Annotated in this window: 104 protein-coding genes, 2 tRNA genes and 2 pseudogenes (1 of these 108 running past the window's edge); 56 read left to right on the top strand and 52 right to left on the bottom strand. The window is 47.8% G+C overall.

The window, feature by feature from the left end; genetic code table 11:
• Positions 1-24 precede the first annotated feature (24 nt).
• On the bottom strand, positions 25-576 hold the full coding sequence (locus ACJ2PR_RS04625; RefSeq protein ID WP_446876116.1) for a DUF6658 family protein: 552 nt from the start codon (positions 574-576) through the stop codon (positions 25-27).
• Positions 577-901: 325 nt separating this feature from the next.
• On the opposite strand from ACJ2PR_RS04625, the gene ACJ2PR_RS04630 reads away from it, so the two are divergent.
• Complete coding sequence (locus tag ACJ2PR_RS04630) at positions 902-1,822, top strand: lysylphosphatidylglycerol synthase domain-containing protein (protein WP_446876117.1); 921 nt, start codon at positions 902-904, stop codon at positions 1,820-1,822.
• A 62-nt stretch (positions 1,823-1,884) separates the two neighbouring features.
• Here ACJ2PR_RS04630 and ACJ2PR_RS04635 read toward each other — a convergent pair whose 3' ends face one another.
• Positions 1,885-3,381 carry a hypothetical protein gene (locus ACJ2PR_RS04635; RefSeq protein WP_446876119.1) on the bottom strand — a complete coding sequence of 499 codons (1,497 nt, stop codon included), beginning with the start codon at positions 3,379-3,381 and terminating at the stop codon, positions 1,885-1,887.
• A 66-nt stretch (positions 3,382-3,447) separates the two neighbouring features.
• Here ACJ2PR_RS04635 and ACJ2PR_RS04640 point away from each other — a divergent pair, with 66 nt between their 5' ends.
• On the top strand, positions 3,448-3,573 hold the full coding sequence (locus ACJ2PR_RS04640) for a hypothetical protein (protein ID WP_446857130.1): 126 nt from the start codon (positions 3,448-3,450) through the stop codon (positions 3,571-3,573).
• Positions 3,574-3,888: 315 nt separating this feature from the next.
• Here ACJ2PR_RS04640 and ACJ2PR_RS04645 read toward each other — a convergent pair.
• A tRNA-Leu gene (locus tag ACJ2PR_RS04645) sits at positions 3,889-3,971 on the bottom strand.
• Between the two features lie 419 nt (positions 3,972-4,390).
• Between ACJ2PR_RS04645 and ndhL the strand changes: the two genes are divergently transcribed.
• The 3 genes from ndhL to trpA all read left to right on the top strand — a co-directional run bounded on the left by ndhL (position 4,391) and on the right by trpA (position 5,892).
• Positions 4,391-4,603, top strand: a complete 213-nt coding sequence (gene ndhL, locus ACJ2PR_RS04650; RefSeq protein ID WP_446857129.1) for an NAD(P)H-quinone oxidoreductase subunit L — start codon at positions 4,391-4,393, stop codon at positions 4,601-4,603.
• A 95-nt stretch (positions 4,604-4,698) separates the two neighbouring features.
• Positions 4,699-5,031 carry a DUF3007 family protein gene (locus tag ACJ2PR_RS04655; RefSeq protein WP_446857128.1) on the top strand — a complete coding sequence of 111 codons (333 nt, stop codon included), beginning with the start codon at positions 4,699-4,701 and terminating at the stop codon, positions 5,029-5,031.
• 60 nt (positions 5,032-5,091) lie between these two features.
• The gene (trpA, locus tag ACJ2PR_RS04660) at positions 5,092-5,892 is read left to right on the top strand and encodes a tryptophan synthase subunit alpha (RefSeq protein ID WP_446876121.1); all 801 of its coding nucleotides are present in this window, start codon (positions 5,092-5,094) and stop codon (positions 5,890-5,892) included.
• Positions 5,893-6,009: 117 nt separating this feature from the next.
• Here the strand turns inward: trpA and psaX are convergent, their stop codons facing one another.
• Positions 6,010-6,144, bottom strand: coding sequence for a photosystem I protein PsaX (gene psaX, locus ACJ2PR_RS04665; protein ID WP_446857126.1), 135 nt, complete (start codon positions 6,142-6,144; stop codon positions 6,010-6,012).
• 161 nt (positions 6,145-6,305) lie between these two features.
• Positions 6,306-7,241: a lipoyl synthase gene (lipA, locus tag ACJ2PR_RS04670; protein ID WP_446876122.1), complete on the bottom strand. Its 936-nt coding sequence runs from the start codon at positions 7,239-7,241 to the stop codon at positions 6,306-6,308.
• 165 nt (positions 7,242-7,406) lie between these two features.
• Between lipA and ACJ2PR_RS04675 the strand changes: the two genes are divergently transcribed.
• Both ACJ2PR_RS04675 and ACJ2PR_RS04680 read left to right on the top strand, forming a co-directional pair.
• Positions 7,407-7,532 (top strand): hypothetical protein, encoded by a 126-nt coding sequence (locus ACJ2PR_RS04675; protein WP_446876123.1) that lies wholly within the window; start codon positions 7,407-7,409, stop codon positions 7,530-7,532.
• Positions 7,533-7,567: 35 nt separating this feature from the next.
• Positions 7,568-8,104 (top strand): response regulator, encoded by a 537-nt coding sequence (locus ACJ2PR_RS04680; RefSeq protein ID WP_446857124.1) that lies wholly within the window; start codon positions 7,568-7,570, stop codon positions 8,102-8,104.
• 228 nt (positions 8,105-8,332) lie between these two features.
• Here ACJ2PR_RS04680 and recR read toward each other — a convergent pair.
• From recR to ACJ2PR_RS04695, 3 genes and pseudogenes are all read right to left on the bottom strand, one after another.
• Positions 8,333-8,914: pseudogene (gene recR / locus ACJ2PR_RS04685) on the bottom strand (recombination mediator RecR); the annotation flags it as partial.
• Between the two features lie 216 nt (positions 8,915-9,130).
• Positions 9,131-9,478 carry a histidine triad nucleotide-binding protein gene (locus tag ACJ2PR_RS04690; protein ID WP_446857123.1) on the bottom strand — a complete coding sequence of 116 codons (348 nt, stop codon included), beginning with the start codon at positions 9,476-9,478 and terminating at the stop codon, positions 9,131-9,133.
• 765 nt (positions 9,479-10,243) lie between these two features.
• The gene (locus ACJ2PR_RS04695) at positions 10,244-10,393 is read right to left on the bottom strand and encodes a hypothetical protein (protein WP_446876125.1); all 150 of its coding nucleotides are present in this window, start codon (positions 10,391-10,393) and stop codon (positions 10,244-10,246) included.
• A 36-nt stretch (positions 10,394-10,429) separates the two neighbouring features.
• Between ACJ2PR_RS04695 and ACJ2PR_RS04700 the strand changes: the two genes are divergently transcribed.
• The 9 genes from ACJ2PR_RS04700 (at position 10,430) to ACJ2PR_RS04740 (ending at position 15,466) form a co-directional block, all read left to right on the top strand.
• Positions 10,430-10,765, top strand: a complete 336-nt coding sequence (locus ACJ2PR_RS04700; protein ID WP_446876127.1) for a cation:proton antiporter subunit C — start codon at positions 10,430-10,432, stop codon at positions 10,763-10,765.
• On the top strand, positions 10,762-12,198 hold the full coding sequence (locus tag ACJ2PR_RS04705; RefSeq protein ID WP_446876128.1) for a cation:proton antiporter: 1,437 nt from the start codon (positions 10,762-10,764) through the stop codon (positions 12,196-12,198). Before ACJ2PR_RS04700 ends, ACJ2PR_RS04705 begins: the two co-directional genes overlap by 4 nt.
• Positions 12,195-12,590, top strand: coding sequence for a Na+/H+ antiporter subunit E (locus ACJ2PR_RS04710; RefSeq protein ID WP_446857120.1), 396 nt, complete (start codon positions 12,195-12,197; stop codon positions 12,588-12,590). The genes ACJ2PR_RS04705 and ACJ2PR_RS04710 overlap by 4 nt, the downstream gene beginning before the upstream one ends.
• 59 nt (positions 12,591-12,649) lie before the next feature.
• Positions 12,650-12,901, top strand: a complete 252-nt coding sequence (locus ACJ2PR_RS04715; protein WP_446857119.1) for a hypothetical protein — start codon at positions 12,650-12,652, stop codon at positions 12,899-12,901.
• The gene (locus ACJ2PR_RS04720; RefSeq protein WP_446857118.1) at positions 12,898-13,194 is read left to right on the top strand and encodes a monovalent cation/H(+) antiporter subunit G; all 297 of its coding nucleotides are present in this window, start codon (positions 12,898-12,900) and stop codon (positions 13,192-13,194) included. Before ACJ2PR_RS04715 ends, ACJ2PR_RS04720 begins: the two co-directional genes overlap by 4 nt.
• Complete coding sequence (locus ACJ2PR_RS04725; RefSeq protein ID WP_446876129.1) at positions 13,181-13,765, top strand: DUF4040 domain-containing protein; 585 nt, start codon at positions 13,181-13,183, stop codon at positions 13,763-13,765. Before ACJ2PR_RS04720 ends, ACJ2PR_RS04725 begins: the two co-directional genes overlap by 14 nt.
• Entirely contained in the window at positions 13,766-14,428 is a 663-nt protein-coding gene (locus tag ACJ2PR_RS04730) for a Na(+)/H(+) antiporter subunit B (protein WP_446857116.1), read from the top strand. It begins immediately after the preceding gene.
• A 297-nt stretch (positions 14,429-14,725) separates the two neighbouring features.
• Positions 14,726-15,139, top strand: a complete 414-nt coding sequence (locus ACJ2PR_RS04735) for a nuclear transport factor 2 family protein (protein WP_446876130.1) — start codon at positions 14,726-14,728, stop codon at positions 15,137-15,139.
• A gap of 253 nt (positions 15,140-15,392) precedes the next feature.
• A tRNA-Pro gene (locus ACJ2PR_RS04740) sits at positions 15,393-15,466 on the top strand.
• A gap of 217 nt (positions 15,467-15,683) precedes the next feature.
• Here ACJ2PR_RS04740 and ACJ2PR_RS04745 read toward each other — a convergent pair.
• The 3 genes from ACJ2PR_RS04745 to ACJ2PR_RS04755 all read right to left on the bottom strand — a co-directional run bounded on the left by ACJ2PR_RS04745 (position 15,684) and on the right by ACJ2PR_RS04755 (position 18,411).
• Complete coding sequence (locus ACJ2PR_RS04745) at positions 15,684-17,231, bottom strand: hypothetical protein (RefSeq protein ID WP_446876132.1); 1,548 nt, start codon at positions 17,229-17,231, stop codon at positions 15,684-15,686.
• Between the two features lie 182 nt (positions 17,232-17,413).
• Positions 17,414-17,974 carry a hypothetical protein gene (locus ACJ2PR_RS04750; RefSeq protein WP_446867853.1) on the bottom strand — a complete coding sequence of 187 codons (561 nt, stop codon included), beginning with the start codon at positions 17,972-17,974 and terminating at the stop codon, positions 17,414-17,416.
• 5 nt (positions 17,975-17,979) lie between these two features.
• Positions 17,980-18,411: a hypothetical protein gene (locus tag ACJ2PR_RS04755; RefSeq protein ID WP_446867854.1), complete on the bottom strand. Its 432-nt coding sequence runs from the start codon at positions 18,409-18,411 to the stop codon at positions 17,980-17,982.
• Between the two features lie 780 nt (positions 18,412-19,191).
• On the opposite strand from ACJ2PR_RS04755, the gene ACJ2PR_RS04760 reads away from it, so the two are divergent.
• The 3 genes from ACJ2PR_RS04760 to ACJ2PR_RS04770 all read left to right on the top strand — a co-directional run bounded on the left by ACJ2PR_RS04760 (position 19,192) and on the right by ACJ2PR_RS04770 (position 21,616).
• Positions 19,192-20,007, top strand: coding sequence for a Tic22 family protein (locus tag ACJ2PR_RS04760; RefSeq protein ID WP_446857111.1), 816 nt, complete (start codon positions 19,192-19,194; stop codon positions 20,005-20,007).
• 207 nt (positions 20,008-20,214) lie between these two features.
• Positions 20,215-21,120, top strand: a complete 906-nt coding sequence (gene prmC, locus ACJ2PR_RS04765; protein ID WP_446876133.1) for a peptide chain release factor N(5)-glutamine methyltransferase — start codon at positions 20,215-20,217, stop codon at positions 21,118-21,120.
• A complete protein-coding gene (locus tag ACJ2PR_RS04770) occupies positions 21,074-21,616 on the top strand; it encodes a DUF427 domain-containing protein (RefSeq protein WP_446876134.1) in 543 nt (180 codons plus the stop codon). The genes prmC and ACJ2PR_RS04770 overlap by 47 nt, the downstream gene beginning before the upstream one ends.
• A 577-nt stretch (positions 21,617-22,193) precedes the next feature.
• Here ACJ2PR_RS04770 and tsaB read toward each other — a convergent pair.
• Together tsaB and ACJ2PR_RS04780 are read right to left on the bottom strand one after the other, a co-directional pair.
• Positions 22,194-22,814, bottom strand: a complete 621-nt coding sequence (gene tsaB / locus ACJ2PR_RS04775) for a tRNA (adenosine(37)-N6)-threonylcarbamoyltransferase complex dimerization subunit type 1 TsaB (protein WP_446876135.1) — start codon at positions 22,812-22,814, stop codon at positions 22,194-22,196.
• 263 nt (positions 22,815-23,077) lie between these two features.
• Positions 23,078-24,601 carry a trehalase family glycosidase gene (locus tag ACJ2PR_RS04780; RefSeq protein WP_446876136.1) on the bottom strand — a complete coding sequence of 508 codons (1,524 nt, stop codon included), beginning with the start codon at positions 24,599-24,601 and terminating at the stop codon, positions 23,078-23,080.
• A 596-nt stretch (positions 24,602-25,197) separates the two neighbouring features.
• On the opposite strand from ACJ2PR_RS04780, the gene ACJ2PR_RS04785 reads away from it, so the two are divergent.
• From ACJ2PR_RS04785 to ACJ2PR_RS04805, 5 genes are all read left to right on the top strand, one after another.
• Positions 25,198-26,466, top strand: a complete 1,269-nt coding sequence (locus ACJ2PR_RS04785) for a hypothetical protein (protein WP_446876137.1) — start codon at positions 25,198-25,200, stop codon at positions 26,464-26,466.
• Positions 26,467-26,795: 329 nt separating this feature from the next.
• Entirely contained in the window at positions 26,796-26,975 is a 180-nt protein-coding gene (rpsU, locus tag ACJ2PR_RS04790; RefSeq protein ID WP_446860454.1) for a 30S ribosomal protein S21, read from the top strand.
• 123 nt (positions 26,976-27,098) lie between these two features.
• Complete coding sequence (locus ACJ2PR_RS04795; protein WP_446876139.1) at positions 27,099-28,595, top strand: GTP-binding protein; 1,497 nt, start codon at positions 27,099-27,101, stop codon at positions 28,593-28,595.
• 36 nt (positions 28,596-28,631) lie between these two features.
• Entirely contained in the window at positions 28,632-29,009 is a 378-nt protein-coding gene (locus ACJ2PR_RS04800) for a hypothetical protein (protein ID WP_446876140.1), read from the top strand.
• A gap of 256 nt (positions 29,010-29,265) precedes the next feature.
• A complete protein-coding gene (locus ACJ2PR_RS04805) occupies positions 29,266-29,541 on the top strand; it encodes an IS607 family transposase (protein WP_446867861.1) in 276 nt (91 codons plus the stop codon).
• A gap of 407 nt (positions 29,542-29,948) precedes the next feature.
• Here the strand turns inward: ACJ2PR_RS04805 and ACJ2PR_RS04810 are convergent, their stop codons facing one another.
• Positions 29,949-32,390 (bottom strand): response regulator, encoded by a 2,442-nt coding sequence (locus ACJ2PR_RS04810; protein WP_446876141.1) that lies wholly within the window; start codon positions 32,388-32,390, stop codon positions 29,949-29,951.
• Between the two features lie 450 nt (positions 32,391-32,840).
• Between ACJ2PR_RS04810 and def the strand changes: the two genes are divergently transcribed.
• The 9 genes from def (at position 32,841) to hflX (ending at position 43,532) form a co-directional block, all read left to right on the top strand.
• Complete coding sequence (gene def / locus ACJ2PR_RS04815) at positions 32,841-33,404, top strand: peptide deformylase (RefSeq protein WP_446860443.1); 564 nt, start codon at positions 32,841-32,843, stop codon at positions 33,402-33,404.
• A gap of 120 nt (positions 33,405-33,524) precedes the next feature.
• The gene (locus ACJ2PR_RS04820; RefSeq protein ID WP_446860442.1) at positions 33,525-33,722 is read left to right on the top strand and encodes a hypothetical protein; all 198 of its coding nucleotides are present in this window, start codon (positions 33,525-33,527) and stop codon (positions 33,720-33,722) included.
• Positions 33,723-33,955: 233 nt separating this feature from the next.
• Complete coding sequence (locus ACJ2PR_RS04825) at positions 33,956-35,302, top strand: PrsW family glutamic-type intramembrane protease (RefSeq protein WP_446860441.1); 1,347 nt, start codon at positions 33,956-33,958, stop codon at positions 35,300-35,302.
• A gap of 1,198 nt (positions 35,303-36,500) precedes the next feature.
• Positions 36,501-37,268 (top strand): hypothetical protein, encoded by a 768-nt coding sequence (locus tag ACJ2PR_RS04830; protein WP_446860440.1) that lies wholly within the window; start codon positions 36,501-36,503, stop codon positions 37,266-37,268.
• A gap of 138 nt (positions 37,269-37,406) precedes the next feature.
• Positions 37,407-37,658 carry a hypothetical protein gene (locus ACJ2PR_RS04835; protein WP_446860439.1) on the top strand — a complete coding sequence of 84 codons (252 nt, stop codon included), beginning with the start codon at positions 37,407-37,409 and terminating at the stop codon, positions 37,656-37,658.
• Positions 37,659-37,743: 85 nt separating this feature from the next.
• Positions 37,744-38,937 (top strand): murein transglycosylase A, encoded by a 1,194-nt coding sequence (gene mltA / locus ACJ2PR_RS04840; RefSeq protein WP_446876142.1) that lies wholly within the window; start codon positions 37,744-37,746, stop codon positions 38,935-38,937.
• Between the two features lie 119 nt (positions 38,938-39,056).
• Positions 39,057-39,782: a Uma2 family endonuclease gene (locus ACJ2PR_RS04845; protein ID WP_446860437.1), complete on the top strand. Its 726-nt coding sequence runs from the start codon at positions 39,057-39,059 to the stop codon at positions 39,780-39,782.
• Positions 39,783-39,794: 12 nt separating this feature from the next.
• The gene (locus ACJ2PR_RS04850) at positions 39,795-41,714 is read left to right on the top strand and encodes a cation:proton antiporter (protein ID WP_446876143.1); all 1,920 of its coding nucleotides are present in this window, start codon (positions 39,795-39,797) and stop codon (positions 41,712-41,714) included.
• A gap of 192 nt (positions 41,715-41,906) precedes the next feature.
• Positions 41,907-43,532, top strand: a complete 1,626-nt coding sequence (hflX, locus tag ACJ2PR_RS04855) for a GTPase HflX (protein ID WP_446876145.1) — start codon at positions 41,907-41,909, stop codon at positions 43,530-43,532.
• 70 nt (positions 43,533-43,602) lie between these two features.
• Here the strand turns inward: hflX and ACJ2PR_RS04860 are convergent, their stop codons facing one another.
• The 10 genes from ACJ2PR_RS04860 to ACJ2PR_RS04905 form a co-directional block, all read right to left on the bottom strand.
• Complete coding sequence (locus ACJ2PR_RS04860; protein WP_446876146.1) at positions 43,603-44,286, bottom strand: cysteine hydrolase family protein; 684 nt, start codon at positions 44,284-44,286, stop codon at positions 43,603-43,605.
• A gap of 85 nt (positions 44,287-44,371) precedes the next feature.
• Positions 44,372-45,919, bottom strand: a complete 1,548-nt coding sequence (locus ACJ2PR_RS04865; protein ID WP_446876147.1) for an ABC transporter ATP-binding protein — start codon at positions 45,917-45,919, stop codon at positions 44,372-44,374.
• 330 nt (positions 45,920-46,249) lie between these two features.
• On the bottom strand, positions 46,250-46,516 hold the full coding sequence (locus ACJ2PR_RS04870; RefSeq protein ID WP_446867870.1) for a type II toxin-antitoxin system RelE family toxin: 267 nt from the start codon (positions 46,514-46,516) through the stop codon (positions 46,250-46,252).
• 2 nt (positions 46,517-46,518) lie between these two features.
• The gene (locus ACJ2PR_RS04875; RefSeq protein ID WP_446867871.1) at positions 46,519-46,722 is read right to left on the bottom strand and encodes a hypothetical protein; all 204 of its coding nucleotides are present in this window, start codon (positions 46,720-46,722) and stop codon (positions 46,519-46,521) included.
• A 16-nt stretch (positions 46,723-46,738) separates the two neighbouring features.
• A complete protein-coding gene (locus tag ACJ2PR_RS04880) occupies positions 46,739-47,923 on the bottom strand; it encodes a hypothetical protein (protein ID WP_446876148.1) in 1,185 nt (394 codons plus the stop codon).
• A 296-nt stretch (positions 47,924-48,219) separates the two neighbouring features.
• The gene (locus tag ACJ2PR_RS04885) at positions 48,220-50,280 is read right to left on the bottom strand and encodes an N-6 DNA methylase (RefSeq protein ID WP_446876149.1); all 2,061 of its coding nucleotides are present in this window, start codon (positions 50,278-50,280) and stop codon (positions 48,220-48,222) included.
• Positions 50,281-50,738: 458 nt separating this feature from the next.
• Complete coding sequence (locus tag ACJ2PR_RS04890; RefSeq protein WP_446876150.1) at positions 50,739-51,230, bottom strand: hypothetical protein; 492 nt, start codon at positions 51,228-51,230, stop codon at positions 50,739-50,741.
• 153 nt (positions 51,231-51,383) lie between these two features.
• The gene (locus tag ACJ2PR_RS04895) at positions 51,384-52,331 is read right to left on the bottom strand and encodes an ABC transporter permease (protein ID WP_446867874.1); all 948 of its coding nucleotides are present in this window, start codon (positions 52,329-52,331) and stop codon (positions 51,384-51,386) included.
• Between the two features lie 18 nt (positions 52,332-52,349).
• Positions 52,350-53,432 carry an ABC transporter permease gene (locus ACJ2PR_RS04900; RefSeq protein ID WP_446876151.1) on the bottom strand — a complete coding sequence of 361 codons (1,083 nt, stop codon included), beginning with the start codon at positions 53,430-53,432 and terminating at the stop codon, positions 52,350-52,352.
• 5 nt (positions 53,433-53,437) lie between these two features.
• A complete protein-coding gene (locus ACJ2PR_RS04905; RefSeq protein WP_446876153.1) occupies positions 53,438-54,628 on the bottom strand; it encodes a BMP family ABC transporter substrate-binding protein in 1,191 nt (396 codons plus the stop codon).
• A gap of 223 nt (positions 54,629-54,851) precedes the next feature.
• Here ACJ2PR_RS04905 and ACJ2PR_RS04910 point away from each other — a divergent pair, with 223 nt between their 5' ends.
• Entirely contained in the window at positions 54,852-56,330 is a 1,479-nt protein-coding gene (locus tag ACJ2PR_RS04910; protein ID WP_446876154.1) for an ArnT family glycosyltransferase, read from the top strand.
• Entirely contained in the window at positions 56,330-56,692 is a 363-nt protein-coding gene (folB, locus tag ACJ2PR_RS04915; RefSeq protein ID WP_446876155.1) for a dihydroneopterin aldolase, read from the top strand. The genes ACJ2PR_RS04910 and folB overlap by 1 nt, the downstream gene beginning before the upstream one ends.
• 167 nt (positions 56,693-56,859) lie before the next feature.
• Here folB and nfi read toward each other — a convergent pair whose 3' ends face one another.
• Entirely contained in the window at positions 56,860-57,519 is a 660-nt protein-coding gene (gene nfi / locus ACJ2PR_RS04920) for a deoxyribonuclease V (protein ID WP_446860427.1), read from the bottom strand.
• 130 nt (positions 57,520-57,649) lie between these two features.
• Here nfi and ACJ2PR_RS04925 point away from each other — a divergent pair, with 130 nt between their 5' ends.
• Positions 57,650-59,953: a protein kinase domain-containing protein gene (locus ACJ2PR_RS04925; RefSeq protein ID WP_446876156.1), complete on the top strand. Its 2,304-nt coding sequence runs from the start codon at positions 57,650-57,652 to the stop codon at positions 59,951-59,953.
• An 80-nt stretch (positions 59,954-60,033) separates the two neighbouring features.
• Here the strand turns inward: ACJ2PR_RS04925 and ACJ2PR_RS04930 are convergent, their stop codons facing one another.
• From ACJ2PR_RS04930 to ACJ2PR_RS04950, 5 genes are all read right to left on the bottom strand, one after another.
• Positions 60,034-60,402: a hypothetical protein gene (locus ACJ2PR_RS04930; RefSeq protein ID WP_446867880.1), complete on the bottom strand. Its 369-nt coding sequence runs from the start codon at positions 60,400-60,402 to the stop codon at positions 60,034-60,036.
• A 141-nt stretch (positions 60,403-60,543) separates the two neighbouring features.
• Positions 60,544-61,428 (bottom strand): ABC transporter permease, encoded by an 885-nt coding sequence (locus tag ACJ2PR_RS04935; RefSeq protein ID WP_446876157.1) that lies wholly within the window; start codon positions 61,426-61,428, stop codon positions 60,544-60,546.
• Positions 61,429-61,503: 75 nt separating this feature from the next.
• A complete protein-coding gene (locus ACJ2PR_RS04940) occupies positions 61,504-62,523 on the bottom strand; it encodes an ATP-binding cassette domain-containing protein (protein ID WP_446876158.1) in 1,020 nt (339 codons plus the stop codon).
• A gap of 174 nt (positions 62,524-62,697) precedes the next feature.
• A complete protein-coding gene (locus ACJ2PR_RS04945) occupies positions 62,698-63,678 on the bottom strand; it encodes a heme o synthase (RefSeq protein WP_446860422.1) in 981 nt (326 codons plus the stop codon).
• Positions 63,679-63,805: 127 nt separating this feature from the next.
• Complete coding sequence (locus tag ACJ2PR_RS04950) at positions 63,806-64,735, bottom strand: COX15/CtaA family protein (RefSeq protein WP_446876160.1); 930 nt, start codon at positions 64,733-64,735, stop codon at positions 63,806-63,808.
• A 425-nt stretch (positions 64,736-65,160) separates the two neighbouring features.
• Here ACJ2PR_RS04950 and ACJ2PR_RS04955 point away from each other — a divergent pair, with 425 nt between their 5' ends.
• The 4 genes from ACJ2PR_RS04955 to ACJ2PR_RS04970 all read left to right on the top strand — a co-directional run bounded on the left by ACJ2PR_RS04955 (position 65,161) and on the right by ACJ2PR_RS04970 (position 70,872).
• Positions 65,161-66,204: a cytochrome c oxidase subunit II gene (locus ACJ2PR_RS04955; protein WP_446876161.1), complete on the top strand. Its 1,044-nt coding sequence runs from the start codon at positions 65,161-65,163 to the stop codon at positions 66,202-66,204.
• Positions 66,205-66,282: 78 nt separating this feature from the next.
• The gene (ctaD, locus tag ACJ2PR_RS04960) at positions 66,283-68,049 is read left to right on the top strand and encodes a cytochrome c oxidase subunit I (protein ID WP_446860419.1); all 1,767 of its coding nucleotides are present in this window, start codon (positions 66,283-66,285) and stop codon (positions 68,047-68,049) included.
• A 147-nt stretch (positions 68,050-68,196) separates the two neighbouring features.
• On the top strand, positions 68,197-68,820 hold the full coding sequence (locus ACJ2PR_RS04965; protein WP_446860418.1) for a cytochrome c oxidase subunit 3: 624 nt from the start codon (positions 68,197-68,199) through the stop codon (positions 68,818-68,820).
• Positions 68,821-68,973: 153 nt separating this feature from the next.
• Positions 68,974-70,872: a hypothetical protein gene (locus ACJ2PR_RS04970; protein WP_446876162.1), complete on the top strand. Its 1,899-nt coding sequence runs from the start codon at positions 68,974-68,976 to the stop codon at positions 70,870-70,872.
• Positions 70,873-71,078: 206 nt separating this feature from the next.
• Here ACJ2PR_RS04970 and ACJ2PR_RS04975 read toward each other — a convergent pair whose 3' ends face one another.
• From ACJ2PR_RS04975 to ACJ2PR_RS04990, 4 genes are all read right to left on the bottom strand, one after another.
• Complete coding sequence (locus ACJ2PR_RS04975; RefSeq protein ID WP_446876164.1) at positions 71,079-71,960, bottom strand: 4a-hydroxytetrahydrobiopterin dehydratase; 882 nt, start codon at positions 71,958-71,960, stop codon at positions 71,079-71,081.
• A gap of 319 nt (positions 71,961-72,279) precedes the next feature.
• Positions 72,280-73,674 (bottom strand): lysophospholipid acyltransferase family protein, encoded by a 1,395-nt coding sequence (locus ACJ2PR_RS04980; RefSeq protein ID WP_446876165.1) that lies wholly within the window; start codon positions 73,672-73,674, stop codon positions 72,280-72,282.
• A gap of 111 nt (positions 73,675-73,785) precedes the next feature.
• Positions 73,786-75,087, bottom strand: a complete 1,302-nt coding sequence (locus tag ACJ2PR_RS04985) for a recombinase family protein (RefSeq protein WP_446876166.1) — start codon at positions 75,085-75,087, stop codon at positions 73,786-73,788.
• A 71-nt stretch (positions 75,088-75,158) separates the two neighbouring features.
• Positions 75,159-75,518, bottom strand: coding sequence for a VOC family protein (locus tag ACJ2PR_RS04990; RefSeq protein ID WP_446876167.1), 360 nt, complete (start codon positions 75,516-75,518; stop codon positions 75,159-75,161).
• A gap of 128 nt (positions 75,519-75,646) precedes the next feature.
• Here ACJ2PR_RS04990 and ACJ2PR_RS04995 point away from each other — a divergent pair, with 128 nt between their 5' ends.
• Positions 75,647-78,403, top strand: coding sequence for an AAA family ATPase (locus ACJ2PR_RS04995; protein WP_446876169.1), 2,757 nt, complete (start codon positions 75,647-75,649; stop codon positions 78,401-78,403).
• Between the two features lie 32 nt (positions 78,404-78,435).
• On the opposite strand, the gene ACJ2PR_RS05000 is transcribed toward ACJ2PR_RS04995, so the two are convergent.
• The 4 genes from ACJ2PR_RS05000 to ACJ2PR_RS05015 form a co-directional block, all read right to left on the bottom strand.
• The gene (locus tag ACJ2PR_RS05000) at positions 78,436-78,879 is read right to left on the bottom strand and encodes an Rrf2 family transcriptional regulator (RefSeq protein ID WP_446860412.1); all 444 of its coding nucleotides are present in this window, start codon (positions 78,877-78,879) and stop codon (positions 78,436-78,438) included.
• A 78-nt stretch (positions 78,880-78,957) separates the two neighbouring features.
• A complete protein-coding gene (locus ACJ2PR_RS05005) occupies positions 78,958-79,503 on the bottom strand; it encodes a hypothetical protein (RefSeq protein ID WP_446876170.1) in 546 nt (181 codons plus the stop codon).
• Positions 79,504-80,155: 652 nt separating this feature from the next.
• Positions 80,156-80,551 carry a DUF2267 domain-containing protein gene (locus ACJ2PR_RS05010; RefSeq protein WP_446860410.1) on the bottom strand — a complete coding sequence of 132 codons (396 nt, stop codon included), beginning with the start codon at positions 80,549-80,551 and terminating at the stop codon, positions 80,156-80,158.
• A gap of 269 nt (positions 80,552-80,820) precedes the next feature.
• Entirely contained in the window at positions 80,821-81,018 is a 198-nt protein-coding gene (locus tag ACJ2PR_RS05015) for a hypothetical protein (RefSeq protein ID WP_446860409.1), read from the bottom strand.
• 382 nt (positions 81,019-81,400) lie between these two features.
• Between ACJ2PR_RS05015 and ACJ2PR_RS05020 the strand changes: the two genes are divergently transcribed.
• The 3 genes from ACJ2PR_RS05020 to ACJ2PR_RS05030 all read left to right on the top strand — a co-directional run bounded on the left by ACJ2PR_RS05020 (position 81,401) and on the right by ACJ2PR_RS05030 (position 84,685).
• Complete coding sequence (locus tag ACJ2PR_RS05020) at positions 81,401-82,600, top strand: alpha/beta fold hydrolase (RefSeq protein WP_446876171.1); 1,200 nt, start codon at positions 81,401-81,403, stop codon at positions 82,598-82,600.
• 422 nt (positions 82,601-83,022) lie between these two features.
• Entirely contained in the window at positions 83,023-84,132 is a 1,110-nt protein-coding gene (locus tag ACJ2PR_RS05025) for an S-(hydroxymethyl)glutathione dehydrogenase/class III alcohol dehydrogenase (protein WP_446860406.1), read from the top strand.
• Positions 84,133-84,238: 106 nt separating this feature from the next.
• Positions 84,239-84,685 carry a hypothetical protein gene (locus ACJ2PR_RS05030; RefSeq protein ID WP_446876172.1) on the top strand — a complete coding sequence of 149 codons (447 nt, stop codon included), beginning with the start codon at positions 84,239-84,241 and terminating at the stop codon, positions 84,683-84,685.
• 76 nt (positions 84,686-84,761) lie between these two features.
• Here ACJ2PR_RS05030 and ACJ2PR_RS05035 read toward each other — a convergent pair whose 3' ends face one another.
• Positions 84,762-85,682: a LysR family transcriptional regulator gene (locus tag ACJ2PR_RS05035; protein ID WP_446876173.1), complete on the bottom strand. Its 921-nt coding sequence runs from the start codon at positions 85,680-85,682 to the stop codon at positions 84,762-84,764.
• A gap of 147 nt (positions 85,683-85,829) precedes the next feature.
• Between ACJ2PR_RS05035 and ACJ2PR_RS05040 the strand changes: the two genes are divergently transcribed.
• The 6 genes from ACJ2PR_RS05040 (at position 85,830) to ACJ2PR_RS05065 (ending at position 92,548) form a co-directional block, all read left to right on the top strand.
• On the top strand, positions 85,830-86,024 hold the full coding sequence (locus ACJ2PR_RS05040) for a hypothetical protein (RefSeq protein WP_446876174.1): 195 nt from the start codon (positions 85,830-85,832) through the stop codon (positions 86,022-86,024).
• 326 nt (positions 86,025-86,350) lie between these two features.
• A complete protein-coding gene (locus tag ACJ2PR_RS05045) occupies positions 86,351-86,740 on the top strand; it encodes an alr0857 family protein (protein WP_446876175.1) in 390 nt (129 codons plus the stop codon).
• 204 nt (positions 86,741-86,944) lie between these two features.
• The gene (locus ACJ2PR_RS05050; RefSeq protein ID WP_446867898.1) at positions 86,945-87,133 is read left to right on the top strand and encodes a hypothetical protein; all 189 of its coding nucleotides are present in this window, start codon (positions 86,945-86,947) and stop codon (positions 87,131-87,133) included.
• 150 nt (positions 87,134-87,283) lie between these two features.
• Positions 87,284-89,350 carry a PAS domain-containing sensor histidine kinase gene (locus ACJ2PR_RS05055; RefSeq protein WP_446876176.1) on the top strand — a complete coding sequence of 689 codons (2,067 nt, stop codon included), beginning with the start codon at positions 87,284-87,286 and terminating at the stop codon, positions 89,348-89,350.
• A gap of 384 nt (positions 89,351-89,734) precedes the next feature.
• Entirely contained in the window at positions 89,735-91,666 is a 1,932-nt protein-coding gene (locus ACJ2PR_RS05060; RefSeq protein WP_446876177.1) for a primary-amine oxidase, read from the top strand.
• A gap of 564 nt (positions 91,667-92,230) precedes the next feature.
• Complete coding sequence (locus tag ACJ2PR_RS05065) at positions 92,231-92,548, top strand: hypothetical protein (protein ID WP_446867901.1); 318 nt, start codon at positions 92,231-92,233, stop codon at positions 92,546-92,548.
• A gap of 2 nt (positions 92,549-92,550) precedes the next feature.
• On the opposite strand, the gene ACJ2PR_RS05070 is transcribed toward ACJ2PR_RS05065, so the two are convergent.
• The 3 genes from ACJ2PR_RS05070 to ACJ2PR_RS05080 all read right to left on the bottom strand — a co-directional run bounded on the left by ACJ2PR_RS05070 (position 92,551) and on the right by ACJ2PR_RS05080 (position 93,723).
• A complete protein-coding gene (locus ACJ2PR_RS05070) occupies positions 92,551-92,706 on the bottom strand; it encodes a hypothetical protein (protein ID WP_446867902.1) in 156 nt (51 codons plus the stop codon).
• Positions 92,707-92,812: 106 nt separating this feature from the next.
• Complete coding sequence (locus ACJ2PR_RS05075) at positions 92,813-93,316, bottom strand: hypothetical protein (protein ID WP_446876178.1); 504 nt, start codon at positions 93,314-93,316, stop codon at positions 92,813-92,815.
• A 149-nt stretch (positions 93,317-93,465) separates the two neighbouring features.
• Entirely contained in the window at positions 93,466-93,723 is a 258-nt protein-coding gene (locus ACJ2PR_RS05080; protein ID WP_446861856.1) for a hypothetical protein, read from the bottom strand.
• A gap of 612 nt (positions 93,724-94,335) precedes the next feature.
• Here ACJ2PR_RS05080 and trhO point away from each other — a divergent pair.
• Positions 94,336-95,175 carry an oxygen-dependent tRNA uridine(34) hydroxylase TrhO gene (trhO, locus tag ACJ2PR_RS05085; protein WP_446876179.1) on the top strand — a complete coding sequence of 280 codons (840 nt, stop codon included), beginning with the start codon at positions 94,336-94,338 and terminating at the stop codon, positions 95,173-95,175.
• 339 nt (positions 95,176-95,514) lie between these two features.
• Here the strand turns inward: trhO and ACJ2PR_RS05090 are convergent, their stop codons facing one another.
• The gene (locus ACJ2PR_RS05090; RefSeq protein WP_446876180.1) at positions 95,515-96,993 is read right to left on the bottom strand and encodes an APC family permease; all 1,479 of its coding nucleotides are present in this window, start codon (positions 96,991-96,993) and stop codon (positions 95,515-95,517) included.
• A 239-nt stretch (positions 96,994-97,232) separates the two neighbouring features.
• Here ACJ2PR_RS05090 and ACJ2PR_RS05095 point away from each other — a divergent pair, with 239 nt between their 5' ends.
• On the top strand, positions 97,233-99,245 hold the full coding sequence (locus tag ACJ2PR_RS05095; protein WP_446876181.1) for a potassium channel family protein: 2,013 nt from the start codon (positions 97,233-97,235) through the stop codon (positions 99,243-99,245).
• A 443-nt stretch (positions 99,246-99,688) separates the two neighbouring features.
• On the opposite strand, the gene ACJ2PR_RS05100 is transcribed toward ACJ2PR_RS05095, so the two are convergent.
• From ACJ2PR_RS05100 to ACJ2PR_RS05125, 6 genes are all read right to left on the bottom strand, one after another.
• A complete protein-coding gene (locus ACJ2PR_RS05100) occupies positions 99,689-100,471 on the bottom strand; it encodes an SDR family NAD(P)-dependent oxidoreductase (protein WP_446876182.1) in 783 nt (260 codons plus the stop codon).
• Positions 100,472-100,747: 276 nt separating this feature from the next.
• Positions 100,748-101,902 carry an HAD family hydrolase gene (locus tag ACJ2PR_RS05105; RefSeq protein ID WP_446876184.1) on the bottom strand — a complete coding sequence of 385 codons (1,155 nt, stop codon included), beginning with the start codon at positions 101,900-101,902 and terminating at the stop codon, positions 100,748-100,750.
• A gap of 126 nt (positions 101,903-102,028) precedes the next feature.
• Positions 102,029-103,159 (bottom strand): YcjF family protein, encoded by a 1,131-nt coding sequence (locus ACJ2PR_RS05110; protein WP_446876185.1) that lies wholly within the window; start codon positions 103,157-103,159, stop codon positions 102,029-102,031.
• A gap of 317 nt (positions 103,160-103,476) precedes the next feature.
• Entirely contained in the window at positions 103,477-103,959 is a 483-nt protein-coding gene (locus ACJ2PR_RS05115) for a CAAD domain-containing protein (RefSeq protein ID WP_446876186.1), read from the bottom strand.
• A 338-nt stretch (positions 103,960-104,297) separates the two neighbouring features.
• Positions 104,298-105,014: a transposase family protein gene (locus ACJ2PR_RS05120; protein WP_446876188.1), complete on the bottom strand. Its 717-nt coding sequence runs from the start codon at positions 105,012-105,014 to the stop codon at positions 104,298-104,300.
• A gap of 399 nt (positions 105,015-105,413) precedes the next feature.
• Entirely contained in the window at positions 105,414-105,671 is a 258-nt protein-coding gene (locus ACJ2PR_RS05125) for a hypothetical protein (RefSeq protein WP_446876189.1), read from the bottom strand.
• Between the two features lie 127 nt (positions 105,672-105,798).
• Here ACJ2PR_RS05125 and ACJ2PR_RS05130 point away from each other — a divergent pair, with 127 nt between their 5' ends.
• The 4 genes and pseudogenes from ACJ2PR_RS05130 (at position 105,799) to ACJ2PR_RS05145 (ending at position 111,988) form a co-directional block, all read left to right on the top strand.
• Positions 105,799-107,589, top strand: coding sequence for an ABC transporter ATP-binding protein (locus tag ACJ2PR_RS05130; protein ID WP_446876191.1), 1,791 nt, complete (start codon positions 105,799-105,801; stop codon positions 107,587-107,589).
• 63 nt (positions 107,590-107,652) lie between these two features.
• The gene (locus ACJ2PR_RS05135; RefSeq protein WP_446876193.1) at positions 107,653-108,645 is read left to right on the top strand and encodes a helix-turn-helix domain-containing protein; all 993 of its coding nucleotides are present in this window, start codon (positions 107,653-107,655) and stop codon (positions 108,643-108,645) included.
• A 139-nt stretch (positions 108,646-108,784) separates the two neighbouring features.
• Positions 108,785-111,019, top strand: a pseudogene (locus ACJ2PR_RS05140) (TonB-dependent siderophore receptor).
• 12 nt (positions 111,020-111,031) lie between these two features.
• On the top strand, positions 111,032-111,988 hold the full coding sequence (locus ACJ2PR_RS05145) for an iron-siderophore ABC transporter substrate-binding protein (RefSeq protein ID WP_446876194.1): 957 nt from the start codon (positions 111,032-111,034) through the stop codon (positions 111,986-111,988).
• Here ACJ2PR_RS05145 and ACJ2PR_RS05150 read toward each other — a convergent pair.
• From ACJ2PR_RS05150 to ACJ2PR_RS05160, 3 genes are all read right to left on the bottom strand, one after another.
• Positions 111,972-113,249 (bottom strand): MFS transporter, encoded by a 1,278-nt coding sequence (locus ACJ2PR_RS05150; RefSeq protein ID WP_446876196.1) that lies wholly within the window; start codon positions 113,247-113,249, stop codon positions 111,972-111,974. The genes ACJ2PR_RS05145 and ACJ2PR_RS05150 overlap by 17 nt on opposite strands.
• 87 nt (positions 113,250-113,336) lie before the next feature.
• Complete coding sequence (locus tag ACJ2PR_RS05155) at positions 113,337-114,317, bottom strand: iron-siderophore ABC transporter substrate-binding protein (RefSeq protein ID WP_446876198.1); 981 nt, start codon at positions 114,315-114,317, stop codon at positions 113,337-113,339.
• A protein-coding gene (locus tag ACJ2PR_RS05160; protein WP_446876199.1) for a TonB-dependent siderophore receptor crosses the window boundary here: on the bottom strand, positions 114,305-115,343 show its 3' portion. The gene runs 1,508 nt beyond the window's last position; the window shows 1,039 of its 2,547 coding nt (coding positions 1,509-2,547); its start codon lies off the right edge, out of view; it ends in the stop codon at positions 114,305-114,307. Before ACJ2PR_RS05160 ends, ACJ2PR_RS05155 begins: the two co-directional genes overlap by 13 nt.

Here is a 115,343-nt window from a genome sequence, read left to right on the forward strand (position 1 = left end):
TCGCAATTTTTGACTAAATCTTGACTACTGCCCGATCGCGGGATTTGCCTTTGCTTCTGGACGGGCCGATGCAGAGTCAGCCGTATCTTTGACAAAAGAACTTGCATCTTTGAACGCTTCACCCACACGCTCTAAAATCTTGGCATCGGGGTCACTGCGATCGATAACAGGCTGCTTTTGTAGGGGCAAGCTTGGCAAGGACTTCTGTTGCTTTGCGCCAATATCGGGACGGTCAGTTTCAGTGTTGTTAGACCCTCGATAATTGAGATCAGAGGCGTTGCTTTTGATTGAATTGTCAGCAACCTGCTTCAGAGCAAGCGAGGACTGAGCCTGTCTTTTGACATTTGACCGACCTGTGATTTTGGGGTCAGCCGTCATTTCTGACTCGGAGCCTTCGCCACCCATTTTGTGAGGGTTATTGTTGCCACCAATCTGGACAGGCGTATTGTCAGGACGAGAGCCTTGCAAATTTGCATCGCTACAGGCAGTCGTTAGTAAAAGAACAAATCCTGCTAAAAAAACCATCAGGATCTGCTTGATTCGTACCTCTTTAAAAGAGAAAGTTGGTCGCTTCATTCCGTGCTCCTTCTTGTGTCAAATCTTACAGGAGAATCCAATCAGTTTCTATACGATTCTTATAGGTTTAAAGCCTCAAATTCACCAAATTTAGCCTTGCTTATAGAAGCCTTAAACCCAACTTAAACTTTTAATTCTCCTGTTACCCGAATCCGCCTATCAACACTACAGAACTCAAGTGAACAACAACCTCTAACGCAAGTCACATTTTCGGCAAATTGGCGCTAATTCTTCTCTTACCGTAGAGAGATTGCAGCCGCTCCCCAATTCTCCATTGAGCGATAGAAGACGTACATTAAACTGAGTCAGCCCATTGCACTTGTTTATGAAAATCTTCTGGACACGCTCTAAACCCTTCCTACGTTGGCTGATTTTGGGAGCCGTCCTGTTTTTCTTAGCCAAAACACTCACCACTCATTGGCAAGAAGTGGCGAACTTGCGAATTGATTCAGTAGGGTTTGCCTGTCTGACGATCGCCCTGGGAATTACGCTCTTAGCTCACATTTGGGCGGGTTGGGTCTGGAGTTGGATTCTACAGTCCCTAGATCAGAAGGTGACCGGAGTTTGGGGGGTTCAGGTTTACCTTAAAACCAACATTGCTAAATACTTGCCCGGAAATCTGTGGCACTTTTATGGGCGCATCTCGGCTGCTACCAAAGCTAACATTCCGCTCAAAGCCGCAACGCTAAGCATTCTATTAGAACCCTTGCTCATGGTGGCAGCGGCTCTATTAATTGCTTTGTTTAGTCTTCAGCAGATCGAGCAGGATTGGCTACGTCAGGGGTCGATCGTCGGTCTAATTCTCGTATTAGTTAGCCTTCATCCGCGCTGTCTAAACCCGGCGATCGCTCACCTGACTCGACTCAAACAAAAAGCTACCCACTCTCCTGCCACGTCTGCCCTCAAACTGAAACGCTATCCCTGGCGATCGCTGCTTGGAGAACTGGGCTTTTTGGGACTGCGGGGCATCGGATTTGTGTTTGTGTTCCTGGCGATTCAAGTCATCTCTCTCAATCAGGTTCCCACGCTTTTAGGCGCATTCTCGATCGCGTGGCTGTTGGGATTTATTACACCAGGATTGCCGGGAGGAATTGGCGTATTTGAAGCGGTGGCGATTGCTCTTTTGCAAAAGTCGTTTTCTCCGGGTGATTTGATTAGCGTTGTGGCGCTTTATCGGTTGGTCAACACGTTAGCCGAAGCGGCAGGAGCCGGATTGATCAGCCTGGACGATCGGCGCGAAAGGTAGGAGCAAAAACGATTGTAAAATTTCCAAAGCTGGCTCAAACCGACCTTCAACTTCGTCAACCTTCACTCAATATCTTCTTCGATCTCAAACGATTGATCTATTTCCAAAATCTCCGCAGGCTCCAGTCTGTAGTCATATTTAAGCTGAGAGAAAATGCGATATTCATCGAGATCAATCTGTTGTGGAGTCAAGTCCGGAGGAGGTAGATTCTCATCCATTTTGATCAGGTTATACTGCACGTTTTCGGCATAGATTGCAAACGTAACATTGAAGATTTCTAGAAAGTTGACAACCCACCAGCAGTCTTCTTCGGGACACTTTTCGTAGTAGCGAATTAGTTCAGCAATTTGTGCTTCTAGATGAGTACGAGCATTTTTGCAAATCAAAATTAGCTTGAGCAACACAATAACCAGCGTCATCGGATTGCCCTGTGACAGTAGGAGGACAAACAGCGCAGACGGATCGTTACGATTTTCGGTAGTCAGATATTCAATCACTCGATTACAAGTTCGCAAAATTAGTGCATCATTCACTAAATCGTCGTCGTAATCTCCATAAAGAAGCGCCATCTTGTCCGACAGTTTTGCCTGCAACGTTTCTGAGAATTTGTTGTTATCAACCGAAAAGATCAGATACTTTTTCAAGCTTTGCTTAAAGTCTCTGTAGCTGAGTTGCTGAACTTGATTTAGGTAAATATTTGCGAGATTAGCATAACTAAAAGGGCCGCGTTTGGCGACGATCGTTTTGATCAACCGCAGCACATTGTCGCCCAAAGCCGTCGGGTTTTTGGGTAATCGCTCAGGTGAAGAAATAATCTGTGATTTGGCGATATACATTGCAAGGTCAAACTTAAATCGATCTTTAAGCTGTTTTGATAAGGCTCTAGCGGCTTCTCGCTGCTCGATCGGATTTCCTAAATCTACATATTGTGGCACCAACAAATAAGACGTATATCGACTACTCCAGGGGCCGATTTGCTGCTCTTCATAGCGGGACGCAAAAAGTTTTAGATCTTCGTAATCTTTACTGTTTCTAAAGTTCTCAATCCACTGCCTTAGACGCTTTAAAGTCGGAGAAATCGTGTGTAGATCAAGCGCATTATCTTGAAAAACATAAACCAGATCTTGAATGGGTTTAAAGTTTCTGCTGGCATCCCAGTTGTTAACCAGAATATAACAAGACCGTTTTAGAGTATTTCTAAACTCTTCTTCATCGTTGTTAAAAACAATCTCATAAACCGCATGAACCGCCCCCGAACTGACTGAATCGACGTGATAGAGAAATAATCGTTTGAACTCCAGCAACACTTCTTCGGGCGGCCATTTTCTGACGACATCCAAAAGAAAGCGATAAATGGTTTCTTGTGCCAGTTGAATATTTCGTCCCGAACGGGAAACTCTGTCTGGTTGCTCATTCTGATGTCCATCCATCAGTATTTCTCCGATCGCTCCATGACTCAGGGTTCCCAAAGATGAGTGGATCAGATGATCGGGTGACGATTGCACATTGTGCAGTTTTGATCTAAGGTATCTGCGACCCGTACCCGGAACTCCATTCATATAAACCAACACCAGATAGATGAGGCGTTCTTGCTCTTGATGAGAGAGTATCGCTCAAGTGATGGTATGGATGCAATCACTAATTTTGGCGAAATTCACAATGCTTACTTTTGGAGTCAATTAATCCACATTGTGACCGCCCAATTAGAGAAACATCGACCGTCAATCGGCGATCGGCTGACTCAATACTGAGCAGTATGCGCTGTTCACATATTTCCCTAGCTGGCAAAAAAGCTTGCAGAAATGTGATCACGCCAGTTAATTTTGGTGATCTCTATCACCAGCTAGTAATATCCGGAGATCTACAGAGCTTTTTAAGTTATAGCTCAAAGAATATCTAGTTCCTAATGATTGCCAAAGTTTTGCAGCACACACTGAGTCAAATCCTACAATTTGAGTTCAAGTGTACCAATGAATGAACGCAAAATGGAGGTTAGCGGCCAAAAATTCTATAAATAACTGATAGAGGACTGAGCTAACAGATAACCGACAGCATCAAGTTGAAGATGGGGGCAGAGGGACTTGAACCCTCACGACTTTTCAGTCAACGGATTTTAAGTCCGTAGCGTCTACCATTCCGCCATGCCCCCAGAGAATTAACTGCGGCCACACAACTCGAAACCGCACCTCTGCCAATCTACCTTGTTTATTGCATCATTAAATGGGTCACTTATCAACGTTGTTTTGAGATTTCTCAAGGTTTAGGAAAAGCTTAGAGAACTCGATCGCCGAGTTAACCCACAAAACTTTTTGCCTGAGAGTTAAAATCGCAGCAACGAGAGCAAAATCAACCGTCGCGAACTACAAAGCCCTGAATTGGTCTATGCGGCAGACTTCATTCTTTGAGTCGCGTTACCGATCGCACTTGCGAAGCGAACACCATTTGTCAGCCTCAACTCGCTCCCTTACTCAATCGTTCACCTTAGAAAACGCGATTGCAGAAAAGCTTTCCTCTGGTTGAAAAACGGTAGTATAGGTGGGTTATACCCCTTCTTACCGTCGTAAAAGCATGGAAGTTGCACTTTTATACTTGGCTCTAGGTGGAGCTTATCTAGTCGCCGTCCCCCTTGCTATTTTCTTTTACCTTCAGGCTCGTTGGTACGTCGCACCCTCCTTTGAGCGCGGCTTTATGTACTTTCTGGTCTTCTTTTTCTTTCCGGGCTTGTTGGTGCTGAGTCCATTTTTGAACTTTAGACCCAAGCGGAGAACGATTTCGGCCTAGATGTAGGGATGAAGGATGAGGGATGAGGGATAAACTTGTTGAAACGCTTTGAGCGATCCTTCATCCGAATCGAGTAGCTATTATTTGGGTTGACAATGCGACGAATTGATGTAGTCGGGATCACGTTAGGCGTGTTTTTGGTAGGAGGACTGGCCTATCTGCTGCTAGAAACGATCGGACTCGACAGCATGAGCGCCGGAATTTGGAGCCAGGTGCTGTTGGTCGGGGCAATTATCGTTTGGGTTGTGACTTACCTGACGCGGGTTTTGTCACAAAATATGACCTACAATCAGCAGCTACAGGACTACAAAGAAGCCGTCTTGCAAAAGCGTCTCGAAGAACTCACCCCCGAAGAGTTAGAAAAACTTCAGGCAGAAATTGAGCAAGAAAACCAGGCAGGCAAAGGGCAGAAAAAAGCAAAGCACTAATTGAGAGCCTTCCCTATTCGTCCTAAACTAGTCCTAAACAAATTGGGTTTAAGGACAGCAATGACTTCAGTTTCTCAATGCTTCGATCGTCTGCGAGATCGGGCCCAGTGTGCGCTTATTCCCTTTATTACGGCGGGTGATCCCGATTTAGAAACGACGGCCAAAGCATTAAGGATTCTCGATCGGTGTGGGGCTGATTTGATTGAGTTGGGCGTTCCTTACTCTGATCCCTTGGCGGATGGGCCCGTCATTCAGGCTGCCGCTACTAGAGCATTAGAGCGAGGCACCCGACTGGATGACGTGTTGGCCATGGTCAAAAACGTTGCGCCAACGATTCGTGCGCCCCTGATCCTCTTCACCTACTACAACCCAATTTTGAATCGAGGCATCGATCGCTTTCTTCAGGATTTATCCGCAGTGGGAGTCAAAGGGCTGGTTGTGCCAGATTTACCCCTGGAGGAAGCAGACAGCCTGCTAAAACCTGCAATCGCTCACGGGATTGAAGTCATTCTTTTGGTCGCCCCCACCAGCCCTCAAGAACGGATTGCGGCGATCGCCCAACAGTCTCAAGGTTTTGTCTATCTGGTCAGCACGACGGGCGTAACGGGAATGCGAAGTCAGATGCAAACGCGAGTCAAAGATTTATTGCTAGAACTGCGTCAGGTGACCGACAAGCCGATCGGGGTTGGATTTGGCATTTCTCAGCCCGACCAGGCACACCAGGTTATGGAATGGGGATCTGATGCAGTCATTGTCGGCAGTGCCTTTGTAAAGCGATTATCAGAGGGGACTCCAGCCGAGGGACTGAGGGCGATCGAAGAATTTTGCCAAAGCTTGAGGGCGGCGATCATCTCAGAGTGATTCTCAAAACAATTTCCCCCCGATTTCGTCTCGCCATTTGAGAAAAAACCAGGGGGAAGATGAGCGATCGGATTCGATCGAATTAGAACAGTGTGGGGATCGCTCCCCGCCTAGTGCCTACTTGAGAATCCCAAAGTAGTAAGCTGCAACCACAAAGTTGCCCACTAAAAGCACCAGGGCCCAAAACGTGCGAAACGGATAGGGAGGTTTGCTCGTCTTAATCGTTGCACCAGAAGCGCTCTTTGCTGTCATAAAGGGTTCTCCATATTTAGTGACCATCTCTAGGGATACCAAAACAAGGGCATTTTTGAGGTAAATTTCGGTTAAGCAGGGAGCGTAAAGAGTACAGAGCCAAGTGTGAGATGTGGGACAAAGGAGTTTAGCTTAATCAAAACTTAAATTCCTCGGATCTCTCATCCCTCTTCGCCTGCATGATAAGAACTCCGAACCAGGGGAGCCGATCGCACATGAGAAAATCCTAGATCACGGGCGATCGCACCTAGACGCTCAAATTCATCAGGATGCCAGTATTTTTGGACGGGGAGATGAGCCAGCGAGGGACGCATATATTGCCCGATCGTCAGACGATCGCAGTTTATCGCTCTCAAATCCTTTAGCGTTTCGATCACTTCTGCTTCGGTCTCACCGTGACCCAACATCAGACCGGATTTGGTGGGAAGGGTGGACTCGATCGCTTTGACAATTTGAAGGACTCTGAGAGAGCGATCGTACTTTGCCCCCCGTCGTACCGGATTTTGTAAGCGTCTTACCGTCTCGATATTGTGGTTGTAGCAGGCAGGCTGAAGGGCAACAATGGTAGAAACTCGCTGAGATTGGAGATCTTCAGACGTGCAGCCCGCTTCTCGTCCGCCCCAAAAATCAGGAGTCAGCACCTCTACCTCAGTCGTGGGATTGACTTGTCGAATGTGAGCGATCGTCTGAGCAAACCAGCCTGCTCCCTGATCGGGCAAATCGTCTCGCGCCACCGAAGTCAGCACCACATATCGCAGTCCTAACAAGCGAACGGATTCTGCCACTTTCTGAGGTTCGTCTAAGTCGAGCGGCATCGGAGTGTGACCCTTGTCCACCTGACAAAAGCCACAGGCACGAGTACAAATTGGCCCCATCAAGAGAAAGGTCGCTGTCTTTTGGGCATAGCACTCGCCTCGATTGGGACACCGACCCTCTTCACAAATCGTATGGATCTGACGCTGCTTGATGATGCGCTGCACAGTTGAAATTTCGCTGGCTTTGCCGATCGGTCGTCGCAACCACTCAGGCAGGTTAGCAAGCTCTAACTTTTGTGCAGATGATGCTGGAAGAATTGCAGGATGGGGGTTGGAAGCCATAAAAGGGAGAACACTAGGTCGCGATTTGGTGTACTTTGTGAGTTTAGTGCTAGAAATATTGAATATCCACATTTTCCCTTTTCGCAGCATACACGCGCACTTTTTGGTCAGAGGGGTACACTAGTTGATGCGATTCAGGTCGTTTTGCCCTGCCTTTGATTTTAATTGAGGGTTTGTCAAACCTACCGCGATCGCTTTCGCAGTCCACCGCGCTTATTTCACTTTTATCAGGGTTTCGTCCTCCAACCGGATCAAGCGGCCGTCAAATCTGCCGTAACCCGTCACACCTAATTGTTTTTTGCAGTCGCTTCTACAGGAGTTCAGTTGTGGCAAGTCACAAAATCGTAGTCATTGATGACAGCGCCGTGATCCGGAATATGGTTCGCGATATGTTGCCCAAAGGCAATTTTGAAGTTATGGAAGCCAAAGACGGGGTTCAGGGGATCAACCTGATTCGTCAAGAGCGTCCCAATCTGATCATGCTAGATTTTCTGCTGCCTCGAATGAGCGGTTGGGAAGTGTTTCAGCAAATTCAGACTCAGCCAGAGCTACAGAGCATTCCGCTGGTGCTGATGTCCGGTCGCAAAGAAGAAGTGACCGAGAAGCTGCAAGAGCCGTTTGAATACTTTGAGTTTGTGCAAAAGCCGTTTGATCAAAAGATTTTGATCGACGCGATCAAGATGGCGATGTCAAAGGCAAAACGTCGCCCTGCTGCGGCTCCGGTGGCTTCGGGAGGTGGAGCGGCCGCCAGCGGTGACATCCAAGCGCTAAACGCCAAGATTGCCAAGATGCAAGCTGAAATCGATGCGCTCAGGAAACAGCAGGGGCAGATTTTAGCCTTCATTAAGCAAAAGTTGAAGTAAATCTGGAAAAGACCCAAGTTTTATCCGATTGGGTATGAAGTCGATCGAGCCTTTTCGCTGCTTGTCTTAATGCGAATTCGATCAGGCTCTCTGCGTCGTCATCCAGTCCTTCAGCCCCATAAATCCCCATTCTGACGAACTGTGATGTCGAGTATTTGGCTCAAAGTTTTGAGTTGAGTAGGGGAGGCGACGCTTGGGGTATTGAATTCACATCCGATCGCCAGAGTCTTAATCGAGATCTCTTCTGCCCTCTAGAGCGCGGGCCAGGGTCACTTCGTCAGCGTATTCTAGATCACCACCCATCGGTAGCCCAAAAGCAATGCGAGTAACGCGAGTGAAGGGTTTGAGCAGGTGTCCGACGTAGAGCGTGGTGGTTTCTCCTTCGACACTGGGACTGATCGCGAGAATGACTTCTCCAATTTTTTGTTGACTAACGCGACGGACTAGCTGTTGAATGTGTAGCTGTTCGGGGCCGATGCCGTCGATCGGGGAGATCAGCCCACCCAACACATGATATTTGCCTCGATATTCACGAGTTTTTTCTAGCGCGATCACATCTCTAGAGTCCGCAACCACACAAATCGTTGCACTATCTCGATTAGCAGCGCGACAAATATCACAAACTGGCTCGGCTGATAGGTGAAAACAAACTGAACAGAAGCCCACTTGCAGCTTGGCCTCAACGATCGCCATTGCCAGCGCTTTTGCTTCTTCTTCGGGGCGCTTGAGGATGTGGAGAGCTAACCGTTGGGCTGTTTTGGGGCCAACACCAGGGAGGTGCTGAAGTTGCTCAATGAGACGAGCGAGGGGGCGTGTGTAAACCGTTTGCGTTCCTCCAAATTCTTGTTGATCTTAGCGTAGGGTGGGGGATCTTGAGAGGGATGAGGGAGAACCTCAATGATCTGTTCCCCTTTTTGGGTAATCCGCTTTGTGAGGAGGGAGGAGGGATGAAATAAAGCGGGAACTGGCTTTATTCCTTTTTTACAAAATAGTGTGGTGTGTGCCTTTTGGTGCGGAGATCATTGCTTAACCGGGGGGCCATTCCATTGGTCTTCCGCCGAGAATGTGGAGGTGAAGATGATACACCGTTTGGCCGCCGTCTTCGCCTGTGTTGATGACGACTCGGTAGCCGTTGGTCAGTCCAACCTGTTGGGCAACTCGTTTGGCGGTTAGGAGTAAGTGCCCCATTAGAGCATGGTCTTGAGATTCAGCATCCGAAAGTTTGGCGATCGCTTGTTTGGGAATCACCAAAATATGAACGGGCGCTTGAGGATTGACATCGCGGAAGGCAAGGGCGAGATTATCTTCATAAACAATGTCGGCAGGGATCTCTTTACGAATAATCTTGCCAAAAATGGTGTCGTTGTCGCTCATGGCAGGCTGCGGGTTGCGATCGCGCTGGTTTCAAAGGCTTTCTAGTTGCATAATCTCACGAATTGGGTCGCTAGAGACTGATTAATTTCTCAACGCATTGCCCATTGACCCTAGAGGCGACTATCTTCTGAATGCGGTGATCGTTTACTCAGGCAGTAAAAAAATCGCATTCTGTTCTTTGAGTAGAGCGAGTGCAGAAGCTCACAACTAAGCTCTGAAACAGCTATCTGCTTCAACTGCATACAGAACGATCTCTAAAGTTGGATACAAAAATGTAAGTTTGATTACACTCTGAACTGATACTCATCTCAGTCAGGCGCAGCGTATCTCTTTGACCATCATTTAGCTATAAAAAGTTAGTTTTTACAATCACAGAATAGATGCTTGCGTCTCTCCGGGACTCAGAATTCACAAAATCCCATCCTCATAATCTGCTGTATCAATCAATCCTACGAAAGACTTCTATCGATAAGCAAGGAATTCTCAATAGATGCTTCTCGAAGTTAGGTTACGACTTTGTAGTACCTTGGATAGTCAATGACCTGTATTCATTTTTTTCTAATCCTCAAAGACGCATTAGGACGTTTTGAGCCTTCTTGTCTGTCATGCATTCGCGCGATCGGGCATTAGAAAAAGATGCTGTGGGGATTTGATTAAGACTTAGTGTGTTCGCTAAAAGCGTGTGTTTCTCGGCTGCTGTCAATCCTTTTGAGCAGTCGCTGCTAGTGCAATTACCTGTTTTAGGGTATTGAGTTTTCAAGAACTCTAGTCGTCTACTTCATTACCTTGATGCTTACCAATCAGATTTGGGTTGACTCTTTGCAACATCAATGGACTGCGATCGGATTCTTCGAGGTTCCGCTTAATGGAAACCAATGCGATCGACTCAATTAGACAGCCGATCCTGACATCCATTCTTTAAGACAACCCTTTACTTACCAGGCAATCTTTGTGTTAGAAGCGTGTGTATTTGCGACCGTAATGTGCGGTTTTTTTGGCATTCTTTTTAAGAAAAATCTTGTGATGAAAATCATCTCAATGGATGTCATGAGTACGGGAGTGATTGCCTATTATGTGCTGATTGCATCGCGGGGCGGCTTGCTTACGCCCATTCTCACAGGCGATCACAAAGGAAATTATGCTGATCCGGTTCCCCAAGCTGTCATTTTGACAGCGATCGTGATCGGCTTTTCGATTCAAGCCCTGATGCTGGTTGGTGTAATGAAACTGGCACGAGACAATCCGACTTTAGAAACCCGCGAAATCGAGCGAAATAACGCCCCATGAACACCCTCACCCTGGTTTGGATTGCTCTACCGTTTTTTGTAGGGTTCATTAGCTATATGCTCCCTCGGTTCGATCGCTACATTTCATTGGCAGTGGCGATCGCCTCGATTAGTTTTGCATTGCTAGCGTTTAACAACCCTCCACTGACGCTGAAATTACTCGACAGCTTTGGCGTTACGTTATTGGTCGATCAATTAAGCAGCTTCTTTATTTTGACGAATGCACTGGTGACAGCCGCCGTCATTCTCTATTGTTGGCATAGTGATAAGACTGCATTCTTTTATATGCAACTGATCATTCTGCACGGTAGCGTCAACGCTGCGTTTGCTTCTACAGATTTCATTAGTTTGTATGTGGCTTTAGAAGTTATTAGTATTGCAGCATTCTCATTGATTGCTTATCCTCGATCGGATCGATCAATCTGGGTTGCGCTGCGCTATCTCTTTACCAGCAATGTGGCGATGTTGTTTTATCTGGTTGGCGCAGGATTGGTTTATCAAGCCAGCCATTCCTTTGCGTTTACCGGATTGCGCGAGGCACCCCCAGAAGCCCTTGCTCTGATCTTTCTGGGGCTTTTAGTCAAAGGAGGCATCTTTGTATCGGGGCTGTGGCTGCCGTTGACTCACTCTGAATCAGAAACACCCGTTTCGGCGATGCTGTCAGGTGTGGTCGTCAAAGCAGGAGTCTTACCGCTCGTTCGTTGTGCCCTTTTGGTAGAAGAAGTTGATCCGCTGATTCGGCTGTTTGGGGTGGGGACGGCGCTACTAGGTGTTGGGTATGCTGTTTTTGAAAAAGACACCAAGCGAATGCTGGCATTTTCCACCGTTTCGCAGTTGGGCTTTATTTTAGCGGCTCCCGAAGTTGGGGGATTCTATGCGCTGACACATGGATTAGTTAAATCAGCACTGTTTCTAATCGCAGGCGTGTTGCCCAGTCGCAACCTCAAAGAATTACAGCATCAGCCGATTCATACCCCGATCTGGATTGCGCTCGTAGTTGCCAGCTTCTCAATTTCAGGCTTTCCACTTTTGTCGGGCTTTGGGGCAAAAGTGTTGACGATGAAAAGTTTATTACCCTGGCAAGCGATCGGCATGAATATCGCAGCCTTTGGAACGGCTATCGTGTTTGCCAAATTCATCTTTTTGCCTCGACAAAGCCAACCCGAACAAGTCAAAGACATCCAGCCTGGGTTTTGGGCAGCCGTGATTTTATTAATTGGGGGACTGGTTTTAGCGAATGTCGTGTACTACGAGGCTTATAGTCTTACCAATGTCATTAAACCTTTGGCAACGATCGCGCTCGGTTGGCTGGCCTACTTTCTGGTCTTTCGTCAAACCGTTTTCAAACTGCCGCGACTATTAGAGCAATTTGATCATCTAGTGGGAGTCATGAGTTTGATGTTAGTTCTATTGTTTTGGATGGTGATGGCATGATTGGATCGCTTAATGTAATGCTGCGGCTGATCATTTGGTTTCTGCTCACAGCTAATTTGAGTGTGGCAAACATTATCATTGGGTTTTGTGTCGCCTTATTGTTGCCGCATAGCAAGACAACTCTAGGAGCCTTGAAAGATTGGCTGCGGGTGCTGTGGGAGATTGTTGTTGCCATTCCTCAAGCGTATATGGAGGCCTTTGAACTGATCTTTCGCCCTCATACTCAAGAAGACATCACAATGGAGCGGGTCAAACAACGGCGATCGCCCGGTTTGATTTTTCTCGACATCTTTCTCATTACCTTTACGCCCAAAACTATTGTTGTCAAGTACCACGAAGCAGGCTGGTATGAAGTACATCGGGTACAACGGCGGCGAAAACGGGCTGATTAAACCAGACTCAACAGGCAGCAGCTCAACCAAATTATTAAGACGACTCAAAAAGGAAAGACATGAACTTGGTTTTGATTGCAATGATTTTGGCGTTACTCATTCCAATGTATGAGGCCTGGCAGGATGATGATATTTGGCAAAAGATGTTAGCGTTCGCCAGCATTGCGACCAAGACTTCGGTGATGATTTTAGTCGTTTCTGTCCTGCGGGATGACTGGATGATTGGGGTGGCTGGCGTAATCATCTTGAGTGTGGGAAATGCTGGATTAATGCTATTAGCACAGGTGATCAAACGGATGAGTGCATTATGACAAGTGTCTTTATTAACGTTCTTAGCTATTTCTGCCTTGCAGTCGGACTCTTCTTCTGGTTTTGGGGCACCTTTCCGCTACTGGGAAAGCGATCGATTCTATTCAAACTTCATAGTCTTTCGGTTGCGGATACGCTCGGCTCGATGAGCATTGTGGTGGGTCTGCTGCTCAAGATTCCTGAAAACTGGTCGCTGCTGCTGTTAGCACTTATTTCACTGGCAATGTGGAATACGATGCTGGGATATGTGCTGGCGTACTGCTCTAGTAGTGGAGAAACCAATGATCAACGATAGCTATGTATATTTCATTGTTGCCCTGCTGCCACTGTCGGCGTTTATGGTCACGATTCAGACCAATCCCTTTAATGCTCTGGTGATTCGTGGCATATTGGGTGCGATCGCTGCTCTAGTCTATTCAGTGCTCGGTGCGCCAGATGTTGCTTTGACTGAGGCATTAGTCGGAACGATGCTAGCGATTACACTTTACGCGGTGGCGGTGCGATCGTCGCTAGTGATGCGAATGGGTGTTCTTCAAAATGGCTGTCTTGACCTAGAAGAGAAGCACAAAGGACAGAATGATTCTCTGTTTGCACCGCTCATCGCTGACCTGCGAACCATTACGCGCAAATACCATCTGCGGCTAGAACTCATTCCCTATCCTGATTCTGAATCTCTAACACAAGCATTGCTCGAAAAAGAAATTCATGTCACTTGTATTGCACAGTTGCAGTCTGATCAAGATCCTACACAGTATCAAACCGTGACTCGAATTCGCCGCCTCTATGAGATTCTCCAAACCGAACTGACATCACCCATCACTAGCCTGGACTATATCAGTGCATCAGACCTGGAGGAAAAACATTAAATGAAATGGCTCTACATTGCAGCAGGAATCGCCCTGTATATCAAATTTCTAATCTTGCCAAATCCGACCGCAGATGGGCTGGATCTCTCGATCGTCGAAGCCGTCATTCAAGAGAGCGGAGTGGCGAATGCGGTATCTGCCATTATTCTCAGAAATCGACTCTATGACACAATCTTTGAAGTTATTGTTTTTACGATCGCCATTATGGGGGCGCACTTTCTCTTAGCCAATGAGCGACCGTTTTGCACCATTTATCAGTTTACCGATCAGCCTTCGATTGTTCTGGCCCGACTGGGAGCGACGGTGGCCGCGATGGTCGGGGTTGAGCTTGCCATTCGAGGTCATCTCAGTCCGGGGGGAGGGTTTGCGGCGGGAGTTGCAGGCGGAACGGCGATCGGTCTGGTCGCGATTACCTCGTCCTCAAAGTGGATGGAGTCGATTTACCAACGCTGGCACGCAGCCACCTGGGAAAAGATTTCGGTGCTGGTATTTATTGTGCTGTCGGTGGTCACGCTGGCGGGGATTGAATTGCCCCACGGTGAATTGGGCGCACTGTTTAGCGGTGGAGTGGTTCCCATCCTCAATATTCTAGTGGCTATCAAAGTTGCTCTGGGTTCGTGGGCTGTAATTTTAGTGTTTATTCGCTATCGAGGATTGTTGTAGAAGACGGTTGCAAACATTCATGCGAAGTTGATCCATCAATCCTCATCCATGAAAAACTTTGCACGGCAAATTCCATCAAAAAGTCCCCCAGAATTGGCAGCTTGGGGGGCAAAAGCACTAAACAACGCAGCGCATAAAACTTCAGCATAAAACTTCATTGAACTAACGGTGACCTTAATAACCAGGAATTCATTAACCAGAGATTCTGATTTTGGGTAATTTAGAAATCCCTGATTGAGAATAGTGCAAAATCTAGAGTGAGCAAACGTTCTCTATTTTTTGGAGCAGACTCAAATCGTGGAAACAAAACCGCCTCTTCCCCCTTTTACCCTCGAAACCGCCAAACTCAAAGTCCAGGCCGCCGAAGACGCTTGGAATACTCGTGACCCCGATCGCGTGGCTTTGGCGTATACACCCGATTCATGGTGGCGCAATCGATCAGAGTTTTTTAGCGGTCGCGACAACATTCGATCGTTCCTTCAGCGCAAGTGGGCCAAAGAACTTGATTATCGGCTCAAAAAAGAACTGTGGAGCTTTACCGACAATCGCATCTCAGTTCGCTTTGAGTATGAATGGCACGACGAATTGGGACAGTGGTCTCGATCGTATGGCAACGAGCAATGGGAATTTGCCGAAAATGGCTTGATGCAGCGACGAGAAGCCAGTATCAATGACGTTTTGATTGAGGAGAGCGATCGGAAGTTTCGCTAATGATTCTTCAGTTCAGCCGTGTTGAAATCTGATCTCAACCTGTTTGGGTGCGATCGATCAGATTTCACGACTCCGAACTCGCTCCAGAAACTCAGGATAATTGGCAATCACGGTAGTTTTTTTGTTGATATCCATATTTGGGTACACTTTTTTGTGATCCGAGCTACCGATTCAGTCCAAAATTAGTCCAACGTCTAACAAATCTGTTTCCCCCATTTCCCAAAATCAAGCTATACTATTCAAGTGCAATCCACGGGATGTAGCGCAGCTTGGTAGCGCGCCTGCTTTGGGAGCAGGATGCCGCAGGTTCGAATCCTGTCATCCCGATTTCTCGTGAACATGCCTGATACTGGGATAGGGAATTCAGTGCGAAGTGTACTTTAGAGATCTCTAGCGCATCACCAACGTTTGAGAACGATAGAAATGGGTGCGTTTCTACCTAATCTTTGATATCAAAACTACAGTTCCAGGTACGCAGTGAGGCGATCGATGGGTCATCGACTCTCATCTCAAAAATCGAGTTCGGCATCACAATTTTCATAGCTCAAATCAAATTGCTACGTCTTTTAGATCTCATCTTTCTAGAAACTCCTCCATCTGATAGTTCTACTTCTTGATATTCATATTGTTGAGAATATTTCATTCGTAGCGTTGTGAAGGCTCTCTTACGATTGGTCTGATCTTGTTTAGTGCTGCCACTTTTAATGAAGTCATTCAAGTCAACCCATCCTTCTGAATCCTGCTTAGACTTGTCTTTAATAAACTCAGCAGACTTTTTAAGTAACTCCACAATTGCATCTGTATTAAAATTTCTCTCAGGTGTTTCTACCTTTAGTAATGCCTCAAGCTTTTCTCGATGAAATTCCCCATTTGCACTAAACCCTCGTTGTGAAGTCGGGGACTGATCCGCCGATGCTGCCAGGGTCGTAACGACTGGAGACAAAGGAACTTGATAAACAGGAACCGAACCCCAACCATTCACGATCGAGTCAAAATAGACCCGTCCTGTTTTGCTCAAATGGTCTGGTGATGGCTTTCCACTAAAGTAAGTTGAATGATTGTCTAGCAATTCTAAATTGTCTTGACTTAGTAGTAGAATGCGTCGATAAATATTCCTCACGCCTCCCCCAATTTCAAACGTCTCGGTGTCGGGAGACTGAGCAAGCAACCAGCCATACTCACGCTTTGATCTTCCCATAGAACACAACGTGTTGAAGCCAGCCATCAATTCTTTGAACCATTTACCCGTTTTTTCTTTGACTGCCAGAGCTTCATCAAAAATGAGCAGCTTTGCGCCTTTGGACTTTTGAAACTTTTGAATAAAACAATTAATCGTCGCCATGACTTCAACCATCGACTCAGCGCTAGTAAAGGGGTCAATATGCAAGGGTAAGTAATGATCTACCGCTTCCCAGTAGTGAGCCTCTGATGCGTCAGCTTTTGGATCGATCGCCCAAATCGTCACGTCCGGGTGCAACCGTTTAACGGCCCTCGATGCGATCGCAACGATAACCCCTTTGCCCGCTCCAGGCGGCCCGACAATCAACGACGATTGCAAATTAACTGCCAATGACTCAGCAATCTCTATTGACTCACTAGAGGAAACCGGGCAGGCTGTTTGAGTCGCTACAGATGATCCTTCAAGTTCATATTGAGGAATCGTCGCTATCGGAGCCGTACCCAGATCAGGCAAATCTGAAGGCTGACACTCTGGCACAGGTGAACTCTTAACTTCTACCGCGCCCAACTGAGTTTGAACTGTAGGCTGATAGCTTTGTGCGATGTCCCACTGTTGCCATTCTTCGCGCTGGATTTCTCTCTCAGTTTTTCCGGTTTTAGCTTCTGCGTCTTTATTGAGTTTGTGGGCGTACATCAAATCGTTGAGACCCACTAGCGCCACGATCGCCGCCAAAGGAAATCCGGCCATTGCCATTCCTACAAACGTTCCTAAAACGGTAGCGACACCGATCGCGCCTTGATCTTTTGTAAATTTAGCGAGTGCGATCGCATTCTGTCCAAAATCATTCTCAAACTTGATATTGCCAGTTGCTTTATCAGTCGCTTTAACAATTGCGTGAGTATAGTTCGTCATCATCTTCCTGTTAACTAAAGTTTTGTTGGGGTGATTACACCTCCTTTTTTTACCTGCTCAAACTTGTGTATAGCAGTCCTGAATCAGTTGTGAGCATCGTCAAAGAATAAGTTCTTAGTCATTAGTCATTAGTTGTTAGGCTTCGATTGACGACTAATTACTAACCACTAATCACCACTGGTTTACCGGGATGGGTTACCCGGATTGACCGCAACAGAGTTAAATCTCTTCATGCCTTCCCACACTCGTAGAGCCACCCGTAAGCAGAACTCAAAGCCAAACATCGTCACTGTGAAATAAATCATTGCCCACCAATCAATCAGGTTTGCATCCCAGTTAGGAAAGTCTCTGACAATCATATCGATGCCCCCTTTGTAGGGAGGAAATGCCATAAAACATACAATCGCTTCAAAGATATAAGCCCCACCTTTATATCGCTCTAAGCTAGTCATCCACGATTGAGGCTGTTTGATTGCATGTTCCTCTAAAAGCATCGGAAGCGTTTCGATCGCTTGAATGGTTCCCCACAAAATCACCCCTAGAAATTGCGAAAGATTTAATGCGATCCATGCAATCCAGCCACCTATCAAAGGGATTTGCACCAGACTAGATAGGAATGGAATATATCGAATTTGATCGGCTAATTCTTTGGCTAATCTCATCCAGGGTTGGACGTTGACCAACATCATGAAGCACAATCCAGCAATAAACAGCCAACTGAGAATTTTTGACAAAGTTTTCATGATTTCTATCTTCCTTGTTGATCCAATAAGTTTTGCATTTCTGGTTTGTCTGCGAGTGCTACTCGTGCAATATCCGTAATGAGTCCGTCTTGAATAACGGCGGTGTCGCCCAGTCGATTGCAAACAATTGCGTTATCTCTAACTCGTCTATTGAGAGCCGAATCAACTGTAGTTGCGCCTTCTCTGAAATAGGCTTCTTTTCCGGTCTTCTGGTCTTTGATTAGAATGCAATTAGCTTTGTAACGCTCGATCGCAACCTTTGATAAATCTTGAGCATTTCTGGCATCATCTCTGTTTTTACGTAACCGCTCATTAAAGGCTAATTGGTCTTGTTTGATCGCCTGATTTTTAGCAATTGATTGCTTTATACTTTCACCTTGGCTGAGGGCAATGAGTGCGATCGCGCCCAAGATCAAATGAGATGTTTTAATGTTCATTCACTACCTCCTCAGTAAGGATGAGTTAACTGTTTTACTTGATTTAGACAAGCGTGATAGTGTCAAAAATAGTTGCACTAGAAAATTAATTAAGAATGAATAACGTCTTGAATGACTACAGCTCGGCGAGTTAATTTTTGGAATAAGATTTGCTATTGTTTTACAATCTTTTAGTGAGCTATAGATTCTTGTCGTTATCTTGTTTTGACTTGTCGTTATCTTGTTTTGACTTGAGTCACCCGCCTTTAACTGAGTCATTGGTAAACCGTTTGCAATGCTGAATGAGATAGAGATCATCAAAGTGTCCTGATTTGAAGTAGAAGATGAGAGTAGAGTGGTAAATCGTCCTCATATTCACGTTGTTTACTTTGCATTTATGCCAAAACTTTGTAGTAGTTTTTATCGTTTGTGGGGAGAGATTAATCTTTTTTCAGCTATCAAGATTCGTCACTAACTACAAGCTCAGTCTAGAAAGGTGACGATCGACGACTCGCAAACCTAACTGTTCTTTGGTACGTGCCTCAAGTGAGGTAGCCAGCGCTGCAAATCGGTGTTACTATTTCCAAGACTTTGATCTGGTAAGTAAGCTGATATCAAGCTGTCCGTTAGACCGTACATTTGCGGATTGTGAGCAAACACTGGAACTCTCGATTCTTTTACCCTGTCACCCATAGCTGATACCTTTGGTGAGCGATCGTTTAGAGAAGCCGCATCGCCAAAACAGTTAACGCCTCGAATTTGTCTCAGTTCTCTATGTAGTTTTTGATGCCAGGAGCAATCATGAAATCATTGGTTCGTTGGAGTGCTACGGTCGGTTTGGTGGGAGCCACTTTGCTAGGTTCGCTCGTTGTGAGTGGGTTAGAGGCACTCGCCCTGACTCCAGAGCAAATTGTCCAAAAGTTACGGACGATTCCTGCCTTTACTTTGGCTGACAAGCAGGGTGCGCCTCTCGTTGCTGCGCCCAATACGGGTCAAAAGGGCACTCCAGAAGCGCCAATTTTTATCAGTCAAAAGGATGCTCAGGCGTTTTTAGAAGGGCTGAAGACAAGAAACCCTAATTTGGCAAAAGAAGTCAAAGTCGTACCTGTGTCTTTGGCAGAAGTGTATCAACTGGGCAAAGCGAATCAAGGCAAGCCTGACCAATTAGTATTTACCTACGTGCCCACCAAGCAGCAAGTTGATTCGGCGGTGGCGGTTCTCAAGCAAAATGGTCAGCAGATAAATCAGTTTAATGCAACGCCTCTATTTGCGCTGGGCCAAAAGAAAGGCGATGGAGTTGGCTTTTTGACGCTGCCACGCGACAAGCAACGAGTCATTCCCATGTTTTTTGAGAAAGAACAGGTGCAAGCATTGCTGACTCAGCTTAAGAAAGAGGTGAAAAACTTTCCGGCTGATGTGCAGATTCAGGTGATCCCGTTGGAGAATGTGCTGCAAGAGATGCAGTCTAACAACAACAAAGATCCCAAAAATCAAGAGTTTCTAAATCAGATTGAGTTGGTGCCCTCGGTCGAGTCGATTCAATTTATCCAAAGCCTGCAAAAGGCAGCACCCGCGCAAAACAGACCTCAAGCTGCTCCGAGTAAGCCTAAGAAGTAGGGATGAGGGATGAGGAATGAGGGATGAGGAATGAGGGATGAGGGATGAGGGGTTGCCGCTGGCGGCACGCTTCGCGAGAGGAATGAGGGATGAAAGGGCGGCTTCGGTTGGTTCTGGAGAGTCGGCATTCCTCGTTTTGCTCTTGATTGAAGACTTTTGCTGGAATAGTGGAGTCTACCTAAAACTTTCTGAGAGTCTTCTATTCTCATGTGTGACGCTTTACAGGTCTCTGGCTTAACGCTTTGGGAGTGGCGATCGCACGCCAAAAAATCTGCTCTAGCGGCTGGCGTTCCGGTTGGAGAAGTCGATTGGCTGCTGCAAGCTCTGACGGAACTCGATCGCTTGGCTTTGCAGTTGGACTCCTTCAAAACTCAGGAGGTTGACCTGAAGGTTTCCTTTGTAGAGCTACAGCAGCTTTGGCAGAGACGGCTTGAAGAGCGAGTTCCGATTCAATATCTGGTTGGCTTTGCACCGTGGCGACAGTTTACTCTCAAGGTTTCGCCTGCCGTTTTGATTCCGCGTCCTGAGACCGAAGAGTTGATCGATTGGGCGATCGCTGCTGCTCGTTCTAACCCCGCTTTGCAGTCAGGACACTGGGCAGATTTGGGAACAGGCAGTGGCGCGATCGCGATCGCACTAGCGGATGCGCTGCCCAATGCGACGATTCATGCGGTTGACCAGAGTGTAGAAGCGCTGGCGATCGCTCGACAAAATGCTCAAAACTTGGGACTTTCAGCTAGAATCCACTTTTATCAAGGTTCCTGGCTGGAGCCACTAGATTTTCTCAAAGGAAGGCTGGCTGGACTCGTTTCTAATCCGCCTTATATTCCCAGTCAGACGGTGTTGGCGCTAGAGCCAGAAGTCGTTAATCACGAGCCGCACTTGGCGCTGGATGGGGGCGCAGACGGATTGGACTGTATTCGGCATCTGGTGGAGACGGCACCTGAGTATCTTCGGACTGATGGGGTTTGGATGATTGAGATGATGGCGGGGCAAGCCGATTTAGTCACCGATCTTCTTAAGCAACAAACGCGGTACGATCGCATCACCACTCACCGGGATCTGGATGGTATTGAACGTTTTACGATCGCTCATCTCAAATCTGTTTCCTAAAATGCATCCTCAAGCCATTTCGCCTCAACCGGGTCAAGAATCTGTCTGGAGCTATCCGCGGCCGCCTCGATTAGAGCCAACCTCTAAACAAATTCAAATTATTTTTAATGGCGAAGTGATCGCTGAGACGCAACGGGCTTTTCGCGTGTTAGAAACCAGTCACCCTCCGGTTTATTACATTCCGCTAGAGGACATTCGACCGCAATATTTGAGACCATCCACTCGATCGACCTTTTGTGAGTGGAAGGGTGCGGGCAGTTATTACAGTGTGGTGGTCGGTGATCAGTCGGCAATCGATGTGGGCTGGTACTATGCCAGTCCAACGCCTGATTTTGCAGCGATTAAGGATTACGTCGCGTTCTACGCTGCCCCGATGGATGCTTGCTACGTCGATGGAGAAAAGGTGACTCCTCAACCTGGAAGCTTCTATGGCGGCTGGATTACAAGCGATATTGTGGGCCCGTTTAAGGGGGAGCCAGATTCGTGGGGGTGGTGAGGGAGAAAGAGGGATGAGGGATGAGGGATGAGGGATGAAAAGTTTCGTTGCGGTGTTGAGATCTTCTGCCCTCCAGCCAATTCTGATGAACTTTGGGACAAAAATTTCAGGTCAAAGTCTTTCACTCGTTGGTGATTTAAGGAGGCGACCCGAATCTGCGATCAGAGCGTGAAACTTTCTTGTTTAGAACACGATCGTTTCGCTTTCAAATAGAACAATTGGGGTTTGGAGGGCGATCGTTCCGCTTTTAAGTAGAACTATTCCGTTTTCAAATAGAACGATTGGGGTTTAGAGAGCGATCGTTCCACTTCACGAGATGAACTTAGCGAATTGCCAACCGGGATTAGGAGCTATTTAATCCTTGATCCTTAGGATCGTGAATTAAATAAGACCGATGATTGCCTGGTTGCTTCGCCCCCTAAATCCCCCATTCTGGGGGACTTTGAGAAAGCAGACATTCTAGAATTTAAGGCAGTTTCGCGGTTCAAAGTCCCCCAAATTTGGGGGATTTAGGGGGCAGAAGCCGAATTAAACGAAGCGAAACCGCGAGAATTACAGGTTGTTTAATTCACGATCCTTAGCTTTGGTTGGTGACGGGGTGTTGACCATAGAAAGGGAGGACTTCTGACCAGAGCGATCGCTCTCCCCGACTCCATTTCAGATGGGCGAGTTCTAAAAGGTTTGTCACCTGTTCGCCTTGATGAGGGTCTGCTTCCACAAGATGATAAGGGGTTGAATAAGCTGAGAGCGTCTGGTGCCAGAGGTCAGGAGTCATCACAGAATCAGGCAAAACCGCCGTCAAATTGTCTGAAGTCGCTTGATAAAGAGCGGTATAAAGTTCGCCTCGTTGGGCTGGCATCTGGATGGCGATCGTTTCCTTGGTCGAGCGATGGGCATAAGCAATGACGGCCAGACTCGACACCCCAAAGAGCGGAATTTCTAACTGTTGTGCCAGAGTGCGGGCGGTGACCACTCCAATGCGCGTTCCGGTAAAACCACCGGGGCCGATCGCTACTGCAATAAATCCGAGATCTGTCCAGGTTTGAGGGTGCAAAAAGTCTGACAGCATCTGGTGCAAATAGTTGGAGACTTCACGCCCTAGATCCCAAACTTGATGTCGAGAGTCTTCCACAAAATCGCTCAAGGCCAGTCCCAAATCTGGGCTGCTGGTATGAATAGCCAATCCGTATTTTTTCACAAAGCTATTGTTGAGATTAAAGACTGGTTTTTGATTGTCACACAATTCAACTTGGAATCAACCTCAACTCGACAGAAATTCTTCGCTGCCGTTGCAACTCTAAGAGAGCTAGATGAGTCCCCCATTCATCATCAACTTTGAACTAAAATTTCTTGCCTCAAAGTCCCCCAAAATTGGCAGCTTGGAGGGCAGAAGATCTCAACAACGAGGCGAAGATTCACCAAACTGACGCTTTATTAAATTCACAATTTTTGAGCCTTCTCTCAAAGTCCCAAAATTGCCAAAAGCTCCAAAAACACGCCATTTGTCCACCCAAACCCTACCTCATTAGAAGAGTAGCCAAACAGAATCTCTTGAGACACATCGGCCGAGCAGCTACACACATCATATTTTTCGACCAGCGTCCCCTGTTTCTCAAATTCCTGAACCAGCAGCGCCACAAATTTGCGAGCAATGCGATGGCCCGCTTCAACGTAGCCATATCGACACAACCCCTGCACCGCGATTAACTGCAACGGTGCCCACCCAAACGGCGCATCCCACTGATTGCCACTGACACAAGTGCTGGTCAACAACCCGCCCGGAGCCTCAAAGCGATCGAGATTCTCAGCCACTCGCTTGGCCTGTTCGATAGAAGCAATCCCCACCCACAGCGGATAAAAGGTGGTCGCAAACTCATAATAGCGGCGAGTTTTGGTGTCTAAGTGATAGTCCAAATACAGCCCAGCTTCCTGATCCCAGAGAAACTGATCGATGAGTTGGTGTCTTTGATGGGCCCGATCGCGCCACAGGTTCGCCGTCGTCTCCTGATTGAGAATTTGATAAATCTGCGCGGTGTCACACTCCATTTGGTAGAGCAGCGCATTCAGACAAACGGGCGCATAGTGAATGATGTCTATACTAAAGGGCCCAAACCGATTGGAGATGTCAAAGCCCGACTCGCGCATAGAACAATCTCCCGTGTAAAACAGTTCTGTCAATCTGTCTTGGGCACGATCGTAGTAAAGCGTCACATCATAATCAGAAATATTGAACTGGCGATAGTAGGCGCAAACTCGATCGTAGTGAGTCCTGCCCTGGTCATCTTTTTCATCAAACACAACTTCTGGAAGCGGCTCTTTAGCAACGGCATAAAAGCGTGAAAGTCCTATATCCGTCGATCGCGGAGACACCCTCCAATACTGGTAAAAGCGCTCAACAGCAGGCAACAACCCCTCCAACCACACGCGATCCTGAGTTTGCTCAAACAACGCGAGAATCATCCGCGTCAAAACAGGAGGCTGCGATCGACCCAGCATATACGTGCGATTAGAATTCAAAACCGTACCGTAATGCTCCACTTCGTAGACCAACTGCTCGACCATATTTTTGGCCAGGTCAATCTGACCATCGCGCAACAGACCCAACTGCATAAAGTAGCTGTCCCAGCCGTACATCTCGTTAAATCGTCCCCCCGGCACCACGTAGGCATGAGGCAAGTACAACAAGCCGTGTTCTTGAATTTGCGCTCGGTCAGGCAGTTTACGCAACTCAATCTGGTTCCATTCTTCAGGAGAAAGTGTTTTTTTGAGTTGACGAGCGATCGCATCGAGATCTTCTTGCTGCGACAAATAGACAATCCAGGGGTTGCCCCATCGATGCTCAACTTTAGAATCTTGGGCCGCCTGTAAAAGATGAGTGTGTGACCGCGTTAGGGTCTCCCAAGTCTGCTGAATGTAGGCTCTGACGGACTGAATCTGAGCATCAGACGGAAAAATTGGACTCAAAACTGAAGAATCAGTAGTCATTGGTTCCACTCGCCGCATAAAAGACTTCTGGATCAGAGATGAATTTTTAGCGATCGTCACCTATCTTTAGAGCGGAGGCAACTCGCGATTTTCTGACTGCTTTTGAGTTATCGAAAAGTTTCCTGATTTTACTCTGGCTTGCGGAATACTATTTACAGCGGTTGTATCAAAAGACACTGAGCCGACTCTAAAATTTAGCTAAACACCCACCGTGCCGAAAGTTACCCATCCTGTGGTAATCTCGGAGGAGTTTTCCTGAAGATCATCGTCACAATGTCCTAAATCTGCCTGTCAAGTACCGAGATTGGTAATTCTCAGGGGGAATAATATGAAGCTTTAGTTAAGCTGAGCAACCGGGCAGTATATAGATTGTATTAAGTGACTTCAATTACACCTGATGCCTTCGTACCTCCGTTAAGATCAACAGTAACCTTACCAAAAAAGAATAAGGTTTATGAATTTATACTCAGTTGGCTCGCGGTTGTCTGGTCTGTTTAGTCTGTCTTCAACCCCCCTCTCCACAAGGAGTCGCACTGCATTGATGGCCCGATTTAACTCATTCAACTCCGAGAGTTGGCGATAGGAGCGTAGGTAAGATGAGTACTTGGTCAACATACCGCAACCGTGAAATTACTCAAGAAGAACAAAGACTCTATGATCATCTGTTAAGCGCTGTCCAAGTCGAATCACCAGGGCAACTCATCGATCGCTTTCGCAACCTATTTATCGAGGGCATCAGCTACCCCAACCCCCAAATTTTGAGTGATCTCGATCAGATCGTTGCGGCCAAAGATTCTCTACAAGACTTTAAATTTGTCCTCAATCGCTGCTGCCATATTTTGGTCAACCGCTGGCAGGCTCGTCCTCAGTCACACGTTGCGATCGCTGCCCTGATCGACGTTTTAGAATCTTCCCCCACTCGCCTTGTGACCGAGTATTCGCGCACCCGCATTGTCAAGCAGCTACGAGAACTGGTCAGACAGTTTCTAGAAACCGAGCAGTATTTGACGCTCAAACGGCTGGCGCGAGTCCTGGTTCAATCTGCTGAAGTGGGTGGGTCTGACCAGTCACCGTTGGGGAGCTTGATTCGACGCTATCCCTACCTCTATGAGCATTGTCTGGTCAGTGAAGGTAGCCCTGATGAGCATCAAGACTCAGTGCGAAAACTTCAGACTCAGGTGCAAAAGCAGTACGAAGTTGACCTATCTCAGTATGTGACCTACCAGGTGCGTCGGGGTCAAGCTCAACCTGCTCGTATTATTCAGCCTGTCAAAAATCCGACGCTGCTTGACGATCGCGAACTGCATTTTGCCCTTCAGCAGTTTGTTGGTAAAGTCGAAGGCGCTTATACGCATCGAGAGTTGGCTCAACGTTTCTTAGTTCACAGTCATCAGGCGCAATCCTTTCAGGCGTTTAAGGACGACCTTTACCAATACATTACGGCGGCTGTCGATCCAGAATATGGGCGGCGACAGTTTAACAACCAGCTTTACAACCAGCTAACAAACACCCTCCCCGAAAGCAATCATCAGCCGCTCAACGACTTTCTCATGGTGAGAACTTGTAGCCAGTTGCTCAATTTTCTAGTAGTAGACAATCCTCAACACCCGCATCACTTTGTCTTCGTCGATTTGTTGTCAAATATCGGCCCTACGCTGACCACCAGCCTGCTGCTGAGAATTGTGTTGCTCTGTCGTAAAGTCAAGCCCTACTTAGAAAAGCGCTTCTCAATTTTGTTTAACCACTACGAATCTTACACGCGCGACTGTGTGCAGTGGCTGATTGCCGCTATGGAAAATCTACACGTTGCCCTTAGCACCAACTTTAGTACGATCAATTTGTGTTTTGTCAATCAGCTAGTTTAGGGCAGGCGTGACGGTCTTGAGTCAGACCAAAAGTTACTCATTGGAGTCAAAATCGCCTCAGCCTGCAAAAGAATCACAGGAGGACTCCCCTCCCTAGAACGATCGCAACCGTTACAGAGACCTAATTTTGTGCTAACGTTTCCATTGGTAGGGTTCTAGATTGGGAATTTTATGCACAGTTCCGCGTGGGTGAGTGTCTTAAAGGTAGACATCCAGGCGTTTTTTTGTGTTTAAAACTCGTGGCAAACATTGCGCTCCCAACCTGAATTTGCCCATGCCATTTTTCAAAACATCCACACGCTACTTACTTGATCGAGGGAGAATCAGGAATGACCCAGGTGGTTTTAGGTGAAAACGAAGGCATCGAATCCGCTCTGCGACGCTTTAAGCGACAGGTTTCTAAAGCTGGAATTTTGGCAGATGTGCGATCGCGCCGTCATTTTGAAACACCGATCGAAAAACGCAAACGCAAATCAGTCGTTGCTCGTCGAAACCAACGCTACCGATAAGTCCGGGGTTGCTAGGATTGAGAAGAATAAGTCTGTGATCTGAATGCGGTTGCAAGGTTTTTGGTTGCACAATTTTCAGAGGCAGTCCTTTTGTCATTCTCAACGCCCTCACGCTGAACCCCCATGTCTGACCCGATCGCTGATTCTGGCAACCTGGATGCGCTTCGTCCCGCGCTGACTCAAGAACTGGATGAAGCTATCTTTAGCTTTGATGAAATTCAGACTGAGCTAAACTACAAGCGAGCAACTCATGCCCTGCGCGATCTCGTCAAAAATCTCGACCTGACGGATCAAGAACGATCGGGTCTAGAACCAGAGATCAACGGGCTGGCAACCATGTTGGACAAGCTCGATCGCCTCGTGGTGCATATTGCTGCCTTTGGGATGGTGGGGCGGGGCAAGTCTTCGGTGCTAAATGCGCTGTTGGGTCAGAAGGTGTTTGAGACGGGGGCGATTCATGGGGTGACGCGAGCGCAGCAGTCGGCTCAGTGGAGTGCGACGTTTGAAAGCCTGGAAGGGACGGAAAGTTCGATTCAAAGAGTCAGTTTGCCTAGCCTTGATCACGCTCAAATTGAACTGATTGACACCCCTGGCATTGATGAAGTCGATGGGGAAACGCGGGAAGTTTTGGCACAAACGGTGGCCCAACATGCGGACTTGCTGCTGTTTGTTGTGTCGGGCGACATGACCAAAGTTGAATATCAAGCGCTGTCTGAACTGCGAGAGTTTGGCAAGCCGATGTTGTTGGTGTTTAACAAAATTGACCAATATCCTGAAGCCGATCGCCAGAGCATCTACGAAAAAATTAGAGATGAGCGGGTCAAGGAGTTGCTGACTGAAGATGAGATTGTCATGGCTGCCGCCTCTCCATTAGAAGCAAGAGCGGTAAAGCGGGCGGATGGGCGGATGTCAGTGCAACTCAGTGCAGGCGAACCCCAGGTTGAGGCGCTCAAGCTAAAGATTTTAGAAGTCTTGCATCGAGAAGGCAAATCGCTCGTGGCGTTGAATACGATGCTGTATGCCGACGATGTAAATGAGCAGGTGGTACGGCGCAAAATGACGATTCGCGATCAAAATGCCAATCAGATTATTTGGAATGGCGTGATCACAAAAGCGGTGGCGACGGCTCTCAATCCGATTACGGTGTTGGATATTGTCAGCAGTGCGGCGATCGACGTGGCGATGATTCTAACAATGTCAAAACTGTATGGAATTAGCATGACCCAGCAAGGCGCGATCGGGCTGTTGCAGAAGATTGCGATCGCGATGGGTGGCATTACTGCCAGTGAATTGTTAGCAAATCTGGGGTTAAGCTCTCTCAAAGGAATGTTGGGTTTGGCGGCTCCCGCAACGGGGGGACTTTCGCTGGCTCCTTATCTCTCGGTAGCGATGACGCAAGCAGGCGTGGCAGGCGTTTCGTCCTACGGAATTGGACAGGTGACTAAGGCTTATCTCGCCAATGGCGCTTCTTGGGGGCCGGATGGGCCAAAAGCAGTCGTCACCAACATTCTGGCTTCTCTAGATGAGGCTTCGATTCTCAGTCGGATCAAAGATGAGCTACGCGCCAAACTGGATCTTCAGGGTCGAAAAGCGGATGCTGCTAAAGATAATGAAGTTTGAGAATCACATTGAGAATTACACCTATCTTGTCCAATCATGACGACCAATCAACCCAGTAGGCTCGATCGCATTGAGTCCTCACTGGAGCAACTCGCCCAACGCCAAGAAATCACTCAATCCCAACTAGAGCAACTCACCCAGCGACAGGAAACCACTCGATTTCAACTTGAGCAACTCACCCAGCGACAGGAAATCACTCGATCCCAGATTGATTCTCAGGTTTCCGTGGTCGCAGAACTGAGAACCACAGCCAAATTACTGTTACAAGTTGTTAATCAACATCAGCAGAACTTCGAGGTCATTACGGCGGAAATTAGAGAAATCCGAGGAGAAATTCGAGGGCTGCAAACTGAGAATCGACGCATTCTGGACAGACTTGAGCAACACTTTTCTGATGGGCATGGAGGGCAATGATCAAAAAGAAAGTCAAAGCAGACGCCACGGTTGTAGTTGCTAAGTCGGTTTATGTAGTTGCTACGTCGGCAAATCGCTTCAAATTTTTCAGGACACTATACAACTCGTTTTCTGAGCGGAATAGAGAAAATTCAGTCGAGAAGGCGTACTGAGGACGATCGCCACATTCACTCGCTTCTCCAAAACTGCACGAATAGGAGGTTAATCAACAGTAGCGAGTTTACTCACAAATATTAACATATGTTAATACACAGATATGGCATATGTACCACTTAGAAAAGCGGTCGATTTTCTAGGTTTGCATCCAAATACTTTGAGGAAGTACGCAGATGAAGGCAAAATCAACTACATCAAAAACGAAGCAGGGCAACGTCTCTACGACGTTGAATCCTATCGTAGAGATGCAGTTAGCCCCGCCATTGTTTGTTATTGCAGAGTCAGTCGCTCAAAGCAAAGAGACGATCTTGTTCGGCAAGTCGAATTTATGCGAGAGCGATACCCAGATTCCGAAATCCTCCAAGACAGTAAGTGAGAGGCGGATCAATAACTACATCTTTATTACAACTGAGGCGATAAATGAAGAAGTGCAACATTATGCACGGTCTTTATATCATGAGACTGGAGGCGTTGAGTTTGTAGTTTTGGACTGTATTAGTTTTATCCGGCATTTTCTACACCTATTCCATAGATTAAGAAGTAGCTTTCTCGAATCCTATCAGAGCCTTGTCTTGGCAGAACCTCAAAGTGCTGTGAGCCAGCCAGTCAAAGAAGCTTTTTTAGCGATGAGGCAGCCAGCAGAGACGGGAATAGAAGAGGAAGAGCCTGGGATTTAATCAGCGATCGACCTCTGCTACATTAGTGGGGCGCTCTCTCAAAAAGGGTCTTCAGGAATTAAAAGTTATCTACGTAACCCCAACCCGAAGTTAGCACTAAGCTTCCCTAGATCGCCGGACGATCGCTTGGTAGGACGATCGTAAACTTTGCTCCCTCACCCCAAACGCTAGAACATTGAATCTGTCCATGATGCTTAATGACGATCGCTTGATAGCAAATTGACAGCCCCATACCACAGTGTTGACGATCAGGTTTGGTTGTGAAAAATGGCTCAAAAATGCGCGGCTGAATCTCTAGCGGAATTCCACAGCCGTTGTCTGAAATGTGAATAGTAATCGCATCACCCGTCTGCTCAGTGCAAATTGTAATTCTACAAAGAGTCTCAGGCCTACAGTTTGGTAAATCGAAGGCATCGATCGCATTGTTTAATAAGTGCATCAGCACCTGATGGAGTTGACCGGGATAACACTTCACCTCTGGAAGCCAATCGTAAGCTTGAATTACCTCAATCTGAGGATGCTGAGGGGTCTGTCTAAGACGGTGCGAAAGGAGCAATAGTGAATTATCAATACATTGGTGAATATCAATTACTTTCTCCTCGGCTTCATCTAAATCTGAGAAGTGCCATAAAGCAGAAGCAACCTGACGAATTTGTCGAGATCCTTCTCTCAGCTTGGTGGTCAGCTTAGGAAATTGCACTAGATAATCAATATCCACTTTGGCAGGGGCAGATACCTTGACCATCCAATCAGGATACGTCTGCTGGTATTGCATCAGTAATTGAACGATCGCTTGAACTTGCTGATCCACCCATTGAAGATGACTATCGATAAAGTTAATCGGGGTCTGAATTTCTTCAGTAATCCCTGCAATTAATCGTAGGCTTGATAGTTGCTCTTGTTGAAATAGAGTAGTCTGGGTTTGTTGGAGGGTGATGAGGGTTTGTTGGAGATGTTGAGTTTGTTGTCGGAGCAGTCGTTCTGAAGACTTTAAGGCGGACTCAGCTTGCTTACGATCGTCAATGTCGGTTGCAATCCCACACACTGCGTAGATCTGTCCGTCAGTATTGAATAGTGGAAACTTTATCACTAAAGAAGTGCGAAGTTTTCCATGATAGGAAGCCACTTCTTCGACTTGAATCGGACAACGGGACTCTAACACTCGCTGGTCGGCTTGTCGAAAGGCTTGCGCGATCGCAGCAGGAAACAGATCATAATCCGTCTTGCCTGAATAGGCATTGAGATCCAGGTCAAACTCTGATGCAAATTTGCGATTGATCAGTAAATAACTTCCATCGGTGTGCAGATACTCTTTTGCAAAAATTAAGGCATTTGTATTGTCAATCAGATGATGTAATAGCTGTTGATTTTGGTCGAGCGCAAGTTCAGTTTCCTTGTAGGCTGTGATGTCTTTGACAGTGCCTTCATAAAACAGCAAGTTGTCGTATTTGTCTCTAATCGCCCGCACATTTTCAGAAATCCAGATCACCGTGCCATCTTTACGCCGCACCTGAGATTCAAAGTTTGAGACGGTGCCCATCTTCTCGATTTGAGCGATGAATTCTGCACGACGATCGGACTGTACATAAAGTTGTTCTTCAATGTTGACGATCGTAGCAATCAGATCGTCTGGCGACTCATAGTGATAAAACTTAGCTAACGCCGGGTTTACCCTCAAAAAGCGACCATCTGGCGTAGACTGAAACTTGCCATCCATCGAATGCTCAAAAAAGCTGCGGTAGCACTCTTCAGCCTGTCGTCGTTCTTTAATTTCTTGCTCTAGACGTAGGCTTTGCTCAGTCAGACATTTGTGACGATCGCGCACCTGCAACTGATACTTAATTCGCGCCAACACTTCATCAGGACGAAAGGGCTTGGTAATATAGTCGGCTCCTCCCAATTCAAACGCCCGAACTTTTTCTGAAGTGACATCAGCGCTACTCAAAAACATTACCGGAATATCTTGAGTTTTGGGACAAGCCTTCAACCGTTTGCAGACTTCATAGCCATCGATACCGGGCATCATGACATCCAGCAAAATCAAGTCAGGCACCACTTCACTGAGCAGTTTGAGCGCCATTTGCCCATTGGTTGCACTACAAACTTGATAGCCCTGTCGCTTGAGCATAATCGATACAATGCGCGTATCTACAGGAGCATCATCAATCACCAAAACAGTACCAAGATAGGTGGAGCGATCGAGCTTGTAGCCCAACAGCCAAAAGATTTTTTCTTCGATAGTTTGAGCGTCTCCCAAATAAATTGCACCTTGAGTGGTCAGGGCTTTGTGAGAGAGCGTGAGTTGTTCGAGTTGGTGAATGATGGAGTTAATTTCTTGCGTGTCCAAATAGAGGCTGACAATGACTCGATCGAGATCACAGAAGTCATCTGCCCGCAGTGCGGCCCCCGTTGCGACAACAGATTTCAATTGAGCCAAGTTCTGATACAGCAGTTTGCGAATGTAGTAAGCGATCGAGGGTGAAAGCTGCAAGCGTTGGCTGTTGGATGATGCAGAAGTGTCGAAGGGTGAAAAATCTGAAATCAGCATAAGGGGCACGCAATATCAATAAATGCTTGCCGTAAGAATGCCCGCTCCAGCAAAGCTAACAACGATGTAGTTTAAAAGCCTTCAGAGATTATTAAAGCTTTGAACAGACCCTCATTTGAGAGGGGTGGATGAGAGGGGTGAATGAGAGGGGTAAATCAGTTAAACCGCTCACTTTGTGCCCTTCGAGAAATCAGTAAGGGGGACAAATTCAAGAACGTCTCAGCGAACTTGAAACCGAAAAGCTTTGCCAATCGTTTAGCCTGCACGTTGAGAAGCTTTCTTGCGCTGCTAGTGTTGATTGCTACTTCCCGGCTGTCTTCCAAAGTCTAAGGCTGAAGTTTGCTTTACCGCTTGATGGTGGCTGGGTCAAAATTCGCTAAGATAGAGCTAAAGCGGAATCAGTTCGACCTCTCTGTTTCGATCTCCCCCTAGCGTTGAGTATTTAAGTTCATGACTTCTGTAGTTTTAGTCGAGAAAAAAAAGTTAGCGAAGCCGCCTTTAGACATTCATCACCTGGGCGATCGCGTACTCCGACAACCTGCCAAACGGATCGCAAAAGTCGATGCAGAAACTCGGCAGATGATCCGAGAAATGCTGCAAACCATGTACAGCGAAGATGGAATAGGTCTAGCGGCTCCTCAAGTCGCCATTAACAAGCAGTTGATCGTCGTAGACATTGAGCCAGACAACGCTGCAAGACCGCCGCTAATTTTGATTAATCCTGTGATCAAGAAGTCAGGACAAGCGATCGAAGTTGAGCAAGAAGGCTGTCTGAGTATTCCGGGTGTCTATTTAGATGTCAAACGTCCGGGTACGATCGAAGTCACGTTCAAAGATGAGCAGGGCCGCCCTCAGACGCTTTCAACCGACGGACTGCTGGCGCGTGCGATTCAACACGAAATTGATCACCTCAACGGTGTCCTGTTTGTCGATCGCGTCGAAAATAAGCTTGCCCTCCATCAAGAACTCGCCAAGAAAGGGTTTTCGGCTCAGGCGGTCAAACCAGTATCCTGACATTTTGAGTTTCAGAAGAGCGTCATCTGTTTGTAGAATATAGAGTCTTTGTCGATTGACTTAACTCCAACACGCTCTTTCTTGAAACTCAAAACTTCGTTTAGCAAAGGCTTTTACAACATGACTCCAAAAAGTGGTGTATTTCTGGGTGGCTCCTGTGTAGCGGCGATCGCGGCGGTGGGGTCAGTTTTTGAGCTATCGTCGGGCGACCCTCAGCTAGGCGGGCTTTTGACTGGAGTGATTTTAGCTGCTAGTGTACCGCTTGCTGCAATCTTCTTTTATGCAGCCGTTTTGGATGCAAGAGCGAATCAAAGATAAGGCGATCGCTCCTCAGTAACTTGTCTCAATGACTTGTCTTGATGAATTTTGAGTATTCCAGCTTTCCAAACGTCTGACTTGGTAACGCTAAAATCGTTAAACTTTCTGTGAGGGTTGGGGCCACAACTGAAAGGGTGTTAAATGTTGGTATAGAATGTTGCCTATACCGCTCCATAGCCTAACATCTTCTACCGGATGCCTCTGGCGTGTGCCAACTGTTGGAATCCGAGACAATGACGGGTGAAGACCTCCCAATTGCTTTCCTGCGCCAACTGCCGTATGGTAGTTCCGCAGAACAAAGACAACCGAGCTATCCACTTTCTACAGAGAACATCATTGCGATCGGGCGAGATCCTCGCTGTCAGATTGTCCTTGATCCGCTTCTCTATGGGTCGGTCTCTCGCCGTCATGTCGAAATTCGCCCCACGACCCGAACGACTGCCAGTGGATTACCGACCTGGTGGGTTTGTGACCTCAACAGCTCTAATGGCACCTTCTTAAACGGGCGACGATTGCGGGGGTGCAAGGTATTAAAGACGGGCGATCGCGTAGGTCTAGGGCAAAATGGCCCTGAGTTTATTTTTGCGTATCAATCGGGCACCGGGTCTGCAAGTCCAGTCAGTCATTCTCCCCAAGCGATCCCCAACCTGTTGCCGATTCCCAGCAGCGTAACGTTTACTCAGCTATTTCCCATTCTTTCAACGGGGCGAGACCTGACCCAGAAAGCTTATTTAGCACCTGCGATCATCACGGTTGCCTTTGTGGTGTCGATGTTTGTGGCGGTGGGCAATGCGATCGTGTTTAACCTTCTCTTGGCGGGCTATCTGGCGCTGGCAGCGTTCTACAGTGTCTACCAGCTTTGTGGTAAGCAGAAGCCGTGGTGGGTGTTTTTGGGAGCGGCGATCGCGATGGTTTTGCTGCTAAGAAGTCCGGTTTTGCCGCTGTTTATTATTATTTTTCGTCAAGTTTTACCAGGGCAAGTGCCTGAGCCGGGTGAGCCGCTCAACCTTCTGGTGCTGCTAATCCGCATGTTTTTTGGGGCAGGTCTGATGGAGGAACTGCTCAAAGTGCTTCCGCTGATTGGCTTTTATCTGTTGGGTCGATCGCTGCCTTCACCCTGGAGAGAGCGGATTGGCATCTGGGAGCCGTTGGATGGCATTCTCTTGGGGGCGGCCTCGGCGATCGGCTTCACCCTACTCGAAACCCTGGGGCAGTATGTGCCTGACATTATTCAAAATACGACTTTGCAGCTTGGAGATGACCCGCGACAGCTAGGATTACAGCTTTTGATTCCTCGGCTGTTGGGGTCGATTTCGGGGCACATTGCCTATAGTGGCTATCTGGGATATTTCATTGGGTTGAGTGTGTTAAATCCTAAACAAAGCTGGCTGATTTTAGCGATCGGCTATCTTACGGCTGCGGCACTTCATGCTTTATGGAATGCAACGGGGTCACTCAGTCCCCTAGTTCTGGCGCTGGTAGGGATTTTGTCTTACGCCTTTTTGGGAGCCGCTATCCTCAAAGCACGCACGTTATCACCAACGCGATCGCAGAACTTTGCTACACGGCTCAGACGGTAAGCTTAGAGCCAATTTTTTAACTGAAGTCAATATGGATTTGATCAACTGTTCTCATTGCTTGCAACGTTGGAAACGCTCCTCAATCCCTACAAGCAAAGAACTTTGAGCGGAGGATCTTGTCTAAAAGTTCCCCAGAGTTGGCAGCTTGGGGGCAGAAGATTTGACGAACGAAGCGAAAAACTCCATCGAATTCACGTAAGATTACACCCTTCAATGGGTTAAATTAGCCCAAAACTTTAGCTTAGTTTTAATTACTTTATCTCTTGATACATTGAGCTATCCTCTATCTGCTTCTTTTAACTTTCTTAAATGGTAGCCATTCAAATAATTTGTAGAAAAACTGTTGTAAAAGTAGTTGCTATAAAGGTTTCAGGTTTTAGAATTTATTGATTAAGAGAAGCGCGATCGACCAACCGTAAACTTTGATTTCATCCCCTTGATCCATTGGAGAAACAAGGTATCTTGTTAATTGAAGCCACAAAGCTTCACCTGGCAGATAAACAGCTACGGTTCAATTAGTAAGAGGTAAAAAACGCTGTTTCACTTAACATCTGTCTCGCTTAGTCTACAACAGCACCTTAACAGAAACCCGATACTTTCTCATCTTGATTAATTGAGAGCAAGGCAACTAATTGATTGACTGGGTGTTTCGATTAGTTCTACTCTATTTACAATTGACCTAACAGAGAAAATCACTCAGGAAGTATGACTTAGGTGCTGTTGTGGTTTTAAATTATTGACGTTCTAATCTATAAAAACTGGCAAAATTTTTGGGACAGGCAGAGGGCAAACCCTTCACTGTCTTTTTTGGTTTTTGGGCGATCGCTAAATTTACTTCACTCGCCACAAATCTCTGAAAAATAGTTGTTTTGTACTAAAAACCCTACTATAATCGTCTACTAACAGACAGCATTGAGGCTTTTCTAAGAAGTTCTCGGCTCTCTACTTTCCTATTTGTGTGGCGGAAAAGAGCATCCCTGATCCAACTCAGCGAGTAATATTGTTGAAATCCAGATTGAAGTCAAATTCAGTTTGGAAAACTTAACAGTGTTGTCCTGTGGACGGTTAAGACGAGTGACCTCATAGACGCGCCGGGGTCTGGTCGGTCAGTTTGTGCTTACGATATCTCTCATCAACGTTTCCAGGCTTGGCAAAGGTCGATTATTCTCGCTCATCAAAACCTTCTTTTTGAATCACTATGTCGATTATTGCCCTAAAAGCCTGGTATCTCCAGGAATATGAGCCAATCCGAGAACTAGAAAAACGTCCTCATGACCTGAGATTGAGCAAAAATAGTCTGCTAAAGTCAGGGCTGCGGGCTGATTTTTTAGAAGACAGCGAAGAAGTAAAAAACTCCCTGTGGTTTCAGCGCTATCTAGAAGGGGAAACGGTCGAGTTTTACATCGAAGGCAGCGGCGGGTATGCGATCTCCAATATTGACCTTCGTAGCCACGAAATTTACTTTTCAAAGCAGGAAGTCATGGCCCATCTAGAGCCGACCATCTTTTTGTGTTACCAGACCGAGTTTTCCGAATCAAGCGAACTGCTCCGCGAAGAATTAAATCGAATCATCGATAGCATTAATCCTCGATCGCGCCTCCCCCTCACTCTTCAAGAATCGCACCGCTTGACTGATGGCCCCGTCCGTTTGACCAGTTCTCTAATGCGATCGATTCGGCAGTGCCTGTTATTTGTTGCAGACGGCACCTCGATCGCCCAGATTCAAGACACGCCACCGTTGTTGATCCCCAGTCCCAAAGTTTGTGTCGAAGTGGGATATGCCTTGCAGAGTAAGCGATCGGAGCAGCTTTTGTTGACTCAGATGGAGCGATCGGACGTACCGGGACAGTTTCCCTTTGACTTGCCAAGCCAAAATCGTCTGGTGTTCAAAGACAAAACTCAGTTACGCAAGCTACTTCCAAAAGCGATCGAAACCCAACTCCAGCGATTCAACCTACTGTCTTAGATAAACCCAAACCTCATCCTTTCGCGAAGCGGATTACCCCCAAAGGGGGAACAGATCATCGAAGACGACCCCTCATCTCTTGTGATTTCTGAACACTTCCAGCCCATAATAGTGTCGTTATGTTTCAGATGAAATGATATGCCTAGAACACCGAGCGAGTTTGCAGTTCATCTATTGCTCGAAGGCGGACATCGCGAAGAAGTGCGGTTTGCCACCATTCAGGATTTTCAGAAGTGGTATAGCGGCGAACTTGTGCCCAAAGCGGCTTCCAACGATTTCATCAGCGTCCCCATCAAGAATATTCAGGGCGAATATATGGTGGTGCGTCCCGCTAAGGTGTTGGGAATTCGCGTTGAGCCACTGTACTCAGGGAGCGTTGATCGCTACTAGTTGGAGGGATGAGGGATGGAGGCTGGAAGGAACCTTGGAGTTTTGGAAACGTCCTGACATTCCTGGCTAAATTGGGTTGGTGAGTATGAGAAATTTGCGAATCGCTGGGATTGATCGACTCCTGGCGTTGTTTTGTTTGGGTGTCTCTGTAACGCTGATCAGTCCGGCTGTCTCGGTTCCCTCGGTTTCGCCCACTCCAAAGGTTCCTGTTCTTCAAAAGCCTGTTGTTCCGCTGCGACCTTCTAAACCTTCAGAGGGATTGGGACTTGATGATCAGCTTTGGGGAATGGGAAGATCTGGAGACCGTAAAGCGTTGTTAACGGCGGTCGATCGTAGCCTTTGGTATCTACAAACGGCTCAGGCAGCAGAGGCTTATCGCAAATATCCGGTGAAAGGCGTGACACGCGATCGGGTAGTTCGCAGTCTGAGAAGATTTCGCCAACTGCTGCTGACAGCTCGTTCTGCCCAAGCGTTACAGGTGGCCGTTCAAAAAGAATTTGTGTTTTATGAATCGGCGGGCAAAGATGGACAGGGAACCGTTGCGTTTACGGGCTATTTTGAGCCTGTTCACACGGCGAGTCGAGTCCCTACCGCAGACTTTCGCTATCCTTTATACCGCTTGCCCTCTAATCTAAAAACGCCTCATCCCACTCGCTTAGAACTGGAAGGCGAAGACGGACTTCAGGGGACAAAGGGGATTTTGCGCGGTTTGGAACTGGTGTGGCTGCGCGATCGCCTCGAAGCTTTTTTGATTCAAGTCCAGGGATCGGCGCGATTGGAGTTAACGGATGGCAGCGTGATGACGATCGGCGTTGCGGGACACACCAACCAAGCGTACACAGGCATCGGACGAGAACTTGTCAAAGACGGCAAACTGCGCCTCGAAGACTTAAATCTACCCAACGTCGTGCAACACTTTGAGCGAAATCCTAGTGACCTCAACGTATATCTACCTCGCAACCGTCGGTTTGTCTTCTTTCGCGACACCAACGGCACACCCGCTACCGGAAGCTTAGGATTTCCTGTGACCGCCGACCGCTCGATCGCCACTGACAAATCCTTGATGCCTCCCGGAGCTTTGGCGCTGATTTCAACTCAAATTCCCAATCGTCAGCTAAACCAGCGTCCCGTCAATCGGTTCGTACTCGATCAGGACACAGGTGGAGCAATTCTCGGAGCCGGACGAGTCGATATTTATACAGGAACCGGGAAAGAAGCAGGCGATCGAGCAGGTCTGATCAACGCCACTGGACAGCTATACTACCTACTCTTAAAGTAAGATCAAGGCTCTTACCGTTGTCTTTTCATCCCTCCTCGCAAAGCGGATTACCCCCAAAGGAGAACAGATCATCGAAGTTCTCCCTCATCCTTCTCAAGCCCAAGGGAAAGGCCCCCTTCATGACTGCCACACAACCCTCCGAACTCACAGTCACAGCCCTGCCTGACCACACGCAATTACCAGAGTCAGACGGAACTTTTGTGAAGAATTTTCAAGAACATCCTCAAAGCAACCTGCTGACCAATTCGATTCGTCCCATCTTGCAGACCCTTCACCCAGATGGGCAATACTGTATCGGGCAAGATTGCGGCATCTACTGGGGACTCACCGATCCTCCCCAAAAAGGAGCCGAGGCCCCCGACTGGTTTTATGTGCCCAACGTTCCCCCGATGCTGAATGGCGTGTTTCGACGCTCCTACGTGCTGTGGCAAGAATATGTTGCGCCGCTAATTGCGCTGGAATTTTCATCAGGAGACGGTAGCGAAGAACGTGACTCGACTCCCATCACAGGCAAATTTTGGGTCTACGAGCAAGCGATTCGGATTCCGTTTTATGGCATTTATGAAGTCCGCAAAGCCTCGATCGACCTCTATCACCTCGTCGAAGGTCGCTATCAGCCAGTTGTCGTCAACGATCGTGGGCATTTTCCAATCCCTCCAATGGGCATCGAGTTGGGCATCTGGCAAGGACAGATTGAAGGGATGGAACTTCCGTGGCTACGCTGGTGGGATGGTGACGGAAACTTGCTGTTAACAGGAGACGAACGGGCGGAACAAGAACGTCAACGGGCCGACCGACTTGCTGAACGTCTACGTCAGTTGGGCATTGACCCCAACGAAGTCTAACTGGGATGCCTTATGCCGATCGATGCCCCGTTAGACCTCACTCTGCAAATCGTCATTACGGTGATTGCTGGAATTGGCGCTCAAGTCATTGCTGAGTACGTCAAGATTCCGGGGATTGTCTTTTTGCTGATGTTTGGCATTTTTTTGGGGCCGAGTGGATTGGGCTTACTACACCCCGATCGCTTTGGAGATGGTTTAGAAGTCCTGGTGGCCCTGCTGGTGGCGGTGATTTTGTTTGAGGGCGGCTTCAATCTGCAACTGAGAGAATTGGGTCGTGTCTCCGGCAGTTTGCGAAATTTGGTGACGATCGGAACGCTGATCACGCTGGTCGGGGGCGGAATGGCTGCCCATTGGCTGAGTGAGTTTCCCTGGTCGATCGCCTTTCTCTACGGTTCCCTAATTGTCGTCACCGGGCCGGTTGTGATCAATTCTCTGCTGCGACAGGTGAAGGTCGATCGCCAGGTGGCAACTCTTCTAGAAGGGGAAGGCGTGCTCATCGATCCCGTCGGCGCAATTCTAGCCGTTGTGGTGCTGAATGTGTTGCTAAACGGCAATCCTGATGCGTTGACCGTCGCGAGTGATCTGGGCATTCGGTTAGGAATTGGGAGTGGCATTGGAGCGATCGGCGGCTGGCTGTTGGGCTTCATCCTTAAACGCGCCACTTTTTTGTCAGAAGACTTAAAGAATCTGGTCGTGCTGGCAGGCTTGTGGGGCTTGTTTGGGGTGGCGCAATTGTTGCGAAGTGAAGCAGGTTTGATGGCGACGGTGATTGCAGGAATTGTCCTGAGAGCGTTTGCCCTGCCAGAAGAACGGTTGCTCAAGCGGTTTAAAGGACAGTTAACAATTTTGGCGGTCTCGGTACTATTTATTTTGCTGTCGGCGGATCTGTCGATCGCAGGTATTTTTGCTTTAGGCTGGGGTGGCTTATTTACCGTTCTCACGCTGATGTTTGTGATCCGGCCCCTCAGCGTTTGGATTTGTACCTGGAATAGCGATCTCAGTTGGCAACAAAAGTTATTTCTCAGTTGGATTGCACCGCGAGGAATTATTGCTGCTTCTGTTGCGTCTCTATTCGCAATTCTATTAACTCAGCGGGGAATTAATGGAGGCGATTCGATTAAAGCTTTGGTGTTTCTGACTATTATTCTAACCGTTGTAATTCAAGCCCTGACTGCTCAATGGGTTGCTAACCTGCTCAACATTAACTCTAAAAATGCGACAGGTGCTGTGATTGTCGGATGCAGTCCTTTAAGTTTGTTAATTGCTCGACTGTTTTTAGAACGAGGCGAATCTGTTGCGCTGATTGATACCGATCCCGAATCGAAATTGCCAGAACTGCACCCCAATCTCAAACTGTTTATTAGTAGCGCGTTGGATACTGATGTGCTGGAGGAAGCAGGATTGTCATCTGTGGGAACGTTTCTCGCCATGACCAACAATGGTGAAGTTAATTTAGTCGTGGCCCAGCGTGCCGCCGAAGAATTCAATCCGCCGAGAGTGCTGGCTGTGTTTCCTGAATCCTCGAATAGTAAGGTACAACAGGCGTTTGACGCTCAAATTTTGCTCAAAACTTGGAATCAGTATTTGATGGATGGAGCCGTCAAACTGGGCGAGACGATTTTGAAAGAAGACGGCTTTGAGCCACAACAAGCGTACTTACGATCGCTCATTCAAACCCAAACTCTGATGCCTTTATTAATGGAGCGCGATCGCTGCCTACAAATCGTACCCGTGGACAGCGAATGGGCAGCGGGTGATCGCCTCATCTACTTATTGCACGACCCCAAACCCAAATTGTTAAAACTCCTGTCAGGCTCAAGCCAACTTCGCTTGACGATCGAAACCCTGTCAGAAGTCGAGGAGATGCCAGAGAAAATTTCAGGAGCAATTTCAGAAACTATTTCGGTCAACGGGGATTTTTTGGATGCTTAGAAATTCTCAAGATACTGAACGTTAGCCCTGCTTCGGATGATTTCGCAAGCAACGATTCATCACGCTGCCTTCAACACTCTCGCTCAACAGATCTAAAATGAAAACAGTTGCGTTTGGCGAGTAGAATTTATCGAGACTGTCTACGGAAATCTTCAGGGACTCAAATCGAGCCAGCTTAAGCAGTTGCAGCGTTTGTATCATCAGCGCTTGCCGGGCGATCGCATCACCACCTCCGAATTTGCCCAACGGTTGGCTGCCATCAGTACCGAAATTAGTCAGCCTGTCTGTACTTACATCAATCGACGCGGGCAGGTGATCAGAGTGGGAGTTGGAACGCCACGTCAGACTCAGATCCCGCCGATCGAACTACCGCGCTATGGAGCCGAGCGGCTGAGTGGAATTCGCTGTGTCGCCACTCAATTGAAATATGATCCCCCCGGAGAATCGGCTCTGACAGCGATGGCGATGCAGCGATTGGATGCGCTGGTGGCGATCACGATGACGGGCGGCGGGTTTGAGCGGCGAGGCGGTGGGGCAACTGGATACGTGAAGGGAGCCTACCTGGCGCATCTCGTGCCTCATCCCGAAGTCAACTGGACAGTTTCGCAACCAATGAGTTTGGACGCGATCGCCGATCAAGATTTGCTTGCTCTGGTCGAAGGGCTGGAGTCAGAATTTCGGCGTGAATACACGGCCCAGCAGGTCGATCGCGATCATGATCAAGTTCTGGTTGTCGGTTTGCAGACTGAGAATATGTCAACCTTGAGCTTTCGAGACGGGCTGGCTGAGTTGGGGCGACTGGTCGAAACCGCAGGCGGCGATGTCTTGCAAACCATCAAGCAAAAGCGTCCTCGTCCCCATCCGCAAACCGTAATCGGGGAAGGCAAGATTCAGGAAATTGCGCTGGCTGCCCAAACGATCGGAGCCAATCTCGTCGTTTTCAACCGTGACCTTTCTCCGGCTCAAGTTCGCAATTTAGAAAATCAGATTGGCGTTCGCGTCGTCGATCGTACAGAAGTCATTCTGGATATCTTTGCACAACGGGCCCGATCGGGTGCCGGGAAACTTCAAGTCGAGTTAGCCCAGCTTGAATATATGCTGCCTCGCTTGACAGGACGCGGACAAGCCATGTCACGACTAGGCGGCGGGATCGGCACCCGTGGGCCAGGGGAAACCAAGTTAGAAACCGAACGACGAGCCATTCAGCGACGGATTGCCCGACTTCAGCAAGAAGTAACTCAACTGCAAGCTCATCGATCGAGGATGCGCCAGCGCAGACAGCATCAAGAAGTGCCCTCGATCGCCGTCGTTGGCTACACCAATGCTGGAAAATCGACGTTACTGAATGCGCTCACCAATGCGGAAGTCTATACGGCTGACCAGTTGTTTGCGACGCTCGACCCGACGACGCGCCGTTTGACGGTGACAGATTCGGTCACGCATGAGTCGATGGCGATGTTGCTGACGGATACGGTGGGCTTTATTCATGAGTTGCCACCTTCGCTGGTTGATGCCTTTCGAGCGACGCTAGAGGAAGTGACGGAAGCTGATGCGCTATTGCATGTGGTCGATTTGTCTCATCCTGCGTGGCAGAGTCAGATCCGATCGGTGATGAAAATCTTGTCAGAAATGCCGATTTCACCCGGCCCCGTCCTGGTAGCGTTTAACAAAATCGATCAAGTGGACGGCGACACCCTTTCTCTCGCTCAAGAGGAGTTTCCGCAAGCCACTTTTATTTCGGCCAGCGATCGTCTAGGGTTAGAAACTCTGAGACAGCGACTCATGCAGCTAGTTCGCTACGCAGTGACTTCAGGCTGATTCAAGAAGGGATGGAGACAGACTCAATTCTTTTTTCATCCCTCATCCCTCATCCCTCATCCCTCATCCCTCATCCCTCATCCTTCCACTCTTTCAATCCTTGCAACACCGAATCTGTGGGTGCCGTCCAACCGACAATGCCACCTTGAGCGCGAACCATTTCAAGCGTCGATTGTTTGAATTCTGGAAAATAGCTTTCGGTCGCATCTTCGACTAAAAGGCACTCGTAGCCGCGATCGTTGGCCTCACGCATGGTCGATTGTACACAGACTTCAGTCGTTACTCCGGTGATCAAAAGATGCGTAATGTTTTGCGCTTGCAACTGAGATTCTAGCGGAGTGTTGTAGAAAGCGCCTTTGCCCGGTTTGGGAATCAAAATTTCACCCGGCAGCGGAGCCAACTCAGGAATGATGGCGTTTCCGGGTTCGCCCAAGACGAGAATGCGCCCCATCGGGCCAACATCGCCGATCGTCAAGTTTCCTTTGCCCCGTTTGAGTTTTGACTCAGGACAATCAGACAGATCCATCTGGTGCCCCTCAAGCGTGTGAAAAATAGGGATTCCCAAGGCCCGACAGCCCTCAAGCAGGCGTTTGAGCGTAGGAACGATCGCTTGAAGTCGGCTCACGTCGTTTCCCAGAATGTCTCCAAATCCGCCTAACTCCATAAAGTCACGCTGCATGTCAATGAGAATCAGCGCCAAGTTGCTGTCTGTGGGCAATAAGTAGTCGTAAGGTTGAGCAGTAATGTAGGGCATAAGAGTAAATGATAAACACAGGCTTCAGCTTGCCCATTATTGAGCATTCAGATTAAAACTCACAGCACCCAACGTTTAGGCAACTTTAGTGACCTGCCATACTGCGACCGATCGAGGCAAAATCAGCCGTATCCGTCTGGCTTTCATACGCAAATTTGCCCTCACTAATCACGACGATGCGATCGGACAGCTTTAGCAGCTCATCTAAATCTTCGCTGACCAAAAGCACGGCGACCCCTCGGTTTCGGGCTTCCAAAATCTCACCGTGAATGTAATCAACTGCCGAGAAGTCAAGACCAAAACACGGATTAGCGGCGATCAGCAGTTTGATGTGGTCTTCAGACAATTCGCGGGCCAAAACGGTGCGTTGGACATTGCCTCCAGACAGGTTGCCGACGGGTGTTTCCGGCGAAGGCGTTTTGATATTGAAGGTGCCAATCAATTTCTGAGCCGTTTCTCGAATTGCCTGAAAGATCAGCATCCACCCTTTGGCTTGAGGGTGGCGATCGAACGTCCGAAAGGCCAGATTTTCAGCAACGCTCATGTGGGCAACGCAGGCATTCTTTAACGGTTCTTCGGGCAGCACAAAGACACGATGCTGATACATTTCTTTGCGAGTGGCGCGATAGACTTGACCGTTGACGAGGATTTGCCCCCCCGTTGCCGGACGCTGCCCCGCCAGCACTTCGACCAGTTCTCGTTGACCGTTGCCAGAGATGCCCGCAATTCCCACAATTTCGCCACTGTTGACGGTGAGATCAACGCCACACACGCCTTCGATCCCATTGTCTTTGTTGGCGCGAATCTCCTGAATTTCTAACACAGGAGCCGCATCAGGATGGACAGTTTTCTCGACTTTTTGAGGCGATCGCTTTTCGCCCATCATCATTTCTGACATATCGGCGATCGTCAGATCTTTGACGCTGCCCTGACCCGCCAGTTTGCCCTTTCTCAAAACAGTAATCTCGTCAACAAAGGCGGTCACTTCTCGAAATTTGTGGCTGATCAGCAAGACGCTCAAATGTCCCGCTGTGACTTCTTGACGAATCAGACCCAACACTTCATCCGCTTCTGCCGGGGTCAAAACTGAGGTCGGCTCATCGAGGATCAGAATTCGACTCTTGAGATAAAGCTGTTTGAGAATTTCTAATTTTTGCTTTTGGCCGGCGGCGAGTTGAGCGACCAGCGCATCCAACGGCACTTTGAAGGGAGCCTGAGACATGAAGGCGTTGAGTTCTTCGTATTCAGCCTTCCAGTTGATGAAGTTGGGGCTTTCGTAGCGAGAGAGAACCAGATTTTCGGCAACCGTCATCGCCGGAACGGAAGTGAAATGCTGATACACCATGCCGATCCCGTATTTTTGAGCATCGCGGGGGCTGGCGATCGTTCTCACTTCTCCCCCAACTCTCACCTCACCGGCCGTCGGCGTATAGAAGCCCATCACACATTTGACGAGGGTACTTTTTCCGGCTCCGTTTTCTCCTAGGAGGGCGTGGAAAGTGCCCGATCGCAGCGTCATCGACACGTTATCCAGCGCGGTCATGGTGCCAAATCGTTTGGTCATGTTGACCACTTCTAACTGAGGCGGCAAATTGAGTTCTTTGGCTTCGGTGGCTTCTAGAGCAGTATTCATAGAAATGACTATAGAGCAGGAGTGGAAAAAGATTTAGATCTTTTTTCTAGGCTATTCAATAATACAGAGTTGAAAACACTTCAACTATCGTGCTTCTAGACAAAAAAAATTGTTTCTGACGATACGAATTCTAAATGCTACCTCTACCGTTACGACTTCAAAGTTTTGATTCATCTACGCCATCAATTTACAGAATTTGTAAACTGGTTGATCAAAACGATCGCTGACTTTAATTTGCTGCTCGATCGTCTTTTGGTCTGAAGCCATTTTTGCGTTTGCTAATCTTTTGTGCAGCGAGGGCACTTGTTTGACCAATCTCTGGGAGGGACGCTAAGGAAAGTATCGGTAAACCTCTTTGCGGTGCAAAACTCTTACAAAGGTAACAATATTTCCGTCAACAGTCAGTCCAATTCTGTAGTCTCTGACCCTAATGCGATAGTAATTGTCTTCGCCCTTGATCTTCTTAAGATTATTCACGTCTTGCAAGGTTTCAGCATTTTCAACTGCTTCGATTTCTGCCCTGATTCCTTCGAGCAGTGCTTGATCTCGAAGCTTGCCTAAATCTTTCTCGAAGCTTTTTCTAAAGGCTACATCCACAATTACGATCCTAAAATTTTAAAAATGGTTTCTCTGCTCACTAACTCTGTTGTTTCACCTTCTGCGATCGCTCCTTGTAACCCAATATCTTCTAGTGCCTCCGCGAGCAGTTCAGAAAATTCCTCTCTATTCTCTTGAAGGACTTCAACGATCGCTGCTTTCAAGATCTCTTTGAGTTCAGTTTGATTAAGACTGATTTCAGACATTGTTCCTCCTTGTGTTTTAGGCATTGAATTCGATGTTCAAAACTTCAAGCTGTTGGTTCATCCACGCGATCGCGCGCTCCTCATCTTCCTCGATCGCTCGTTCTACCCCTGTTTTAGCAATTTCCAACAGTTGTTTCGATTGATAAGCTGCGTGACGAGCAGATTCAACTTTTGCTTGAATTGCGTTGCCTAGCTCATTCATGAGTTCAGCTTTAAAGAGTGGAATCTTAACTTTACGCAAATTGCCGAGACTCAAAAACGGATTTATTTGCCCAGTGCAAGTTTGTTGGATAAGTAGCTTGCCAGCAACAGAGTTAATAAATCCAGCGATGTAGTAAGGGTGAATATCTGCTACAAGTCGGATTAGAGCAACATCTTGATTGATGTTAACTAGCTCGTCGAGATTATCAACGACAGCAGCATTGCCAACCTTTCCTTTGATGGTGAGTAGAACATCTCCCTTCACCAAATGAGTACGAGTTAATTCAGTTGCGTGATGTTGAAGCGTTACTCGTTTCTCAGTGTTGTAGTTAATTCTAAAGTCGTCGATGTGTTCAGCCGTGAGAAACTTAACTTCTCCAATCCCTAAATCGTGGCGTAGGGGTGTTTGACCATTGGTGATCGTGATTAAAAGTTCTTTGAGATGAGCGATTTTTTCAGGCTTGAGTTTATTGAGTTCATCTAAGATCTGGTCGTACCTCGGTTTATAGTGTTCGGCATCACCCCGATCGCACCCGCCCCAGGAATCAGAAAACCGCTTGACTGCAATGGTGTCTTCGATCGGTTGCCAGTCCTTCAACCCAAGCTCCGACAACAGCAACTCTTCAGCTTGTTTATATATATTTTTAGACTGTTCAATTAATTTCTGAGACTGATTAACTAGCTTTCTCAAGTGAAGTTGAAAATCACCTAGTAAAACTGGAATTTTGAATGTACCAACCTCAATCAGATTTAAATTGTATTGTCCTGTTGGTCTAGCAATTCTTCTAACCTGTTGATTGCCATACTTTCCGGCTAAAAAAGAAAACAGATAGTAAGGATCTATAGATTCTTTGTCTTGAATTCTTAAAAGACTCATTGCTTGAGTGATATTTGACTTTGGAAAATCTGAAGCTACGATCGCGGCACGACCAATAACATCCGTTGTAGCACCGACAATATTAATTAATACGTCTTCTGCCTCCAATTCTGTGTTTTGCATTCTTTGGTTGATCTCCTCGTTGATATAGAAAAAGTTTTCTATATCATTATTAGTAAGGATGTTATTCCTAATATCATTGGTTTTGAGGAGGATAGTTCCTTCTTTTAGTGTCTCGTCTCTGTCCGTTGGTGTTGTCCCACTTTTGATGATGCAGAACTGGCTGAACTCAACGCACTTTAAATCATGTAGAACAGAAAGAAAGAATTCTTTATGAAAGAAAGTGCTATCTATCCTAAAGGAATAGCTTTCATTCTCAACAGTTTTGAAATTAACTTCATTTGCTTCTAGCCCATCTGTTACGCCGTTCGATCGTACTTTGCACGATCGAACGGCGTAACAGATGGGCTTTGCCTAAAAAAACTGAGCTTTTCCTTTTTGGCGAACTCAATAAAAGCCTCAGCGATGCCGTCTTCGGTCAGACCATCGTGGTTAAACAAGTCATGATCCACAATTAAATGATCATGACCATCTAGGAAAAACTCACCCGACCCATCCGGCTTTTTCACGTAGATTTTTTCACCCGAATTGTCCTTACCGCTTTTTCGCATCGTCGCAAAAAAGATGTTGTAGTCCTCCACTCTGGGGCACAGCGCCCCCACCTTCGGGTCATCATTCCACTTCTGCACAAACAGTACCGACGTTTTTGTGCCCGTGTGCGGCTTAAACGTGTTGCCATGCAGCCCCACCACCGCCAAAATGCGGCACCGTTCCGCAATCACATCTCGAATGTGTTTATCCGACGAGTTATTAAACCGTCCCTGCGGCAACACCACCGCCATTCTGCCTCCAGGCTTCAGGCAATCCAGATTCCGTTCAATAAACAAAATGTCTCGCCCCATCTTCTCCGCCCGTTTGCCGTTGGGCTTCAGCGCCAGATCATACTTCGCGGTAATCCGTTGCTCTTTAATCTCTCCTGCAAACGGTGGATTCGCCATCACAATGTCAAACTTAAACGCCTTATAGTCGCCCTTCTGCGCCTGATAGCCCCGCAACCGCTTAAACCCATCGTTGTAGACATCGCGCCAGTCATCATCCTTGATGCGTTCTTCCCACATCTCATAATCCAGCGTGTTTAGGTACAGCACATTCGTTTGCCCGTCCCCTGCAATCAGGTTCAGCGTTCGCGCCACCCGTACCGCCTTTTCGTCAAAGTCGATCGCAAACACTTTTTCGGTCACGTAGTCTTCACAAGCAGGCAATTTCTCATCGGCAGTAAACATCGGGTCAATGGTTAACCCTTCATCGCGGTAAATCTGTCGCCACACATAAAACATGGCGTGAACCGGAAAGCCCGACGACCCAGCCGCCGTGTCAATCAGCGATTCATCCGCTTTAGGGTTGAGCATCTTCACGCACATATCAATCACATAGCGCGGTGTGAAGTATTGCCCTTTTTCCCCTTTGCTGGTCTGGTTAATCAAATACTCGAATGCCTCATCTACCACATCCAGATTCGAGTTAAACAGCTTGACGTTCTCTAACGACGAGACGCAGATCGACAAATGGGAAGGACTCAGCGAGATTTTATCCCCGTCCTTAAACACGCCCTGCCATTTCTTTTTAGCGCGATCGAACAACTTCTGAATTTTGGCTCGCAGTTCGCCTTCCGTTTGCCCAGTGTTGCGAAACTCTAGCACCCGCGTCTGACGGCGATTGCCCCGCCCCGACTCCCACTCATCAAACAGCTTGGTAAAAATCAGCTTAAACAGTTCCTCAAAGACATCAACCCCAGCATTTGCAAGCACCTCGTCTTCCATTTCTTGAATCAAGGTCTTCAGCGACTTCTTCTCCGTCACCAGCTTGTCTTTCTTGACTAAATCTTCCAGCGTAAATCGAATATTTAGAACATCTGCCAGCGTTTGATTAGCGTTGGGAATATCGGTAATGTCTTCAAAGTAGTTCGGGTCTTTGCGATGGTAGTGCGAGATCTGATCACCATTCGTCCAAACCGCGATCGGCGACCCTGTAGCATTGCAATAAGAGCGCAACTGGTCTTTGCCGTCCTTCAGCTTCGGCTTTTTCAGTTCCACAATGATATACGGCACATTCGGACGGTCTTTATCCACGATCGCAATGTCTGCCCGCTTTTTCTCCCGGCCAAACGACACCTCATATTCCACCTGAATCCGCCCCACTGGGTAGTGATAGCGCTCAGTCAACACGCGCAAATAAAGCTGCCTCACAACTTCTTCAGGCGTAAGTTTAATTAGCTTGTTTCGCACCAAACAACTTACATGAGGCACATCCCCGTTCTTTGTATGCTTGAAAACGATCGCCTGTTCTAAGTGTTCAATTTCCTCATCTTCAAACTGAGATAGCTTATAGTTAGAGTCTTTGAGAATATCAGCTAAGGTCATGGAACTTTTGTTAGTTGATGCAATTAGTCAAACATCAAGAACCCCAAAGTTTTTTAGAATTCTCCAGTTAGCTGCATCAGTATAGAACCTGACACTCTCAGTAGAGCGACTCGGCCTCTATTTTTTCACCTAAGAAACGCGACGCTTTTGCTTCTTAGAGTGCTTATTCAGTCTTCAAACTCCACCCTTCGAGCTTAGAACTCCACTCTTCGAGCTTAGAACTCAAAAAATAAAGCTCAGAACTCGGAACGTTGAGCTTAGAACTCCACCCTTCGAGCTTAGAACTCCACTCTTCGAGCTTAGAACTCCACCATTTGACCTCAGAACTCGAAACGTCGAGCTTAGAACTCCACCCTTCGAGCTTAGAACTCAGAAAATAAAGCTCAGAACTCGGAACGTCGAGCTTTTTGCTCTAATCTCCAACCTCTGAGCCTCAATTGTCACCCTTAGAGCCTTAATTACTGAGCATCTTTACTAGATGTCGCCGCCTCGGCCTTCGCCTTGCGAGGTTTCCGAGCAAACCGTTGCCCCATCTCACCCACCACCGCATTCAAACCACCCACCTTTCCGCTCGCCTTCGCGTAATTGTAGACCTGCAACGCCGCCTCATAGGCCTCACTCCCCGCTGCCATCGCCGTATCATCCACCAACTCTTGTAGCTGAGACAACGCCACCACGATCGGGTACACAGACTCAAACAATTCCACATCCCGCCTCATCTCATCAAGATCAAACGCACGGGGCAAAAAGTCTGGGTTCTGCGTCGCCACCTCTAGCGCCTTGCTCACAAACGCTCGGCTCTTATCTCCCATCTTCGGCAGGGCTTTTCGCTCCTCCGCCGTCAAATCAACCAAAAACGGCAGCTTCGATTTGATGGTCAAAATTGCCGACATCACCACCTCTCGGTCTGCTTGCGTCAATGCTGCACTGATTCGATTGGCTTTCGTCATAGTAAACATCCCTCATCTTTGACCGTTCTAGAGTTCCCACGCTGCAAAGAATGTGATGTCTAGACTCCTCAAGATGATTCCAAACTCAATCGCAGAGAGTTGAGGCGAAGGGGAATGACTCCGGCAACGGTCGATCGTCGCTAATCCGCATTTCTAAGTAATCGTGCCTAGGGCCCCCGGTGCGCCCGTGAGCGTCTTCTTGGGAGAGCAAGTCACAATCATGATCAGCAATGTCAAGATGTAAGGCGAAGCGTTGAACAAATAATAGCCACCCTCAATACCAACCGCTTGCAAGGCAGGGCCGAGAGACTGCGCTCCCCCAAACAGCATCGATGCCCACAAACACTGAATTGGGTTCCATCGAGCAAAAATCACCAGCGCCACCGCCATCAGCCCCTGACCGCTCGAAATCCGTTCTGACCAGCTACCGGGATAGTAGAGCGACAGATAAGCGCCCCCGATTCCTGCCAAAAAGCTGCCCGCAATAATGCACAGCATCCGCACTTTTTTGACCGAAATGCCCATCGCTAAAGCGGCATCGGGGCTGTCTCCGACGGCTCGAATAAACAACCCCCAGCGCGTCGATTTAAAGAACCAGGCCATGAAAGGGGCAATCAGAATCCCGATCACAAACAGCGGATTGATTCTTAACGCGGCCTCGACCTGAGAAATACTGCTCCACCAGCCCAGAGAGAAGGACGGAAGCTGAGGAGCGGGCGGCTGAATAAAAGGCTTGCCCAAAAAGAATGCTACTCCACTGCCAAAGATGATCATGGCAATGCCCACAGCGACATCATTGACTTTGGGCTGTTGAGACAACCAGGCGTGAATGAAGCCCAACAGCATCCCGGCAAAACCTGCAACTAAGACCCCCAGCCAGGGAGCGATCGCTGCCCCCACTGTTTTTTCACTTAGATAAGACACGCCGTAAGCGCTCATCGCCCCCATTAGCAGCGTCCCTTCTAAACCCAGGTTGATTTTGCCGCTTTTTTCGGTCAGACATTCGCCCAAACTGACAAATAAGAAGGGCGCACTGCCGCGCAAAATCCCCGCCACAATGCCTAACGGAACACCCCACCAGCCGATCGCTTCTGTTGCCATTTCTCCACTCCTAACTTTCTAAACGGTTGCCGAAGACTCGATCTTTGCTTCGCGCTCCTTAAACACGGCAAACCGCCCGTACAATGATTCGCTGTATAGGACAACGAGAAACACTAACCCCTGAAAAACATACACTGTGGCATCGGGCAGATTTAACTGACGCTGAAGAATGCTACCACTAGCGAGAATACCACCGAGCAAAACGGCGACAACGCTGGCAGCGATCGGATTATATCGAGCGATAAATGCGACGAGAATCCCAGCGTAACCATAGTTAGCATTCAAAGATTCATTGGCTCGACCATGAACGGCCGCCACTTCGACCATGCCTGCTAGACCTGCACAAGAGCCTGCTAAAAAGCAGATGGCGACGGTGAGTTTGCCGACGGGCAAGCCTGCAATTCGAGCCGCTTTGACGTTTCCGCCAGCAGTGCGGGCCGCAAATCCAAAAGTAGTACGCTGAATCAAAATGTAAGCGATCACACAGGCAATAATTCCATACAGCAAGCCGTAGTGAATGCGCGTATCGGGCAGCGTCCCCAGTTTGTCAATGTCTGGAATCGGGTAGCTCGACGGCTTGTTAAGCGAACTTGGATCGCGCATCGGGCCAGCCACCAGATGATTAAGCAGGGCGATCGCAATATAGTTCATCAACAGACTGCTAATGGTTTCATTTACCGCTCGATAGTGACGCAGGGCACCCACCGCCGCAATCCATAAACCTCCTGCCAGCATTCCGGCCAGGGCCATCACGGTTTGGACGACGATCGCCGGAGCCGAATTAGCCACAGACAGCCCTGCCGCGATCGCACCAATTCCACCCATGACCAGCGCCCCTTCGTTGCCAATAATCATCAGCCCCAATCGAGCCGGAAGCGCCGTACACAGCGAAGTCAACATCAACGGAGCCGCCCGAATCAACGTATTCTGAAAGGCAAACCAGCTCCCAAATGCCGCTTTGTAAATCGCTGCATACACAGCAAACGGATTCGCCCCCGCCGCCGCGCAAAACAACCCAAACAACACCAGAGAAAAGAGTAAAGCACCGATGGGAATGGCGATCGCTTCAGCAGTCCTGCGCCATTGAGAGTTTGTCAACATAAGTTTTAACTTGCACTACCAATGACACCTGCTGCCAGCCAGTTCACTTTGTCGAGAGCGGGGTCGGTGATTTTGTAGGCTGTGCCCGAAGGGATTTTCACCTGTCCGGCGTTGTCTGCGATCGCGCCTTTATAAACTGAGAGATCTCCACTGGCGATTTTGGCTATCGTATCGTCTGCGTCTTTTTTGGCAGCGTCAGCAACGGCCGACCCATAGGGCGCGAGTTTGACGAATTTTTCTTTGAGACTGCCGCGAATCAGATGGGGAATGCCGCCATTCATCAAGGTTTTGCCTGATTTGATCAGTTCGGCGTAGCTGGTGTAGACGCTTGTCCAATCCCAGGCGGTGCCCGTGAGATAAGACTGAGGAGCGAGCGAAGCCTGAACGGTATGGAAGCCAGAGGTAAAAATTCCGCGTTTTTGGGCGGTTTCGATCACGACTTTGGGACTGTCTACGTGCATCCCGACGACATCGATTCCCTGGTCAGCGAGTGAGTTGGTAGCTTCGGCTTCTTTGACGGGTAGCGCCCAATCTCCTGTAAAAATCACCTTCATTGTGATGTCTGGCTTGACGCTGCGTGCGCCCAACATAAAGCCGTTAATATTTCTGAGCACTGGGTTAATCGGCTTGGCGGCAACAAATCCGAGCTTGCCTGTTTTGGAGGTTTGGGCGGCAATTCGACCCGCTACATATTGCGCTTCATCCACGTCGCCAAAGTAGCTGCCAATGTTGTTGGGTAGTCCTTCTTTCCAAAGTGCGCCACAGTGAAAAAACTGCACATTGGGATAGTCTGCGGCCAGCTTGAGAATATGGGGATCAAAATAGCCAAAGGAAGTTGGAAACAGCACCGTTGCGCCATCTTGCTCGATCATGTTTCGCATGGCTTCTTGCACTTCGGTCGTCTCTGGAACGTTTGCCTGCTCAACAGTTTTTACGCCTGCAATTTTCGAGACTCCTTCTTTGCCTTCTGCGTGAGCCTGATTCCAACCAAAATCGTCCTTTGCGCCGACGTAGAGAAAGCCCATCACAAGCGGCTTGTCAGAAGCGGGACTGGCTCCTGGACTGGTTGGTGTCGAAGCGGTAGGAGTCTGGCTAGAACAGCCTGTCCACAAACGAGATGAAAGCCCAAAGGCAGCAGTGCCCAGCAGTCCGCGAATCACCTGGCGACGGGGGAGGTAAAGCGATCGTCTACTCACAATTTGACTCCTCAAAACAGAAGCGATGGCAGTGTCTAAATAGTGCCGAATAGTGCCGAAACATTATGCAGTCACTGGTCAAATTAGACTATTGGAAAAACTACGATCGAGAAGTAATCGATGTAACAATTTAACAATTCTGAGAACTGCGTCAAGTATATTCAGCAGTTTGTGATCTCCTGGATACGGCTTCTGTAAATCTTACGCCTTATTTGCTTGAATCATGCCGAAATTTTGGTTGTTTTTTTTGATGAGCTTTGTCCTTCTGCGGCTGATCTTCTGGGTTGGAGTGTTTCCAAACCCCGATGAGGCTTACTATTGGCTTTGGGGAAGGCATCCAGCTTTATCTTATTATGATCATCCGCCGTTAAATGCGTGGATTCAAGGCAGTTTTACAGCGCTTTTAGGACGGTCTACTTTTGCGTTGCGATTGCCAAATTTATTCAGTAATGCTGTTCTTTTTTATACCTACTACCGCATTGTTAATTATCTTTATCGTCAGAACACCTGGCATTACGTTTTGTTAACTTTGATGTTGGTTTTGGCATCTCCTTTGTATTTTCTATTTTTATCTTTGGCGTGGCATGACCACTGGTTAATCACATTCTCGCTCGTCTCAATGTATCTGTTCGTGATGTTTCTCGATGGCTATGTCGATCGCCAACCCCAAACCTGGAGACTCTATGGAGCCGCGATCGCACTGGGATGCGCCATTTTGTGTAAATACAATGCTGTTTTTGTGGCATTCGGGTTCATCGCAACGCTGATTGTTGATGGTCGAGTCCGTTCTTTGTGGCGAGATCGTCGGTTGTATGTTGCAGGCGTGCTCGTATCACTTTCGAGTATTCCAATTCTGATTTGGAACGTTTCTAATCAGTTTCAGTCGCTTCAGTATTATGTGGATCGTAGCGTTCAGTCCAGTGATTTTAGTCTTAAGATTGGCCCATTCCTCGCGTTTGTGATTGCTTCGTTTTTTGTGGTGTCTCCTTTTTACTGGAAAGCGTTTTATCGAAGTTTAAAATCTCCGTCTCCTCTAATGCGTGAGAATTCGCTTTATCCGGTAGTTGCGTTCTGGGTGTTTGCCGTTTCGTCTGTTCTATTAACCGTTCTTTCTCTGATTTCTGCTGCGCTCTATTATTGGAACATCACTGCTTATTTGATGCTGTTTCCACTGTTGCCGCCGCTCTTTGCCTCTCGAACGTCCTTTCTGGCTACACAGCTTTACGGACTGTTGTTTGCAGCCTTGTTGACGATTCACTACGGACTGCTGCCGCTATCAGCTTTGGTGAGTCGAGATGCTGATCCGGATTCACGAATGCTGTATGGCTGGAATGAAGTCGCAACCGCTGTGAGAACGCAAGCTGCAACACTAGAAGGAACGCCATTACTCATAACAACCGACTATCGATCGGCTTCCGCACTCGCCTTTCAACTCAACACCACAAACGTAATTGCTCTCTCCGATCGCGTGGATCAGTTCGATTTTTGGGGTATCCCTAGTCACTCGTCAACCCAGGAAAATGCAGTAATTTTGTCGGATGATTGGTTTCCTGTGATGCCAAAGCTGATGGCTCAGTTCGATCGTGTATCAGAGCCAGAAACAGTCTCTATTAAGCGGTTTGGTGTTTGGGTTAAGAATTACTATGTACAAAAGGGCTATCGATTTAAGGGTAGCCATTTGTCCACGGTGAGCAAAAAGTAATGGATTGCATTCAGATCAGTGAGATTCGGGCGTATGGCTACACAGGGGCGCTTCCCGAAGAGCAGGTTTTGGGACAGTGGTTTGAAGTTAACTTAACGCTCTGGTTCGATTTGTCACTCTCTGGTCAGAGTGATCGTCTTCAAGACACGCTCGATTATTGTGATGTAATTGAGGGCGTTCAGAAAATTGTCAGAGCGTCTCGGTTTACGCTGCTAGAACGGATGGCGACTGTAATTGCCGAATTGGTTTTGGGGTTCGATCGCGTCGATCAGGTGCGCGTCAATTTAGTCAAACTTGCGGCTCCGATTCCTGATTTTGGCGGCAAGATTGCGATCGACATCACGCGGAAAAAAGTAGCGTAGTCATCAAAAAACCCCGATGGATGAATTCATCTCAACGGGGCAAAGACGCAGTTAGGAGGTATCTTTTCATTTACATTAATCAAAGAAATTAAAGAGTGTCTTTCTCTTAACAAGTTCTTAAGACACAAGTTCTTAAGACACAAGTTCTCAAGACGTGCAGCGCTTATTCAACCCGATGCCAACTTGTGGGCAACGCGAGTCGTCTCAGGCAAACGATACTTGGGAGTACAGCCCATCACATAAGCGATCGCAGTCTCCAAACTGATCCGATGTCCCGATGAAATAAACAAAGGAAGAGTGCCCGGACGAGTCCGCAAAACTGCGCCAATGCGATCGCCTTTATCCAGAAGTGGTTGCCACGCCCCACGCTCATCGGGAACCTCTGCAAACTTGCCCACGAGTCGAGACTTTGCGACTCCGATCGTCGGTAACCCCGTCAACACCCCCAAATGACAGGCAATCCCAAACCGTCGAGGATGGGCGATTCCCTGACCGTCACACAGCAGCAAATCCGGCACAATCTGAATTTTTTCTAACGCATCCAGCACCGCAGGCACTTCTCGAAACGACAGAAACCCCGGAATATAAGGAAACGCTGTCGGACGGCGAGCGATCGCCTGATCACACACCTGCAATTCTGGATAACTCAAAACCGCCACCGCCGCACGAGTCACCGCCCCCTCTTCTTCAAATCCCACATCCACCCCCGCCACAAACCGCACCGCCCCAAATCGGTCGATCGTCACCACCTCCCCCCGCAACCGTTGCTGAATCACGATCGCCTCCTCCGCCGTCAGCACCCACTCATGTCCATGCTCAATCTTCATCCCTCATCCCTCATCCCTCATCCCTCATCCCTCATCCCTCATCCCTCCCCGCGCAGCGGAACAAAGTTCTCCCTCGCCCTCATTCCCTCATATCGCCATACAATAAGCTTGTCTACCATCTCTGGTCGCAATGCTAGGACGATTGCTCAGTTCGCGCTATCGGATTGTCAGAATCCTGGGGTCTGGCGGGTTTGGTCATGCTTATGTGACAGAAGACACCCAGCGTCCAGGCAACCCTCTCTGTGTGTTAAAGCATCTGAGTTTTGCCAGCCAAGATCCGGCGATCGTCAGACAAGCCAGACGAATGTTTTTGGCGGAAGCCGAAACGCTCGAAAAGCTGGGACGACATGAGCAGATTCCCCAACTGCTGGCGTATTTTGAGGAAGATGAAGAATTTTACCTGGTTCAAGAATTCATTGAAGGGCACCCGCTCAGTGAGGAACTGACGCTAGGATTCCAGTTTTCTGAAACTCAGGTCATTGAGTTGCTAGAAGAAGTGCTGGAAATATTGGAGTTTGTTCATGCTCATGGCGTGATTCATCGTGACCTGAAGCCAGATAATTTAATTCGGCGGGCAAGCGATCGCAAGATCTTTCTCATCGATTTCGGCGCGGTCAAAAATATTGCTCAGTCCGTGGTGGACGATTCCAGAACCACCCAGATGAGTATGCCTGTCTATACGTCGGGCTATGGGGCGAGTGAGCAATGTTTAGGTAAACCGCGATTTAGTAGCGACATTTATGCCCTGGGCGTGATTGGCATTCAGGCGCTGACCGGGGCGCGACCGTCCCAACTGCCCCAAGACCCCAATACGTGTGAATTGATCTGGCGCGATCGCGTTGAAGTCCGAGATGAGTTGGCGATCGTGCTGGAGAAGATGACCAAATTTCACTTTAACCAGCGTTATGCATCGGCGACTGAGGCTTTAGAAGCGCTTCAAGCCCTCAAGCAAGCCCCTACTCACACTCAACTTCCCCTGTCTAAATTTGATGCCGTTCGCCGCTCCCCCATACGGCCACAAAGCCAGTCGCAAAGCCAACGGCTGAGGTCAAATTGGAGACTACCGCTCACGATCGCTGCTGGAATTGGAGCCACCGTCGCCGTCACTCTAGCAACCTGGACAGGTGTCCGAAATTTTGCGCCCCCGATTGCCTCCCCGATCGTCCGTCCCGGCTCTGATCAAATCAGCTTTGGCGAAAGAGTCTTGGCTCCTGGAATCACCGCTCCCCTTAAGCAAGAAGCAGCCGAACAACTCACCGCAGGAAAGTTGCCTCTGGCTGCCACCCTGCTTGAGAAAGCTCGTCGCATGAATCGATTTGACCCGGAAGCGCTAATTTACCTCAATAACATTCGCATTGGGGAGAAGAAATCTTATACGATCGGCGTGGCCGTCCCCCTCAGCACTCAGCCCTCGACCTCGGCGGAAGTGTTGCGCGGTGTGGCTCAGGCCCAAACCCAGGTGAACCAATCTGGCGGAATTAATGGGGTTCAGTTGAAAGTTGCGATCGCCACCGACGACAGCCAACCCGAACTTGCCAAAGAAGTCGCCGCCTCGTTTGCAGCCGATTCCAACCTTTTAGGAGTCGTTGGCCACGGGACAAGCGACACCACGTTAGCTGCCGCCAAGATTTACGAATCAGAGGAATTAGTCGCGATTTCGCCGATCAGTTCTGCTGTACAGCTATCGGGGTTCAGTCCCTACATGTTTCGGACGATGCCGAGCGATCAAGCGCCTGCCAAAAAACTCACCGAGTATATGGTGACGCAGCTTAAAAAGCGCAAAGCAGCCGTGTTCTACAATTCAGGCAGCACTTACAGCAAGTCGCTCAAAGATGCTTTTAAGGATGCGCTCTACTACAGCGGCAAAGGCCAGGTGATTGAGGAAGTCGATTTGAGCAAACCAGATTTTAACCCCGTAGACAGCGTTGAAGACGTGATCAAAAAGGGGGCTGAGGTGATGATGCTGGCACCCAATCAAGAGTTTTTTGAACGAACGCTGCTCGTCGTCGATGCCAATCAAAATCGGTTGCCTCTTTTAGCGGGAGATGCTTTTTACTTACCCAAAACGCTGCAAGTGGGCGGAAAAGCTGTCTCAGGCATGACGCTTGCCGTTCCTGCGTATCAGGCAGACATCGATCGCTCTCCCTTTCAGAAGCAAGCAAAAACGCTGTGGGGCGATCGTGTCAACTGGCGTACTGTTCTTTCCTACGATGCAACCCAGGCACTGATTGGCGCGATGCAGCAGTCTCCCACCCGCAGCGGCATTCGTCGAGTGTTGGCTGACCCCAAGTTTTCTGTAATGGGCGCACTTCACCCCGTCAGCTTTTCACCCAAAGGCGATCGCCCGACTGAACTGGCAATTGTCAAAGTAATGCCAATGCGATCGGGCAAAAAGTTCGAGTTCAAGTCTGTCTCCACCTCAACTGCAAAATGAGAGGTTAGTTTAGTTAGAAAGGTTGGAGATAACCCTTCTTGGGAAAGGACTGCCAGAGACTTTATTCACCAGCGCTTTAGTTACGGAGTGGCGGGAGTTGTCACCGAAGGAACTGCTTGAGTCGAAGGAGCGATCGGCTGTTGGCGGAGTAACTTTTGCTGTTGTGCACGAAACTGGGCGGCTGCATCGTCCAGGTTTTGTTGTTGTTGCGCTCGAAAATCGCCTTGATTGGTGCCGCTTGTGATCCGTTGGATCAAGTCAAACACGCCAGTCGTTGCCCCAGTACTGTCACTGCGATTGTTGAAAAGATTGGAAAGCGCATCACTCGACTGTGTATCTTTGAACGGGTCAATCGTTGTCGCAGCAGGAGCAGTTTGAGCAAAGATGGGTTGAGCAATTGCCACGATCCCCAAGCTCATGAGACCGACGATCGTAAGTTTGGTTTTCATGTTGAGATTTACCGAAGGGATACTACTGCTAATTCTACTCAAAACGCAATTGTCTGGATATTTCTCTCGCAAATTCGATCAGATTGTTACCCAAAAACTCCTCACCCTTCACAAAGCAAGGAGTCGGATGTGTCAAGCAACCTAAGCCAAACTCCGACGCAGCAAGGGCTGAATCAACAGAAACGCAATCACATTAAAGCTCAACAAAATCAGCAGAGAAGTGCCTAGCGTGACGGCTCCCCAGGGTGCCTGCATGATCACACTTCCCAAATTCCAGTCGCTGTGGAGATAGAGGTAGCGAATTGGCTCGATCGCATAGCTCAACGGATTCAGCGTCGCCACCACCTGTAACCACTTGGGCATAAACGACAGGGGCACCAGCGCAGTACTGGCAAATAGCAACGGCAAGTTTGTCACAAAAATCACGGCGATTAACTCAATATGCCCTGGTAGCGCAAAGGCCAGCCCCAAGCTCAAAGCCGTCACCGCCAATACCAACATCAGCACAATCAACGCGACAAGCGCCAGCCCCAAAGCATTGGGTAAACCTGCCCCTAAGAACGCACTCATCGCCACGATCGCTCCCGTCTGAATCAAACTCAGCGTCGTAATAAAGATAGCGGATGCCATCACGATCGAGAATCTGGAAGCCAACGGAGCCACCAACAGCCGATTCAAAAAGCCAAACTCGCGGTCAAACATCACGGGCAGCCCAGCATTTAAGGCACCTCCAAACGCGGTGAAGACAATCACTCCAGCGCCCAAAAACTGTCCGTAACTGGTGCTTTCCCCAAACAATCCTTGCGGCGCGTTTTGAAACAGTGCGCCAAACAAAACCAGCCACATCAGCGGTTGAATAATACCAGCCGCCAGAGTAGAAGGACGACGCTGAAGTTGGATAAATAGGCGACGAGTCAAAGCGGTGGTTTCTTGAGTAAAGTCACCCAGAGCGCTCTGCTGATTGGGAGCGATCGTGCCTTGATCTTTCAGAAACTCTGAGTTGGGTGGAGTAATGGTGCGACTCATAAGGCAAATAGGGTTTAAGTTTTGAATTTTGAAGCTTCAGCTTGATCAAATGGCTTGACCTAAAGCTAAAAACGCTTACCGCATGTTTTGTTTCTTTTCAGCTTTGGGGTCACGACTCCCGGCGGCGGCTAGTTCGGCATCCAGTAGGGTGCGACCTGTGGCGCTCAAGTACACGTCATCAAGACTGGGACGCGCCTGAGAAATGCCAAACGTCGGGAGTCCGGCTTGCTGAAGGCTCTGCTGAATGGTCATTAGCGCTTCGCTCTGAGGCTCGACCACCAGATTGAGAGAGTTTCCTTGAGCACTGTTGATGATCACTTGCTGAACGAGCGGCAGCGATTCCAACAAGATTTTGGCTTGCTCGGCTTCCTCGATCGGTGAAAATTCTCGAATCCGCAAGGTTACTCGATCGCCGCCCACTCGATCCTTGAGTTCGGAAGGGGTGCCGGATGCGATGACGATGCCACGATCGATAATGGCAACGCGATCGGCAAGAGCGTCCACTTCTTCCAGATAATGGCTGGTGATCAAAACTGTGGTGCCTTGATCCCGTAACTGCCGCAAAAAATTCCACACGGCGACTCGGCCCTCAATGTCCAAGCCGACGGTCGGTTCGTCTAAAACCAGCACATCCGGTTTGTGAAGCAGTCCTGCGGCCAAGTCTAGCCGTTTCTGGAGGCCACCCGAATACGTACCCGACTTTTTGTTTGCCCATTCGTCTAAGCCCAACAGAGTCAGCATTTCAGGAATGCGCTGCTGAATGGCGGCACGAGGCAGATGATAGAGCGCGGCTTGCAGTTCCAACAGTTCGCGTCCGGTCAGCATTTTGTCGAGAGCGACTTCTTGCGCCACATAGCCGAGACGTTGACGAGCTGATCGTGGATTGTCGATGACCGAAACGCCAGACACTTCGATTTTTCCAGCGTCGGAATCAGCTAACGTACAAAGGCATCGCAGCGTGGTCGTTTTTCCGGCTCCGTTGGGGCCCAATAGCCCAAAAATTTCACCCGGCTCGACCTGTAGAGAAACGTCTTTGACCGCCTCCGTCGAACCGTAGCGCTTTTGAAGCTTTTCGATAAGAACAGCAGGAGACATTTGGACTCCTCCCAAATTGATACAAATCTTAAGAATGCCTGACTTCTATTGTAGAGATTCTGGGGACACCTTAGCGAGAATGCAGGATTTCTTTTTAGTTTGAAAATTTCTAAAACAGGTGAGTAACAGCCGAAAGATCAAAATTTACCTTCTAGCCGTTACTCACAAAAGCTTCTAAGCCCAAGGCAGTGTAGACACCAGTGCTTGAAGGTTAGCTCCGATCGCTTCCACAATCTGGTGAGTCACAGGCAAGCTGTCTACAGCCATCCCTGCACAAAGCAGCATCAGGTACAAAATCGAGTACTTGAACACCGATCGCGCCACCATCAAATCAGACGGTGCTTGAATCAGTTCCAACGCTTTTTTGACGAAGAAGCCACCCAGCAGAAGGGCGATCGCAGCATAGACCACACCCATCACATGTAGCGGATACACAAGCAGCAAGGTGATAGGAATTAAGGCCAACGTGTAATAGAGAATCTGTCGGCTTGTGACTTCATTCCCATCGACGACGGGCAACATCGGCACACCAACTTTGGCGTAATCTTCGCGAATCATAATCGCCAACGCCCAAAAGTGAGGCGGAGTCCAAAAAAAGACGATCGCAAATAGCACCCAAGCCGCCCAGCTTAAGTCACCTGTAACAGCCGCCCAGCCAACTAAAGGAGGAATCGCCCCCGCCGCACCTCCAATCACAATATTCTGTGTACTGTGACGCTTGAGCCAGTGAGTATAAACGGCAACATACACAAAAATGCCAGACATCGCGAGACAAGCACTTAGCAAATTCGCGAATACAGTCAGTAATGTAAACGAAGCCACCGCCAGCACGATCGCAAAAATCAGCGCATCTCTAGGACTGATTCGACCTGACGGCAACGGGCGATCGCGGGTACGCTCCATGATGTAATCGATATCGCGATCGTACAGACAGTTAATTGTGTTTGCCGAGGCTGAGGCGAAAGTGCCGCTCAACAACGTCACAATCAGCAAAATGGGGTCAACCTGTCCCTCAGCCGCAATCCACATGCCACCCGCCGTAGTGATCAGCAGCAGCAAAATGATCCGAGGTTTGGTCAGCTGACAATAGCTTTGAATAACTTGAAGGAAATCTCGATTACGGCGAGAAATGCCATTGATCGTCGTGTTTTGCATTCTCTTGAATCTGGTAGAGAGTAGGGGAAGAGAGGGATGAAGGATGAAAAAGTGGCTTCAGTAGATTGGTGTTGGCATCTGGCGATGCTGACATTCAATCATCCTTTCTGAAGGGCGACTGTCTGCTTTATCCTTCTTGAGTCTTGATAAGAAAAACCTGTGCGTCTCGGAAGGCGAGAACAGTGAAGGCGACTAAGGTTCCCAGTAGAGAAGCTCCGATCGCTTGATGTGCGATAGTCAGCGGTTCGACTTGAAGGTGTAGACGAAATGTGGCAACGCCCAGCGTAATCTGTAGCAGCAAAAAGAAACCTGCCAGATTAGCCAACTGACGCAGCGCAGGGTGAAGGGCAGGAGTGCGCCAGGAAAGAACAATTAATGTCAAGGTTGCGATCGTTGCTGGAACGACACCCACAATATGACTATTCATCACGGTGCAAAGCTGATTGGTTCCAAAGCATTGGTGTAGCGCCCATTGAGACGAAACCAATCCCCCCAAAATACTTTGTAGATAAACCAAAACGACCGCAGTCGCGCCAATCCATCTAAGCTTGCCGACGTTTCCAGTGCCATGATAGGACGAGAGCGCTGTCCCGATCGCCAGCAGCGTACTAAAAAACAGGAGTCCCGTTCCCAAATGGGCAGTGACAATATCAAACCGCAGCAGTTCCGTTACAGTTAACCCCCCTAAAATCCCTTGAAAGACCACTAGGAAGAGGGCAAAACTAGCTGCCCAGGGTGTCCAGGAAGGAAGGGCGCGGCGAAACCACCAAACGATCGCAGTCATCCCAATGGCCGCAAACCCGATCGTCGTTGCAACCAACCGATGAAACCATTCTAGAAAAACTTGGAGATTCATCTGCTGACGAGGAACAAACTCTCCATAACAAAGGGGCCAATCCGGACAAGACAGACCCGCATTCATCACCCGTGTTGCGCTACCTACGGCCATTAAAAAGAGGGTGGCGATCGCAAGTCCAATGACCAGGCGCGCTACCCAAGTTTTCACACTTACCGGAGTGGCCGAGAGAGAAGATCGATGTAGTACAGAATTGGACATAAGTTGCTTTTGTATCCCTGGGGCAGTAAAGGAAATAAAACTTCATCAAAAGCGGAGCCGTCGCTCTAGTTTCTACTTTAATGAGGTAATCTCAAATCACGCGAAGCTTTTGTATTTTTTCCAATTACAAAGACTTTAGAACCAGGCTGCTGTCTCCTTTGTAGCCCGATCCCAAAGAAAACCTTAAAGATAGGCAGTTTTGGCCCCTAGTCCCCAAAAGGCTGCTTTACCTTGTAGATGGACTGCACCAGTTTTGGACTTTAGCCGTTGAAGACCTCGTGTCACATCTATCCTAAGAGCCTGATATTGAATCGTTTCAAACCTTAAAATCCAAAATCTACACAGTTATTACCAGTTTCTTTTTGAGATCGCTTGTTACGATCGACAGTAACTTTCCAGTTGTTTAGGTAGAGATTTGACGAACTGTGAACATTCCTAGTCAGATTGTGACCCTGCTGGCTGGTATCGCTCTGACCTTGGTCAGCCTCTGGTACGGTCAGAATCACGACCTTCTTCCAATTGCCGCCACCGCCACCGCCTCTTTGGTGGACAACCTGTTCAACACCATGATGGTGATTGGCACAGGCATCTTTTTGTTAGTCAACGGTATCTTGATCTATTCAGTATTCAATTTTGGGCGCAAGCCTGGAGATGAAACAGACGGGCCGCCCGTTCATGGCAATATTCCTTTAGAAATTGTCTGGACAGCAATCCCAGCGGTAATTGTGTTAGGTCTTTCGATCTACAGTTTTGATGTCTATCAGGCTGAAGGTGGGCAAGACCCGATGGATCACTCCGTCGCTCACCACGGCAAAAATCATAGTCAAATGGCCAAAATGTCGGGGGCTGCGATCGCCGCTCCTCTGATAGCAGACGCGACAGATGCGGTCACCGAATCCTTACCTCCTAAACAGGATGCACCCACCCTGGGAACCGTGACTCCCAAAATCGGCGACACCAGCAAGCCACCCGACTTTGTGGTCAACGCCGCAGGAATGCAATACGCCTGGTTGTTTACCTACCCCAACACTGAGGTCGTAGCGGCTGAGTTACACGTCCCGATCGATCGTGAGGTCGTCGTCAACATCTCCGCCAATGATGTGATTCACGCCTTTTGGGTGCCAGAGTTTCGTCTCAAGCAAGATGCGGTGCCCGGACGACAAACCGAAGTTCGATTCATGGCAAACAGATTGGGCGAATACCCCCTCATCTGTGCAGAACTGTGTGGAGCTTACCACGGTGCTATGAAGACTAAAGTTGTCGTAGAATCACAGGCTGACTTTGACACCTGGCTACAATCTCAAATCGCCAGTGCCGAAGTGGGACTTGATACCGCGCTTGCTACCAAAACTGCTGACCTGACTGAACCCGAATATCTGGCTCCCTACGCAAAACAAGTGGGGATCACTTCAGAGATGCTTCAGCAACTCAAGCCTGACAACTCTGTTCATGACCATTCAATGAGCTAAGGGTAGTGGGTTGTGAGCCGTTCTCCAACCGCGAATTGTTCATAACCCATGACTCACGACAACTCACGGATTTCTCTTATGACCCAAGCCGCTCAGTTTCAAGAACAAGCCAATCTTCCGGCCCAGGGTTTGGAGCCAGAAAAAAACGATTGGCGCAAGTACTTTGGTTTCAGCACTGACCACAAAGTGATCGGGATTCAATACCTGGTCACCACGTTTATTTTTTATTTGGTGGGTGGCGTTCTGGCGACGATGGTGCGGACAGAATTGGCAACACCCGCCTCTGATTTTGTCAGCCCTGAAGTTTACAACAGTTTATTCACTGTCCATGCGACGGTGATGATCTTTTTGTGGATTGTGCCTGCGGCGACGGGTGGATTTGGCAATTACCTGATCCCCCTGATGATCGGAGCGCGAGACATGGCGTTTCCTAAGCTGAACGCGATCGCTTTCTGGATCATTCCCCCGGCAGGGATTCTCTTAATGTCCAGCTTTTTGGTTGGTGCCCCTGGCGCAGGTTGGACTTCATATCCCCCGCTCAGTTTGATTAGCGGCAAAGCAGGTGAGATGATCTGGATTCTCAGCGTCCTGATGTTGGGAACGTCTTCGATTTTGGCGGCGGTGAATTTCATTGTCACCATCTTCAAAATGCGAGTTCCGGGCATGGGGTTAAATCAGATGCCTCTGTTTTGCTGGTCAATGCTGGCTACATCATTTTTGGCGCTGATTGCGACTCCCGTATTGGCAGGGGCGCTGATTTTGCTTTCGTTTGATTTGATAGTCGGCACCAACTTCTTTAATCCCACAGGAGGCGGAGACCCGATCGTCTATCAGCACATGTTCTGGTTTTACTCCCATCCAGCGGTCTACATTATGATCTTGCCTGTGTTTGGGATGATTTCAGAAATTGTGTCGGTGCATTCGCGCAAGCCGATCTTTGGGTATAAAGCGATCGCTTACTCCAGCATTGCCATTTGTGGTCTGGGGCTGATTGTCTGGGCGCACCACATGTTTACTAGCGGCACGCCTCCCTGGTTGCGGATGTTCTTTATGATCACGTCGATGATCATTGCCGTTCCGACTGGGATTAAGGTGTTTAGCTGGTTGGCGACGATCTGGGGTGGTAAGTTGCGATTAGAGAGTCCGTTGTTTTTTGCAATGGGATTCATTTCTCTGTTTGTGATCGGCGGTATTAGTGGAGTCATGGTCGCGTCTGTTCCCTGGGACATTCACGTTCATGACACTTACTTTATTGTTGCTCACCTGCATTATGTGTTGTTCGGCGGCAGTGTGTTTGGGTTGTATGGAGCCTTTTATCACTGGTTCCCCAAGATGACGGGCAAGATGCTCGACGAGACCTGGGGCAGAATTCACTTTGTTCTCAGCTATGTAGGCTTTAATCTGGCCTTCATGCCCATGCACAAATTGGGAATCGAAGGGATGAATCGTCGGATTGCCGAATATGACCCCAAGTTTGCAGCGTTGAATTTGCTGTGTACGATCGGTGCCTATCTTTTAGCGATCTCGACGCTGCCCTTCCTCATCAACGTCTGCTGGAGCTGGCTGCGCGGCAAACCTGCGGGCAGTAATCCCTGGGGTGGACTGACATTGGAATGGATGACCACTTCCCCACCTCCCGTTGAAAACTTTGACGCTGACCCCGTGTTGGCGACGGGCCCCTACGACTATGGAATGGGCAGTCGTGCTACGCAGGTCGATGTTCCCCTGTCTGATCCTCACAATCCGACGCTTTCGGCTGGGCCTGGCTCTACGCTGCGAGCAAAACCTGACCCGGCGGTGGCGGTGAGTCCGAGCGATCGTCAAGGTGAAAGCCACAACCGATAACTAAATCCAAGCTTTGAGGTTTGAGTTAAGAAATCGGGTCATCATCTCAGCGAGCCTGCAAATTTTGGATCAGTCGCTGCCTTTAATCACCTGATGCCCTAATTCAAACTTCAAAGCATCTCCTTGTCCCCTACTTCTTCCAGATTCATGACAGGCTCAACCCTCGATTCTGCAAAGACTTCTCTCAACTACAACCACGCCGAAGAACACGTTGCCGCTCACGCGGAACATCATGACTTTCGGCTTCTCGGCGTAATTGTTTTTCTGGTTGCTGAAGGCATGATCTTTTTGGGTCTATTTATGGCCTACATCACCTTTCGGGCTGTTACGCCCGTCTGGCCGCCCGAAGGAACGCCTAAACTTGAGTTATTACTCCCTGGAATCAATACGGTGATTTTGGTGGCGAGTAGTTTTATTATTCATAATGCAGACACCGCGATCAAAAAGAACGACACAAAAGGTCTGCGGCTCTGGTTTGGCATCACGGCTGCGATGGGTGCTGTGTTTTTGGCAGGTCAGCTTTATGAATACTTTCATTTAGAATTTGGTCTGACCAGCAATCTGTTTGCCAGTACTTTTTATGTGCTGACTGGCTTTCACGGACTACATGTGCTGTTTGGATTGCTGTTGATTTTGGGTGTGTTGTGGCGATCGCTCAAGTCAAATCATTACAGCAGCGAGTCTCACTTTGGAGTCGAAGCGGCCGAGGTCTACTGGCACTTTGTCGATATTGTTTGGGTGATTTTGTTTTTGATGCTCTATATTCTTTGAGCAATTTATCACCGTTTATCAGCTCGCCTCCAAGAGATTGGGGGCTTAATTTTGTTTAAGCAAATAAGTCATAGTCAAACCGGGACTGTATATTACAAAGGCTCATCGCAACGATGAGAAATGCTGACCGGGTACAGAGTGGAGACATTAAGCGTGAATTTACCTTTTGTTTTAGATGTCGCGATCGGGCTAATTTTTACTTATTTAATTCTCAGTTTATTAGCGTCTGAATTACAAGAACTATTAGCAACGATTTTACAGTGGCGAGCCAAACATCTGAAGGACTCGATCGAGATTCTTTTGTCAGGAGGAGTCGGGACTCCGGAGGAGCAGCGAGTTAGAGATTTAGTGGGTCGGCTGTATGAAGATCCACTTTTGAAAAATGTGAATCAAGAGGCAAAGGGTGTCATTCCCAGAGGATTTCGCAAGATCTCCAAAGTCTTGTTTGCAGGCAATCGTAAAGGCGCTTTTGGCCCCGACCAGGCAACCGGGCCTTCTTACATTTCTCCTGAAACTTTTGCAACCTCTCTACTAGAAAGATTAGGCATTTCTAACTTGGCTGACAAGTTGAGCGCAGTGAGGATCGAAAAGTTTGCTCGAAGAATTGTAGGAACTTACCGCCTGACTGATCAGGGGCAAATTGAAGTTCCTGTGGATGAAGAATTGAAAGATGATTGGGAGAAAGGCAGCATTCGAGTCATTGCTGAAAAGACCTTTAAGCCTAATCTCAATCAAGATCAAAACTTCAATCTACTGGTCGAAGATTATGATCAAATTGTTCACGCCTATCAAGCAAAACAAATTACACTCAACACGGCGATCGAGCGCTTAGGCGAAGAGCTAGATATTTATATCGCCGCTTGTGAAAATCCACAGTTTCAAGACACCGATTTGTCTCTATTTGTTAGAAGACTACGATCGTTTAAGAACAGCATCTTTGGCGAAAATAACGAACGAGCAATTACCTCTGGCGGCTTACAGCCCAGCTTGTCAGAGATTGCCGAGTTAGTAAATCAAAGCAGCACCATTCATAAAGAAGCCGTCGATGCCTATGAGAAAATTGCCCTGCAAGCAGAACCGATCGATGCAAGAGTCAGAGAGACGATCGCCGCAGATGTTGCCACCTACAACACAGAATACGAGGCAAAACTTGCAGAATCTAACAAGCCTGCTCAAGCGCCCTTAACGTTTGAAGATTTAGAACGCGCTCAGCAGCAAGCCATTCTTAGCAACGCTCTAGGGCAGCTCACACCCGAAGAACGCCAGCTCTATGAAGACTACCAAGCCTATCAACAAATTAAAGAGGGACTGGATAAGCTTCCGGACTCGGTAAAGGAAAGTATTGGGATTTTGGCAAGACGGGCCCAGACGCGAGTACAAAAGGCTGAGAATGAGTTAAATCAGCTTCGAGAGGAAGTGGCGGTTTGGTTCGATCGCTCAATGGCGCGGGCTTCTGGCGTTTATAAACGTAATGCAAAAGGGGTGGCGATTTTAATTGGATTGTCGATCGCAGCAGCCACAAATTCTGATACGTTTCACATTTTCAATCGGTTGTCGAGTGATGACAGTTTGCGGCGATTGATTACTGAGCGGGCTTCTCAGATTGATCTCAGTGCCCCCAACAATCCGCGTCTAGACGTGCAGCTAGAGCAATTAAAAAACCAAACTGATGCGGTGCTTAGAGATATTGCCTTTCCGATTAGCTGGAGTCCGACGAATCTCAACAAGCAATTGGGCTGTCAAACGATTGCGATCGCTGATCAACCCGCTCCGCCAGATGAAGCCACCCAACTGAGACAGCAATGGGACAATCTCTACAAGTCTTGTTTGAGCACCAATCAAGCAGCGGCGGTGCCAATTCCTTTTCAGGTGATGCAGATTGCTTTGGTCAAGCCTCTGGGATTTTTGAGAATGATGTGTGGCTGGGTGGTGAGTGGGATTGCGATCGCGATGGGCGCACCCTTTTGGTTTGACTTACTCGGTAAGCTAGTCAATGTCCGAAATTCTGGCAGCAAGCCCAAATCAACTCCAGAGCAATCACCCCCATCCTGACTTTTGAGTGCCCTGCATAATTTTGCTCAAAAGAAGGCTTCAAATAGGCTGTTGCATATCCAACTTACATAGAGCCACTGCTCAAACGCTCTTAATTAGCTTGGAAAACTAAATGTCTAGCAACTTACTCACTGTCCGCCTGAATGTCATGTTTTGTGATGAATGCAAAATGAGCAGAAACCAACGGTTGTTTCGGACATATCCACTCATTGCTTTCTTGAAACTGCTTTTGCAGCCATATTCATATAGAGGGCTAAGTTCAAGTCGTAAATTGTAACCTTACGACGTGCGTCCCAGGTGGTTAGAGACACCGTTACATAGTTGAAGACGTTACGCCATTCTGGGTGATGGTCAAAGATACGGCAATGATTTGCGACCATTTCCATAAAGTCTGCTGCCTGATTAAAATGCCGGAACTTGAATACTTTTACTAGGTATCGAGCTTCAGCATTACCGAAGTTGTCGATGTACCAGCCCTCATAGTCATCATATGCAAGAATCAGTGCAAGTTCCTTATCTGCAATGGGTTGAGTTCTTGCTTTTGCAATGTCTGGTTTTGGGTACTCATCTTTATCGGGGCGCTTCTTCAGATCTAATTTGACGGCGATTCTATCAAGTAAAGGGCCGATAGCACTTGGCCAACTCGCATAGTCGATATATTCAGAATGAAGGCTAGACAAATACGCGATGGAATCAGGTAGCTCAAATTGATCAAAGCCTCGTTCACAGTCTGCGAAAAGGGGCAGCACGATCCTGTTGGTTAGCCCGTATCGATCGAACTCGTGGTGACTAATGGGTGCAGAAGCAGAGTACTCTAGCTCACGAGCCACCCAATCATCTCCAACTCGGTCTGGAGCGCTAGTTGCGCGTTTGGGCATCCACTGTTTACCAATTAAAGCGATCGTCGCGTGAGATTCGTCGATTAGGCGTTTGAGGTTATCTGGGAAGTGGTCACCCGGTGTCATTTCCTCGACATCAACAGACACTCGAACAAACTGCAACCTCTTCTCGATTTCGCTCTTGAGAAGCAGCGCGATTAGAGCAGTGTCTTGTCGTCGATAGCTCACAAAGAAAGTAAAGGGCTGCATCTGATCCTCACATCTGAACTGGGCAATTTTTGGATAACCAATTTTAAAGACGGCGTTGCTGATTGGAGGGATGAATCTGTGGGAAGTATCCATCTTTTCGCCCCCTAAATCCCCCAAAATTGGGGGACTTTGAACCTTGGGTTTCCCGCCGCTTTGGGGCAATTCATCCCCTGATTCTGCAACGCCTCAAAGACTTTTGTTAAGTCATATCACTTGTGGATAATATCATACGGTCAATTGAATTGTATAAACCGCTGTCGGTTCAATGACGTAGCTTAACCATGACGTAAAGAACAAGTGGGTAGCCATCTGAATTCCCTCATCCCTCAATCATTGCTTGCAGTGCATTTTGTAAGTCTTGTGTGAGGTCGGTGACAGCTTGTTTGGCGGCGCGGCGATTGGTTTGGTAAGTGTCCCAACGATCGCTCACTGACAGAGGTTGTCCGATCGTAATGTGGCATTTTTGTTTGCCTAATCGAGGACGCTTAAAGGGGTTGCCGCCTTTGATGCGAGTAATGGTGTCCCAGGCGAGCAGGGTGGTTTCGGCAAAGCGCTCGACGGTTGGTTTCTCTAAGACATACTTGCCTGTGACGGCAACAAAGCATTCCACCAAACGCATGTGCCAGATGCGGAGATGGGCTTCTTCAGCAATGCGATCGGCGAGTCCTCTTTCGATAGGCGATAGCGTTTCTAAGTTTAAATCTTCGCGATACACATAGTCCCATCCAGCTTGTTCTAGTTTGCGACAGCGATCAATCACACTACCCTTTGGCTGAATGTTGAAATACTGTTCGGCAACGTTCAGCGCTGCATTCATCAAAGTATCTAATCGAACTGTAAATTCCTCATTTGTTCCGGGTAAAACGCCTTCGACTTGGGATGACTCAGCGTTCTTGGTTATGGGTAATGTTTGATGGTAAAACCGTGTGTAATACTGTTCCATAATGGTCAGCAATCGTTCGGCTAACTGGTAGAGTCTGCGGTAGAGATGACCGTCTCCAGTGCCGCGTGTGGGCGTGATTCCGATATCAGCTTCGATTTCACTGAGCAGCTTTTCTAAGGCTTTCCAGGGAGGCGTGATGTAGCGGTATTGAATGCCGATCGGGACAATCACCACTTCTTCCGATCGCCCTGCTTTGAGCAAATCTTCGACACACCAAAATCCCAACTGTGCAAGTCCTGGCTCTAAAGGGCTGATGATTTCGTTATGACCGTTGGTTGCGCCTTCGGGAGCCGCTAGTAGCGGAAATTCTCCGTTGACTAATAGGTTTCTAGCGGATCGTAATCCTGTGCGATCGAGCTTGCCGCGATGAATGGGAGTGCCACCCAGTTTTGAATAGAGCCAGCCCATTGTTGAGCCAGCCCAGAGAGGAATGCCGCGATCGTACATAAAATGAGCGTGAATCGGATGCCGTAATGCAATTTTTTGCCGTTGAGCAACTCTGGGTACTTGATAACGAAGCAAATTTGCAATGGCAAGTGGATCATCTACGCTGGGATGCCGGAACGCGAACAACAATCGAATTTTACCCGCTTGAAACTGTTGGTAGAGCGCTACTAATTGCTCAAGGTTGGTTGCCTCAATACCTGTAAGCGAGGTTTTCGATCGCGTCCAAAAGGGAAGCGCAAGCTGGGTCAGTTTGAGAATTTTGGGATCAAAATCTGGAGGAATAAAGCCAAGGGGCGGTTGAGCTTGAATCGGGGGGCGAGGCAACGCAGGTTCTCCTAATGGGGATGACAGCTATCTTAGGGGCTAGGTTTCCCATCCTGGTGCGATTCGTTACAGATTGAAAAGCGTCACTAATGTGGCAGTTTTGAGATTTCCTCAAAAGATGAAAATCAACTTCAGGTGCCACTCGGTTTCAGGGCGAGTTAATTCAATTTGACGGATGAATTCACGAAAGTAAAACCGACGTTCTGACTCAGACAAGTCTAGCCAAAATTGGGGAATCGAAACGGCTTGAGCGATCGCGCTTAAATTAACAGGCGGTAGTTGAGAGAATTGACGTTGCAGGTCTGCGATTTCTGTGCGAATTTTGTAGGCGCGTAGATCGGCAGTTTCAGTATCGAGAATCTGAGTTTCGATCAAGGCCGGAAGCTGAGAAAGAATCGCTTGTTTGGCGGCGATCGCTCCAGCAATTCCTTGTTTAATCCCATCCAAATCGGGTGTGTTCACTTCTGAAACGGCGCGCGGCAAGTCTTCACAAATGCGCTCGATCGTGGCTTGCAAAATTTGCTCATACGCGATCGCTTTACATTTAGGTTGATTAGAACATTGAGTTGGGCGCAAGTATAAATATTCTGTCGCTTTTTTGTTGTGAGGTGCGACACGAGTGACGGTCATCGGAGAGTGACAACTGCTGCAAGAAACCAAACCTGCCAGCGATCGAGGCGCACTAGCCGTTCGAGAGGGGAGCCGACGATTTCGCCGCAGTAAGCGATCGATTTGGGCCGCTTCTTCTCTGGTAATGAGTGCCCCGTGAGTGTCTGCAATCACATCTCCCGTCTGATATTCTAAATCGCCTCGATAAACGGGATTTGACAACCAGCGTCGCCCCGTCGAAACGGAAATTTTTTTACAATATTTCTTGTCTAAATAACGCACAGCCCCCCGCAAGGAACCATATAACAAAAACTGCTCGAAGAAATCTTTGACGACGGGAGCAGTGGCGCGATCGATCACATAGCGATTTTTGCTGCGACGATAGCCATAGGGTGCTTTTCCGGGAGGTGGCAGTGCTTTGATGCGATTGCGGGCATGTCCCTGACGAATGCGCCGACTTTTTTGATTGGACTGAACTTGTTGCAGCAGTTTCAGGAGATCTGAACGGAGGTTATTGTCTGTGTTAGACGACTCAACCGTCATTAGTTGAATGCCTAAAGTCTCGAATTCAGTCAGACGATCGCTCACTTCTTGCACAGAGTCTCCCAATTCTTCTAGCCGCCGCACCAGTAGATAGTTTGCGGGTTCGGTTTGACAGTCTGAGAGCAGTTTTTGCAATTCTGGACGCATTGCTTTTTCTGTTGCTAAATCTTGATAAACGTGGTCGATTTCCCATCCCCAAAGATTTGGATCGGGCGTTGATTCTAGCAAGGGATCGCTGTAGAGATAGGCAATGATTTTCACTGCAAATTAATTTTTACTCCTTTAATTAAGAAGTTTAGTTAGCATTCCATACAGCATTTATCTTTTTTGGATTAGGACTCATTTAGCTCAATCACATTGCCATCAGGATCTTGAACAAACAGCGCCGATCGCCCCGATGCACTCATTTGAAACTCATAGTGGTGGGCTAACAATTCTTCTTTCGCGACCATCAGATCGGCAACTGAAAATGCTAGATGTTGGTTGCGTCCCCATTTCTCTAAGTTTTGCAGTGACGATATTGCATCCGCCACGATTAAATGAATCTGAAAGTCACCTATTTCGTACCAGGCACCGGGAAATTTGAGGACGCGATCGACTTTATTCAGCCCCAAAATTGTTCCATAAAAATGTTCAGCTTGCTCTAGATCAGAAACCAATAAAGCTGCGTGGAGAAATTTTGTGATCTGCATAAAATCATTCGCTCCGTTACTTTGTTGTTTAATCTCAGGATAAACGGTGTACACTTCACTCGAAAATCTTCTCTCTAAATTTCGAGATTTCTGATCAGAACATCTGATCTACGCCTTAAAATCAGATCATGGAAATTCTCTCCGTCAGCCTCAAAAACTTTAAGTCGCACAGCGATCGCCAATTCCTCTTTCAGCCTGGAACTAATGCTATCTGTGGCGAAAATGGGGCTGGAAAAACGAGCATTCTAGAAGCGATCGCCTGGGTTTTATTTGACCATAAGGGCGACTATCGAGTGGAAGATTTGGTTCAGAATGGGGCAGCCAGCGCTCAGGTGCGGGTTTCTATCGTCTCCAGTCTTGACCAACGCACGTATGAGGTGCAGCGCTGTACGCGATCGGGCTATTTGCTCTACGACCCTCAACTGGGCGAGAAACTGGGCTATACCCGCATTCGAGAGGAAGTTTTACCGTGGTTGAGACAGCATCTAGGCGTGGCACCGGGGACAGATTTAGCGAAGCTTTTTGCGAATACGATCGGCGTTCCTCAAGGCACGTTTACTGCTGATTTTTTGCAGCCCGCCGAGAAGCGCAAACCGATTTTTGACACCATTCTCAAAGTTGAAGAATATCGGCAAGTCAATCAACAAATGTTGACGCTGGAAAAGTACGCCAAAGCTGAAACCGAAAGTTTGGAACGGACGATCGCGCAGTACGAAGAATCGCTCCAAGATTGGGAGACCCTTTCTCAAAAGCAACAAGAACTCAGCCAGGATATTGAGCATTTAACCCTACAGCTTGCTCAGTGGAAACTGCGCCTTTCAGAACTGCAAACTGAGCAGGATCAACTCAGCGCCCAATCTGCCCAAATGCAACAAATTACAAGCGAATTAGAAAAACTGACGGCGCGAATTCAGTCAGAAGCCTTGATGCTCGATCGCCTCAAACTCGACCTGCAAGCTGCGGAAAAATCTGTCGAAATCTGCACCCTGCATCGCAATAGTTATCGAACCGTTTTACAGGCAGAATCTACGCTAAAAACATTAGAAAAAGACCGTGAAGCGCAACAGATCTTAATACAGCAGCGTCAAGGCTGGGTCAAACAGGAAAGCGATCGCCAAACCAAACTGGCGACTCTAACGCAACAATTAGAACGGCGATCACAAATCGAGTCTGAACTAAAACGCCTCGAACCTTTAATTCAACAACAAATTGAATGGGAACATCAACAGCAAATTCTCAATCAGCAGTTACAAAATTGTCAAAGCTGGAAACAAACGATTAGTCGAGATCAAAAACGCCTGACACAACTTGAAAATCGCCGTCAACAACTCGGACAAGAAATCGAAAAACTGGAAACGATGGGCGCGATCGTGCAAAAAATTCCTCAACTCGAAACCCAGCAGCAGCGCTATCAACAACAACTCAGCCGCATCGATGCCGCCACCCAATTTGAAGCCGATTTGAGGCAGATCGTCACTCAAGCCCAAAAGCGCGAAGGCATCTACACGCATCACGTCAACGCGGCCACTTCTACGCTCAATCAACTCAAACAAGCTGCTCCACTCTGGACAGCCCAACTCGAAGAAATTCTCACGGCTTTGGGCAACGGATTCAAGCTACAAGGCCAGCTAATGTTGGATCTGCAAGGCATTCTCGATGATTTGTCAGAACAACTTCTCGCCGATCGCCTCAAGCAACACCTACAACAAGTCCAGACCCAACTCGAAATGGCTCGTCAGCATCAAGCTCAATATCTAACGTTGGATCATAAATTTGACCAGGAAGAAACTTTAGAAACTGAGATTGAGGAAGTACGATCGCACATCACCCAATGTCAGACACAACTCGCCAACGAACCCGAACTTCAACAGCAACTCGCTCACCTCAAAGGACAACTGCAAACGCTAGAAGACCCCCGGAGCCACGATCGCTTGCTCCAACAAGAACTCAAACAACAGGCAAATCTAGAAGCCCAACAGCAGCAAATTCAACAAGCCTTGATTGAAGTGCAGACGACGATCGCAGACCTCGATCGCCAACTTGCTACTTTTACAACGCTCACCGATCAGATTCGTGAACAGCAAACGTTACGGGAAGAACATCGCGCTAACTACCAACTCTATTTAGAACATCAACAGGCTGCCAATAGTCTTAAAGACCGTCAAAAACAACTAGAAGAAGCCAGTCAAAAACAGCAGGATCTTCAAAAGAAAATTACAGAACTCACAATGCAAAAAGCACAGCTTGAAGAACATTTTGATCCTACTCAAGTAGAAGCTGTGCAAACCGCTTATCGGGAGGCCCAAACTCAAAAAATTACGCTAAGTGCAACGCTACCTGAAAAGACAAAACGCTTAGAGGAATACGATGTTCAACTTTCAAAATTACAAACTATTCAGGAAAAGCGAGATCAGGCAAAATCGGAACTCAAACGCAAACAGAAGGTCGATCGCTTCATCAAATTTGCTCGTAAAGCCTTCAAAGATGCCGGGCCGCGAATCACCGAACGCTACGTACAAAGCATTTCCCGCGAGGCAGACAAGCTTTTTCGAGAACTGCTTAACCGTCCCAATGTGGCGCTCGAATGGACGCGAGACTACGAAATTGTTGTGCAGGAAGGGCCTCACTCGCGCCGATTGATCAATCTATCTGGCGGTGAACAAATGTGTGCGGCGTTAGCGGTTCGTTTAGCATTGCTCAAAGTATTAGCCGATATCAACATTGCCTTCTTTGATGAGCCAACTACCAATATGGACAAACCCCGACGAGATAGTTTGGCCGAAGCGATCGCTAACATCAAAACCTTCCGTCAACTTTTTGTGATCAGCCACGACGACACCTTTGAGAAAGTCACCGAAAATGTCATCCTCGTCGAGCGCGAATAGTTCGACAGATAATATTCTTAATGGAAATCTCCTCAAACCACAAAACTCGCTTCCTCTCCCTGAGCCGCCTGCCAGCTTCGAGCATCGTAATACAAATCTTCTAGCGAAATGCTGTAGAGCGCTTCTTTCATTTTTTGGTGGAGCCGATTCCACAGGGTAAAAGTCACCCAATCTTCAGCTTGATCAATGTCAGGGGTGTGATGCGGCAAGGGATCAATGCTTTCGCCAACCGCTTCTAAAATTTGACCTAAAGAAATCTGTGCAGGCGGATGCGCCAACTGATAGCCCCCTTGAGCGCCTCGAACAGACACCACCAGTCCCGATCGCCGCATCTCAATCAACAGCTTTTCTAAATAGGGAGCCGGGAGATCTTGACGTTGAGCGATCGCTTTCACCGAGGTAGGCGCATACCCTGGCTGCAAACTCAAATCTAGCAGAGCTTTGACGCTGTAGTGTCCGCGTGTGGTTAGCTTCATTGACCAATTTTATGCCAAAACGCCCCGTGAAGTTAGATAGAAATCTTCACGAGGCGATGGGTTTGTTGCAAATTTGGTCTACTTTAGCGCATTGGGATAACTTTGCTTGCAGACATTGAGAATTCGTTGGTCAGTCGCACTTAGTTTTTTAAGCGGTTGGAAGCCTTCTAGACTAATTCGAGTCATGGCAGGGTTCCCAGTGGTTGCGACGTTAGCCGTTCTTTGTAGCGCGATCGCGTAGGGGTGTCGCGTTTTTTCGTAGCTGTCGATCACCGTCAAGGCCACCTGGTCTGATCGAAAAGTACCATAGGCACAATCAAAGGACGATCGCGGCATGTAAAAAGCACCCAACACCTTGCCCTGGTTTACCTCAAACACAAAGTAGGCTTGTCCGACCTGTTCGGGTTGGGCTGACTGACCATATAAATATATGCCATTGGGCAACGCTGCTGGGGCGGCCGCTTGTTTTGTAGATTTGGTGGGGGCACTTTGAGTCTGCGACTCGGACGCATGAGCCGTCACGCCCATTGAGAACAGCCCTACTGTCAAAGAAAAGGCTGCCATCCTCACGATATTCTTTAGTGATGCCGAGAACAGAGGTTGTTGAGTATGGTGCAGTTTCATCACGGTGCCCTCACTTAAAGAATAGATACACGAAAACAATTCTGATCCCTTTAACTAGGGGTGAATTGAGTAGTAGGAAAGACTGTATGGAATTCTGATTTTTTGAGAGTAATCCCTCAAAAGCACTCTCGCACAAGCAGCAAATTCGTTCAGCCCCAATTAGAAGAAATAGAAATAGATCGGCAGAATTATGGATGGATACTGGTGGATACAAGACAAGCGGGGAGAATTCCCGAAGCGGTCTGTAACTTTTCCATGTAATCATCAAATCATCCTGATCAGAGATGCACCACCACCACTGGTGACACTCTAATTTCTGACCACCGTCTCCTGCATCTATCCAGCGTTATAAACCGCCAAATCGTTTGCTAGAGATTGATTAAATACCTTAAGAATGAAATCGATTCTTTCAACCTATCACGAAAAAAAAGACGAGCTTGTGACTCGCCTCACTCAAATCGATGATATGTAGCATCTCGTGAACTGCCCGATCGCCCTATAGAGATAATTTAACGGGTTGACTGTCAGGTTGCTCAAAGGGGACGATCGTTCCCACCTATACTTCTTCTACTAAACTTTGATCAAACTTAGGCTAACCGTCACGCTTCGGCAGGCGTAGAACGAGATCAAGTTAGCCCCTTCTATAAATTGGTTACTTTTCAGTGTGAGCAAGTTCGGCAAAGAGAGGATCGTAGTCGTCGGAGAAGTTCGATCGCACGTCCGCAAATTCTCCAGGCGTAACGGCTTGGCTCAGAACTGAGATGACAGCTTTAGCGTGAAGGGCGGCCGTTTCTGCATCGGTGCCTTCTTTTTGACCAATTCGCTGATAAAACTCATCCAATTTAAAGTGAGCGCCAAACTCGCCTTCTCGTCCTCTCAAATGTTTTGCCAAGTCTTCGGGAAGCTGTGCGCCCAGTTGAACGGCCTCGTCACCGACGATTCTTTCTTTCACAGTCTCTAGCGTTGCCTGAGTTGCTTTTTCAGCCTCTTGACGAGAATTGAAAGATCCCAAATTTTGCACGTTTTTGATAAATTCGTCGTATTTCATGGTGTTGTCTTAGCGATCGTCAGTAGCGTTTCCACCATTTTGTAAAGTTATGTGATTTTATATCTCTATCCTATGTGTGAGATCAACTCTTACTATTTAAGAACGACCTCGATCAACTAAATGATGAACGAGAAATAAGATCCGCTTCTAGAAGTTGAGTCAGATCTCGCAGTTATAGATAATGAGTTCTACGTTCATCATTTAGCGATTTTTATTAAGCAGCCGTTATCAAGATATCTGAGTCAAGCTGCATTTAAAGACGATCGACGTTAGTGTTGCGCTTCCGATTGGCTTTCGGATGGTTGGTCTTTGGGCCGCTCTGTTGCAGCAGGATTTACGGGAGTGACATCTTGATCGTCTCGCGAGTAGTCTGCCTCCGTTGGCGTACTTCCGGGATCTGCGTCAATCACTCCATTTTGATTGGTGGTTTTGGCGTTGGTTCCTTTGTGGCTGGCATGTCCGCTCATAGTGAATTCCTTTGTTTGCGATAACTCGTTCAATTTAAGTTAAGGACTGTCAAGGCTAAATCTATCCAGAGAGACGAATACTAGCGCTCATAAAATCATTGGACTAGCGAACTGAGGGGATGTCGTATCTCGCATTACCAGGCAAAAAAATCTAATTGAGTTGATTCTAAACAAGACTTAATCGATCGCTCTTTCATTGGGTAGATGTGCTCTGTCACCAACCTTCACCCATCTGTAGAGGTCGATTTATTTGTCTCGCCTGATATTAGAAGAGTAATTAACCAAACTTTAAATTTCGTTGAGTGCCTCTGCTGGCCTTGATTTTACTAATTCAAAACTTTTATTCAAAGTCTTTTAACGTCCTTTTAGCTACGGATTGGGTATGAACTACGATCGCTTTTTTCCTTCTGATTTTTTAAAGCGTTTTAGAGATGATGCCTGGGAGTTTGGGCTGATTGCCTGCCTATTTGCCATTGTCGATCGCTTGGTTAACTCCTTCACTGATGGATTTGTTTCGGCGATCGACCTGGCGCAAATTTTCATGATTTGTTTGTTGACAATCTGCTGGGCATTTCTCAAACCTACTGAGGCCGAAGAAGAGGAAGCTTTTTACGATCGTCTCACCCAGTTTGTCCCGGCTTCTCTGCCGATGCGTCCTCCGGTTCCGTTGTCTGAGTTAGTTCAGCGCTACGGCTATCAGCAAAGCTCTCTCTGGAGAGGATGGCGCATTCACCACACGTTTTTTCCCAATCTTGAAAGCGAGGTTGCGATCGTATTTGTGCATGGATTTGGCGGCTCGATCGGACACTGGCGGCAAAACATGTCTGAGTTGGCAAAGCACCACAATGTGTATGCGCTAGACCTACTGGGGTTTGGCGATTCTGACAAGCCGAATGTGGCCTACTCAGTGGATTTGTGGGTCGATCAACTCCACGAATTTTGGCAGACCTTTATTGGTAAACCTGTTGTATTGGTGGGCAATTCGATCGGCTCTCTGACCTGTCTGGCGACGGCGGCGGCTCATCCAGAAATGGTGCAAGGAGTGGCGATGATCAGCTTACCGGATACTGCCAGTCATGATGATGCCATTCCTCCGATCGTGCGTCCTTTAGCTCGTGGCTTACAAACGATTGTCACTTCTCCCCTATTGCTTTATCCGTTATTTCATCTGCTCAAACAGCCGAGTGTGATTCGGCGTTGGGCAAGTTTGGCCTATGTTTGCCAGGAATCTATCACCGAAGAGTTGCTCGAAATTCTCATGAAGCCCGCACGAGAACAGGGGTCGGCTCAAGCGTTTTGTGCGATTATTCGGGCGATGGTCAGTCCTCAGTTTAGTCCGAGTGTGCGATCGCTGTTGGGTCAGATTCAGATGCCGTCTTTGTTGTTGTGGGGCGACCAGGATCGGATGATTCCGCCGGGGTTGGCAAAGCGTCTATCGAGCTACAATCCTGACCTGAAATTGATTGAGCTTGAGAATGCAGGTCACTGTGCCCATGATGAATATCCAGAGCAGGTCAATTCGATGCTGTTGGATTGGATTCACACACAGGTTTCATCAGAAATGGTTTTTTCTCACAGTTGATCACGCTGAGAGATCAAGAACAGATCAAGATCTGCAATGCTAGGAGCGATCGTATTGATGATTGATTACTAACACTGACGTGAATTCGATGAGGTTTTTTTGCTTCGTTCTTCAGCGCTTCTGCCCCCCAACCCCCCAAAATTGGGGGACTTTCAGACAAGATCTTGGGTTCAAAGTCCCTCACTCGTGGGGGATTTAGGGGGCTGCCTGGATTCACAACCGCAGCGAAAGATTTCATCGAATTCACGTTAACACTGGTGCAAGACTAAATTGGAAGAATGACTTCATCGGTTGAACCGTGAACCAAAGGCTTGACAAGTCCGATCGTACAAATTGTTGCAAGGCCTTAGTAATCGGGCGCTCGATCCAGCAAATCGCTGTAAACTTTTGCTTACAATTCAACGCTGACCGGAGTAAGTTTCATGGATGTTTTAGCTGCCGTTGCCTTTAATGCGGGGCAACCTTTGAGTCTCGAAACCGTGCAACTCGAAGCGCCCAAAGCTGGAGAAGTGCTAGTCGAAATCAAGGCGACAGGCGTGTGTCATACCGATGCCTATACGCTATCTGGGGCTGATCCTGAAGGGTTGTTTCCGGCAATTTTGGGGCATGAAGGGGCGGGAGTTGTTGTCGAAGTGGGGGCAGGGGTGACAAGCGTTAAGCCGGGTGATCATGTGATTCCGCTTTACACTCCAGAGTGTCGCAACTGTGATTATTGTCTGAGTGGCAAAACTAATTTGTGTCAGGCCATTCGGGTGACTCAAGGGCAGGGCTTGATGCCAGATGGAACGAGTCGCTTTACGATCGCAGGTACCAAAATTCATCACTACATGGGCACTTCGACCTTTGCAAATTACACGGTGCTTCCTGAGATTGCGGTTGCCAAAATTCGGGAAGATGCGCCGTTTGAGAAAGTTTGTCTGATTGGTTGTGGAGTCACGACCGGGATCGGAGCCGTGATCAATACCGCCAAAGTTGAACCGGGGGCAAACGTGGTCGTTTTTGGTCTGGGTGGGGTCGGGTTAAATGTGATTCAGGCTGCAAGAATGGTTGGCGCAAATATGATCGTTGGCGTTGATTTGAATCCTGAAAAACGCCTCCTCGCCGAGAAATTAGGCATGACTCATTTTGTCAATCCCAGTGAAATTGACGGCGATCTGGTGCCTTATTTGGTGGATTTGACCAAGGGCGGAGCCGATTACAGTTTTGAGTGTATTGGCAATGTCAAAGTGATGCGGCAAGCGTTGGAATGTTGTCACAAAGGCTGGGGTGTTAGCGTGATCGTGGGTGTTGCGGGAGCGGGTCAAGAAATTAGTACCCGTCCGTTCCAATTAGTGACCGGGCGCGTCTGGAAAGGAACTGCATTTGGCGGCGCAAAAGGACGAACGGACGTTCCCAAAATTGTCGATTGGTATATGGAGGGCAAAATTAACATCGATGATCTAGTGACGAAGGTAATGCCGATCGCTCGGATCAATGAGGCATTTGATCTCATGCATAAAGGTGAAGTGATTCGGGCAGTTTTAACGTTTTGATTTGACGCTTTGATTTGACGCTTTGATCTGACAGTTTGATCGGGTGCGAGATTTCGGGTTCACAGTTCGACACGGTACACTGAGAAGACCGCTTGAGGAAACGTTGATGGCACGATCGAATAGCAACAAAACACAAACAACTACATCAGACTCGCCTGCGGTCTTGGACTTTGATGAGTCAGATTCGCAAGATAGCCTGGTAACTGAGGAGTCGGTTGAGGAGACTGAAGAAGCCGACGAAGAGACTGAAAAGGTCGCAGACGTAGAAGACATTCAGGATGTGGACAGCATTTTGAACTCGCTCAAAACCTTATTAAGTACGGTCGAAAAGCTGCAAAAAGTTCGTCAAGAAGTGGGCGATATCAAGCCTGTTTTGGTGCGGATGCTTGATGGAGAACTGGTATCTGGCGAAGACTTGGAGCAGCTGAAAGCTGGGGTTGGAGGTTTGATGCGTCTGGTGCGGGCCCATAGTGATCATCAGGCGGCCTTGGCTAAAGCGCAACCTGCGAGAAGCTTGCTGGATGAAGTGTTGAAGGTGAACCGTCCTGGCTAAAAAGTTCTGCGGGCTTTCTGTCGTCTTTTGCAATCCCCTGTAGTCAGCGATAACTCAGGCAGCTTGTTGGGAATCTTCATGTTCCTTTCCACTGCTGGGCAACTTGACGAACGACTTCAACAAAGCGCTGTACAGTAGACGATCTCTTCGAGTTACCCGTAAGGGGTCGCTCTCCCTGTCTCCAAATCATTGCGATCGCTACCTGGGGAGTCGTTTCCACAATCGGTCGATAAGCCACACCCGGACGCTGAAGCTGTTGGAGAGAAGTTGGCACGATCGCTACGCCCATTTCTGCGGCTACCAAACTGACGATCGTTTGCATTTGAATGGCTTCTTGCGCCACGATCGGGCTAAATCCTGCTTGCTGACAGAGGCTAATAATTGGGTCATACAGTCCAGGAGCCGCCGCACGCGGGAAGACGATGAAGGGTTCTCGAATCAGCGATCGTATCGACACTCGTTTTTGTTGAGTCAGAGGATGCGTTTGGGGCAGGGCAACCATCAGAGATTCTTGAAAAATGGTCTCTACTTGACAGCCATCATTTGCAAACGGCGGACGAAATAGCCCAATGTCAATGCGTCCTTCCTGGAGCCACTGAATTTGTTGAGCCGAGGTTAATTCGTGCAACTCCAAGGTGACACCGGGGACTTGGGCGCGAAAGGTTTGCAAAATGGGTGGCAAAACGTTGTAAGCAGCCGAACTGACAAAGCCGATCGTAAGCTGTCCGATTTCACCTCGACTGACCTGTTGACCTGCGGCGATCGCGTGTTCTAGCTGGTTGAGAATTCGCTGAGACTCGATCAAGAAGGTTTGTCCTGCGTCGGTGAGTTGGACGGTGCGCTTGGTGCGATAAAACAGTGAAAACCCAAGCTCTGTCTCTAATTGACGAATTTGATGACTCAGCGGAGGTTGAGCAATGTGAAGCCGTTCTGCGGCCCGCCCAAAGTGCAGTTCTTCTGCCAACGTCACAAAATATCGAAGGTGTCGCAGTTCCATCGCAAAATCGGAGACATCAGACCAGACACTAAAAGCCTACTCTGTTCAAAGTTCCAAAGTCTAAAGTTTCAAAGTCCAAAGAAAGAGTGGACAATCTGTAGTATATCTTGTAGTATACAAATAGTCATTCTCAAGATTCTGTTTTCTATGAGCGCCAACCCATTCTCAATTCATACTGCAACGGTTTGCCAGCCCGATCGGGTGACGGCGACCATGCAGTTGAGTCAGGGAGTCAATGGGCGGATCATTAGTGCGCACCACACCAAACAACCGATTCAAGGCACAGGAAATTTAGAACAACTCCAGAGCGGAAGGTGTGGGCCGCAACCTGCACTGACCTAAATCGACTAGCCAAAAAGCTGCCGATCCCCGCTCCTGGTTTTCAGAGGTGGGGATTATTTTTTTGAGTTTAATCTCCTTCCTCTCTTCTCCCCCACTCATCCTGCCGTGTACACACACGTCGATCGATCTGTCATTGCTGAGATCCTTCGCCCCCTAAATCCCCCAAAAATGGGGGACTTTGAGCCGTCGTCCTGGCTTTGAACTTTGGAAATCTTTCCTTGGTCAAAGTCCCCCAGAATGGGGGATTTAGGGGGCTGAAGCCGCCTGAAACGAAGCGACAACGACTTGTGTGTACACGGTAGCCCACTCATCGGAGGATTTTAACCATGTTAAAGCTGACCTACACCGAAGCAGGATTGCACTTTGAGAGAGTCGTCTCAACGTCTCTAGAAGTGCTGGTCGCTCAACGGGTCATTCTGGCACTCCGCGCAGGGCAACCGTTGCATATTGAACCTGGCAAAGCGTCTTTTTTGATGCCGATCGAGACTCCAGAACTGAGATATCTCGGAAAAGTGCTGAAAATGGAGGCGAGTGAGAGCATCGTCGTGACGGCGATCGATCGCAACTATGTAGAAATCAGCCTCACCGGAAGCTGGCTCGCAGAGAGTGCCGAAGCCCATGCAGGTATGTTGGTGACAACCTTTTCTGAGCAAACTGAATTTCTTGTTTACAAACTCTGGCAGGCTACTCAGTCACCCGTTTCCTTCTTGGCGTAATGGCTAAAAGGCAAGTTGGCGAATGCTGTTAGCTTCACAAATGCCCGCCGTTTTACGAAGCCAAAACCTCTATCGAATTTACGTTAGAGCAAATCGTTGAGCGATCGTCTCCTCATCTCAAAAAAGTTTGTAGTCTCTCTTGACGCTTTTGTATTATGTTTGTAGCATTAATGTAGTACACCACTCAATTCTTGGAGAAACCCCATGCTTTTCTTTGTCAAACCACCGTCCTCCTGGTCAAGGCGTTCTGCTGAGATGCCAGACGACGATGACGAATTAAATCCACATTCGCAAGCACAAATCAAACGCGATCGACAACGCCAAAAACAAAGACTGCAAATGCTTCGTGACATCAGACAACAACACTCTCTAGAACGGCGTTCCTTTCTGTGAGTGGATTTCCGTTTTGGACACTAAAACCTATCTCATGGAGGATTATGTGCAACTCTTAGGACAGATCGGTTTGTAGGGCAGCATCGGTTATGTTATTCCAGAGATATTCCTGGATTGATTAACAGTCGCTGCCTTCAAACATTATTAGCCATGTCTGAAATTACTTTGCAGCGATCGGCAGCTTTGCTGAGACAAACTTCTTCTGCCATCAGTGTCTTTGTCACATTGGTTGGGTTGGTTGTCCTGGTTGGCTGGTTGCTCAATATTGAAATCATTAAGTACGGTTTTATTGGCGACACCGTGACGATCAAGGTAAATACCGCGATCGCTCTGGTGGGGTCGGGGTTGTCTCTATGGCTGTTGCAACATCGACACCGAGCGAGTCGTTTTTTTGCTCAAGTGCTAGCCGCGAGTGTTGTGCTGGTTGGATTGTTGACGCTGGGTGAATATGTGTTTGGATGGGATTTGAACATTGATCAACCCCTATTTCGAGACAACACAACCAAAGCCGACTTTGCACCAGGCAGAATGGGATGGAATACGGCGCTGAGTTTTGTGTTAATTGGTGGAGCGCTGGGACTGGCTGGACAACGCCGCGATCGGTTTCAAATCGTCCAGGGGCTAACTTTAGTGGCGAGTCTGATCTCGTTGCAAACATTGGTTAGCTATTTGTATGAGGTGCAGTTATTTCAGGAATTCACAATCTATTCTCCTCGATCGCCTGCGGCAACGGCGGTTGTATTGATCGTGCTGTGTGTGGGCATTCTTTGTTTGCGTTTCGATCGAGGGCTGATGAGAATTGTAACTAGCAATCATCCTAGTGATATAACTACTCGATGGCTATTAGTTGCAGCGATTTTTGTTCCGTTAATTTTAGGTTGGTTGATCTTAAAAATTCACAAAGAAGGCTACATCACGCCAGCATTTGCGATTTCGCTATTAGTCTTTAAAATTATTGTTGTATTTTCAATTCTGATCTGGTTAAAAACGGTATTTACTCATCGTATCGAGCGCGATCGCAGACAAATCACTACCGCGTTGCAGGAAAGCGTGGGGCAGTTTAATTTTGCCTTAGATGCTGCGGGATTGGGGCATTGGGACTGGAATTTGATCAGTGGTCAGATCATTAGCTCGGCGCAACAAGAACGGCTGTTTGGCCTCGTTCCGGGTCAGCACAGTCGCACCTACAAAACCTTTCTCAAACAGATCTACCCAGACGATCGGCGATCGGTGATTCAGACGCTTAAGCAGGCTCAACAAAACTATCACGACGAATTTAGAGTCGTCTGGCCAGATAAGAGTATTCATTGGCTGGCGGTTAAGGGGCAGATTTACCCCGATAAGATCGGGCGATCGGTAAGAATGAGTGGCGTTTGTATCGACGTTACTTTGAATAAACTAATGGAGGCAGAACAGCAGCAAATATTAGTTTTAGAGCGACATGCCCGCGCTCAATCTGAGGCCGCCAACCGCATGAAAGACGAATTTTTGTTAGTGCTGTCTCACGAACTGCGAACGCCGATGAACTCGATTTTGGGATGGTCTCACATTCTTCGCGGCCGTTCTGTTGAGGAAGCGAGACTGGCTCAAGGATTGGAGACGATCGAGCGCAATGCCAAAGTTCAGCTACAGATTGTTAATGATTTGCTGGATGTGTCTCAGATTGTTCAGGGAAGGTTGTCGCTTGATTTTAGTCCGGTGAGTCCAATCAGTGCGATCGAGGCGGCAGTTTCTACGATTCGTCCGATCGCGGAGGCAAAAAGTATTCAATTAGAGATGGTGTGCAATCCCATTGACGGCGTAGTGTTGGCAGATTTTACTCGACTCCAGCAGGTGATCTGGAACCTGTTAACCAATGCCATCAAGTTCACGCCAGTCGGGGGCTACGTCAAGATTTCTCTCGAACAGGTGGGCGGTTGGGTGCATCTCTATGTCAGTGACACTGGAAAGGGAATCAGCCCGCAGTTTCTCCCCTATGTGTTCGATCGCTTTCGTCAACAAGATAGCAGTACGACACGATCGTATGGTGGGCTGGGACTGGGACTCTCGATCGTGCGAAATTTAGTCGAACTTCACGGCGGAACGATTTCAGTTAAAAGTGCAGGTGATAATTTGGGAGCAACTTTTTTGGTCAAGCTACCGCTGCGATCGTCAGACTCCAATAACTTAGACCATCCAGGCAGCCTGGAGACCGTAAAGGGACTTGCAGACGCATAAAAACTCTATTTGCCACAAGCTCTTCTTTGCTAAATGGTGAACCAAAACTGAGAAATCGTCAGATCTGCAACTTTCCGGCGTGATTTCTATTGAGTGGTAATTTTGATGGTTTCTTTTGAGCAAGCGTTTATTGATTTTATATGCGTTAAGTTATTTCTAGTAGCGATCGCATAACTTATAAACTACTGAGTAGCTTTGATTAAAATCATTTTTATTTGCAGTTCAAGGTTTCATCATTTAACTTTTATAAACTAATCGCACAACCATGAATTTGTCAATTCAGTCTAGGCTTAGAAACGGATATGAATGAACGGAAATAGATTAAGACCGTCCCTTATACTGCACTAATTCAGAACTTAATGTTCTTTATTTTTCATAGCAATCATGACGATCTCTCCCATTCTCAAAAGCACTACCCAAACGATTCTCCACCCTTTAGAGCCGCTCACAGTTGAAGAAGTTCAGACCGCCGTGACGATCGTTCGCACCCAACAAAACCTTGGCTCGTCCTTTCGGTTTCCGACAGTCGTGTTGCACGAGCCGCCCAAATCGGTTGTCCTTAACTATGTCGCGGGCGATCCGATTCAGCGATCGGCGTTTTTGATTTTGCTCGACAATCAGACGGGCGCGACCTATGAAGCAGTGGTTAGTCTCAGCGATCGCCAAGTCACCTCCTGGGAGCAAATTCCCGGTGTGCAGCCCAACATTATGGCGGATGAATTGGGCGAGTGTGAGGCCGTGGTCAAAGCTCATCCAGAGTTTCAGGCAGCGCTACAAAGACGGGGCATTACTGACCTTGATTTAGTCGTGGTTGACCCCTGGGCGATCGGCAATTTTGGTTTTGCAGAAGAAGTGGGGATTCGGCTTTCTCGCTGTTTGTGCTATCTGCGGGCAACGCCAAACGGTAATTTTTATGCGCGTCCAATTGATGGTCTAGTTCCCGTCGTTGACCTCAACAAAATGCAGGTTTTGAAGATAGAAGATCTGGGCATTCTTCCGGTGCCGCCAGAGGCGAGTGAGTATGCGCGATCGTTTATTCCCAAGTTTCGAGATGATATTAAACCGCTGCAAATTACGCAGCCAGAAGGGCCAAGTTTTGAGGTGAATGGACATCAGATTCGCTGGCAAAAATGGCAATTTCGGATTGGATTTACGCCTCGTGAAGGGTTAGTTCTCTACACAGTTGGCTATGAAGATCAAGGCAAACTTCGTCCGATTCTCTATCGAGCTTCGATGGCTGAAATGGTCGTTCCATATGGCGACCCACGGGTACAACACTTTCGTAAAAATGCCTTTGATCTGGGCGAACACGGGGTCGGAATGTTGGCAAATTCTCTCAAATTAGGGTGTGATTGTTTAGGCGAAATCCATTACTTTGATGCAGTGCTCACCAACAGTCGAGGAGAAGTCGCCATCACCGAAAATGCAGTTTGTCTACACGAAGAAGACTACGGCATTCTCTGGAAACATACCGACTGGAGACTTGAAGAATCTGAAGTGCGGCGATCGCGTCGTCTCGTGATTTCCTTCATCGCCACCGTGGACAATTACGAATACGGTTTTTTCTGGTATTTCTATCAAGATGGCACAATCCAATACGAAGTTAAGCTCACTGGAATTTTACTTTGTGCAACGCTAGGAGACACGCCAAAATATGGTACTTTAGTCGCTCCCGAACTCAATGCGCTCAACCATCAACACTTTTTTAGTATGCGATTGGATATGGACATTGATGGGCAAAATAACTCAGTTTACGAAGTCAACAGCCACGCTGAACCGATGGGAGAAACGAATCCCTACGGCAATGCTTTTTATGCAGAATCGACATTGCTAGAAACCGAACAAGCTGCACAGCGAATTGTTGATCCGTTGAGCGCCCGTTACTGGAAAATTACCAATCCCAATATCCAAAATCGATTAGGTCAAAACGTCGGCTACAAGCTGATTCCAGGTGAAAACGTGTTGCCCTTTGCCCATCCCGATTCGCCCATTCTCAAGCGGGCCGGTTTCATGACTAAACACCTCTGGGTCACGCCCTATCACGCTGACGAACTCTACTCCGCTGGCAAGTATCCCAACCAACATGCAGGCGGCGAAGGATTGCCCCAATGGACACAGGCAAATCGATCGCTCACCAACACCGATGTCGTCGTCTGGTACACTTTTGGTCACCATCACATTCCCCGACCCGAAGACTTTCCGGTGATGCCGACTGCTTACAGTGGTTTTATGCTCAAGCCGATCGGATTCTTTACGGCCAGTCCCGCGATGGATGTGCCGCCCTCTCCCTCAAACCACGGCTGCCACTCAGACTAAAACCCAAAAAAAAGGAGACAACTAACGGCAGGAAAGCAGTGAAACATTCCTATCATCAATGTCTCCAATCGGTCTGCATCCCGTGACGGACGCAAGAGAGTGATTAGCTGTTGACTGTTGTTCTTAAAAGATGGCGATCAAATTTCAGCTACCCGCTGTCGATCGCCTGATCCCTTTCAGAACACTTCCACGATAAGCGCCCCCCTCAACAAACTCCATTACCCCCAAGGGTACGATTTCCCAGCCAAAAAACTTCTAGCGTTGTGAATCAGGGGATGAATTGCCCCAAAGCGGAGGGAAGCCCAGTGCTCAAAGTCCCCCAATTTTGGGGGATTTAGGGGGCGAAAAGATTGACACTTCTCACAGATTCATCCCTCCAATCAGCAACGCCAAACTTCTTCATCCCTCATCCCTCATCCCTCATCCCTCATCCCTCCCTCCCATCTACCTCCAGAGAGTGACGAAATGAGTGAGCATGTGAAGAAGACTTAAGCCAGGTGTGAGTGAAACTCAGAATCCGACGGCTAATTTAATTTCCCAAGAATACGATAAGGATGTCTCAATATGGCTGATTCGACTCAAACGGTTGATTTAGATTCTACGATCGCCGCCCTACAAGGTGGATTGACTTCTCTCCCTCCCGAAGCGGCTGTGGGTGCGATCGAAAGTTGGCAACAACAGCTACAAGGAACCGAGATCGCTGAAACTCTTGGCGAACTCAAACAAGCCCTGACGGCGGGTGGTGGTTCCTCGATCGGTGAAATCCTGGCTGATCTCGGTTCTCAGACTTCATCAGCAGCCGGAAGTGCCAGCGGAGATGCAGCGTCTAAACTTCAACAACTTGGACAACTATTGTCTCAGGCCGGAAGTTCTATTTCATAGTTTTAGTGATGTTGAGTTGATAACTTTGGCATTACTTGAAGTATTTCTTTAAGGTTGAAGGCAGCGATCGGTTTGCTTAGGTTTGGCAGGCGATCGCTGCTTTCTAGCAGCCACAAAATTAACGTTTGCTTGGTGAATTCTTTCGCTTTGGTGCTCAAATCTTCTGCCCCCAAGCTGCTAATTTGAGGGGCTTTTAGAAAAGCGTTTCGCTTGGAGCTTGCGGATAGACGATAACAGAGAAGTCTCTTATTGAACCCCGAAGATTTAGTACAGAAAAATTGCACCCGTACTTTCGACTCTCATGGTTGTTGCATCAGCGCTCAAATCGGTTGTGGTGTCTAGGGTGACTTCGAGAGACTCTTTGGCGTTACTCATTGGAGTGGGAGTAACTTTTAATAAGCCTGCATCTTGACGATCAAGCGTCAGCGTAACGGGAGTTCTCAATTTTTGCAGCAGCACTGTTGAACGCCCTGCCAAAGTCCGAGGTTTGGTGTCTCCAATGACCTGATAGCTGATGGTCGCGTAGGTGTTGTTCTTTAAAAGGACAGTCACTCGATCGCTCGTCAGGGCAATTCTTGCTTGAGGAATAAACTGCTGCTCTGGAGAAGGCGTTGTCAGACTGGGATCTGGCTTCTGACTAGCTGGATTTGTAGGTGCTGATAGAGAAGGCCCGATCCCCTGCGAATAACTCAGCAAGATCGCTCCCATCAGCAGCACGCTTCTACCAGTCAGCCCCCGCAATGAGGATCGAGTGATTTGAGTAAACATCATGACCTCTTCGATAAAATCGTTAAAAACAGCATCATCCTGGCGGAGTTTATTAAACTCTACCTCTATCGCATGACATTGTGTAGGCGGGATGAGTGCCCTTCTCCCAGCGCTACTTTTAACGAAAAGTCAGAACAAATCGGGCTTGTCTAGGAAGATGGCTCACAGATTTCTTCGATCGCCAACGGCTGGATCAATTCTGCGGCCAGATCGACCAGAGCATCTCGCCGAAACCGAACCACTCGTGAAGATGAACTTTGATGATGTCCAGTGGTCGAAACCGACAAATTGATATTGGTGAGATCAGATTCAATGTGTTTGACCTTGCAGATCTGCATTTTGTTATTGCAGTAAGCAACAATGCGATCGCCTGTTTGGATGTCCGACGCTTGAATTTTCAATTGCAACTCAGCCTCATCAAAGGGATTTAATTTGTTTTGCGATATCAGGTTGGGTAGGCTTGAGAGAAATCACAGACTGCCCCGAAGCCCGATATCTTACTTTTTCTACTCAAGGTATTGTTAGAATACCACAGAAATTCAATTCCGTCTCTACCAAACCCTAGATTCTTTGTCAATGGTGAATTGTACTCAATTATTAGCTATCACCGAAAATTGGGAAAGAGTAGACAAAATCGCCAATCTGAGTACTCAAAAGCTGACGATAGTCTCTTCGACGAATCGTGATAGAGATCACCTTATAGTGTGACTGGGATCGCCAAAAGTATTGGCACCGCCAGACATACTGTAAAGGACTCAACTTTAGCCGAGTCATCAACAGGGAACACACGACTGGCCGACAGATTTCTTACGAAGACTGTCGGTTTTTTATTGCTTAGTAGCGTTGGTCACTAGTTAAGACTAAAAATCTAGTGGCTTGTCAAAAGGGCGACGTTAGACAGACGTTAGATATTGGACAGGGGACATTGGACTTCAGACTTTGATTTTTGAGCGAGAGTCTCAGGTCTAAAGTCTAAACTTTAGATTGATGGCAAGCGTGTATTAGAGAAGACCGTGAGAATGATGATCTGTGAAAAAGAACAGACTGTAGCTGCTTTTTATCAGTTTGTGCGGCTGCCTGATTTTGCTGAAAAAAGAGCGCCTTTGCTGTCATATTGTCTGGCGCAGGAGTTGAAGGGCACGATTCTTTTGGCGCAGGAAGGGATTAATGGCACGATCGCAGGATCTCAAGCGGCGATCGCAGCAGTTTTGCAATTTCTCAAAGCTGACCCTCGACTCGCTGATTTAGAAGTCAAACAGTCTATGACGACATCGCAGCCCTTCGATCGCATGAAGGTCAAACTCAAAAAAGAGATCGTCACGTTGGGAATGCCGCAGATCGATCCCACTGAGCAAACCGGAACCTATGTAAAGCCGCAGGATTGGAACGATTTGATTTCAGATCCAGAAGTGACGGTGATCGATGTTCGCAATCAGTTTGAGATCAAGATTGGCAGTTTTGAGCGGGCGATCGATCCCAAAACGACATCTTTTCGAGAATTTCCTCAGTATGTGAAGCAGCTTGATCCCAACCAACACAAAAAGGTAGCTCTATTTTGCACGGGGGGAATTCGTTGTGAAAAAGCGTCTGCTCTGATGTTGTCTCAGGGATTTGAGGAGGTCTATCACCTGCAAGGCGGCATTCTCAAGTATCTAGAAGCGGTGCCTCCCGAAAAAAGCCTTTGGCATGGAGAGTGTTTTGTGTTTGATCAGCGGGTGGCGGTCGCGGAAGGGGTGACGGATGGAACTCATAAAATGTGTCGCGCCTGTGGGCATCCGATTTCTCAGGTTGACAAGGCTTCTGCTGACTATGAGATGGGCGTTTCTTGTCCTGATTGCGTCGATCGCGCCACTCCCTAGAAAGTGAAATTAACGTAAATTTGGGCGTTGCTGAATCAGGGGATAGATTGCCCCAAAGCGGCGGGAACCCCAAGGTTCAAAGTCCCCCAGTTTTGGGGGATTTAGGGGGCGAAAAGATAGACACTTCCCACAGAGTCATCCCTCCAATCAGCAACGCCTAAATTTGAGGAGGTTTTCTCGCTTCGTTGCGTAGAACTTTTGCCTCCCAAGCTGCCAATTTTGGGGGACTTCCGGACTTTCAAACTCAACGATGCGGATTCAGCATCAAGATTCGACGATTTACAAAGTGGCGACATCCCCTCTACTGATCTACTGAGACTGAACGATCGCCCCAAACTTTTACTCAAAAGCTTCAGGAGCAGCGCTGTAAAAACTGCTTTGATATTTCCAACGGTAATAGAGCATCGGAAGAATCCCGATCGCAATCGCGCCAATACTTAGATAAACAACAGTACTCTCAAATTGAGTCAGTTGATAAATGCCAACGACTAACAAAAAAATCGCTGACGTGAATGGACAAATGCCCTTCATCAACAACGTTTGAAAGTTTTGGCGCAGTTGCCGACGATAGTACCAGGTGCAAGCAAATCCTGTCATCGCGTAATAAAAAGCCACCTGAACCCCGATCGTTTGGATCAACCCCGCCATCAACTCATTAATCGTCGAGATCGAACTTGATGCCACTAACAAACTCAGCGCCAGCAAACTGATCACAAACGTTCCTAGCCAGGGGGTTTGAAAGGTTGGGTGAATCTCCTCAAAGCGGCGACTGATCACCCGATCGCGCGCCATCGAAAACAGCGTTCTAGAACATTGAGTGAGCTGAGTCTCGATCGTGCCCACCGTACTCACCAAAACGGCTAAAACCGCAATATTTCCCCAGGGACGCGGCAGCACCATATCGCCCAAAACGCCCAAAAGATTTGCCCCCGCTTTCTCAATCTGATCGGGTGTCATGCCCACCTGCACCAAAACTTGAAACACTTGAAACAGCAGAAACACGCCCACCATCCCGATTACACCACTGTAACCCGGCGTAGAATTTGAGTTTTGCGTTTCTTCGGACACGTTAGAGGAGACATCCCAGCCAAAATAGTAAAATGTCGCCACCAGCATTCCAGCCATAAACGTTTCAAGGTTGCCAAACTGCGTCGGAGCAAACCAACTCCAGGAAAATGGATTCACGGGATTGGCTGAGAATTTGACTAATGCCCCGATCGCCAGCGCTATTAGACTGATCACTTCAATCCCGGTCATGATTTTCTGAAATCGAGCAGCCAGACTCACGCCCATCACGGTAATAGTCGCTACACTGACTAGCCAAAAACTGCCGATGATCGTCGCTAACACCACATTTTCTGAAAGCGCTGTCGAAAACAATCCCAGCGTGGCTACGCCGATCGGGACGGCTGCGGCCGCCATAAAAATCGTACTTAAGCTGAGAAACGTCCAGCCTGAGAGAAAGCCAAGAGACGGTTTGAGCGTGCGACCGACCCAGGCATAGGAGGCCCCTGCATCCGATCTCCACTGGTTGAGATACATAAAAGCAAACGAGATGCCAAACATCGGAATCGCTGCATAGAGCAATGCGCCTGGGCTGGCCAGTCCGACGGCCGCAACGAGCGTGGCCGTTGTCGCATTTAATGAATAGGAGGGAGCCGATCCTGCAACGGCAAGCGTTACCGTATCGACCATCGAAAGGGCATTGTGCTTTAACGCTTTTGACGGACTAATGGAGGCTTCGATCGTCATGTAGGTAGTCCCTTTAGTTTTACAGTCTGGAATGCTAGAATTTCCTCGCCTCAGCGCTGAGGGCATTCAATTCTTTCTCTATAGCGTTACAGAGATGGGAATGGGTAAATAGTATTCTTCATTACATAAATGCGAACGGCTCGATCGAGCAGAATTCATCGCTGCAATTGATTAAACAAATTTCTAAGGGATTGTAAGAGAGGGATTGTAAGAGACATTTCTAGAGATTAATTTTTGTGTGTCTGCCCTAAACGCTCAATCGCCTGTCTAGACTGGATGCACACTCCCTTCTACTTCAACACAATATGACTTCTGAGAACCGCTTGAGCCTAGACTCAACTGCTTTTTTGGTGTGTGGATTGGGCGGACTGGGACAGTATTGTGCGATCGTGCTTAAAGAATTTGGCATCCAGGTTCATGCAATTGATCGGGTCGATCGCAGCGATTGGGATATTCCTGATTTGTCGGCGGCGATCGATCAGTTGGTCATTGGGGATTGTTGTCAGCCCAAAATTTTGGAGCAGGCTAAGATTCAGCAGTGTCGGGCGATTTTGTTGGTGACGAGTAATGAGCGGGTCAATATTCAGGCGGCGTTTGCGGCGAGGGCAGTCAATCCTGACATCAGGCTAATCGTCCGCTCAGATCAGCAAAATCTCAATCAGTTGCTGGGCGAACGGCTGGGAAATTTTGTGGCGTTTGAGGCGACTCAGCTTCCGGCTGCGGCCTTTGCGCTGGCAGCTTTGGGCGGAGAAACGCGCGGATTTTTTAATTTAGAAGGTCAACTGCTGCGAGTAGTGCGGGTGCAAATCGATCGCCATCATCGCTGGTGCGATCGCACTCAACTACAAGAACTCAACACCTCAACTCGTCGAATTTTGGCTCATACGCGCAGTGGTGATCAGCCCGCCAAAGGCTTTTATAAATGGGAATCCGACACGAGAATTACAGAAGGCGATACGGTGGTCTATGTCGAAGCGATGGCAGAAAAGATAATTCCAGGAGTGCAGGCTTCTAAGCAGCGATCGAGGCTGAGAGAATGGAGCGATCGCCTCAGTTGGAAAACACTCAAACCCTGGCTACAACAATTTTGGGCAGATATTCAACAAACCCCCACTCAACAGGTTGCACTACTTTCTGGAATTACAATGTTCAGCTTATTCCTGATTGGTGCGCTGTTGTATAAACTTCAATATCCAGATCTCAATTTGCAAGATGCCCTTAATGTATCTCTAGTTCTGATCCTCGGTGGTTATGACAACTTATTTGGACAACTCAAATTAGCGTTCCCGGTTCCAGTTTGGTTACATCTATTTAGCGTTGGCTTAACTGTGATCGGAACTGTCTTTGTCGGAATTCTCTATGCGTTGCTGACCGAGCGGGTTCTGGTTTCTAGATTTCAGTTTCTCAAGCGTCGTCCTCCTGTACCAAAGGCGGATCACGTTGTCTTGGTTGGGTTTGGGCGAGTGGGGCAACGGGTGGCAAAACTACTGCAAGATCTCAAACAGCCGATCGTAGGACTTCACAGTACCTCGCTGGAGACGAGTGTTTTACCCCAAATGCCGCTCATTGTCGGCAATCTAACGACGACTCTCAATCGCGCGAATCTGATGTCCGCCAAAAGCATCATTGCGGTGACCGACGACGAAGTAACTAACTTAGAAATCGGACTGATGGCCTATGCAGCCAATCCGACATTAAATCTGGTGATCCGCACGTTTGATCCTTTGTTTAGCGACAATGTAGCGCGGCTATTGCCCCATGCGAGAGTGTTGGGCGCGTATGCACTGGCGGCCGAAGCCTTTGCAGCGGCAGCATTTGGCGAAAATGTGATCAATCTATTTCGGCTTAACAATCAGACGATGTTAGTCACAGAATATCGAGTAGAGGCGGGCGATACGCTGACTGGATTGCTATTAGCCGAAGTCGCGTATGGCTATGAAGTCGTGCCAATTTTGCATCAAAAAAGAATGCAGAATTTTGCGAAACTCATGCCGCCTGATGATACGCATTTAGAAGAAGGCGATCGCTTAATTATTTTGGCCACACTAGACGGATTGCAGCGCATCGAGCGGAGCGCCCTAAAGCCGCGTCACTGGTTTGTGCAGGTAGAAAAAGCTTTCTCATCTGAGGCGGTGTTTGATGGCGGGGTCGCGATCGCTCGGATTTCTGGCTGTGAGATTGGACTGGCACGATCGCGCATGGCTCACTTACCCGGACTGTTTGACTATCCGCTTTACAAACATCAAGCCCAACGGCTCGTCAGCGAACTAAGTAAGGCTCAAGTTTTGGCTCATCTCGTTCACCAGAGACCAGATTAACGCGAATTTGATGGAAGTTGTTCGCTTCGTTGCTGAGATCTTCTGCCCCCCACCTCCCCAATTCTGCTGCCGTGTACACACAAGTCGATCAGTCTGTTATCGCTGAAATCCTTCGCCCCCTAAATCCCCTAAAAATGAGGGACTTTGAGCCGTCGTCATGGCTTTAAACTTTGGAAATCTTTCCTTTGTCAAAGTCCCCCAACATGGGGGATTTAGGGGGCTGAAGCCGACTGAAACGAAGCGACAACGACTTGTGTGTACACGGTAGCAATTCTGGGGGTTTAAGAGAAGAACTCTGGTTCAAAGTCTCCTACAAGTGGGGGATTTAGGAGGCGTTCCCGGATCTACAAGCGAAGAGTTCATCAAACTAACATGGATTTAGGGAGGCGTTCTTGAGTCTGTAAGCGAAGAGTTTATCGAACTAATGCTCAAACAATCGGCTCTCAACGCTTTGCCAGCGCAAACTTCCAAAAATTAGCAACCGCCTCTCGTGGAAAAAACCGCGGCCAGTTGACCAACACCTGATTGAGTGGATTACCCGGAACGACGATCGCTTCTCGCTTTTCCAACGCATCCAGCGCATCTCGGACGACTGTTTTGGTGGGTGTATGGGTTCGAGAAACCAAGTCGATCAGATAAGAAGGAAAGCCTGCTTCGGCAAAAAACTTCGTTTCACTTGGGCCCGGACACACACCCAAAACGGTGACTCCATAGCGACGATTTTCGGCAGAGAGCGACTCGCTAAAGCTGAGAATAAAGGCTTTAGTCGCCGCATAAATCGAGAAGTAAGGCATCGACTGAAAGCCCGCAACAGAAGATAGGTTAATAATTCCGCCCGATCGCTGTTGGCGCATTCCCTGCAAAAATCGATGAGTCAGATCCACCAATGCCAGAATGTTGAGTTGAATGATCTTGAGTTGAAGATCGCGATCGCTTTCGGCAAAATCACCATAGTCGCCAATTCCGGCATTGTTGATCAGCAAATCGATGCTGTGCCCCTGTTGCTGAACGGTGTCAAATACGATCGCCGCTGCATCCGGTTCCGTCAAGTCTTGAGCAATAATTTGAACTTGAATTTGATATTGCAGTTGTAGCGAGTCTGCCAATGATTGCAGCTTATCTTGCAATCGGGCTACTAGAATCAGATTCGTCCCGCGAGAGGCGAGTTCTTGAGCAAAGGCGGCTCCGATTCCGGCTGAGGCTCCGGTGATGAGGGCGGTGGGCATGAGGGTGAGGGATGAGGGATGAGGGATGAGGGATGAGGGATCAAACGGGAGCGGGGTTCTAATGTGAATTTGATAGAAGGTTTTCGCTTCGTTGTTGGGTGCTTCTGCCCAATCCTCAATTTTGGGGGACTTCTAGATAAGAATTCCAGTTCAAAGTCCCTCACTTGCGGGGAGTTTGGGGGGGCAGAAGCTTGATATTGAAGCGAAAAACTTCGTCGAATTCACGTCAAATAGGATTGCTATCGCTGCGAGTAGAAGACAGCGAGTAGAAGATGGTTATTGAGCGATCGGGACGGTCTGACGTTGGGCCACTAGAGAGCGATCGTAGTGTGCTAGAAAATCGGCGGGACTGTCGTAAATCTCCAGGGCACCTGCTAACTGAGAATCGTCAAAGTCACCCGTGCGGAAGGCAATTACCTGCACACCTGCTTTATTTGCGGATTCGATGTCATAAGGCGTATCGCCAAACATGATGACTTGCTGGGGCTGTAGGTGTCCTTTGTCGAGAGCCGCCTGCACGAGATCGGGCGAGGGTTTTGAGGATTCGGTGTCGCTGGCAGTGGTGGCAGGTTCTTGCGTGAGTAGGTCGTCAACCTGGGCTGCTTTGAGTAAAACCGAAAGTTCTTCACTGGTCGCAGAACTCGCTACAACGAGTTGAAATCCTTCTTGTTTGAGTTTGAGCACAAAGTCTCGTGAGCCAGGAGTCGGAGGCAAAGTAGCACCAAACTTGTTGATGATGAGTTCTTTACGGCGATCGGCGATCTGTTTGCCAATGCCTTCTTTTCCAGACAGTTCAGAAACCATGCGGGGCACAACTTGATCGCCACCCATTCCAATCAAAGGGCGCACGCTTTCAAACGCAACTTCGTAGCCATAGTCCGCAAACGATTCGACCCAGGCTTGAGCGTGAGCATCGTTGCTAATCACCAGTGTGCCATCAATGTCGAGCAAGATGCCTTTGACCATTGCATCCGAAGTAGCATTTTGACTGGAATTAAGAGACGAGTCTAGTTGAGAAAGTCCATTACTTACTGTTTCTTGAGTTTTGGCGGCGAGATTAGAAGCGCCTTGTTGAATGCTTTCTCCAGCATCCTCAACGTCTTGAGCAATCTCTTTTCTGGCTTTGTCTGCTTGGGTGGCGAGACGATCGATCGCTTGATTCAACGACGGCAGCGATTTACTTTGATTGCGAGTTGCATAGTAGCCCGACCCCGCAGATTTTGAATTTTGAACTGAGGCACTCAACGCCCCCAAAACTCCACCCAAAAGCGCACCCAAAACGCCTCCAGCCATTGCACCAAGTGTTCCGCCGATCGCGCTGACACCGACAACTCCAACCGCAGGATGTACAGAGGGTGCATTCACTTCTTTGAGGGCAGCATTAGCATTGTGATTGGCAGACTGAGCGATTTGTTCACTTGTATTTGTCATAATCAACCCCCGAATGATTAACGTCGCCTCATTCTAGAAAGTGCAACTCTCGGTGATGTCTGCTTTAAGGGCTATCTTTAGTTAAACGTTAGTAACTTAAGAACGGTGGGAGATGCTAACCACTCTTTATTCGACTTCCAGATTGAATTGATTAGTGATCGCATTCAGCACAATTGCTTCCTGAGACGAGATTTCTCCGCTGCTTTCAGCAATACGACGACATTGGGCAAGTAAGGGAATGGCAAAATCGCGGTTAAGTTGTTGTAGTAGCTTGTCTAATGGCTCAGGTGATTGAATATTTGTCGCGATCGCTTCTAGAGAATGAGGTTCTAGTTGCAGGGTTTTGAGTTCGGGGAGAACGCTGTCCCAGGTTTTTTGAGGATAACTAGCTAAGATCATATGAACTAGAATTTGATCCATTACTGCTTGTTGAGCGATCGCAACATTCATATATTGTTCACTCTCTTGCTGGATGGCTTTTAGGGTTTCAGCATTGGGTTCTTCAGTGGCTTCTCTCAACTTGGCTTCATAAAATCGACAAGCCGCATAGCCCAGTGAATATATCATCGTGGCATTGGTGCCCGCTCCGATCGCTGCGCCTGCTAGGGGAATGTTTCTCAGAAAGCCAAAACCTGCTCTGAGGGCATTGCTACCACCGAGCGCTAATCCAAAGATTGCTAATACTTCCCCTTTACGGTTTGGGTCACGCAGATCTAAGCCATAAGCGGCGGCGATTTCATATAACATTTCAGTCTGAATTGCGGTAGTAGCGGCCAGATCGATCGCCAATAGCGCCACTGCAAATCCCGGTAACATACTGGTGAGAAAGCCTGTTCTTCCGGCGTTGATGGCTTTTTTTACCATAATCCGGTGAGCAATCTGGCTAGGAGATTCTTGAGGATGCTGTTGTTGAAGTTGTTTGACTTCAGATTCGGCTCTGTCAAAATCGACGCGATCGGTCATGCCAATTAGCCAATCTAATCTCAGCACCCCAACAATTTTTTGCACGATCGGGTTTCTCAAAAAGGGAATATTGCCCACCAGAGACAGGGCTTCTCCGGCTCCTCGCGTCAGGTTGCTAATCCATTGAGTCGGCTTTTGGGTCAGGGTTTTACCAATCTCGACGGTTGTACTGACGATCGCCATTCCCGCTTGAAAGGTTAGCCCGGCGATCGAACCTAGTAGGTTAGCCTGCTGCGAACCGGTCTCTAATGCATGAGGTTCTTCTTTTGAGCGACTTGGATCAGATTTGACCATTGTGATAACTCCTCGTTGCGATGATGGCACTCTATTAGAATTAGATTGATGAGTTGTAGTAGAGAAAGTAGCCCCTCGACTGTGCTGCCGTGTACATACAAGTCGATCGATCTGTCATTGCTGAGATCCTTCGCCCCCTAAATCCCCGATTCTGGGGGACTTTGAGCCGTTGTCATAGCTTTGAACTTTGGAAATCTTTCCTTGGTCAAAGTCCCTCACTTGTGGGGGATTTAGGGGGCTGAAGCCGACTGAAACGAAGCGACAACGACTTGTGTGTATACCGTAGCTCGACTGTGAGAGGCTGTTTCAAGGGGCTTCTAGCTGTTCTTGTCGGTGCCTAATACTTCATTGATATCACCCACAATCTCACGCTTAAAGTTGCTCACTTTTTGAGACAGTTCTTGACGTTGAGAAGCAGTCAATAGATAACGATAGACAAACCAGCCTGTGTAAATGATTCCAACTAGCTCAAACAGTGGAGACAGAATTGGAACACTGGTAGCAACTGTCAAAATCGCACCCAACAAGGTGAGAAGTAGATTCAGGGCTACGATCGCCAGCAATGTCCAACCAATTGCTTTCAAGATCGGCCAATAGGGCTTTAGAACAGAAGAACTGTAGCCGATCGGGTCATCAAAAAACGCTGAAATTCTTGCTTTGTCTCTCAGCCACTCTTCGGTGGGAGGGGCAGTAACGGTTTTGTTTTCGATCACTAAAGGATCGCCTGTTGGCAGATCAATCACTGTGGTTTGGGTCGTGACTTCAGGCAATCCTGTGGTTTCGGTCGTCTCGGTTGACATGATGGAATCTCCTAATTTAGAAATCTGGACTGAACGGGACATTTCTAACCTCCCAAAAGCAGAAGGTCGAGTTAAGAATTTTGCAGCTACTTCCTGAAGGTACTCAACCAGAGGGATGACCTCATCTTGCTTAAGAGACAAGCCACCTCTCTCGATCGTCGTATTTTCTCAAGTAAAACTAGACAGACAACTTTAGATCGCAGTGAGTTGCTAAAGGAAATCGATTGCGTCAATTTCTAGTTCTCAAGAAGCCAGTGATCTAAAAGCTTTATTAGACGTGTTGCTTAATAAAAGGCTTTGCAGGCAAGCGCAAAGCGCATTTCCTCTCCCTATCGTAGTTAAGCCACCTCCAAGTAGAAGTTCCACAACCCAGCCGCCGTGAGCATCAGGTGATCATCGAATTCAGGCACACGATTTCTATAGATGTCCGATACCGCACCGTAGCGCTTCATCCCCGCATGGGCCTGTTCACAGACCACTCGTTGACGGCTAAACTCTCGGTTGTGCTGTTTTTGAGCCTCGCTGAGTTCTTTGCCTCTGGGTTTTTTGTGCGGCAGATGGACGTTGACAAACTCATTTTGCAATCCCTGAAAGCCCAAATCTGCTTCGATTCTGACTGCATCGGGAATCTTGTCCACCAGGTCTGCTTCATCCAGTTGCCGCTTGTCATGGATCTTTCCGGGTTGCGCTTTCGTGAGCAAAATCACTCGCTTTTTTCGCGTGCTGCCCGTGGTGTGTTTACGGGTATGCCGTCGTTTCTTGCCCGAATAATGCGCTTTCTGATTCTGAGTTTCCTGAGGGCGCTGCACGGGACGCTCTGTGCCGTCCAAAATCACTTCTTTCACATCGCGATAGCGCTCCAGAAACTGCTCCATACTTTCCAGCTTGCGCTCCGGCAAGACCATCTTTTTGCCTAAAGCCGTCTCTAAAATCTCCTGTAACCGATGCACCCAGCGATTGCTGCGTCCTCTCTCTAGGTCAAATAACCACCCTAAAACATCAAACGTGGGGTAAGTCTTGAAATAGAATAGGCTGAAGAACAGCTTGGCTTCCACACTCCCCAGTCGAGCTTTGCGCCCCCTCCTCTCGCTCGTTTCCGGGGCTTGGGGTCGTGTTGCAGCGCTGCTTGATACCCCTCGTCGAAGACCGGGCACAACTCGTCAAACGCCTTGCGATTGAGTCCGGTTAGCGACCTCAATAGGCGATCATTGTCTAACGCTCGACTAATGTTGAACATCGTCTGCTTCTGCTCCTGAGGTATCACTAATCTACCTTATAAAGCAACAGGTCTAGCGTAGTTTGCTGTATGGTCATCCACCTAAGTTTATCTATCTTCAGGTGAATGGCACTTACTTAAGGTCAATCAACGAGCTAGACTAGCTTTGAGAATTGAGCGAGGCTGCTTCATCAGGGGGAAGGCTTTCGGTCTGCGTTTTCTAACTCTAGGTTCATTGTCAAGTGGAGACTGGTCGCCCTGCACTGGCTAACCAACTGATCACCCGACTCACCGCCTTGCGACAACGCTTGTCGCTGTCGAACACCGGGGATAGAAATGCCCACAGCGTCACGAATGGATTAAACAGACGATCCCGATAGCTCACGGTCTCTTCGACCAAGACCCTGGCTATCACAGATTCAGGCAGGATCTGTTGAAACGGTAAACCGACCCTGTTGGCGAATGTTTGCTTGAGAATTTCAGCAGAGTTTGGCATGGTGGAGCTAGTTATTTTAGTCACTCCCAGCCTGTGACCTCAAAAAGACCAGGGTTGGAGCTTTTTCTTGCTCTATTTTCTCAAACCCCGACCCTTAAGTAAGTGCCATTCGTTTGAGGTTAGCTTTATGACAACGAATCGAGCTTCAATCTGGTCGCTTCTTTGGCAAATGATTACTTATGCTCGATCGCTGTATTGGACAGACACCATTCTCTGGCTATTAATTGCTGGACTGCCTGCTGTACCCGGTGTGATCATTCGCGAATTCTTCAACACATTGACGCGCCAATCTGCTTTCTCCTTTTCTCCCTGGGTATGGATTGCGATATTACTTGCAACAGGTCTAGCGCAGATTGTTGTTATTTTCAGCGGACGAATTACAAAAACGCAGCATCGTTTCACAATGAATAGTTTAATTCAGCGCAATCTTTTGTCGAAATTGCTAAATCGTCCCGGTGCTGAAGCTTTAACCACGACTGGCGAAAACACAATCTCACCCGGAGAAGTAATCAGCTTTTTTCGAGAAGATGCGAGTCAGATTGAAGATAATGTTGTGGGTACAAATGAAGTTTTAGGTGAAGGCATTTTTGCCATTGGTTCGTTGCTGTTGCTCTTAAGTGTAAATGCCACGATTACGCTGTTTGTATTTTTGCCCCTGGCGCTCATTGCGGTGATTCTGCATCAAGTTAGCGATCGCATTAAACGTTACCGTCGCGCCAGCCGTCAAGCGACACAGCAAGTAACCGGAATGGTAGGAGAAATGTTTACGGCAGTGCAAGCGATTCAAGTAGCTGGAGCCGAAACCAGTATGTCAAGCCATTTTCGACAATTGTGTGATCGCCGTCGTCAAGTGATCGTCAAAGATCAACTACTCAATGCGATTTTAAGTTCTAGCTTCGATAATCTTGTGAGCTTAGGAACGGGTGCAATCCTCTTCTTTGCGGCTCAATCCATGCAGAATAGTCAGACGTTGAGCGTTGGAGACTTTGCGCTATTTGTATATTACTTAGCGTATGTCACCTATTTTCTGGGGTTTTTAGGCGAGTTTATCGCGCTCTCAAAACAAAGCGAAGTGTCTTTTGAACGGATGCAAGCCTTGGTGAATGCAGAGGCGCAAACGCTCGTTGCCCATCATCCGCTCTATCTGCCAAGGTTGACTGGGCGAACTCCTCAACTACCTATCATTCAGCAGGAAACAATCTGCGATCGCTTTGAAGAATTGCAGGCGTTCAATTTGACCTATCATTATCCAAACAGCGATTCCGGCGTTACTAATCTCTCTCTCCAGCTTCAACGCGGTAGTTTTACAGTGATTACTGGATCAGTCGGATCTGGTAAAACGACGCTATTGCAGGTTCTTTTGGGACTATTACCTCTGCAATCGGGAGAAATCCTTTGGAACGGACAGAAGATTGCTGATCCGGCTCAGTTCTTTGTTCCGTCTCAGAGTGCTTACACGCCACAAGTTCCCCAACTGTTTAGTACAACGCTGCGAGAAAATATTCTGCTTGGGCTACAGAAGAGCGATGAGGAAGTCCGAAATGCGATCGCGCTTGCAATGTTCGATCGAGACTTAGCAATGATGCCCGATGGACTCGATACCCAGATTGGCTCTAGAGGAATGCGGCTTTCTGGCGGACAAATTCAGCGAGTTGCTGCGGCTCGAATGCTGATTCGTCAACCGGAACTCTTAGTCTTTGATGATCTGTCGAGTGCTTTGGATGTTGAAACAGAACAAAAGCTTTGGTCGAAGCTATTTCAGCTTAGCTCGCAGTCTTGGACACCTACGTTTCTTGTAGTCTCTCATCGGCGAGCAGTTCTTCAACGGGCCGATCGTATTCTTCTACTAAACAAAGGCAGGCTTGAACTAGAGGGAACTTTTGAAGACTTGCCTCTAGCCTATACTGAGATTCAATAATTGAGAATGAGTTTCATCTATGATACGATGCTCCTGTTCATTTTACAGTGCCAATTGTAGAGAATGGCAATTACTCTTTCGCAGCAAGACTACTGGGAACTCATTTGCTCTGAAGTAGAGGCTCCACAAATGTTGTCAAATTTCGACTGCACTTGGAAATATTGTGGTGAGCTTGGAGCGGGCTATTACCGAGAGATTCAGATTCGAGATGGCGTGGAGTTAGCAATCGCGGAAGATTACTTTCGTGAGGAACTTAAAGTAGTTACCTGCGATCGAGAACATCCTCTAGAACTAAGCTATACGCTGATTGGAAGCGCCGCATCTAATTTAGACGCTGCCAATGCGGGTCAATATATTTTTTGTGGGAGCGGCATGGCTCCCGGTGAAGCACTGCAAATTGCAGAAAATCAACGTAATCTGAGAGTAACACTCCATATTGATCCGGCTGTTTTTTACCAATGGATGTCAAGTCTGACGAAGCAAATTCCGGTCGAAATTGAGAATTGGTTGAAACCCGCTGACCAACCCTACTACACCCAAGTTAGCCAGACGACAACTGCAATGCAAGCTACACTTCAGCAGATTTTGCAGTGTCCATTTCAGGGATTGACTCAGCAGATGTATCTAGAAGGCAAAGTCTGGGAACTGATTGCATTGCACTTTGCCCAGACTGCCAAAACGGATCTAGATCGTGTGCCCAAACCGTTAAGATCAGATGACATTGAGCGAATTCACTATGCTAAAGAAGTGCTAGTTGCTCGGTTAGACGAGCCGCCCTCTTTGATTGAGTTAGCTCGGTTGGTCGGGATCAATGACTGTAAGCTTAAAGTAGGCTTTCGTCAGGTGTTTGGTACAACAGTCTTTGGCTATTTACAGGACTATCGAATGGAGCGATCGCGGCAGTTGCTAGAGTCCGGAGATCTCAGCATTGCAGAAGCGGCGAGAGCAGTTGGATTGGTGAATCGCAGCCACTTCGCGATCGCGTTTCGCAAGAAGTTCGGGGCCAATCCTAGAGATTACCGTCAATCGGTTTTGAATCGATGCAATGTAAGTTAAAACTCCGTTCACCGTTCAAAAAATTCCGTTCACCGTTCACGCGATCGCAGAATGCTCACGATTATTCGGTATGCTTCTGAGAATATTTCCTAAGTATTAGGCGGCGAGTGGAGGAGTGATGGCAAGTTATCGATCGATAATGTTGGTAGGGAGCATTGTGTTGATTGCTCTGCCTTGTATTGCATCAGAGCGCGATCCAGTAGAGAAGCAAAGTGGTAAGGCTGAGATTGTCGATCATTCAATTTCTACCTTAAAAGATTGGAAACAACCTGCAACAACCGTTGAAGAATGGCAATCCCAAATTCAGGCGCAGCAGACCGTTAATCAGAAACCTGATGAGGATCAAGAAGAAGAAATTGTCATCACAGGAGATCAACAACCGAGCGGTTATCGTGTTCCAAATGCGACGACTGGTACAAGAACCGACACGCCGATTCGAGACATTCCGCAGTCCATTCGGGTGATTCCGCAAGAGGTTTTGAGAGATCAAGGACTAAACGCAACGAGCAATCCATTGGGCAATGCAGTTCAAAACGTCAGTGGTGTTAATAATTTAGGACTTTATCAAGGGTATGAAAACAGTTTGAGAATTCGAGGATTTCGAGTTTCGACCTTTGATGGCAACTACTTTCGAGATGGCATTCGATACTTTACGTTTGGTGCTTTAGAAACGGCTGACTTAGAGCGAGTGGAGGTGCTGAAAGGGCCAGCATCAATCCTGTTTGGTGAGGCAGAACCCGGAGGGATTATCAATCTGGTTTCAAAGCAACCGCTTCGTAATCCGTATTATTCCCTTGAAGGATCAGTTGGAAGTTATCGATCGGTCAGAGTCGGAGCCGATTTCTCTGGTTCCATTAACTCAGAAAGAACAGCACTCTACCGCTTTAATGGATACTACAAAGATGCAGGAAGCTTTCGAGATTTTGTGTCTAGCGAGGGCGTGTTTCTCTCGCCTGTAGTGCAATTAAATCTTCACAACACAACACTCACGCTCAATGCAACATATCGAAATGAGCGGCGAACAACCGACGATGGCTTTGTTGCGATCGGAACTGGAATCGCCGATTTACCTCGAAATCGCTTTCTGGGTGAGCCGTTTCAAGAATTTAGCGTGAATGACTTCAGCATTGGCTATCTACTCACTCACAAGTTTAGTGATCAGTTGACGCTGAGAAATGCTTTTCGCGCTCAGTGGGTGAATCCAGAGCGATATTTTCCATTGCGGAACTCGATCGATGAGGCTACTGGAGATTTAGAATTAGCAACCTACTTTGCGGCTGGGGAATATCAAGCGATTACCACTCAGACGGATTTGATCGCCAAGTTTTCGACGGGAGCAGTTCGCCATCAATTGTTATTCGGAGTAGACTACGAACGGCAGATTAATAAGCCAAAATTCGCGATCGGTGATCCCTATCGAACCATTAATATCTTTGATCCAACCTATGACGGTGCTGAGTATCCTAAAGAAGAACTCTATAACCTTTTCCGAGACGACACGATCCAGAAATTAGGAATTTATCTTCAAGACCAAATTGAACTTGCACCCAACTTTAAGCTACTGCTTGGCGGACGATTTGATAGCTATTCGCAGCAGCGTAAAGAAGAATTTAGTGGTGAACCTAGACAAGAGTTCGAGCAGCGTGATAGTCGGCTTAGTCCTCGATTTGGTGTGGTCTATCAACCGATTCCAGCAATCTCGCTCTACGCTTCTTATACCACTGCATTCAGGGCAAGTTTTGCAAGCAATCGGAATGGGGATGGTTCTCCGTTTGAGCCTGAAACAGGTCAGCAGCTAGAAGCTGGGATCAAAACCGATTTAGCTCGAAATTTAAGTGCAACCCTCGCGTTCTATGACTTGCGAAAGAAGAATGTGACAACCGATGACCCTAACTCTAGTGATCCTAACGATCAAGTACAAACTGGAGAACAAAGAAGCCGAGGGGTTGAATTTGATCTAGCAGGTGAGCTTGTTCCTGGTTGGAAAATCATTGCTTCTTATGCTTACATTGATGCTTTTGTCAGCCAAGATTAATCAGGATTTGAAGACAAACGACTCGATAACACTCCCAAGCATTCAGCAAGTTTGTGGACAACTTATGAAGTACAGCGTGGCAGCTTAAAAGGATTTGGCTTAGGGATTGGCGTTTACTTTGTGGGCGATCGCTTTGGAGATTTGTCCAACACTTACACCATTCCAAGCTATGTTCGGACAGATGCCTCTATCTTCTACAATCAAGACAAATGGCGGGCTGCAATCAACTTCCGCAACCTGTTCAACACAAAATACTTCACTGGCTCTGATGAAAGTCGCTTCGGAGTTTATGTTGGCGACCCTTTTACTGTTACAGGTTCAGTGTCAATTGTATTTTAGGAGATCAGAGGGATGAAATTCTGCGATCGCATCGTGTGGTTTTGCTTCGGACTGTTCATCAGTTTGCTTCTAGCTGCCTGCACAGTCGATCGCAGTTCCCAAATTCAATCAGCCGCTAACTGTCGCATCGTTCAACATAGCGCAGGGAAAACTTGTGTTCCTCGCAATCCTCAGCGAGTGGTGACTTTAGATGCGATGAGTTTAGAAAGTGCGATCGCGTTAGGCATTCAGCCGATCGCTGCTGTCAATGTTGACTTAACTTCTCCGCAACTCAAACAAAAAGCAAGCACAATCCTGAATGTAGGAAGTAATGGTGAGCCGAATCTAGAAAAAATTTTGGCGTTGAAACCTGACCTAATTCTAGGGGCTGATTATCTATCTTCCATTTATCGCGAAGCTTCTCACATTGCACCAACAGTATTGACGAAATTTAACCATAGCGGCGAGTGGAAGGATGAATTTGCTTTTATTGCTGCAACTTTAGGACGATCGCAGCAAGCTGAGAAAGCAATGGCAGACTATTACCAGCGCCTAAAAGAGTTCAAAGCTCAAATGGGCGATCGCTTACAAACAACAAAGGTCTCGATCGTGTATCTATATGCAGAGATGATCACGGTTTATACAACAGTTGGCTTTAATGGCAGTATTCTCAAAGATGCAGGTTTAGCTCGCCCTGTCTCACAAGATTTAGATCTAGAAGCAACTCAGCAGAAAGGTCTCAGCCCGATTCAATACAGAATCTCTAATGAGCTATTTGATGCTGCCGATGGCGATATTATCTTTATGGTTGTGACTCCAAGTGATTCTAAAATTGGCAAAACACGCGATCGTCTTCTATCCGATCCGCTCTGGTCAAAACTCAATGCAGTACAGCAGGGCAAGGTTTATGAAGTTCTGGATTACTGGATTGGAAGTGGTCTGTTCGCTGCAAATGCCGTAATCGATGATTTGTTTAAGTATGTTCCTTAGACTTGTAGAAGAAAGAGCCAGAGAGACCAATCGCGATCATGCTAAATGCACAAGCTGTATAAATCAAAGCAAAGCCTGATCCAGGGCTTGCACCAAAGATCCACTTGATCAATCCTGTTGAAGAAATCATTGCAGGTTCAACAATGCGATCTGCTTTAGCAGATATCTCTGCGAGATCGCCTAACGGGCCCGCCACGAGTGCTGCGATCGCTGATAAACATTGAGCTAAAAACGAATTTGCCGCAAACACTCTTCCTTGGGCTTCGGGGCTAACTTTTGCCATCCAAATCGCAGTTTCGGAGCTATCCATTAACGGAAAGTTAAACGAAGAGCAGAATTGAGCAGGAAGCCACACTTGAGGAACTCGCCCTAAGCCTACAGTCATTTTGCTCAACCCTGCGCCAATGATTCCACTGAATACTCCTCGAATTGGCTGTTTGAAACCTCCCCAAATGCTAATCACGATCGCGCCTGTCACGCCACCAATTCCCGCTGCTGTCCCAATCTGCCCCAGGACTGCGGCACTTCCGTTTGTTCTTGCCAAAACCATTGGAGTGTAGAGCGTTTCACCCAGATCATGCACAAACCAGAAGGGAAGTATTAAAACTAGCAGGTTGCGTAGAGGAGCATGGGCGAGAAGGAAGTGAAAGCCAAACATCAGATCTCGTCGGAAATTGAACCTAGCCGACTGTTCAGGCATTTCGGGTTGAGGAATTCTCCGAGTAAGGAGTGTTGCGATCGCGACAAGAAAAGTCAAGCTATCAATTCCTAAAATGCCTCCCACTCCAATGATCGGATAAAGACTCGCTGCGAATGCTGGTGCTAAAATCAACGAGCCATAATGTAATGCTGATCCCATACTACTAGCACGGGTGTAGTGTTGCTGAGGAACAAGTGAGCTAATTGAAGCAGCGTAAGAAAGCTCTTGAAGCTGGCTAAAAACGCTAGTAACCGCAGTCGTTAGATATAAGTGCCAGATTTGCAGATTGTGAGTCAAATATAGAAATAACAATAGCAAGCTGGAAAGAGCCGCGATCGTATCGCCCAAGACCATCAAGCGTTTGCGGTTAAAGCGATCGACAATCACACCAGACACTAAACTAATCGCAATTCGAGGAACTTGAAAAAAGAAGCCAACTAGTGCTAACGAGGTTGCAGAACCCGTCGTCTCCCATGTCCAAAGTTCGAGAGCAAATCCGCTCATGTAAGTGCCGATCGTTGAAACAAGCTGACCAAACCAGAGAATAATAAAAGTACGCATTCGATCTCGTCTAAGCAAAAGTAAGTCGGGTCATGAAGTCGCTCGAATGGTTGGATCAACTAGATACTGAAACAAATCATCGCTCGATTAAGCTTTTCTATCGGCTAAATGTTTCACCAGATCATTGAGAATTTCGTTTGCTGAAAGCACACTGCCAAAAATCCAATAGCCAGAATCAACCGTGTAAACTCGTCTCGCTTTTACTGCATTGAGTGTTTGCCACAATGAACTATTTTGATAAATCTGGAAGTTCTTTTCAGCACCTGGATCAAGCGCAACAAAAATTGCATCTGCCTCTAGCAAATCTATTTTCTCTAAACTGACATTGACGTAGCCATACTCTGAGTTCGGTATCTGCTGAATCTGCCGCTGAATCGCAGGAATAGTGAATACCTTAGTATCATCTAAAACGCTAACGGCAAATGAGTTTTGATTCAAAAATTGCGTGAGTTGCAGATCTGTGTAGAATCGCATTATGCAAATCTTGAGATCCCCAGCCTTTAAAGCAAATTTTGATTTCATCATCTCAATTCTCTGCTGATAGTCACGCAGTCGTTTTTCCGCTTCAAACCTTCTGTCAACAGCATCCGCAGCTTTCCGAAGCGTTTGCTTCCAACCTGTTTGCGAGTACTTGATCGACACAGTTGGCGCAATCTGAGAAAGCAAAGAATAGATGTGAGGTGTGATAAACACTCCTAGAATCAAATCAGGATGCAACTGAACGATTTTTTCTAGGTTGGGTTGCCCTTCTTTGCCTAAATCCGCGATCGCACCGACTTGATTCTGTACCAATGATATTTTGCTTGCCACACGATTCGGAATTGTAGATGCGATCGGCTGTATCCCCAGCGCTACCAAAATCTCTAAACTCTCTTGATCCATCACAATCACTCGTTTCGGATGGTGAGGAATGCAGCTTTCTCCGAGTTCATGCTGAACAATGCGACAGTCTGATACTGTTTGAGCTTGCACGCCGATCGCATGAGTTTGAAACAACCCCACAAGCAACACTCCCATGAGGAACAATGAAAGATGCCGCCACCAGGCGTGAGAGATTAGAACGTCCAAGAAACTGTCCCCCTGATTGTAAACGGAGCGCCATAGTAAACGCGCAGTGGACTTTCTGCTGTTTCAAAATAGCTGATGTCGAACAAATTCTCAATGTTCAAGCCAATTCGATAGTTATCCCGACGGTAGAACAGCGAAGCATCTGTGCGAGTGTAGCTGGGAACTTCAAAAGAGTTATCTAAATCGCCTTGACGCTGACCGACATAAAAGATGCCAAGACCAACCCCCAATCCTTTGAGAGAACCTGTTTGAATTTCATAAGTTGTCCACAAACTGACCGCGTGTTCTGGGACATTGTTGAGACGGTTTCCGACGGCGATCGTATTATCCGCCGTAATTTGAGCATCCGTATAAGCATAAGCCGCCGCAATCTTCCATCCTGGTAGAATTTCGCCTGCAATATCCAGTTCAATCCCACGACTTCTTTGCTCTCCGGTTTGAATTGAAAAATTTGGGTTTGCAGGATCAGTCGTTAAAACATTCGAGCGAGTAATTTCATAAAAGGCTAAGGTTGTCGATAATCTGCGATCGAGCCAGTCTGCTTTTAGTCCCACCTCATACTGAGTTCCCCGCTCTGGCTGAAAAAGACTTCGATCAAATGCAGTTCCCACACTTTGCAGAAAAGAGCGACTGTAACTTGCATATAATGAGAGCGAATTTGTCGGTTGATACACTAAGCCAACTCTTGGACTAAAGACTTCATTCTGCTGAGAAGACTCAGAACCGCTTGCAAGCTCGATCTTCTGGCTCACAATGTCGAATCGCCCACCGAGTAATAATTTCAAGTTTGGCAGTAAATCAATCTGATTTTGCAAGTAAACTCCAAACGCATTTGTGATAAATGGCTCTCTCGGAAATTCTCCAAGCAGCTCTCCTCTAGGCTGTCCATACACCGGATTAAAAATATCGATCGGAGCTAGCGCAAACTGTCGATTACTAGCTGCGTAGACATCTCGATTAAAATCAAAACCAAACAGTAATTTGTGAGCAATGCTTCCTGTCCTAAAGCTTCCAACAACATTCGTA

The sequence above is a fragment of the Phormidesmis sp. 146-33 genome (genome assembly GCF_052939515.1).

Excerpts from the sequence above, each read along its gene's own strand:
- ACJ2PR_RS04625 (WP_446876116.1), bottom strand. The coding sequence starts at position 576 with ATGAAGCGACCAACTTTCTCTTTTAAAGAGGTACGAATCAAGCAGATC.
- ACJ2PR_RS04630 (WP_446876117.1), top strand. The coding sequence starts at position 902 with ATGAAAATCTTCTGGACACGCTCTAAACCCTTCCTACGTTGGCTGATT.
- ACJ2PR_RS04635 (WP_446876119.1), bottom strand. The coding sequence starts at position 3,381 with ATGAATGGAGTTCCGGGTACGGGTCGCAGATACCTTAGATCAAAACTG.
- ACJ2PR_RS04640 (WP_446857130.1), top strand. The coding sequence starts at position 3,448 with ATGGATGCAATCACTAATTTTGGCGAAATTCACAATGCTTACTTTTGG.
- ndhL (WP_446857129.1), top strand. The coding sequence starts at position 4,391 with ATGGAAGTTGCACTTTTATACTTGGCTCTAGGTGGAGCTTATCTAGTC.
- ACJ2PR_RS04655 (WP_446857128.1), top strand. The coding sequence starts at position 4,699 with ATGCGACGAATTGATGTAGTCGGGATCACGTTAGGCGTGTTTTTGGTA.
- trpA (WP_446876121.1), top strand. The coding sequence starts at position 5,092 with ATGACTTCAGTTTCTCAATGCTTCGATCGTCTGCGAGATCGGGCCCAG.
- psaX (WP_446857126.1), bottom strand. The coding sequence starts at position 6,144 with ATGACAGCAAAGAGCGCTTCTGGTGCAACGATTAAGACGAGCAAACCT.
- lipA (WP_446876122.1), bottom strand. The coding sequence starts at position 7,241 with ATGGCTTCCAACCCCCATCCTGCAATTCTTCCAGCATCATCTGCACAA.
- ACJ2PR_RS04690 (WP_446857123.1), bottom strand. The coding sequence starts at position 9,478 with ATGAGCGACAACGACACCATTTTTGGCAAGATTATTCGTAAAGAGATC.
- ACJ2PR_RS04695 (WP_446876125.1), bottom strand. The coding sequence starts at position 10,393 with ATGGATGTCAGGATCGGCTGTCTAATTGAGTCGATCGCATTGGTTTCC.
- ACJ2PR_RS04705 (WP_446876128.1), top strand. The coding sequence starts at position 10,762 with ATGAACACCCTCACCCTGGTTTGGATTGCTCTACCGTTTTTTGTAGGG.
- ACJ2PR_RS04710 (WP_446857120.1), top strand. The coding sequence starts at position 12,195 with ATGATTGGATCGCTTAATGTAATGCTGCGGCTGATCATTTGGTTTCTG.
- ACJ2PR_RS04715 (WP_446857119.1), top strand. The coding sequence starts at position 12,650 with ATGAACTTGGTTTTGATTGCAATGATTTTGGCGTTACTCATTCCAATG.
- ACJ2PR_RS04720 (WP_446857118.1), top strand. The coding sequence starts at position 12,898 with ATGACAAGTGTCTTTATTAACGTTCTTAGCTATTTCTGCCTTGCAGTC.
- ACJ2PR_RS04725 (WP_446876129.1), top strand. The coding sequence starts at position 13,181 with ATGATCAACGATAGCTATGTATATTTCATTGTTGCCCTGCTGCCACTG.
- ACJ2PR_RS04730 (WP_446857116.1), top strand. The coding sequence starts at position 13,766 with ATGAAATGGCTCTACATTGCAGCAGGAATCGCCCTGTATATCAAATTT.
- ACJ2PR_RS04745 (WP_446876132.1), bottom strand. The coding sequence starts at position 17,231 with ATGACGAACTATACTCACGCAATTGTTAAAGCGACTGATAAAGCAACT.
- ACJ2PR_RS04750 (WP_446867853.1), bottom strand. The coding sequence starts at position 17,974 with ATGAAAACTTTGTCAAAAATTCTCAGTTGGCTGTTTATTGCTGGATTG.
- ACJ2PR_RS04755 (WP_446867854.1), bottom strand. The coding sequence starts at position 18,411 with ATGAACATTAAAACATCTCATTTGATCTTGGGCGCGATCGCACTCATT.
- ACJ2PR_RS04760 (WP_446857111.1), top strand. The coding sequence starts at position 19,192 with ATGAAATCATTGGTTCGTTGGAGTGCTACGGTCGGTTTGGTGGGAGCC.
- prmC (WP_446876133.1), top strand. The coding sequence starts at position 20,215 with ATGTGTGACGCTTTACAGGTCTCTGGCTTAACGCTTTGGGAGTGGCGA.
- ACJ2PR_RS04770 (WP_446876134.1), top strand. The coding sequence starts at position 21,074 with ATGGTATTGAACGTTTTACGATCGCTCATCTCAAATCTGTTTCCTAAA.
- ACJ2PR_RS04780 (WP_446876136.1), bottom strand. The coding sequence starts at position 24,601 with ATGACTACTGATTCTTCAGTTTTGAGTCCAATTTTTCCGTCTGATGCT.
- ACJ2PR_RS04785 (WP_446876137.1), top strand. The coding sequence starts at position 25,198 with ATGAGTACTTGGTCAACATACCGCAACCGTGAAATTACTCAAGAAGAA.
- rpsU (WP_446860454.1), top strand. The coding sequence starts at position 26,796 with ATGACCCAGGTGGTTTTAGGTGAAAACGAAGGCATCGAATCCGCTCTG.
- ACJ2PR_RS04795 (WP_446876139.1), top strand. The coding sequence starts at position 27,099 with ATGTCTGACCCGATCGCTGATTCTGGCAACCTGGATGCGCTTCGTCCC.
- ACJ2PR_RS04800 (WP_446876140.1), top strand. The coding sequence starts at position 28,632 with ATGACGACCAATCAACCCAGTAGGCTCGATCGCATTGAGTCCTCACTG.
- ACJ2PR_RS04805 (WP_446867861.1), top strand. The coding sequence starts at position 29,266 with ATGGCATATGTACCACTTAGAAAAGCGGTCGATTTTCTAGGTTTGCAT.
- ACJ2PR_RS04810 (WP_446876141.1), bottom strand. The coding sequence starts at position 32,390 with ATGCTGATTTCAGATTTTTCACCCTTCGACACTTCTGCATCATCCAAC.
- def (WP_446860443.1), top strand. The coding sequence starts at position 32,841 with ATGACTTCTGTAGTTTTAGTCGAGAAAAAAAAGTTAGCGAAGCCGCCT.
- ACJ2PR_RS04820 (WP_446860442.1), top strand. The coding sequence starts at position 33,525 with ATGACTCCAAAAAGTGGTGTATTTCTGGGTGGCTCCTGTGTAGCGGCG.
- ACJ2PR_RS04825 (WP_446860441.1), top strand. The coding sequence starts at position 33,956 with ATGACGGGTGAAGACCTCCCAATTGCTTTCCTGCGCCAACTGCCGTAT.
- ACJ2PR_RS04830 (WP_446860440.1), top strand. The coding sequence starts at position 36,501 with ATGTCGATTATTGCCCTAAAAGCCTGGTATCTCCAGGAATATGAGCCA.
- ACJ2PR_RS04835 (WP_446860439.1), top strand. The coding sequence starts at position 37,407 with ATGCCTAGAACACCGAGCGAGTTTGCAGTTCATCTATTGCTCGAAGGC.
- mltA (WP_446876142.1), top strand. The coding sequence starts at position 37,744 with ATGAGAAATTTGCGAATCGCTGGGATTGATCGACTCCTGGCGTTGTTT.
- ACJ2PR_RS04845 (WP_446860437.1), top strand. The coding sequence starts at position 39,057 with ATGACTGCCACACAACCCTCCGAACTCACAGTCACAGCCCTGCCTGAC.
- ACJ2PR_RS04850 (WP_446876143.1), top strand. The coding sequence starts at position 39,795 with ATGCCGATCGATGCCCCGTTAGACCTCACTCTGCAAATCGTCATTACG.
- ACJ2PR_RS04860 (WP_446876146.1), bottom strand. The coding sequence starts at position 44,286 with ATGCCCTACATTACTGCTCAACCTTACGACTACTTATTGCCCACAGAC.
- ACJ2PR_RS04865 (WP_446876147.1), bottom strand. The coding sequence starts at position 45,919 with ATGAATACTGCTCTAGAAGCCACCGAAGCCAAAGAACTCAATTTGCCG.
- ACJ2PR_RS04875 (WP_446867871.1), bottom strand. The coding sequence starts at position 46,722 with ATGTCTGAAATCAGTCTTAATCAAACTGAACTCAAAGAGATCTTGAAA.
- ACJ2PR_RS04880 (WP_446876148.1), bottom strand. The coding sequence starts at position 47,923 with ATGCAAAACACAGAATTGGAGGCAGAAGACGTATTAATTAATATTGTC.
- ACJ2PR_RS04885 (WP_446876149.1), bottom strand. The coding sequence starts at position 50,280 with ATGACCTTAGCTGATATTCTCAAAGACTCTAACTATAAGCTATCTCAG.
- ACJ2PR_RS04890 (WP_446876150.1), bottom strand. The coding sequence starts at position 51,230 with ATGACGAAAGCCAATCGAATCAGTGCAGCATTGACGCAAGCAGACCGA.
- ACJ2PR_RS04895 (WP_446867874.1), bottom strand. The coding sequence starts at position 52,331 with ATGGCAACAGAAGCGATCGGCTGGTGGGGTGTTCCGTTAGGCATTGTG.
- ACJ2PR_RS04900 (WP_446876151.1), bottom strand. The coding sequence starts at position 53,432 with ATGTTGACAAACTCTCAATGGCGCAGGACTGCTGAAGCGATCGCCATT.
- ACJ2PR_RS04910 (WP_446876154.1), top strand. The coding sequence starts at position 54,852 with ATGCCGAAATTTTGGTTGTTTTTTTTGATGAGCTTTGTCCTTCTGCGG.
- folB (WP_446876155.1), top strand. The coding sequence starts at position 56,330 with ATGGATTGCATTCAGATCAGTGAGATTCGGGCGTATGGCTACACAGGG.
- nfi (WP_446860427.1), bottom strand. The coding sequence starts at position 57,519 with ATGAAGATTGAGCATGGACATGAGTGGGTGCTGACGGCGGAGGAGGCG.
- ACJ2PR_RS04925 (WP_446876156.1), top strand. The coding sequence starts at position 57,650 with ATGCTAGGACGATTGCTCAGTTCGCGCTATCGGATTGTCAGAATCCTG.
- ACJ2PR_RS04930 (WP_446867880.1), bottom strand. The coding sequence starts at position 60,402 with ATGAAAACCAAACTTACGATCGTCGGTCTCATGAGCTTGGGGATCGTG.
- ACJ2PR_RS04935 (WP_446876157.1), bottom strand. The coding sequence starts at position 61,428 with ATGAGTCGCACCATTACTCCACCCAACTCAGAGTTTCTGAAAGATCAA.
- ACJ2PR_RS04940 (WP_446876158.1), bottom strand. The coding sequence starts at position 62,523 with ATGTCTCCTGCTGTTCTTATCGAAAAGCTTCAAAAGCGCTACGGTTCG.
- ACJ2PR_RS04945 (WP_446860422.1), bottom strand. The coding sequence starts at position 63,678 with ATGCAAAACACGACGATCAATGGCATTTCTCGCCGTAATCGAGATTTC.
- ACJ2PR_RS04950 (WP_446876160.1), bottom strand. The coding sequence starts at position 64,735 with ATGTCCAATTCTGTACTACATCGATCTTCTCTCTCGGCCACTCCGGTA.
- ctaD (WP_446860419.1), top strand. The coding sequence starts at position 66,283 with ATGACCCAAGCCGCTCAGTTTCAAGAACAAGCCAATCTTCCGGCCCAG.
- ACJ2PR_RS04965 (WP_446860418.1), top strand. The coding sequence starts at position 68,197 with ATGACAGGCTCAACCCTCGATTCTGCAAAGACTTCTCTCAACTACAAC.
- ACJ2PR_RS04975 (WP_446876164.1), bottom strand. The coding sequence starts at position 71,960 with ATGCAGCCCTTTACTTTCTTTGTGAGCTATCGACGACAAGACACTGCT.
- ACJ2PR_RS04990 (WP_446876167.1), bottom strand. The coding sequence starts at position 75,518 with ATGCAGATCACAAAATTTCTCCACGCAGCTTTATTGGTTTCTGATCTA.
- ACJ2PR_RS04995 (WP_446876169.1), top strand. The coding sequence starts at position 75,647 with ATGGAAATTCTCTCCGTCAGCCTCAAAAACTTTAAGTCGCACAGCGAT.
- ACJ2PR_RS05000 (WP_446860412.1), bottom strand. The coding sequence starts at position 78,879 with ATGAAGCTAACCACACGCGGACACTACAGCGTCAAAGCTCTGCTAGAT.
- ACJ2PR_RS05005 (WP_446876170.1), bottom strand. The coding sequence starts at position 79,503 with ATGAAACTGCACCATACTCAACAACCTCTGTTCTCGGCATCACTAAAG.
- ACJ2PR_RS05010 (WP_446860410.1), bottom strand. The coding sequence starts at position 80,551 with ATGAAATACGACGAATTTATCAAAAACGTGCAAAATTTGGGATCTTTC.
- ACJ2PR_RS05015 (WP_446860409.1), bottom strand. The coding sequence starts at position 81,018 with ATGAGCGGACATGCCAGCCACAAAGGAACCAACGCCAAAACCACCAAT.
- ACJ2PR_RS05020 (WP_446876171.1), top strand. The coding sequence starts at position 81,401 with ATGAACTACGATCGCTTTTTTCCTTCTGATTTTTTAAAGCGTTTTAGA.
- ACJ2PR_RS05025 (WP_446860406.1), top strand. The coding sequence starts at position 83,023 with ATGGATGTTTTAGCTGCCGTTGCCTTTAATGCGGGGCAACCTTTGAGT.
- ACJ2PR_RS05030 (WP_446876172.1), top strand. The coding sequence starts at position 84,239 with ATGGCACGATCGAATAGCAACAAAACACAAACAACTACATCAGACTCG.
- ACJ2PR_RS05035 (WP_446876173.1), bottom strand. The coding sequence starts at position 85,682 with ATGGAACTGCGACACCTTCGATATTTTGTGACGTTGGCAGAAGAACTG.
- ACJ2PR_RS05040 (WP_446876174.1), top strand. The coding sequence starts at position 85,830 with ATGAGCGCCAACCCATTCTCAATTCATACTGCAACGGTTTGCCAGCCC.
- ACJ2PR_RS05045 (WP_446876175.1), top strand. The coding sequence starts at position 86,351 with ATGTTAAAGCTGACCTACACCGAAGCAGGATTGCACTTTGAGAGAGTC.
- ACJ2PR_RS05050 (WP_446867898.1), top strand. The coding sequence starts at position 86,945 with ATGCTTTTCTTTGTCAAACCACCGTCCTCCTGGTCAAGGCGTTCTGCT.
- ACJ2PR_RS05055 (WP_446876176.1), top strand. The coding sequence starts at position 87,284 with ATGTCTGAAATTACTTTGCAGCGATCGGCAGCTTTGCTGAGACAAACT.
- ACJ2PR_RS05060 (WP_446876177.1), top strand. The coding sequence starts at position 89,735 with ATGACGATCTCTCCCATTCTCAAAAGCACTACCCAAACGATTCTCCAC.
- ACJ2PR_RS05065 (WP_446867901.1), top strand. The coding sequence starts at position 92,231 with ATGGCTGATTCGACTCAAACGGTTGATTTAGATTCTACGATCGCCGCC.
- ACJ2PR_RS05075 (WP_446876178.1), bottom strand. The coding sequence starts at position 93,316 with ATGTTTACTCAAATCACTCGATCCTCATTGCGGGGGCTGACTGGTAGA.
- trhO (WP_446876179.1), top strand. The coding sequence starts at position 94,336 with ATGATGATCTGTGAAAAAGAACAGACTGTAGCTGCTTTTTATCAGTTT.
- ACJ2PR_RS05090 (WP_446876180.1), bottom strand. The coding sequence starts at position 96,993 with ATGCCCTCAGCGCTGAGGCGAGGAAATTCTAGCATTCCAGACTGTAAA.
- ACJ2PR_RS05095 (WP_446876181.1), top strand. The coding sequence starts at position 97,233 with ATGACTTCTGAGAACCGCTTGAGCCTAGACTCAACTGCTTTTTTGGTG.
- ACJ2PR_RS05100 (WP_446876182.1), bottom strand. The coding sequence starts at position 100,471 with ATGCCCACCGCCCTCATCACCGGAGCCTCAGCCGGAATCGGAGCCGCC.
- ACJ2PR_RS05105 (WP_446876184.1), bottom strand. The coding sequence starts at position 101,902 with ATGACAAATACAAGTGAACAAATCGCTCAGTCTGCCAATCACAATGCT.
- ACJ2PR_RS05110 (WP_446876185.1), bottom strand. The coding sequence starts at position 103,159 with ATGGTCAAATCTGATCCAAGTCGCTCAAAAGAAGAACCTCATGCATTA.
- ACJ2PR_RS05115 (WP_446876186.1), bottom strand. The coding sequence starts at position 103,959 with ATGTCAACCGAGACGACCGAAACCACAGGATTGCCTGAAGTCACGACC.
- ACJ2PR_RS05125 (WP_446876189.1), bottom strand. The coding sequence starts at position 105,671 with ATGCCAAACTCTGCTGAAATTCTCAAGCAAACATTCGCCAACAGGGTC.
- ACJ2PR_RS05130 (WP_446876191.1), top strand. The coding sequence starts at position 105,799 with ATGACAACGAATCGAGCTTCAATCTGGTCGCTTCTTTGGCAAATGATT.
- ACJ2PR_RS05135 (WP_446876193.1), top strand. The coding sequence starts at position 107,653 with ATGGCAATTACTCTTTCGCAGCAAGACTACTGGGAACTCATTTGCTCT.
- ACJ2PR_RS05145 (WP_446876194.1), top strand. The coding sequence starts at position 111,032 with ATGAAATTCTGCGATCGCATCGTGTGGTTTTGCTTCGGACTGTTCATC.
- ACJ2PR_RS05150 (WP_446876196.1), bottom strand. The coding sequence starts at position 113,249 with ATGCGTACTTTTATTATTCTCTGGTTTGGTCAGCTTGTTTCAACGATC.